This is a genomic window from Ruegeria sp. HKCCD7559, assembly GCF_013110575.1.
Classification (GTDB): Bacteria; Pseudomonadota; Alphaproteobacteria; order Rhodobacterales; family Rhodobacteraceae; genus Ruegeria.
Map to the genome: position 1 here is coordinate 56,223 of NZ_WVQU01000007.1, position 112,571 is coordinate 168,793.

A 112,571-nucleotide genomic window follows, 5' to 3' on the forward strand; every position below is an offset into this window, starting at 1 on the left:
CAATCGTTCGCAATGGAAATAGAACGCCATACCGGAAAAGTATCTAGGATTGTCCGAAGCAGGATTGTTGTGCCGGCACAACTGTCGGCCAGTGAGCGTCGAACTCTGTCGCACAAACTGTATTCAGTACATCAAAAGATCTTTGCGGGTGTTTCCGCCGAAGAGTTTCATCAGCACGTGATAGAACCACCGGCAGAAACAACATCCATCCAGCTTTACTGCGCGGCAGACCAACGTGTTATTGGTTATTGTGCAGTTCACCGATATCGACGCCAAGTGCATGGGCGCAGCGCCATAGTACTGCGGGCAGAGGCTGGGTTGGAACCTGGGTTTCGCGGACGCGGCGCAACCTACGGCTTCGGGATCGTACGTGCTTTAAATGAAAAGCTCAGCCATCCATTCACCCCGGTGTACTATCTCGGCACACTCGTTCACACGTCGAGCTATCACCTGTTCTGCAAGTATTTTCGGCGAATTTTCCCGCACCCGGATATTAAACAGCCCGCTGATATTCAGGAAATCGCGCGCCAGCTCATAGAAAGTTTCTCTGATCCGGCAGTTCGTCCAGAAGACCCGTTTGTGCGCGACGTCGGCTGGGTCACTATCGAAACACCGCAAGAAAAACGTCTCAATGAACAGCTTGATACATCAGATGTGCAGTTCTTTAAGCGACGCAATCCAAGTTTCACAAAGGGTCATGGCCTTGTCGTTTTAGTTCCGATGACCTGGGTCAACCTTTTAGGAGCACTTCTTTCACGTTTTTACGAGCGCGCGCGCATCGCTTCCGGACTTCATAAACCCGACCTTTGATTGAACGGCGACTTTGTCCGCCTAGCGGATCAATCTGAAACGCAACCCAAGCGATCAGAATTCGCTTAGATAGTCGGAAAAAGCCTCGACCACGCGCTCATACACATCACGCTTGAAAGGCACGATTTCAGCGATCAGCCGGTCTGGCTCCTGCCATTTCCAGCAGGTGAACTCGGGGTGGTGGGTTGCGATGTCGATCTGATCGTCGGTTCCCAGATACCGCATCAGGAACCATTTCTGCTCCTGCCCGCGGAAGCGGCCCTTCCATATCTTGGGCACGATGTCATGCGGCAGGTCATAAGGCAGCCAGCCCTCGGTTTCCGCGATGATTTCAACCAGATTAGCCGTGACTCCGGTTTCCTCCAACAGCTCTCGCAAGGCCGCATCACGAGGGTCTTCGCCCTTGTCCACACCGCCCTGCGGCATTTGCCAGGCGTTCGCGTGGCGGTCGTTGCGCTGTCCGACAAAGATCTGGCCCTGATCGTTCATCAGCATCAGCCCGACGCAGGGGCGGTAGGGCAGTTTTGCAATATCTTCGGGGGTCATGCGCGGCCTCATCGGGTTGTTCCGCCCACCTCTAGCAACCACCGGCGCAACAGCAAAGAGGGTGACGTGGGGTTTCGCGTGACAAAGTTTACGCGAACGTCAATCTATCGCACAAATTCAGGAGGGAGAGTTTTGCCATGACTGTGTACCCAAACATGCTGGCACCACTGGATCTGGGCTTTACCACGTTGAAGAACCGGGTCCTGATGGGCTCGATGCATACCGGGTTGGAAGAAACCGGCGACTGGAACCGGGTGGCCGAGTTCTATGCCGCCCGCGCGCGCGGTGGCGTGGCGCTGATGGTCACGGGGGGAATCGGGCCGAACCTTGAAGGCTCGGTCCTGCCGGGGGCGGCGATGATGACCAGCGACAAGGACGTGGCCAATCATTCCGTCGTCACCGACCGTGTGCATCAGGCAGGTGGCAAGATCGCGATGCAGATCCTGCATGCGGGCCGCTATGCCTATGGGCCGAAATGCGTGGCGCCCAGCCCGGTGAAGTCTCCGATCTCGCCCTTCCCCCCCAACGAGTTGGACGAGGACGGCATCGAGAAACAGATCAGCGACATCGTCAACGCCGCCGTGCTGGCCCAAAAGGCGGGCTATGACGGGGTCGAGATCATGGGGTCCGAGGGTTATTTCATCAACCAGTTTCTGGTGACCCACACCAACAAGCGCACAGACCGTTGGGGCGGGTCCTATGAGAACCGCATGCGCTTGGCTATCGAGGTGGTTCGCCGCACCCGCGCGGCGGTGGGAACCGATTTCATCATCATCTACCGGCTGTCGATGATCGATCTGGTACCCAACGGCTCGACCCATGACGAGGTGGTGCAACTGGCGCAGGAGATCGAAAAGGCCGGGGCCACGATCATCAACACCGGCATTGGCTGGCACGAGGCGCGGATTCCGACCATCGCCACCAGCGTGCCGCGCGCGGCCTTTTCCTGGGTGACCAAGAAGCTGATGGGCAAGGTGGGGATTCCGGTCATCACCTCGAACCGGATCAACACGCCCGATGTGGCCGAGCAGGTGCTGGCCGAGGGCTGTGCCGATATGGTCTCTTTGGCGCGGCCGATGCTGGCGGATGCGGATTTCGTGGCCAAGGCGATGGCCGGCGAGTCGGCCAGGATCGCGCCCTGCATCGCCTGCAACCAGGCCTGCCTGGATCACACCTTCAGCGGCAAGCTGACATCCTGCCTTGTCAACCCGCGCGCCTGCCACGAGACCGAGCTGGTGATCGAAAAGGCCGCCACGCCCAAGCGCGTGGCCATCGTGGGCGCGGGTCCGGCGGGCCTGTCCACGGCGATGACGGCGGCGGAGCGCGGCCATAACGTGACCGTGTTTGACAAAGCCGACGAGATCGGCGGCCAGCTGAACATGGCCAAGCAGGTGCCGGGCAAGGAAGAGTTCTGGGGCTTGGTGGACTGGTACCGCACCATGCTGAACGATCTGGGCGTCAAGGTCGAACTAGGCCGCAAAGTCGGCGCCGACGATCTGGTCGGGTTCGACGAGGTCGTGATCGCCACGGGCGTCAACCCGCGCGACCCGCAGATCCCGGGCGAAGACAGCGACAATGTCGTGAACTATATCGACGTGCTGCGCGACAAGGCCCCGGTGGGCAAATCGGTGGCCGTGATCGGCGCCGGCGGCATCGGCTTCGACGTGTCGGAATACCTGTTGGAGGAAGGCCATTCGCCCACCACCGACCTGCCTTTGTGGATGAAGGAATGGGGCGTCGCCGACCCTGAACAGCACCGCGCAGGCCTGGCGCCCGAAGGCCCGCAACCCGAGGCGCCCAAGCGGCAGGTCACGCTGCTGCAGCGCAAGAAGCAGGCGCATGGCAAGGGGCTGGGCAAGACCACCGGCTGGATCCACCGCGCCACGCTGAAGATGAAGGATGTCAACTTCGTGGGCGGCGTGAACTATGAACGCATAGACGACGAGGGGCTGCATGTCTCGTTCGGAGAAGAGCGCGCCGATCCGACCGTCATCAAGGCGGATACGATCGTTCTGTGTGCAGGACAGGTGCCCGAGCGGTCGCTGGCCGACGCGCTGATCGAACGCGGGATCACCCCGCATGTGATCGGTGGGGCGGACGTGGCGGCCGAACTGGACGCCAAACGCGCGATCAATCAGGGCACACGCCTTGCCGCAGAGTTCTGAAGCCACTCGTTCAGAGTGTCTTCAGTCCGACAGCGCGAGCTTTGCACCCAATGCACCAAAAGCGGTTGCGAAACACCGCTTTATCCACGCCATCACAGCAGGGCGCCGGATCACATAGTCCCGCGCCAGTGCGGCGCATGCCCCATACCCGACAAAAACAATAAATGTCATGGCCATGAAGGCCAGCGCCAGTTTGGCCAGCTCCATTCCTGCATTTGCTGCATTCGCCGGCAGGAATTGAGGCAGAAAGGCCAGGAAGAATAGCGACAACTTTGGGTTCAAAACGTTGATCAGCGTTCCTGTCACGGCAATTCTAAAGTCGCTTTTTGCGGATTTCTCCGCCGCGACGTCCATGGCACCACCGTCCTTCAGGATTCCCCATGCCATGTAGAACAAGTACAAGACGCCAAGATATTTGATGAGTTGAAACGCGACGGCACTGGTGTGCAGCAAGGCTGCAAGTCCGATGATGCTGGCCAAGGCCGCAGGAACGATCCCAAGTGTGCATCCGAAGGCTGCGGCAAGACTTGCGCGAAACCCGCGCCCAAGACCGACAGCCAAAGTATAGATGACGCCGGTACCCGGCAGCAAAACAACAATCAATGATGTGACGAAGAATTCCAGCGACATTATTACCCCCTGCAAATGCAGGCAGATTCACTAAGTGCGCCGAAAATGTAAATGCCTTTCCATCACATGAACCGAACGGACGGTTTCAACGACCTGCGGCTATTCCACGGTGATCGTGATCACTTCGGATACAATCGGCGGGGAATGCGGCACATGCCCGGCATCGCCCAGAACCAATTGCAGGGTGTGTTGGCCCGGCGACAGATCCAATGCTACTTCGGTCTGACCGCCTCCGAAGTGCATGTGATTATCGTCGGCGGGCAGGCCATTGGCCAACTCATCCGCGCCATCCTCGCCTTCACCCAGCGGGGGACGGTCAAGCAGCAGGTGGTGGTGCCCGGTGTTTTCTTTGTCGGTTCCGGCGGGCGCGACGCCCATGCCGCTTAGGCCAAAGACAACCGTGACCGGTGATTGCACGGTATCGCCATCCGACAGGTTGACGAAATAGACTTTTGCATCAGGATTCGACGGGGTCTCTCCTCCGGCATGCGCAAAGCCCACAGAAAGGCAAAGCGCAGCAATGGCGAAAAAGGTTCTCATGATCTCCTCCCTGGTCACAAAAATGCCATTCTCAATGAGAGATCTTAGCGCGATTGCCTGAAAAACACAGCATCACAATGCCTGAGGTGAGTTTGGAAACCACTGTTTCTGCGTTTCTCATACGCAAACGATCCGATTCAAATCCCTGATATTATCCCATGTCTGCCCCGTTTCCGCCCAGATTCAGCGCCATAGTCAGGACGGAAATCAAGATCTGGGGAACGAGTATGGACCGACTGACCGAAATGGAAGCCTTCGCCAATGTGGTGGACCAGGGTGGCTTCACCGATGCGGCCAAAAAGATGGGCATCTCCAAATCAGCTGTGTCCAAACACGTATCGAGCCTTGAGGCGCGTCTGGGAGCGCGGCTGTTGAACCGCACCACGCGCCGGGTTTCACCAACGGAAATCGGGCTGGCCTATTATGACCGCGCGCGGCGCGTGTTGAATGATGCCGGAGAAGCGGATTCACTGGTCACGTCAATGCAATCGGCCCCGTCTGGTCTTTTGCGCATCAGCGTCGCCACGGATTTCGGCGTCAATCACCTGTCACCTGTTCTGTCCGAGTTCCTTGCAGCCTACCCCGACATCACCGTGAACATGGTTTTGAACAACCGCTATGTCGAGCTGATTTCCGAAGGATTTGACGTGGCCGTGCGCATTGGTGAGCTGGAAGACAGCACGTTGCGCGCCCGCAAACTGACCGAGACGGTCAAACGCATGGTCGCCGCGCCCAGTTATGTCGAAAGATTCGGCCGGCCGCAGAAGATCGATGATCTGAACGAACACAAGCTGCTGCATTATTCCAGCCAATCCTCGGGCAATGTCTGGAAACTGACCGCGCCGTCCGGCGAAAAACGTCAGGTTCGTACCGCCGGGTGGTTGAGTGTCAATGATGGCCAATCCCTGTTGAACGCAGCGGTTTCCGGCCTGGGTATCGCCTATCTACCCAGCTATCTTTACGCCGAAGCCCTGAAGGCCGGGCTGGTTGTCGATGCAATGCCGTCCCTGCCTGACGAAGTTCAAGGCGTTTACGCCGTCTACCCGCCGGGCCGCTTTACGCAACCCAAAGTGCGGGCCTTCATCGATTTCCTCGTTGATTCCTTCCATGGGAAGGGTCCGATGGACTGGTAATTTCTCCCTGAAGACCAACCTTTGGCCCGCGTATGAAAGTGCGGGCCTTTTTTTACGGGTCGATCACTGACAGTCCCATGGACCGGGCGGAAGTGCGCAAGCTGTCCGTCAGCACATTCTGACCCGGCGGTGGGGTCTCGGAACTGCGTGCCAAAAGAGCAATATCGCGATTTGCATTGGCGATGGACAGCGGTCGCAAGCGCACCTCGTCGCGGTAGATCCCCTGTCTGCGAGCATAAAGATCAGGCAGTACCGCAACACCAACACCCGAAGCCGCCATCAGAACAATGGAATCAAGCGTCGTGCCTTCATACTCATCCGAAACAACCCCACCGCATTCCGCCGCCAATGCATAGACGATGCGCGACAGGCGGTGGCTTTGATCCAGGGTGAGGAAGATCCGGTTCTGAAGATCGGTGGCACTGACACCCTGCAAGTCCCGCGCCAGAACGTCATCAACGGCAACCGCGACCCAAAGAGGTTCGTTGAACAACCGGTGTTGCACGGTATTCGGATGGTCTTCGGGCGTGGACAATATCAGATCAAAGCGACCGGATTTCAGACCCTGTTCCAGATCCAGTGTGTTTTCCTCGCGAACCGCAATACGCAATCCGGGGCGAATCCGGTGCACCTGTTTGATGGCTTGCGGCAACAGATAAGGCCCGATCGAAGGCAAAACCCCCAGTCGCAATCGTCCTCCGACGGGCATATCGTTCGACATGGCGTGGCGAAGGTCCTTGACCTCTGCCAGGATCTTCTGTGCGCGCAAGATGAATTCTTCTCCTTTCGCCGTCACCTGGATACCACCCCGGTTACGCTCAAAGATCCGAACGCCAAGCTCTTGTTCTACAGTCGCAATTTGCGTCGACAGGCTGGGCTGGCTGACATTCAGCACCTCGGCAGCCAAACTGAATCGCCCAAGGCGACTGACCGTAACGATGTATTCCAACTGTCGCAATGTGGGACGCATTTCATAGCCTGAAACTATATATAACTTAGAAAGATAGTATTTGGCGAAATCAGTTTTGCAAGGCACCTAACCCGAAAACGAGGGATCAGGAGTCAATTATGCCCGGAGTGATCGAGACGCTTTCCAGCAACCTGCTTGTGCCGACCATACTGTTTTTTGCCCTTGGGCTTCTGGCTGCCTTTGTACGCAGTGACCTGTCCATTCCGGCGGGCGCGGCCAAGTTCATGTCGCTTTACCTGCTGCTGGCCATCGGGTTCAAAGGCGGTGCCAGTCTGGCCGCGCATGGCATTCACCTGCAACTGTTCCTGACGCTGCTGGGCGGTGTCGCCTTGTCCTTTACCATCCCCTTCGTGGCCTTTGGCCTGCTCAGGGTGATGACACGGCTGGATGCGCTGAACGCGGCGGCGGTGGCAGGGCACTATGGTTCGATCTCGATCGTCACCTTTGTTACGGCCACCAGCCTGCTGGATCTGGTGGGGCTGACCCATGACGGATTCATGGTGGCCGTTGCGGCTGCGATGGAGGTGCCCGCAATCCTGTCGGCGCTTTGGTTGGCGCACAAGACCGGAAGCAATGGCGTCAAGGATGACAAGCTGTGGCGCGATCTGCTGGCCAACGGCTCGATCGTGCTGCTTACCGGTGCCTTCCTGATCGGAGCCATCACCGGTGGTGAAGGCATGCAGATGATCGCGCCCTTCATCGTGACTCCTTTCACCGGAATTCTGTGCCTGTTTCTGCTGGATATGGGCCTGTCGGCAGGGCGCAGCCTGATCAGCAACCGAGACAAGCTGTCGGTTGGCCTGTTCGCCTTTGGTGTCTTGATGCCCCTGATCGGCGCATTTATGGCCTGGGCGGTAGGTGCCGTGATCGGCTTGCCACAGGGCAGCTTGTTCTTGTTCATGGTGCTGTCAGCCTCGGCTTCGTATATCGCGGTTCCCGCCGCGATGAAGATCGCCCTTCCAAAGGCCGAGGCCGGGATCTATCTGACCTTGTCGCTGGGGGTGTCGTTTCCGTTCAACATCACCGTCGGATTGCCGCTGTACCTGTGGTGGGTCAGTTGACCAGCAATACGGCTTCGACCCGACGGTTGAGATCGCGCCCTTCCGGAGTTGCATTCGATGTGAGCGGAGACAGATAGCCAACACCCTGCGCTTCGATCCGGTCGGGTGCCACGCCATGCGCATCGATCAGGCGGGTCCGCACCGCCTCGGCCCGGCTTTTGCTAACCGCAATATTTGCCTGTAAGGCACCGGTATCGTCAGTGTGCCCTACCAACGCCAGGCGTGTGTTCGGGTTGTCGGTCAAGTATCCGGCCAGCAAGGTCAGCGAGTCAAACGGCCCTTCGCCCAGGGCAACCTCGCCCGTCGGAAAATGCAGGTCATCCAAGATCACGTGGCCCGTTGTCGCCAAGGCCTCCAACACCCCGACCGAGCCTTCCACGGCTTGCTCTACCACCACAGGGTCCGGGTCCGGCGCGTCCTGGGGTGTGACCCGGATCATCTGCACATAGCCATCCGGCGGGTTGCGGCTGACCAGCAGGCTAAGGGCAACCGGCCCCTTGGTGGCCGACAAAAAACGGTAATCCTGAATGGCGACATACATGTCCGGGGTTGGCACGACCTCGGTGCCAAAGCGGAAGTCGAAACCACCGCAAACCCGCGCGTCGCATTCGAACAGGATCTTGTAGCCCTGCGCCTCGATCTGGTCCCGCAACGGTGCCAGCAGCTGCAATGTCGTGCTCGACCCCGCCTGAAGCCGCCACGTATAGCGTTCCACGCGCCCTTCGCGCGTTTCTGCGGGAACCGAGCCATTTGCATAAGGCCCCGTCGGCAGGTCATAGCTGTCCAGTGGCGATGTTCGGTCGCTGATCTGTCGGGCACTGGCCGGCAGGGTCAGGTCCTGCGCGGCAACAGGTCCTGTCATCAGCAGGGCAACAAAGGCGGCGGCGCGGATCATCGAAACTGTGCGTGATATTCTTCGTTGGGCACCATCGCAGTCGCGCTGGCCACCCGGTTTGACATGTTGAAAAACCCGGCGACATTGGCGATGTCCCAGATGTCGCGGTCGGAAAAGCCTGCATCGCGCAGGCGCTGGCGGTCGGGCTCTTCGATCTCGGCGCTGGCGGTGGTCATCTTTGCGGCAAAGTCCAGCATCGCCCGTTGACGCGGCTCCAGCGGGGCGACGCGATAGTTCATCACCAGCATTTCGCCCAGTTGTGGATTGCCCGAAAGCTGACGCACCGCCGCCCCATGGGCGACCAGACAGTAGAAGCATTTGTTGATCGAAGAGACGACGACCGCGATCATCTCGCGTTCCAGTTTGGTCAGCCCGCTGTCAGCCAGCATCAGGTCGTTGTACATCGCGGTGAAGGCGTTCAGCTTGTCGATGTCGAATGCGTTGGCTTTCAGCACATTCGGCACCATGCCCAGTTTTTCGACACAGATATCAAAGTATTTCTGCGTTTCCGGCGGCAGCGGATCGACCATGGGCAGGTTCAGCGCGGTAGGCATGTCTTTTTGTATCACGGCGGCCTCTTCGGTTCAGACAAGATGACGGTAATGGTATTCGCCCGCGATCTCCATCCCGAGGGCACGATAAAGACCGTTGGCGCCCTCATTGGCCTTGGTGCAGATCACGCTGAGGTTCTGCGCACCGTGATCACGCGCCCAGAATGCCGCCGCGCGCATGGTCCAGTGGCCCAGCCCCTGACGACGGTGTTCGGGCAACACTTCCAGCGCGTGGACCATCGCAGTGTCTGCATGCATCGCCACAAAAGCCACGCCGCTGGGTTTGTCGTTGTGACGCAGCAAAAATCCTGTCTTGGGTCCCTTGGCACGTTCCATCACCGCGATCCGCTCGGGTCCGATCCCGCCCGAGGCCCAGATTTCGCGCATGATCTCAAGCGGTTCCCAGATCGAAAACACCATGACCGGTGGGATCGGCTGATCGATCAGCCGAGAGATGGGGCAGACATATATGTTGACCGGGTCAAGAATGTCGTATCCCCGCTGGGCCAGCATTGCATCCAGGGCTTCATCCCCGGGCCGCAGGCAGAAGATGCGTTTTTGCCCCATGGACAACATCGCGGCCTCGGCGGCGTCGATGTCGTCTTCATTGGCCGGGCCCAATGCACTGGCCGCTGATACGCGCGACCCTCCGCCCTGCCCCTCACGCAGCAGAAACGGGCCAAGCCGCTGATAGCGTGCGGCGGGCCATGTTCCGTCGACTATTTCCGCCCAGCTATTGCTCAAAGCTCAAGCTCTTTCGCCAGGCGGGTGGTGGCCGCGTCGATCCGGCCCCCGTCGGTGCCGCGCACAACCACATTGGCCCCGAAGGCACCGTTGATCTGAAACGGGTAGCACCCGATGGACAGGTCGCTGAAATCTTCGGCCAAGGCCGCCAGGGTTGCGGCGATATCACCTTCTCCGCGGTCCACACGCAGAGTTTGCGACAGCAAAGGGCGGCCTCCGGTCAATGTTGGCAAAACGCTCGCCACCATCGCCTGAAAAACCGACGGCACACCCGCCATGACATGCACATTCGCAAGCGTGAACCCGGGCGCCGTCGAAACCGGATTTTCGATCAGCGTCGCACCGTCCGGAATACGCGCCATGCGCAGGCGGGCGGCATTCAGTTCCAGCCCGGATTTGTCGTAATGAGCCTGCAACAGCGCGCGCGCGTCATCGCGCACATCAATGGGTGTGTCAAAAGCGCGGGCAATGCAATCGGCCGTGATATCGTCATGGGTCGGGCCGATGCCGCCGCTGGTGAAGACATTGTCATAAGCGTCGGACAGCGCTTTGACGGCCGCTTCAATGGCAGGGGCGTCATCGCTGACAATGCGGACCTCTTTCAGGTCGATGCCGTGTTTGGTCAGTTCCTGCGCCAGAAAATGCATATTCGCATCGCGGGTGCGACCCGACAGGATTTCATCCCCGATCACCAGCATCGCTGCGGTTGGATTGCCCATGGCGCTGTCCCCTCTTGATCGTTCTCAGGGGCAGGTATAGGCCCTGAACCATGCGATTTGAAACCCCTCTTGTCCCCGCCCGGCTGATCCGCCGCTACAAACGCTTTCTGGCTGATTGCAGGCTTGAGGACGGGAGTGAGGTAACGGCCCATTGCGCCAATCCGGGATCGATGATGGGGCTGGCCGAGCCGGGTGAGAAAATCTGGCTGGAACCCAACGACGATCCGAAGAAAAAGCTGAAATTCGGATGGCGGCTGGTGGACCACGAGAACGGGCATTTTACCGGGGTCGATACCTCGGTCCCGAACCGGGCGCTGCGGGCTGCTTTGGAAGCCGGTGAGATTCCCGAACTGGCCACCTATGACACCATCCGGCCCGAGGTGAAATACGGCGACAACAGCCGCATCGATTTCCTGCTGACGGAGCCGGGCCTGCCGGATGCCTATGTCGAGGTGAAAAGCGTGACACTGTCACGCCAGCCCGGACTGGCCGAGTTTCCCGACAGCGTCACAGCCCGTGGCACCAAGCATCTGGGCGAGTTGGCCGCCATGGCCGCGCAAGGGCACCGGGCGATCATGCTGTATTTGGTTCAGCGAACCGATTGCGACCGGTTTGCTTTGGCGGCCGATATTGATCCAGCCTATGCGGCGGCATTTGAGGCGGCGCAGGCGCAGGGGGTCGAGCGGTTAGTGTATGGGACGAAGATTTCACCAGAGGGGATCGCAGTCTTACCCAAACCGATCTAAAGGCTATTCAGCGGCGCGTACTAGAATCAAGAAAGCCTGGCATCTCGGGTCAAACCTAAAGCTCACTATAAATATTCTTAAAATACTATTTGTTGATTCATATCAATGTTAATCAGCATAAAAAAAGCTTTGCTATTCAGCACGACAATTTCGGGGGGAGATTTGTCATGCGATACAAAACCATTGGTATGACCGTTCTGTGCGCCGTACTCCTGTACACGGCCTCTTGCTCGGGCATGAGTTACGCGATGAAGACATATGGCGACGTCGACCCAGTAAACTTCGAAGCCTATGGCAGAACCTGGCGCGTCTTCGACAAGCCTGAAAGCGGCTTGATTATGCTGACACCTAGCCTGGGAGATGCCGCCTTGGCCGGTGCAGCAGAAGGGGCAACATTCGGCTTGGCTGGCAGTATGGACCCCACGCAGTTGGTCTTTCAATCGGCGGCGACAGAATACCTGAAGTCAACCGGCAGAACATGTGACATCCGTTCTGCCAGACTGGTCCTCGACCCTCAGTGGGAGTTCACCTATACCTGTTGAGTCTCCGCGAAACTGTCGCCTTATGTCAGAATCCACGGAGTCCAGCATGCCAAAATTTCTAATCACATTGGCCGCCATTCTCGCCGCCACAGCATGTGCGGAACAACCAAGTTCGATCGCACCGGTTCCAATCGGGGATGTCTATAGCAACGTATCCTGCGCAAAGGCACGACAACTCTACCAACAAGAGGTCGCCAGAGTGCCCGCCTTGATTTCCGCCCAGAAACAAGCAGTTGCCGGTGACGCTGTCGGCGTGCTGTTGATTGGAGTTCCTGTATCCAGTTTATCAGGGGATGATCTGGAGGGCGAAATAGCCGCGACCAAAGGCAAATTGATCGCCCTGTCCGCTCGTTTGGAAGTTTGCGGTACTCCGCCCCCCAGAATAGCCTGGGATTGAGCCTGTTTCGGCATAGGGTCGTAGTGCCAGCATGAGAGAGCGGCTGTTGAAAGTCATGAACCGTCGAACTACTTCGCTGAGTGAGTGTGACCCCGCGCCCTCTGGTACTTTCTGCACAAGCAGCGTAAAAGGAATGCTGCGCGCAACATTTGGAGCTTAGCGTCGATGAAAGAGCATCGTGGCCGCCTGACCAAGGACGGCATTCGCATCTATGAACAAGGTGACTTCGCCGGGATGCACGCGGCGGGGGCTTTGGCGGCGCGGATTCTGGATGATATTGCCGAACATGTGTTTCCCGGACAAACCACGGGCGCCATTGACGGGCTGATCACGCAGATGGTCGAAGACGCCGGTGCGACCTCGGCCACCATAGGTTATAAAGGCTATCAGCACGCCAGCTGCATCAGCGTGAACCACGTGGTCTGCCACGGTATTCCAGGTGAGAAAAAGCTGAAGGACGGCGATATCCTGAATATCGACGTCACCGTCATCGTCGATGGCTGGTTTGGCGACACCTCGCGCATGTATGTGGCGGGCAAGCTGCCGCGCAAGGCGGAACGGCTGATCCAGGTGACCCATGACGCACTGTTCAAGGGCATCGAGATGGTCAAGCCGGGCAATACCTTTGGCGACATCGGCCATGCCATCCAGTCCTATGTCGAAGCACATCGGATGAGCGTCGTGCGTGATTTCTGCGGTCATGGTCTGGGTCGTGTGTTTCACGCGCCACCGAACGTGCTGCACTATGGTCGCCCGGGCACCGGTGCCGTTCTGGAAGAGGGTATGTTCTTTACGATCGAACCCATGGTCAATCTGGGTCGCCCGGAAACCAAGACTCTGGCCGACGACTGGACAGCCGTGACCCGCGACAAATCGTTGTCGGCACAGTTCGAACATTCGGTGGGCGTCACCTCGGATGGGGTCGATATCTTTACCCTGTCACCCGCTGGCAAATTTCACCCGACCTATTCCTCCTGATCCGCGGCCTGTTCGCGAAGGAGTTTCAGCAGCATCGTTTCGTCCGCCCACGGCGTAACCGCGTCGTGGATGAAGACCGGCGCGCGCATGGGTTTACGCTCGGGGCCGGTTGAGGCTTCGGTGTCACTGGAAAAGGTCCAGGCAAAAGGTGTCAGGGTGCGGTCCATGCGTGCACACTAGCACAACCGCGGGTCAAAGTCCCAACAACCCATGCGCCTGTGACATGTCCGTGATCACCTCGGCCCCCAGATCCGCCAGCTTTTCACCGCCTCCATGAGGCGCATAAGCAAGGCAACGCATGCCGGCGCGGATCGCCGCCGTGACACCACTGTGGCTGTCTTCGATCACCACCGGAGCCGTCGCGCCAAAGTGCTCGGCGGCCAGGCGGAACATCTTTGGGTCCGGCTTTCCGGTGCCCAGCACATGGGCCGAGAACATCACGTCTTTGAAACGGTCCCAAAGCCCGTTCTGACCCAGAGTGATCTTCATCTTGTCCGGGCTGCCATTCGACGCGACGCAACAGGGGATACCCTTTTGATCCAGCCCCGCAAGCAGGTCTGCGATGCCGGGGACCAATGGCACACCTGCGCGTAGGCGGTCGTAGGTTTCGGCATAGACCTGATCTATCCAGTCTTCGGGCAGAACGGCGCCCATCGCGCGGGCCTTGTCCCGCACCCCCACCATGGTTCCGCCCACGAACAGGGACATGCATTCACGCAGTGCCAGTTGCAGGCCATGATGCGCCAGATTGTCCACCAGCACCTGGTTCGAGATCACCTCGCTGTCCACCAGAACGCCGTCGCAATCGAAAATGACAAGATCGTGCATATGGGATTCCTGCTGTGCCTCGCGCTCGGCCTATCCAAGCTGTCCCGTCAATGCAAACACAGGCCCCGGGCCAAACCGCACGGAACATCTCAGCCTGGCACATCTTTCCACATCAAGGAAATATGCGTGTCGCCATATTTGCGACTGTCTTGCAATGTGAACCCGGCCGGCGCCTGCATCGGGGCATTTTCTTCCCAGACCAACAAGGCATCATCCGCGATCCAGCCATTGGCCAAGGCGGCGACGGCCTTCTGCCCCATGGATTTCCCGTAAGGCGGGTCCAGAAAAACCAGATCGTATGGAGCGCCGGGATTGTCGCCCAACCGGGTCGCATCGCGACGGACCAAGTCGGTACGGTCGGCGCTGCGGGTCAGGTCGATATTCTTGCGTATCAACCCCTGAGCCACCCGCCCGTCATCGACGAAGGTGACATGCGACGCCCCCCGCGACAGCGCCTCGAGCCCCAGCGCCCCGGTTCCCGCGAACAGATCCAGCACGCGCAAACCGTCAAAATCGATCTGGTGGTTGAGCACATTGAACAGGCTTTCACGCACGCGGTCGGTGGTGGGGCGCAGATGCGCGCCCGCATCACCCTTGCCAACCGAGGCGAGGGCGCGGCCCCGGAATTCTCCGGCTATGATCCTCACGCCTTGAGCAGCGGTTTCAGGTCCGCGTTGGGGTCTGCCACGACTTCGGGATCAGCGGTCTTGCCCATTTCGATCAATCGCTTGCCGACCATGTATGCCCGCGGGTCATTCATCGCGTCCACAGCAATCAGCCTGTCGCCTTTGTAATACCAGAAAGACACGGTCTGACCCTCGCCCTTGCGGGTCACCACGCGATCATATCCGGTGTTCAGGCCCGCGATCTGAAGCTTGACGTCGTACTGGTCCGACCAGAACCATGGGGTCGCCACATAATCCTTGGCGGCACCTAGCATGTTCTGCGCCACAATTTCGGCCTGGTCGATGGCGTTTGGGACGCTTTCCAGACGGATACGCCCTTCGCCATGCGGAAAAGAGGCGCAATCGCCCGCCGCCCAGATCGACGGATCAGACGTGCGACCATGGGCATCGGTTTTGATGCCGTTGTCCAGTTCGAGCCCTGCCATCTCGGCCAGTTGGGTTGAGGGGGTGATGCCCACACCAACCACGACGAAATCAACGTCCAGCGTCGTGCCGTCCGTCAACACGGCCCCCACAACCCTGCCATTTTCGCCAATCAGACGATCCAGCCCGACGCCTTCGCGGATGTCGGCACCGTATTCGCTGTGTAACGCGCGGAAATACGCGCTGGTTTCTGGCGCAGCGACCCGTTGCAGGATGCGGTCGGCCATCTCGACCAAGGTGACCTTGACGCCGCGTTTCGCGCAGACGGCGGCGGCCTCGAGCCCGATGTAACCGCCGCCCACAATCAACGCGCGGGCGCCTTCGGTCACTTTGGGTTCCATCTCGTCAATATGGGCCAGGTCGCGCACCACGTGCACGCCGTCCAGATCACCTCCGATGGCGGCAGGCAGGCGGCGCGGATCTGACCCGGTGGTCAGCGCCAGTTCGTCATACGGGATGACTTCATCCCCAACAGTGACCGTCTTGGCCTTGGGGTCGATGCCGGTCACGCGCAGGCCAAGCCGCAGAGTGATGTTGTTTTCGGCATAGAAGTTTTCGGGTCGCAGGAACAGGCGCTCCAGTTCCATCTCTCCAAGAAGATAGGCCTTGGACAAAGGCGGGCGCTGATACGGCAGATGCGGCTCGGCCCCGATCAGAGTAATCTCTCCGTCGAACCCGTCCTTGCGCAACCGCGCCACCAAGGACGCTCCTGCCTGACCCGCGCCAATCACGACAATATGGCTCATGCTTTGCCCACCCTGCAGATTTCCCGTGGTCTCTCTGATTTGACCACCTATATTGCGGCTTAGCCCAATTCTGCAAATCCAAACGACAGGAGCTGAAAAATGATTTCAACAGGAGACACTCTGCCCGAGGCCACACTGATCCAGATGGGGGCCGACGGGCCAGAGGAAGTTCGGATTTCAGACAAGACCAAAGGGCGCAAGGTTGTCATTTTCGCTGTGCCCGGCGCCTATACCGGCACATGCACCACCGCACATGTGCCAAGCTTCATTCGCACCAAAAAGCAGTTCGACGACAAGGGCGTGGACGAGATCATGTGCCTGTCGGTCAACGACCCGTTCGTCATGCAGGCCTGGGGTGAATCCACCGGCGCGGCCGCAGCCGGACTGACCATGGTTTCAGACGCGGCCTCAGAATTCACCAAAGCCATCGGCATGGATTTCGACGCCCCGCCCGTTGGCCTGTTCGCACGCTCGAAACGGTATGCGATGCTGGTCGAGAACGGCAAGGTCACGGCCCTGAACTTGGAAGATAACCCCGGTGCTTGCGGGATCTCGGCGGGTGAAGGTCTGCTGGAGGTGATCTGAATTTGGCCGGCCCCGGTCTGTCCGGGGCCGCGTGAACCCAATTTAACTTGAAGCACTGCCTCAATGCGCGAATACTCGTCGCACAAAATTGGGGAGACTTTTATGAAACTTAAGGTATTTCCATCCATCCTGACCAGCGCAGCCCTTTTGGCAGCCTGCGGTCCGGCCCCAACCCCGCAACAGCAAGCCGCCCGGCAGCACGAAATTGCCTGCCTCAGCGGCACATTGGGCGGCGCCTTGATCGGCGGCGCGATCGGCAACCAGTTCGGCGGCGGATCGGGCAAGACGATCCTGACCGCAGCCGGCGCTGCTGCCGGTGGCATTGAAGGCCAAAGGTTTGCATGCTGAGGAGATTGGACATGAAACGGACGATTTTTGTATTCACGGCTGCATTCCTAGCCTCGGCGACCAATGCCGAAACCGTGGCCGAGCTGCATGAAAAAGAATTGAATGCCATCGACGCAAACAATGACGGGTTCCTGTCCAAAGACGAATTCGACGCTTTTTCAGACTATGCGTTTCAGGCCATGGACGAAGACAAGAACGGCACACTGGGTCAGGCCGAGGCCAAGCCGTTTCTGGACATAAAGCAGTTCCAGAATGTTGACCGCAACAAGGACAGCTTTATCTCAAGATCTGAATATGATGCCCAGATGAATGAAGATTTTGGTGCGGCAGATCAGAATGGCAATGGTCAACTGGACTAAGCCCGCCTGAAGGAGCTTGCTATGAAAAAATGGATCGGAATGGGTGCTTTGGCACTGGCCGCGGCCTGTGACGTTCAGCAATCTCCTGTGGTGACGGGGCCTGACGGACAGGCCCGCATCCAGATCAATCCGTCTGGCCTGACCTGCTATGAAAACCGGTGTCTGGATATCAACCCAGCGGCGCGCAGCGTGCGCCAGATCGGGAACAAGACCACTGGCATCCCAAGGTCCATCGATGTCAGCGATGGCACCGTCACACCTGCGGAATTCAAGCAGATGGGCACGGCTGCGTCGCTTGCCGGTGGCCAAGGGTCAGGCAACGACCGCTAGCACAGACTGTCCATCTTTCGGGCCAGTTTGGCGTCCAGTGACGACAGGCCGCCTACGTCATGGGTGGACAGAACCACCTCGACCGTGCGGTAGACGTTGGACCATTCTGGATGATGGTTCCATTTCTCGGCCCAGATCGCCACTTGCGTCATCCAGCCAAATGCGTGCACGAAGTTGTCGAAAATGAAGGTCTTGGTGATCGCGTCGCGGCCTTCGACCATGGTCCAGCCGTTTTTGAACAGCGGATCCAGCAGCGGGCCACGGGTCTCGGCGGACAAAAGTTCAGTCATTGCTGTTCCTCCGGGTTCGATTTCCTGAACGGGCCGTAATCCGTCAGAATCTCGATCTCTTCTCCCACTGCGCGGCCTTCGGCGTCCAGATATTTTTTGACGGCATCGGCAAATCCCGGATCGCCGACCCAGTGCAAGCTATGCGTGCGCGTCGGCAAATAGCCCCGCGCCAGCTTGTGTTCACCCTGAGCGCCCGCTTCTACCCGGGCCAGACCGTGGGCAATGGCAAAGTCTATCGCCCTATAGTAGCACAGTTCGAAATGCAGGCAGGCATGATGTTCAATGCAGCCCCAATACCGCCCAAAAAGCGTTTCGCGGCCTATGAAGTTCAGCGCACCCGCAATGGCATGACCATCCCGTTCAGCCAAAACCAGGGCCATGTCCTTCGCCATCGTCTCTTGTGCGATGTCAAAAAACTGACGCGTCAGATAGGGCGACCCCCATTTTCGCGCCCCGGTATCCTGATAGAACCGCCAAAATGCATCCCAGTGTTCCGGGCGCAGGTCATCGCCCGTCAATGTGTGGATTTCACCGCCAAAACCATTGGCCTGCGCGCGTTCCTTGCGGATGTTCTTGCGCTTGCGTGAGGACAAGGCCGCTAGGAAGTCATCGAATTCGGCGTAGCCATCATTCAGCCAGTGAAACTGCTGCGAGCTGCGAAGCATTAGCCCCATCTGCTCTCCGGCCAATGCCTCGGCTTCTGTACAGAAGGTTACGTGAACCGAAGAGACCTGATTGTCGGCCGCCAGTTGAACGGCACCCTGCACCAAAGCCGACATTCCGATCCTGTCATAACCCGGGCGCACCAGAAACCGCCGCCCGGTGGCGGGTGTGAACGGCACCGCAATTTGCAGCTTGGGATAATACCGTCCGCCTGCGCTTTCATAGGCATGGGCCCAGCTGTGGTCAAAGATGTATTCGCCCTGGCTGTGCGATTTGGCATACATCGGGGCCGCTGCGATCAGGATCCCGTCAAGAAAGGCGGTCAGGTATTGCGGTTGCCAACCCGTACCGCGCCCGACCGAGCCGCTTTCCTCGAGCGCCAGCAAAAAGCGATGCGTGGTGAAGGGATCAAGGGGCCGCCCACCATCAGCGGCCTCGGGGCAGGCGCAGGCATCCCACTCGGCCGCTGAAATCCGCGACAGAGACCCAATGACCTGAACTTCGATTTGGGCCTGATCCATGTTTCCTCCGCACCAGCCCTATATCTGTGACCGAGGCGGCAAGGTTCAAGCTGAATGCGCGGCCAGATACCCTTCGAAGGTCACATTGTCGGCAACCATGCGGGCCTCTGCCTCTTGTTCAGGCGTTCGGACGGTCCAGCACAGGATCGGCACGCCCTGCGCCTTCAGTTCGGCCACACGCGGGCGGGAAAGATCTTCCGCCTCGTGACTGATGAAACCGGCCCCGACACGGTCAAAATCAGGAATGTCGCGCAGGGTGTCGCAGACGTCTTGCGGCAGAAGCTCGACACTGGGCTCATAGGCGCAAGTCGTGATGCCGCGCGGCAGATGCGGGGCCAGCCGCGCCAGTTCCGCAACCGAGTTTGGATTGAAGGACATCAGGGCCACCGGGCCGTCATAGCCCTGCAATGCGCGCACGGTGTCGTGCTCGAGGGCGCCGATATTCATACCCATAACGCCGTCCTGATCCTTCAGCTCGATCAGCAGCGGCACCTGGCCTGCGACCATGTCCAGCACTTGATCCAGCGTTGGAATGCCGTCATCCCCATACAGAAGGGTCAATTCAGACGCCGCCGCCGCCGACACCTGCCGGATCGGCCCGGGCTGGCCGGTCAGACGCCCCATGTCGTAATCATGGAACACGACGGCACGATCATCAGATGTCAGCTGAAGGTCGATCTCGATCCCGTATCCGGCATCAATGGCGGCACGAATGGCCGCCCGGCTGTTTTCCGGGCGGTTGTTCGAGACGTCATGCAGCGCCCGATGAGCAATCGGGGCCTGCAAAAACGCAGTTGGCAGGGGCGGTATCATTCGATCTCGAATATCCCTTCGATCTCGACCGCCACGCCCAAAGGCAGCGACGCAGCACTTACGGCAGAGCGCGAGTGGCGACCGGCGTCGCCCAGCGCTTCGACCAGAAAGTCGGATGCGCCGTTGATCACTTGCGGCTGCGCAGTGAAATCTGCGGTCGAGTTCACGAAACCGGTCAGCTTGATGACACGCACCAGTTTGTCGATATCTCCGCCACAGGCCGCCTTGACCTGTGCCAGCAGATTGATCGCGCAGACCCGCGCCGCTGCGGCTCCGGTCTCGACATCCATATCATCGCCCAGCTTGCCGGTGATCAGCTCGTCTGATTTCGATATCTGGCCGGACACGTACACGATATTGCCCACACGCACATACGGCACATAATTTGCCGCTGGCGCGGGTGCGTCGCCCAGCGTGACACCGAGGCTTTCCAATTTTGCAGCGATGCTCATTGAGAGGGTCCTTCCCTGATTGACTCTGCCGGACGCTAACCGGGAAGCACAGCCGTGGAAAGACGGAATGCGGCAAATTCCGGCTTGCATGCGATCTGAGCATATCTTTACTTATTATGACTTGTAGATACTCAATTACTTTACCCGGACCTGACGGACAGGTTACACGCTAGGTGTTTCATTTGAGACCTGAAACGACTATGTGACAAGAACTTGTGCCTTACCGGCGTGTAAGTATTGGTGAATTGTGATTGTTGGCCCGACAGAGAGGATGTCGGGCATTTGGGAGAAGCAAAGATCGTGTCGAGCAGATTTCGCCTGAAACACCTGGTTGTCCTGTCACTCATGGCCATTCTGTCCGCCTGTGCAACGACCCCGCCCGAGGGTGCCTCTCGCAGCGACGTGTTCGACCCTTACGAAAACGCGAACCGGGGAATTCACAAGTTCAATCTGGGCGTTGACCGATTTCTGTTTCGACCTGCGTCGAAAGGGTACGTGAAGATCGTTCCTGATCCCATGGTCACCAGTTTCAGCACATTCGCCGAAAACATCTCGTTGCCCGGACAAGCGGTCGACTACCTGCTTCAGGGCAACCCGAAACAGATGGGCAATGCGCTGCTGCGATTTGTGATCAACATGACCGTGGGCGGCTTTGGCCTGTCCGCGCCCGCAGATGAGCTGAACCTGCCGCCCGTCGATACTGATTTCGGCGAGACCCTGCACGTCTGGGGGGTCGGTGAAGGGGCTTATGTTGAACTGCCTTTCTATGGCCCGTCGACCCAAAGGGATGCCATCGGGGTCGTGATCAACTTGTTCTCGAATCCGATCAATTTTACCCCGGTCCGGCCCGCCGACAATCTGGGCGTTTATGCCGAAGTCGTTCGCCGCATGGGCGATCGTGGACGGTTCTCGGATACCGTGGACTCGATTCTGTATGAAAGCGCAGACAGTTATGCGCAGGCCCGCCTGATCTATCTGCAAAACCGTCGCTTCGAACTGGCAAGAGATGACGAAGACGCCTATCTGGATTTGTATTCTGACCCCTATGCCGAAACCGGGACAGACCCGGTCAGGGACCCCTATCTAGACCCCTACGAGGACCCCTATGCTGAATAACGAGTTGAACCGCCGTAACTTTGTCGCAGCCGGTCTGGCTTTGGCCGTCTTGCCCAAATCCGCGTTTGCCCAAACCGAGGCATCAGCCAAGGCACTGGTTAACAGTGTGGTCAACGACATCAACAGGGTTATCGCATCGGGCAAGTCAGAGAATGCGATGCTGCGTGATTTCGAGAAGATCTTTGTGCAATATGCCGACGTCCCGATCATGGCGCGTTATGCCCTCGGTGCCGATGCCCGCACGGCCACCCCATCCCAGCTAAAGCAATTCACCAAGGCTTTTCAAGGCTATATCTCGCGTAAATATGGTCGCCGCTTCCGCGAGTTCATCGGCGGTGAGGTCAACGTGCGCAATGCCCGCAAGATCAAGGCCGGATATGAAGTGCGCACAATTGTCAAGCTGCGCGGCTCGGCTCCGTTTGATGTGACGTTCCTTGTTTCGGACAAGTCAGGGCGTGAAAAATTCTACAACATGTTCATCGAAGGCGTGAATTTGTTGCTGACCGAGCGTACCGAAATCGGCGCGATGCTGGATGCCCGCAAAGGCAACCTGGACCAGTTGATCAAAGACCTGAACAAGACGGGCTGATCCATTTCACTTGCGGCGGGACATTGAATTACGCCTTTGACAACAGTGGGGCAGAGGCGTCTGACCACCTGTTTTTTCAGCGCGCCGCGGCTACATGTCGAGGTCACGGCATGTAGCTGCGCACCAAAGCGCCTGCAATCAAAGCCCACCCATCGGCGATCACGAAAAACGCCAGCTTGAATGGCAAGGATACGATGGCCGGAGGCACCATCATCATACCCATCGACATCAATACAGCGGCCACGACAAGATCGATGATCAGAAACGGCAGGAAAATCAGAAACCCGATCTGAAACGCCCGCGCGATTTCCGACAGCATGAAGGACGGCATCAAGACAGACAACGGCGCTTGTGCGGACAACTCCATAGCCTCACCGCTGGGGCGCAAAGCCGCCATGGCATAGAACGTGTCCGCATCCAGTCGGGCCGCCATGAAGGCACGGAACGGCTCTAACGCGCGCTCCAACGCTGGTTCCACTTCCATCGTCTCTTCCATCATCGGTCGTATCCCTGTCGCCCATGCTTCTGAAAACACCGGGTCCATGATGAAATAGGTCAGGAACAACGCCAGGCTGACCAACAGCATATTGGGCGGAGATTGTTGCAGGCCGATCCCTTGCCGCAGGATCGACAGAACGGTGATCAGGAAGGGAAAGCAGGTGATCATGATCGCCAACCCCGGAGCGATGCTCAGGACTGTGATCAGCAGAATCAGCTGGATCGTCCGGGCGGAAATCGAGCCGCCCTCGCCCAGGGACAAGGTCAAATCCTGGGCAGCGGCCAGTGAGGGCGTCAACACGGCCACCAAAGCCAGGCAGAATACATAGCGCATCAACCGATTCCGTTGTGCAAATCCGCAATCTCGGTCAAGCGCACTGCAAGTTGCCCTGCCTGATCGCCTTCCATTTCTTCCAACAGCCCGCGCGCCACCAACTGATCCCCAACATAGAGGTCAACCGGATCTTCGATCCGTTTGTCCAGGGTCAGCACGGCATTCTCTCCCATGTTCAACAGGTCCTTGATCAATGGGCGCGCACGACCAACGGAAACGGTCACTTCAATCGGGACCGAGTCGAAGGGGTTGGGTTTTTCAGATTTCGGGATCTGGGTGTCATTCATTGGACAAAGCCTCTCTTGTCTCAAAGACATAAGCGTCAAAGGTCTGTTCGATGGCGGCGAGCAAAGCGGTGCAATCAACCTCACGCCGGCTCGTGCCGACCTGAAGGCGGGCCTGACCCGGCTCCAGTTCAGAGTGTTCGATCACCTGAGGAGTAGAATGCAGATCTTGCGGCAACAGCGCTGCGACACTCTCGGCACATCCCAGCGGCACCAAAATCTGCATCGGCTGCTCTATCCGCGAACGCGCCATTTCACAGAGTTGCTCCACAATGCGGGCTGCCAGGCCCCGATCGGCCATCTCAGGCAGTACGGTCTGAACCAGGCTGGTGAACATGGGCTCCAGCGACAGGGTCATGCGGGCGATGGCTTCGTGATAGGTGAAAGACATATCCTCAAGCGACCTTGCCAATTCAGCCGAAATCTGGCTGCGGCTTTGCTCCTGCGCCCGCGAGGCATCTTCCCAACCGGCCCCATACCCGTCTTCGAAGGCAGAGAGCCGTTGTTCTTCCAGCGTGTCCTCATTCAAGATCAGAACGGGCCCCGTACCGGTCTGGGTGGTGAAATCCTCAAGAAGATGGGCAATCGACATCATACCCGCTCCTCGCCTTCTTCAAGCCAACTGCGCAGGATCTCGACAGTTTCTTCCTGCTTGTCACCGATCATGGCGCGCAGCCGGTCGACAGGATCCTCAGTGGCGTTCGAGCCGAGAGCCGGAACACCACGCTCTGCCGGCAGGGTCGAGTGCTCTGCCGGTTCCTCCGGTGCGATTTCACCTGTCAGTGCCAGGGTATCCGAATCCGCCCCTCCTGCCGCCGCCAGCAGCGCCGGTGTCGGTGTTGCATTTGTCAGGATCGGGCGGATCACGAACAAGGCCAGCACGAGCGAAACCAAAGCCAGCACAGCCATCTGTATCAAGGACATGACATCCAGATGGATGTTCTGCCAGAGCGACGACGAAACTAGAGTGCCCTGTGGTTCGACCGACGGCAAATCCATGGATTTCAGTGTAATAACGTCCCCGCGCGCCGCATCGTACCCGACTGCCGACGCCACGAGCTCTTCCAGAGCGGTAAGCTCTTCCTGAGGCAAGGGCGTGAAGACTTCGGCACCGGAGGCGTCCACCGATCTTTTCCCATTGACCAGAACTGCAACCGTCAGACGCTTGATCGCGCCGGGGGCTTCATGGACTTCCAGCTCTGTCTCGGAGACTTCGTAGTTCACCCGCTCACGAGTCTGGGTAGCCGTCGAGTTCGATTCGTCCCCGCCCGCCGCATCGCCATCCGGCAGGTTCGACGCCACGGTGACATCCGATGACTGATTTCGGGCGCTGTCCGAACGTTCTTCGACATCCGTGCTGATCGCCACGCGGCCTTTGGGGTCAAAGCGCCGCTCGCGAATGGATTCCGTCCTGGTTTCGGTATCGACACTGACTTCGACCACGGCGTTGCCGGTACCGACACGCGCCTCGACCAGACGCAGAACACGTTCCCGCAACTGGCGCGACTTGTCGTCCGAAGTGTCCGCAGGCGCTGCGGTATCCTGCCCGCTAATCACGGCCCCGTGCGAATCAACCACCGTGACGTTCTCGGGCGTCAGGCCGCTGACGGCCGAGGCAACGAGGAACCGGATGGCCTTGGCCTGATCCCCGGTAATTTCGGTCCCGGATGGCACGAGGTAGACCGAAGCCGTTGGTGACACGCTGCGCTGAAACGGGTTTGCCGTCCCGTTGGCAATATGGACGCGCGCCTGACTTATATGCGGGCTACCGACAATCGTCCGCGCCAGTTCACCCTCTTTCGCGCGCCAATAGGCAGCATCGAACATCTGAGAGGTAGTGCCAAACCCGCTTAGCGAATCAAGCAGTTCGTACCCTTTATTGCCGTTTGCGGGCAGGCCTTCGCTGGCAAGGGTCATTCGCAGCTCGTCGCGCTGCGCGCCGGATACGTAGATCGATCCGCCCCGAATTTCATATGTGACGCCGCGCTGGTCCAGCGCGCGTACTATTTCCCCGGCGGCACCGCTTTCCAGACCCGCATAAAGCAGCGTCATGGACGGAGCCGTTACAAGGCGCGACATGCCAAGGATTCCCAGAAACACCAGCGCAACCGCACCGGCGACGATGATTTGTTTACGCCTGTCCAAATTAGCCCAGACAGTTCCGATCTGCTGCACGCTCACCTCCGACTCGCCGGCATTCTGCCCGACGCACCCTCTGTTTGGACGATTGCTCTTAACAATCGGTTAGTCCCTGCGCGGTTATGACGGGGTCGGAACGGATGAATGAGGACGTCATGACCGACGCAACCGACGAACTGGCGGAACCCACCGGGAAAAAAGGGAAAAAGGGAATGCTGATCGGTATGCTTCTTGCCATCGCCGGCGCTGCGGGCGGGTATTTCCTGACGTCATCCGGATTGATTCCGCTGGGTGGCAAGGCCGCGGTTGAGGCCGGCAAGGACAAGGCGAAAGAGGAACCTGCCAAAGCGCTGGCAGATGTCGGGTTCATTGATCTGCCGCCGGTTGTTGTATCGGTGAATTCCGGCAAGTCACGACATTTGAAGTTCCACGCTCAGCTCGAAGTTAACGCGCCGTACATAGCTGATGTGAAAAAAATGCAGCCACGAATCATGGATGTCCTGAACGGATACCTGCGAGCCGTCGAATTGAAGGACCTGGAGGATTCGCTGGCATTGACGCGCATCCGAGGTCACCTGCTGCGACGCATTGGAATTGTCGTTGGCGAAGGGCGCGTTCGCGATGTGCTGGTGATGGAATTTGTACTGAATTAGGAGGCGGAATTGGAGCTGATTGCGGATATTTTGCTGGTCGCCGGTGCGTTGGGCGCGGGTCTTTATTGTTTTGTGCTGTCGCGCCGCCTCAGGCGGTTCACCGATCTTGAAAAAGGCGTCGGTGGCGCGGTGGCCGTGTTGTCGACCCAGGCAGAAGAGCTGAAGAAATCCCTGGACAGCGCGCGAAATGCCTCTGATCAATCGGGGGATCAGCTGAAGGCGCTGACGCAAAGGGCTGAGACCGTGGCGCAGCGCCTGGAGCTGATGATGGCATCTCTGCATGATATCATCCCCGAAGAAGAAGCTGCTGCCCCCGAAACGGCAAAGCCTGTCCAAGACGAGCCCCAGCCCGAAGAGGAACAGGGCACCAAGCACGAGAAAGCAGCGGAACCGGTCGAAACTGGTGCGCGTGAAGAGCAAGCCAAGGCGCCAGAGGGCCTGATGTTCTTCCGCCATGACCGCAAGCAGAACGGGGCGCAGGTATGAGCCTTGCGCGCAACGCCAAACACGATACACGCCCGCGCGGTGGTGTGCTTGCTGTCATCTCATTGCTGATGATCGGCTCGGCAGCCATTCGCGTTGGCTTGGAGGCAGGACCCGCGCTCGCCAAACCGGCGACACACGAAGCCGTGGAAAACGAGCCTGCCGCGTCCGAAACACGCGATGTTCAGGTTGTGCTGGCGGAGCTTTTGCGCCGGGAGGATCGCGTCAAACAGCGAGAGGCTGAATTACGCGATCAGGAAAAAGCACTGGAGATCGCAACCCAGGCCGTTGAAACGCGTCTGACGGCCCTGAAGGAAGCAGAAGATGCCCTGCGTGCCACGTTGGCGGTTGCGGACAAAGCGGCAGAGAACGATCTGGCGCGCCTGACGGATGTTTACCAGAACATGAAACCCAAGGACGCAGCCGCGTTGTTTGAAACCATGGACCCGACCTTTGCCGCAGGGTTCCTGTCCCGCATGCCGGCGGACGCAGCGGCTGGCGTACTGGCGGGCCTGAGCCCCGAAGCGGCCTATACAATCAGCGTTGTCATGGCCGGACGCAACGCCTCGGCCCCACAGGAGTAGTCGCTCGTGTTGCCCGGTAACGCACAGAACTCATCTGGAGATCTCAAATGATTGGAATTGTTGGAATTGTTGTCATCTTCGTAATGGTCTTCGGCGGCTATCTCGCGGCAGGTGGCAAGATGACCATCATCATGAAATCTCTTCCCTTCGAAATGATGATGATCGGTGGTGCTGCCGTAGGAGCCTTTCTGATCAGCAATGACATGGGCGGCGTGAAACATACGATCAAAGACATGGGCAAGGTGTTCAAGGGCCCGAAATGGAAGCCCGAAGACTATCGTGACCTTCTGTGCCTTCTGTTTTCGTTGATCCGCATTGCCCGAGCCAACCCTGTTGAGGTCGAGCAGCATATTGAAGACCCCGAAAACTCCAGCTTGTTTTCCGCATACCCCAAGATCCAATCAGACAAGGAGGCCGTCGACCTGATTTGTGACACCATGCGGTCGGCGGCGATGAATTATGACGATCCGCATCAGGTTGAAGAGGTTCTGGAGAAGCGCATGGAGGCGAATTTTCATCACGCCATGCACTCAAGCCATGCACTTCAAACAGTGGCAGACGGCCTGCCCGCGCTGGGGATCGTTGCTGCGGTTCTGGGCGTGATCAAGACGATGGGATCAATCGATCAGCCGCCCGAAGTGCTAGGGAAGCTGATTGGGGGTGCCCTTGTGGGCACGTTCCTGGGCGTTTTTCTGGCCTATGGTCTGGTCGGCCCCTTCGCAGGCAAACTGAAAGCCGTGGTTGAAGAAGACAACCACTTTTATCAGCTGATCAAAGAAGTATTGGTGGCCAACCTGCACAACCACAATGCTGCCATGTGCATTGAGGTCGGACGCCAGAACACCCCAACCCATAACCGCCCTGGCTTTTCCGAGCTGGAAGACGCATTGAAAGAGCTCAAGCAGGCTGCAGCATGAAGCGCATCGGGTTTCTGATTGCGGTTTTGGTCACGGCTGCATCTGCCGTGACCGCACAGGACGTGGTGGTGCGATCCGGTGAGCATGACGGATTCACACGTCTGGTTTTCGACGTGCCACCGGATACCCGCTGGGTGCTGGCGCAACGGAAGAACGGCGCCAGCCTTACAATTGCCCTGGACGAGGTGACATTCAAGACCAGCTCGGTTTTTGGGCGTTTGAACACGAACCGACTGGCCTCATTGTCGCAGGAAAACCCCGGCAGCGCGTTGGAGCTGGAGTTCGGGTGCGACTGCGTGGCGTCGGCGTTTCTGTACAGAAACTCGATGATCGTATTGGACATCGCACCAGGGGAATTGTTGCCGCCGCTTCTTGAGAATGTACCGCCACCCTTGATCGGAAAAACGGCCAAAGGCAAACCGCCCTCGGTGGAGACAGGGTTGCACCTGCCGCTTCTCACCATGACTGAGCAGGGGATAAAAGACCAGCTGTCCACTCGTCTTCTGCAAGGGACCGATCGCAAGCTGCTGGACTTGGAGCTTGCTCCTGTCGGGCCACGCAACACCGCCCCGTCCGGTACACGCGTTGTGCCGCCCCAATTGAGTTCGAACCTACGTCTGACCACGGTTCTGGACGATTTGCAGAATGTTCTGAACGCAGAACTGCAACCAATTGACCAAAGACCGGCCTGCATCTCGACTGCTGAGCTGAATTTTGCGTCCTGGTCAGGGAACACGCCTTTTCCGGATCAGGTGTCAGCTCTCCGCTCTGGGCTGTACAAAGAGTTTGACAAACTTGACGGCGAAAAGGTCATGACCCTGGCCAGACTCTACGCCTCTTTCAGTTTCGGAGCCGAAGCGTTGAGTGTCTTGAGGCTGTTGGAGACGCCGCCAGCGGGCTTCGAACCCGTTGCGGCAATTGCGCGGGTTGTAGATAACCGGCCGCCGCTGCCCAGGAATCCATTCAACGACCTGCAACGATGTGACAGCGATGCCGCGCTTTGGGCTGTGTTGTCCGAAGGGGAACTGGCACCTGACGCAAACGTGGAAGCAATCGAACACGCGTATTCAAGACTGCCGGATCATCTTCGCCGCCAGCTGGGGCCGCGGTTATCAGGAATACTGGTGAGAGCACAACACCTGGAGGCTGCCCGCAGAATCCTTCGCTCGGTTGACCGGATTGAACCGGAAACGACATCCAGTGTCGCTCAGGCCAAAGCCAGCGTTGCCAAGGCGGAAGGAAACAGTGACCGTGAAGAAGAGTTGTTGACCGAGGTTATAACCTCTACCGACGCCGCCGCTGAATCTCCGCTGGCTTTGGCGCGCTTGGTGGAAAAACGTTGGTCTGAACGCAAAGCTGTTTCTTCTCAGGAGCTTGATCTGGCGGCATCTTATGCGGTCGAGCTCAGGCGATCGGAGCTGGGCCCGATGATGAACCGCACCTATGCGATCGCTCTGAGCCTGAGCCAGGAATTCGACCGTGCATTTGACGTGATCAAAGCGCAGCCACCCGGACCCGGTAGTGACGGCGCGATCAATCGGCATCTGCAATTGCTTGCTGAAAGATCGGATGACGCAACCTTTCTACGCCAGACGATGGAGGTAATGCAGCCGGACATGACGGTGGTGCTGACAACCGATACTGCAATTGCATTGGCAAGCCGCCTTGCTGATCTGGGCTTTGCTGAGCATACATTTGCGCTGGCGAACAGACCGGAAGATCAGTCGCGGCGCTCGGATCGGGCTCGGTTGCGGGCTCGGGCCGCTTTGCTGTCGGGGCGCCCTCATCAAGCCCTGTTAGAGCTGGCTGATGACAATTCCGAAGAGGCGATAGCCTTGCGCGCGCAGGCGAAGGTTTCAACAGAAGAATTTGCAGCTGCCGCCGATATGCTCCGAGATCTCGAACAAATCGAAGCGGCAAACCGGTATTTCTGGCTGGCCGGAGTATCGGATGAAAGGTTGGAACCTGCGGGCGGGAAATACGCGGCATTGAACCAAACGACCCAAGCCTTGTCTGACCTGCCGGAACGGTTGGCGGAAAAACCGCTGGCGGTTGCGGAAAACCTGTTGAAGGACAGCCAGTCGGCCCGCCAGCGGATCGATGAGATGTTGAACGCAGTTGGGGTAAAATGACGTATATCGGGACTGTTCCGGCCGCACCCGGCAAAGTGAACGCGGGTCCCTAAACCGGTATACCCTGCGATGCGTTTCAACCGGTGGCAGCGTTGGGAGCCCGGCGCCGTTGCTTCAAACGGTTCCAATCAGAACGCCCGATCAGGCGGGGATGCAAACATGGCTCCAACTTCTTTCAAGGATGTTGTGTTCCAGACATGACACAGAAGAACAGGCCGCCGAATTTCAGGCCACGTTCCTCAACCAAAAAGGTCACGACGGCTGACCGCCCGTAAAGCAACCGGTGCCGTGGCATTTGCGGCATAAGCGTGAAAACGAGACGCCACATCCGAAATACGGCGGTAAAAGTTCCTCGCCTTCAATGAGTTCCGTGGTCAGAGAAATCGCGGACGTGTCTCCTCATCAAACCTGGCCAACCGGCTTGGGATGGCAACGTCTTTGGACACAAATTCTGCAAGCCCGCCTTTTCCGACACGCTGACAGGCATCGGTATTGCCAGTACAGTATTGCCCGCCACTGGCTGGCGTTTCCTCAGCTCCCGGTGCCGGGCACCGGGAGCTGAGGCGTCAAAAACAGCGGACAACCGTCCTGGATTCAGTACGGGGCTTCAACATCATTCATCGAGACATAAACGGTTTTCATTTCCGAGAAGTGATTGATCGCCAGTTTCGAGTTCTCGCGCCCGACGCCGGACATCTTCGATCCACCAAACGGCGCTTCGACCGGGGCAAGGTTGTAGGTGTTGATATAGCAAGTGCCTGCTTCGAATCCGGCCACGATTCGATGCGCCCGGGTCAGATCATTGGTGAAGACACCTGCGGCCAGACCGAACTCGGTGTCATTGGCGCGGGCCATCACCTCTTCTTCAGTCTCGAAGTCCAGCACCGACATGACGGGGCCAAAGATTTCCTCGCGCGCGATGGTCATGTTGTCCGTGACGTCAGCAAAAACCGTGGGCTGCACAAAATAGCCGTCTCTTTCGATCCGTTCACCGCCATAAACCAATCTTGCGCCTTCGGCTTTGCCCTTTTCGATATAGCCCAGGGCGATGTTCATCTGGTTCTCGCTGACCATCGGGCCAAAGCTGACGTCCTCGTCCATTGGATCGCCGATTTTCGCGTGATCCAGACGTTCTGACAGACGTTTCAGGAAGGCCTCTTTGATACCTTTCTGAACGAAGACGCGGGTGCCATTGGAACAAACCTGGCCCGAAGAGTAGAAGTTGCCCAGGATCGCACCTGAAACAGCGTTTTCGATGTCGGCATCGTCAAAGACGATCATCGGGGATTTGCCGCCAAGTTCCATGGTCACATGCTTCATGCCGTCCGCCGCAGCAGCATAGACCTTGCGGCCTGTCGGCACAGAACCTGTCAAAGAGACCTTTGCCACGCGCGGATCGGTGACCAGCGAAGCACCGACATCGCCGTAACCCTGGATCACGTTGTAGACACCTTTGGGCGCGCCGGCCTCGACAAGAATTTCGGCCACTTTCAATCCCGAAAGGGGCGTGGTTTCCGAAGGTTTGAATACCATCGTGTTGCCGCAGGCCAGTGCAGGTGCACCTTTCCAGCAGGCGATCTGCGTGGGGTAATTCCATGCGCCGATCCCGACGCAAACGCCCAGCGCCTCGCGGATGGTATAGACGAAATCCCCCCCGCCCAGCGGAATATGCTCGCCAGTCAGAGAGGCGGCCAATCCACCAAAATACTCCAGCGCATCGGCCCCCGAGGTGGCATCGGCCACTGTGGTTTCCTGAATCGGCTTGCCGGTATCATGGGTTTCCAGAACGGACAGGTCGTAATTGCGTTCGCGCATAATATCAGAGGCGCGGCGCAGGATGCGGCCACGTTCCGTCCCGGACAGGGCCGCCCATGCTGCCTGAGCGTTTTTTGCGCTGTTTAGAGCCTGTTCCACGATCGCCGGCGTCGCCGAATGCAAACGTGCAATCACTTCGCCTGTAGCGGGATAGATCACTTCGATGGCCGCGCCGTTTGTATCTTCGACATATTCGCCATCAATGAAATGGCTGGCCCGGGGCTGAAACTTCATACCGTGTCCTTTTCTTTCGCACCCGTCAGGACGGGACAAATGGTCAGTCGAAAATCGGCCTATCGGTTATTGATTGACCAGTCAATAAAATCATCGAAGGGGTGGCTTCACGCCTGCCAAACCCCGCAAACCTTGAAATTTTTGGTTAATGTTCTATTTATGTTCTACATAGTCAGAGGACAAACCGATGACCCAGCAAACACGTCCCACAGCCCTGAACGGGCCGAACAACGACTATCACTTGCTTCCGGTCACCGATCGGCAGATGCGGTATGCTCGAGCGATTGCCGAGAAGTCAGCCCTTGAGATTCCGGTCGAGGCACAGCGTGACCGGCGGCTTTTATCTGACTGGATTTCAGCCCACAAACCACGCGGGACCTCGCAGTTCGACAATTACCCGACGGGAAAACAAGTCGCGTTTGCCGAGCGGATTTCACGCAGCAAGCGTCGCCCGATCCCATCCGAGTGTTTCCGCGACAAGAAAATGATGTCGCGCTGGATCGATCACAACAAATAGCCCCGAATTAGGGTCTATCCGGATTGTGGTTGCGGGCATAAAGCGAAACTGCTGCGGCAACAAACATACCCAGTAGGATATAGCCTGTTACGGCCTCGGACACGGCGAGCCCACGGCACATACCGGTCGGGGACATGTCGCCATATCCGACTGTGGTAAAGGTAACATAGGAAAAATACAGGATATCCCCCGGACCCTGCGCACCAATGACACAGTGGTCGTTATACCCAAAGGCCCCGTAAACTGCGGCGAACAGGAATGGAACAACCTGTATGAACGAAACACCCATCAGAAACAAAAGCCTGCGGGGCGATTTCACCTGTGTCATGTAATACCAGGACTGTGACACCAGCCAGATCAACAACCCGATCGAGGCGACTGTGCCAATCGTATCGCCTGCAGCCGCCTCGCTCAGGCGGGACAGGCCATACCAGGCCAGGAAGCTAGCAAGGACCAGCCCCAGTGCCGCAATCAGCGTCGATTTCCATTCGTCCAATGTCGTGGGTTTGCGGTGCATGAACGCCCCTTCAATCCGGTCTTCGGGCAATCATCCGACCTAAAGGCATCGCCCGCAACCCGAATTCATTCCTGCCGCAGATGCGCCTCACCCCGTTCCCGCGCCAGCAGGATCTGCTTTTGCCGCTCGCGAAAGCGCATTTTGTCAGCATCGGACGTCTCATCGATGCATTGATGGCATGAAACGCCGTGCTCGTATTCCGGGCGCTTCATATCCTCGGGCAGGATAGGACGCCGGCAGCCATGACAAAGCTTGTGCGGCCCTTCAACAAGCCCGTGGCCAACCGAAACGCGATTGTCGAATACAAAGCATTCACCCTGCCAGGAACTGTCTTCGGCTGGGATTTCCTCCAGATACCGCAGGATACCGCCTTTGAGGTGATAGACATCCTCGACCCCCTGCCCCAACAAGTAGTTGGTGGATTTCTCGCAACGGATGCCGCCCGTGCAGAACATGGCGACCCGCTTGTTGTGAAAGCGGTCCTTGTTCTGTTCCCACCATTCCGGGAAATCGCGGAAACTGGCTGTTTCAGGGTCTATAGCGCCTTCAAACGTCCCGATTGCCACTTCGTAATCGTTTCGCGTGTCGATCAGCACCACATCGTCAGAACGGATCAGGTCATTCCACTCCTGCGGGTCGACATAGTTGCCGACACGGGCGCGCGGGTCCACGTCGGGCTGGCCCATGGTCACGATCTCTTTCTTCAGCCGCACCTTCATCTTGCCGAAAGGCGGGTGGTCCGAGGTCGCTTCTTTCCACTCCATATCAGCGCAACCGGGCAAGGATCGGACATGTGACAGCACAGCGTCGATTCCGGCCCGCGGACCAGCGATCGTGCCGTTGATCCCTTCCTGGGCAAGCAGCAGCGTACCTGTGACAGACTGCGCGCGGCACAGGTCCAGCAAGGGGTCGCGCAACGCGGCCGGGTCCGCGAAACGTGTAAAGTGATAGAGGGCAGCGATTGTGTACATACGCGCGATCTACCTTTGCAGACCCAGAGTCGCAAGGGATTGCATTGACGCCCCGCGCGCCGCCGCCTACCGATAGAGCGGTAAAAGGAGGCCGCCATGACCCATGCCTTGCTCGTGATCGATGTCCAGAACGACTTCTGCCCAGGAGGGGCACTGGCCGTGGCAGAAGGGGACGAGATCGTCGCACCGATAAACGCCATGATGGATGAATTCGATGCCGTGATCCTGACTCAGGACTGGCATCCGACGGGACATTCTTCGTTTGCCAGTTCCCACGATGGCAAAAACCCGTTCGACCTGGTCGACATGCCCTATGGCCCACAGGTTCTGTGGCCCGACCACTGCGTGCAGGGCACGCGCGGCGCCGGTTTTCATCCCGACTTGCGCACGGATGGCGACCTGATCCTTCGCAAAGGATTCCGCAGTACCATCGACAGCTATTCCGCATTCTTCGAGAATGACCACCAAACACCGACAGGCCTGAAAGGCTATTTGGATACACGCGGTATCGACCGTTTGACACTTGTGGGATTGGCCACCGATTACTGCGTGCGTTATTCCTCGGTAGATGCCGCCAGGTTGGGTTTCGATGTCACGGTCCGCATGGGCGCGTGCCGCGCGATTGATATGGACGGTTCGCTGGCAGCCGCCGAGCAGGCGATGCGAGATGCCGGAGTCGTATTGACCTAAGGTGTGGCCCCTGCGGCGGCCAGAAGCTTGATCATCACGAACAGAACAACCGCCAGACCCAGCGCAAACCCAATGCGCCCTGGTATCGTGCGACGTTCCGGGTTGGTCCGGTCTGACGGAGGTGACGGAACGCGCATCGGCCGGCTGCGCACGATCCCAGCCATGGGTTGCGCGGTTCGCACATAATGCAGGAAATCCCAAAGGTTGAAATCGCCGCAATATTCACCCTGAATTCCACGCGTCCTGATGTTGTCAAACAGCGACCGCAGAATTCGCACCCGATCCGCATGATCCTCGGCCGGAAAAACACCCGGCACGATGCCGCTGTTGCGCGACTCGAGGCTGAACCCGGCATCCATGAAAATCTTGCGGATTTTCGGCGATGTTCCACGCAACGCGTCCGCGGCTCTGATATCGCGGAACACCGCACATACCTGGCGTTCCGTATCAGAGGCAGACCCCAGCTTTTCGGGGTCCAGATCTTCCAGCGCTACGTTAACAATATCAAAATCGTACTCGATACCCATTCACAAACTCAGTTTCGACTTTCCATCCCCTCTTCTCACTAACCGGTAAAAACAATGCACAATATGCCGGTATTGTGACGTCAAACTGGCATTGTCACCAAATCAGTGACTCTTGCCATTTCCAGAGTCGATTGATCTAACTACGGAAATCGCAGGAGTTCCCCATGGTCGACATCGCGACCCGCGTCTACAATCACAAATGGAAGATTGACCCGATTGTACGGTCTTTGATCGATACTGATTTCTACAAACTGCTGATGTGCCAGTCAGTGTTTCGAAACAAGCCCCAAACAGATGTCGTATTTTCGTTGATCAACCGGTCGAATCACGTACCTCTGGCGCGTTTGATCGATGAAGGCGAGCTGCGGGAACAGCTGGATCACATCCGCTCTCTCAGCCTCAGCCGTGGGGAAAGCACCTGGCTGCGCGGCAACATGTTCTACGGAAAACGGCAGATGTTCCGCTCGGACTTCATGGAGTGGTTCGAGAATTTGCACCTGCCGCCCTATCATCTTGAACGCAAAGGCGACCAATATGAACTGACCTTTGAAGGCAAGTGGCACGAGGTCATGCTGTGGGAAATTCCCGCGCTGGCGGTGTTGATGGAGCTGCGCTCGCGCGCGGTGCTGAACGATATGCGCCGGTTCGAATTGCAGGTGCTTTACGCCCGCGCGATGACCCGGGTTTGGGAAAAGATCGAAAAGTTGAGCTCGATAAACGGGCTTGGGATCGCGGATTTCGGCACCAGACGGCGGCATTCCTTCCTGTGGCAGGATTGGTGCGTGCAGGCGATGATCGAAGGGCTGGGCGCATCCTTTACCGGCACTTCGAACTGCCTGATCGCCATGCGACGCGAGGTCGAGGCCATCGGCACCAATGCGCATGAACTGCCCATGGTCTATTCCGCACTGGCCGATACGGATGAAGCGTTGGCGCAGGCGCCTTATGACGTGCTCAGCGACTGGCATGACGAGCATGACGGCAACCTGCGCATCATCCTTCCCGACACCTATGGCACCAAGGGGTTTCTGGACAATGCTCCTGACTGGCTGGCGGGATGGACCGGCATTCGCATCGACAGCGGAGACCCGGCAGCGGCGGCCGAGATCGCAATTGACTGGTGGAATGCACGCGGCGAAGACCCGACAGGGAAACGGATCATTTTCTCTGACGGTCTGGATGTCGAGAAAATTCAGGAATTGCACGCCCAGTTCGCGGGCCGCGCCAATATTTCCTTCGGCTGGGGAACTTTGCTGACCAACGATTTTCGTGGGCTTGTTCCCAATGACGCGCTGGCGCCGTTCTCATTGGTCTGCAAAGCGGTATCCGCCAATGGCCGCCCGACGGTGAAACTGTCGGACAACCCGGAAAAGGCGATGGGTCCGAAAGACCAGATCGAACGCTACAAGCGGGTGTTTGGGGTCGGAGAGCAAAAGGCGATCGAGGTGATCGTCTGAACCACGGCGGCGCATTCATCATTTATCGGCAACTCACCTGATGCTATTTTGGAAGGCATTCACATTGAGCATTAAGGTTGAGATACAATGATTTTTGAACCAAGGAAATTCTACGAAACCGGCGGATCCCGGGATGAGCTTTCACTTTTTTCCTACGCCGCATACCTGATATCCCGCGCGCAGTTTCTGCAAGCCGAAAGCAATGACAGCGATCTTTTCCTGTTGGACGGCGATTTGGAGGAAACTGACGATGCCGTTCTGTCCAAACAGCTTGTCATGCTCGGATTCCGGCCAATTGACGACCGCCAAATATCCGCCCACGAATACATGCGTTTCTTTGATGGCCCCGGCGACCTGAGGCCCTTCGACCTGTTTTCTTTGCCGGAGCCTGAGGGGTATTACCAACGTTTGTTCGAGGCGATCAGAGCAGCAGAAGAACAGCCGAACGTCGAATATATCGACGCTGCTTTGAAGCTTGGACTTGCGGCCCCTGATTCAATTGTTGCTCTTGCCGCACTGAGTTCGTGCCTCAAACTGTATTCGCCAGAATCCTTTCCGCCACGTCTTTGGCTTGGTGTGTTTTCGGCACGTTGGACGCAATTGGATCCGCTCTCGCAAGATTTGCTTACTGTGTTGTCGTCCGCTCTGATTTCAGACCCGCCCGCTTCACAGGTTCCACCGGCGCCCGCACAACAATTAGCCGGTGTCCCGGGGTTGCTTCTTGTTCATGGCACTCACTTCGAAGTCAATCCTGACCCCACATGGTACTATCCCCATGTCGGAGATTTGCACAATTACATCAAGCCGCATCGCAACGACATCTATTCAGGGCAGAACTACTATGAATGGGAGGGCCGGTGGTCCGACCGCGGCCGACATATTGCTGCCAAACACTTGAAAAACTGGATAGACCTTGAGGCTTATCACGGCTGCGATGTGGTTGCCCACAGCCACGGCTGCAATGTCGTCATGAAAGCCGCCGAGATGGGGGCGCATTTCAACAAGGTCGTTTTCTTGAGCTGCCCGGTACACTGGCACAAGTACAACCTGAATTCTGGCCGGATCAATGTGCCGTATTCAGTTCGGGTCTGGTTTGACTTCGTGATCCTGGCAGACGGCGGCAGACAAAAGTTCCCCGCCAGTGCCAACGTTTCCGACGAGGTGGTCGGAGGTTGGTTCAGTGGGCATTCTGCCACGCGGACATCACAGATTTGGGGCAATCATACATTGGAAGCAAAGCTGATCTGAATTGCCTGGGTAAAAGCTATCCGTGAAACGCGGCAACTGTCTTTAACTGTGAAAAGCCGTACAAAGCTTCGAACCCTTTTTCGCGGCCATGGCCGGATTTTCCCACACCGCCAAACGGCAGTTCAACACCACCGCCTGCACCGTAGTTGTTGATGAAAACCTGACCGGAGTGCAGCGCTTTCGCCAACCGCATCTGCCGCGCGCCATCCCGCGTCCAGACGCTGGCGACCAGGCCGTAATCCGTACTATTCGCTATATGCAGAGCCTGTTCTTCGGTGTCGAACGGGATCAGAACCTGAACCGGGCCGAAAATTTCGTCCTGTGCCAACTGATGATCTGGCGGCACGTCCGCGAACAAAGTGGGCCGGACATAGGCTCCGGCCTCTGGCGCGTCTTCGACAATCTGTCCCTGCGCAGCGATCGTCAGGTCCGTGGCGGTTTTCAAAAATCCCCTGACAATCTGTCTCTGCCGGTCCGAGATCAACGGCCCAACCCGCAGATCCTGCATCGCCGGGCCGACGGTCAGTTCTTCATAGGCCTGGGACATGCGCGATCTGACCTGTTCATACACGCCCCGCTGCACCAGGATCCGGGACGAGGCCGAACAGGTCTGGCCCGCATTTTGGATCCCCGCATTCACCAGAAACGGCAGCGCCGCATCCAGATCGGCATCGTCAAAAACCAATTGCGGGGATTTCCCGCCCAGTTCCAGCGTCACGGGCACCACGTTGCGTCCCGCCGCCTGCTGCACAAGGGCCCCTGTGGCAACAGAACCAGTGAACGAGATGTGGTTTACACCCGAATGTCCGGACAGCGCCGCACCCGCCTCGGCCCCCAGACCGGGCACGACATTCAAAGCGCCGGCCGGCAGCCCGGCCTGTTGCGCAAGATGGGCAAAGGCCAACGCGGTCAAACAGGCCTCTTCCGCAGGTTTCAGAACACAGGCGTTGCCCATGGCCAACGCCGCCCCGACCGAACGTCCGATAATCTGCATCGGATAGTTCCAGGGCACGATATGGCCCGTCACCCCATGCGGTTCGCGCAGGGTATAGACGGTGTAGCCATCGAGATAGGGAATGGTCTCACCCATCACCTTGTCGGCCGCGCCGCCGTAGAACTCGCAATAGCGCGCCAGGGCGACCGCGTCTGCCCGGGCCTGCGTCAGCGGTTTGCCGACATCCTTCGCCTCAAGCCGCGCCAGATCGTCCACCCGTTCCAGCACCAGCTGGCCCAGCCGGGTCAGGATGCGGCCGCGTTCCAACGCCGTCTTTCGCCCCCAATCACCATTCAACGCAGACCGGGCGGCTTGTACCGCCGCTTCGATATCCGCCTCGGACCCTCGGGCGATCCGGCAGATCTCGGTCCCGTCCGAAGGGTTGATCAAGGGCAGGCTGTCGCCCGCGGCCGCCCGGATCCAGCGCCCGCCGATCAGGCACAAGGTGGGATCAAACCAAATCTTCTGGGTCATTTTGGGCCTCCAATCAGGCTCTAACAAGAAACTCTACGCCGTCAGCGGCCTTATCTCGGGCAACCGGGGCGCGGCGGCAATCAGGGTTTGCGTATAGGGATGTTGCGGGTTTTCGAACACCTGCTTGGTCTGACCCTGTTCGACGATCCGCCCGGACTGCATCACAAGCACACGGTCGGTGATCGTGCGGACAACGCTCAGGTCATGGCTGATGAACAGATAGGTCAGGTCATAGGCGTCGCACAGTTCAGCGAGCAGATCGAGGATCTGAGCACGGACCGAAACGTCAAGCGCCGAAACCGCCTCGTCGAACAGGATCAGATCGGGCCGGATGATCAGGGCGCGTGCAATGGCGATCCGTTGTCGTTGCCCGCCCGAGAATTCGTGGATGTATTTGCCCGCATCATCAGGGCCGAGGCCCACTGCCGTCAGAATTTCCGAAATCCGGTCCTGGCGTTCTGAATCCTTTGGTGGCGTTTCCAACAGGTGAAAGGGTTCAGTAATCAGGCGCGCGACACGGTGGCGGGGATTGAAGCTGCCATATGGGTCCTGAAACACGACCTGCATCCTCCGACGCACGGCAAGGTTGGGCCTGTGGCCGGTGAAAACCGGCTGACCATCCAACCGGATTTGACCGGATTGAACCTCCTCCAATCCCAAAATTGCCCGTGTCAGGGTCGATTTTCCACATCCGGATTCCCCGACCAGCCCCAACCGCTCGCCTCGGTTGAGGCAGAAGCTGACACCATCCACTGCCCGGTGATGCCGCGGCGCGTCCAACAGGCCCTTTCGGGGCAATCGGTAGTCCCGAACAACCTGGGTTACCTCCAGCAACGTTTGCGGTTGCGCGGGTTCCGGCAAAGTGACCTGATGGCCAGACGCCTCGAACAGCATTCGGGTATAAGGGTGTTGCATGTGACTCAGCAGGTGCTGTGTGGCCCCGCTTTCAACCACTTCTCCGTGGCGCATGACGATGATCTGGTCGGCCATATCAGAGACAACGGCCAGATCATGGGTGATCATCAGCAGCCCCATGTCGTATTCGCGCACCAGCCCCTTGAGAAGGTCGAGAATCTGCGCCTGTGTCGTGACGTCCAGCGCTGTCGTCGGCTCGTCCGCGATCAACAGCCTGGGGCGCAGAGCGATGGCCATGGCAATGACCACGCGTTGCCGTTGCCCGCCGGACAGTTCGTGCGGATAGCGGGAAAGGGGGAACCGATCAGGTGGCAGGCCAACGCGGGTCAGCACCTCTTTGGCGCGGGTCCGGGCCTGAGCAGGAGGCATCGCCTTGTGGATCAGGATCGTCTCCATCACCTGATCGCCGACGGTTCTTACCGGATTGAGCGCTGTCATCGGTTCCTGAAATACCATCCCCACGGACGCGCCGCGCAAGGCGCACAAATCGGGCTCTGACCGTGTCAACAGATCCTGACCGTCCAGCCAGATCGCACCTTCCGCGCTGGCCCCATGCGGCAGCAGTTGCATCACCGCCAATGCGGTCATCGATTTGCCCGAGCCGCTTTCACCCGTCACCGCCACGATCTGGCCGGGGTCGATCGACAAGTTGACCTGTTTCAGGATTGGCATCCCGTGGATCGTCAGCGACAGGTTTTCAATCTGCAACAAACTCATGCCCGCGCCACCCTGATCCGGGGATCCAGCCAGTCCCGCATTCCGTCGCCCAACAGGTTCAGACCCAGCACCGTGACGATGATCGACAGACCCGGAATCAGAGCCAAATGCGGAGCAAAACTGACCATCGTCTGTGCGTCTGCCAGCATCCGGCCCCAGCTGGGCGTTGGAGGTTGAGCGCCCAGACCGACATATGACAGGCCCGCTTCGGCCAGAATGCCAAGGCTGAACTGGATGGTCCCCTGCACGATCAGCAGATTGGCCACGTTGGGCAGAATATGCTCAGCTGATATCCGCGCGGCCCCTTTGCCCGACACACGGGCGGCGAGGATGAACTCTCTCTCCCAAAGCGACAAAGCAGCCCCGCGGGTGATACGGGCAAAGACGGGGATGTTGAAAATACCGATCGCAACAATGGCGTTGATCGCTCCGGCGCCATAGACGGCCGTGATCAGGATGGCGATCACCAGCGAAGGGAAAGCGAAGACCAGATCGTTGCCACGCATGATGACCTCATCCAGCCATGAGCCTTTGCGCGCGGCCGCTGCCAGGCCAAGAGGAACGCCGATTGCCATGCCGATGCCGACGGCCACCAACGCCACCGCAATCGACGTACGCGCACCGACCATGATCATCGAGAACATGTCGCGGCCGAAATGATCGGTTCCAAACCAATGCGGCCCGTTTGGTGGCTGCAATTTATTGGGAATGTCCAGCGCGGCATGGTCGTAAGGGGTCCAGATGAACGAGACCAACGCGGCCAGAACCACCAGCGACGACAACAAGGCCCCAAGGATCAGGTTCCGGTTCATGTTCTGCTCCTCAGTCGTGGATCCACGGCCGCATAAGCAAGATCGACAAGGAAATTGACCGTTATCACAGCAAAGACCAGCAGCATCACGACCGACTCCACGACGATGAGGTCTCGGGCAGAAATGGCCTGAAACACCAGCCGCCCGAGGCCCGGCAGATAGAACACCTGTTCGATGATGATCGACCCCGCCAGCAGAAAGGAAAACTGCAAGCCGATGATGGTCAGCACCGGAATCAGCGCATTTCGCACCCCATGCCGCCAAAGGGCCTGACGACGGGACAGGCCCTTGGCCCGAGCCGTGCGCATGAAATCCTCACCCAGAATGTCCAGCAAGGCCGACCGCATGACCCGCGCCAGAATCGCCGCCTGTGGCAAGGCAAGAGCCACGGCAGGCAGGGTCAGGGAATGCAGGCCGGCCCAGATCCCGCCGTTCCAACCGACAAACCCGCCTGCATTGAACCAGCGCAGATTGATGGCGAAGATCAGCACAAGCATCATCGCGAACCAGAAGTTCGGGACTGCGATGCCAAGCTGCGTCGCCCCCATCACTGCAAGGTCCCCCGGTTTGCCCCGACGCGCAGCGGCATAGATTCCGGCGGGAAAGGCGATCAATGTGGACAGCGTCAGCGCGTAAAGCGCCAGGGGTAACGACACCCACAGCCGGTCAGCGATCATCTGCGACACTGGTGTGCGATAGGTGTATGACGTGCCGAAATCGCCCACCAGCATGCCGCCAACCCAGTGGAAATAGCGCTGTATCTTTGACCCATCCAGGCCCAGCTCGGCCCGCAGCGCCGCCAGCGTGTCCTCCTGCGCATTGACGCCCAGCATGAAAGATGCCGGATCACCTGGGGCAACCTCGATCACGGCGAAGATGACCACCGAGGCGACGGCCAGGCTGACAAGCAAGGAAATCAGTCGTTTGAGGACGTAGCGGAGCATTGGCACCACGTTAGAGTCACATCAGGCACGGGTCCAGCGTCTAAGGCACCAGAAGGAAAGCGGAAACCGCATAGGCAACGATCGCGGCATAGCCCAGTGGATAGATCCACTTGATCGCATAATTGTCCAGGGTGCGCGCCGCCCCCTCCTTGCCGGACACTTTCAATCGTCGCAGCGCGACGTTGAACACGATCAGCGCCCCGGTCATCAGGAACATGCACTGAAGGACAAAATCCAGAAAAGTCAGATAACCCAGCTTGGGCAGATCTGCGGATATTGCCCAGTTGAACGCGACAAAGACCAGCAAGTTGCCGCCAGCAATCTCGATCCTCCGGCGGTATTCATCCAGAAAAAACAGCGCCCAGCCGACCGAGATCAAGACAAGCATCGGCAGGAAAACCCGAATGACGTAATAGGTCAGATGTCGATTGCCCTCAAAAACAAGCGCGACCTGATCGCTTTCTTTCCCGGATAGACCCAAGACCCTGGATGTTTCCAACCGTGCATTGTTCAGAATCCATTCTTCTTCGCCCAGCTGATCTCCGAGGCCCGAGAATTCGTTCAACGGATGGTAAGTGACGTATTCAGAGGGAAAGACCGAAACCACCTCGAAATGAAACTCCTGCGTGTCGAACGGGTATTTTCGGAAATCGAAATGAGGCGCCTGGAGTGTAAGAGACGATTTTTCGACATACAGCACCCGCCCGTCGTAACGCAGGGATGCGGCGGATTCGTGGATCCACTTGTTGGACTGCTGATTGTGAATGACAAAAGCCGGCAGAACGGACCCGATACTTGCCGCATGATTGGCAAGGTCGGGTGGGTTGAAGACCCTGATATCCCTCCCCAGTTCCTCGGGATCAAATGCCAGCGCGGGATCGGTCCATTCCACCCGCAAGACCACAACCGCGCCATAGTTTTCGGCCTTTTGATCAACACCGGTGATCTGGTCGATGCGAATTCCGATCCCAACATTCAACGGATTCTCGGGCGTTCCGGGCAGGGCATCCATCCGACCCCCCAACACATTCTGCGCCGTCGCCGCGACAGAGGAACCGAGCACCAGAAAAAAACTTAAAACCAAGACGGGAATGGCACGGAGCAAGAACATACGTGAGAACACCCTGACACAAAGGAAGGCCCGGGCCGCCCGGCGCGGCCCAGGGCTGTAACATTACTCGGACCAGCTGATCTGAGTCAGATCGATTGCGGCGGTGGGCGCGTTCTCCCAAAGGCCCTGAACGCCGACTTTCGCAACGCCCAGTTTGGCCAACTGGAACAGGTAGCCATTGACATAGTCGCTTGCGATCAGGCGCTGCGCCTCACCCAGCAAACGGGTGCGTTCTTCGGGGTCGGTGGTGGTGTTCAGAGTGTCCATCAGCGCCTGAAAATCCGTGCTGTCATACTGAAAGTAATAATCAGGCCGCGCATAAATGCCGATATCCATAGGCTCGGTATGGCTGACGATGGTCAGACCGAATTCCTTGCCCTTGAACACGGATTCCAGCCATTGGGCCCATTCCACATTGATGATCTCGGCCGTGATGCCGACCTCGGCCAGCTGCGCCGCTATGATTTCGCCCCCACGACGGGCATAAGACGGCGGCGGCAAATGCAATGTGGTCTCAAACCCATTTTCGAATCCGGCCTCTGCCAGCAACTCTCTGGCTTTTTCGGGGTCGTAAGCGGATTGCGCGGTCAGATCGACGTAGGCCGGATTGTGCGGCGCAAAGTGGGTTCCGATCGGCGTGCCATAGCCAAACATTGCGCCGTCGATGATCGCCTGCCGGTCAATCGCATGGGCCAATGCCTGACGAACAAGGATATCATCAAACGGAGGCTGCTTGTTGTTGGTGGACAGGATCGTCTCACCTTCGGTCGACCCTACGAGGACCTGAAAGCGCGGGTCGGCCTCGAACTGGGGCAGGTTTTCCGGCGCCGGGAAGTTGTCAAACACGTCGACATCCTCGGCCATCATGGCGGCAAAAGCGGCGGTCGGGTCCGAGATGAACTTGAACGTCGCAGTCTCTAATGTAGGCTGTTCGCCCCAGTAATCGGGGTTTCGGTTCAGCGTGATACTGTCGCCCTGCACCCAGTTTCCAAAGGTATAGGCACCGGTACCAACCGGGTTGGTCTTGATGTTGTCTATGCTTTCCGGCGCGACGATGACGGCATCCCCCCAGGCCAGGTTGAACAGGAAATTTCCGTTCGGCTCTGACAGGGTGACTTTCACCGTCAGCGGGTCGACGACCTCGACGGTTTCGATACCGGCAAACAGGGCCTTCTGCGCGTTGGCGCTGTCTTCCGCGGTTGCGCGGTCAAGGCTGAATTTGACATCCTCGGCGTCCATGGTGGTGCCATCATGGAAGGTCACCCCGTCATGCAGGTTAAAGGTATAGACCGTCCCGTCTTCGGAAATCTCCCAGCTTTCCGCCAATCCGGGCACGACCGAGCCGTCGCCCATGAAACGTGTCAGGCCTTCGAAGATATTGGTGTAAACCACCGAGTCGATGGCTTGCGCCGCGGCGCTTGTCGGGTCCAGATGCGGAGGCTCAAGCTGCATCGCAATGGTGATGTCCGACTTGGCCAAAGCCTGCGTGGCAAGCAGGCTGGCCCCCACGGCCAGGGTCGAAGCAAAGGTCCGGAACAGGAATTTTGTCATGTGAACTCTCCCTACTGAAACGGGTTGTGCCCTTGTTTTCAGGGCCATTTTACTGACAGTCTTCCTGTAAACCTCAGGTCAATCAAGGGAATGTTCGCGCAACCGGGGTTTCTTCGGCCCCTCCCGATCTGCTATGCCGCACTGCAACATAATACTGCAGGAGCGATCCATGAGCGCCACCGCCCGCAAGAAAGCCCCGAACGCCGAGGACATTCGCGCCCGAAAAGGCGGCGAACCTCTGGTCTCTTTGACCGCCTATACCACGCCAATGGCGCGCCTGATGGACGCCCATTGCGATTTCGTGCTGGTCGGTGACAGCGTCGGCATGGTGCTGCACGGGCTGGAATCCACGCTGGGGGTCACGATGGAGATGATGATCCTGCATGGTCAGGCCGTATCACGCGGCCTAAAAAGTGCGATGATGGTCATCGACATGCCTTTCGGAAGCTATGAGGAAGGCCCGGCACAAGCCTTTCGTAACGCCGCACGCCTGATGGCGCACACAAATGCAGGCGCGGTCAAACTGGAAGGCGGGGTGGAAATGGCTGAAACCATCCGCTTTCTGGTGAAACGAGGCATCCCGGTGATGGCTCATATCGGACTGACGCCGCAGTCGATCAACACGCTGGGCGGCTACAAGGTGCAGGGCCGTGACGATCAGGCTGAAGCCGTCATGGCAGACGCCCGCGCCGTAAACGAGGCTGGTGCGTTCTCGGTCGTTCTGGAGAAAGTGCCCCAAGGTCTGGCGAACCAGATCACCGAAGAGATTGCGATCCCGACCATCGGCATCGGTGCATCTGCGGGGTGTGACGGGCAGATTTTGGTCGTGGACGACATGGTTGGCTTTTTCACCGCCTTCAAACCCAAATTCGTCAAACGCTATGCCGAGCTGGGCCCGTTGGCGGAAGCAGCCATCGCAGAATACGCCGCCGAAGTGCGCGCGCGGACCTTCCCGGCGGACGAACATGTCTTTGCCGATCAGGCTCCGGCCAAAGGACAAAAGACATGACCGCACCGATTTTGCGCTCTCTCGCCGAGCTGCGTGCCAACACCACCGCATGGCGCCGAAACGGTGAGGGGATCGGCGTGGTTCCGACCATGGGTGCGCTGCACGAGGGGCATTTGTCACTGGCGCAGGCTGCGAAACAGGGCTGCGACCGGGTGATCGTGACGATTTTTGTGAATCCCAAGCAGTTCAACAATCCCGAAGACTTGGCAAATTACCCCCGCACCGAACATGAAGACGCCCAAAAGCTGGCCCCGTATGGTGTGGATGCGATCTATGTACCGGACCCGCAGGAAATCTATCCGGAAGGTTTTTCGACGACGGTATCGGTTGCCGGTCTGACCGACGTGATGGAAGGCCCCTTCCGCCCCGGACATTTCGAAGGCGTGGCCACGGTGGTCGCCAAGCTGTTCCTGCAAACACAGGCGGATCGAGCCTATTTCGGGGAAAAAGACTATCAACAGCTGCTGGTTGTCCGCCGGATGGCGCGCGATCTGAACATCCCAATCGAGGTGATCGGCTGCCCGACTGTCCGAGAACCTTCGGGCCTGGCGATGTCGTCGCGCAACCTTCTTCTTTCCCCCCAAGGGTTGAAGATCGCAGAGCAAATGAACGGTGTCATGCGTCAGGTGGCGGACGATCTGGCCAAGGGAGCAGACTTTGCCATGCTGGCGCAGGAGGCCAAGGAAACCCTGCTGAAGGTCGGGTTCACCGAAGTCGAGTATATCGACCTGCGCTGTGCCGAGACGCTGGAAAGCCTGTCCAGCGCAAGTCAACCCGCCCGCCTGTTCGTCACGGCCTGGGCCGACGGCGTCCGCCTGATCGACAATATTCCTGTCAATCCGGCCTGATTTCTGCACTGGCCCCTTCGCCATTGTTTGCGCTAAAGTCCGGCAAAACGATACCGGGGGAGAGCGGAAATGACCCATATTCTGGCAATCGATCAAGGCACCACATCCTCGCGCGCCATTCTGTTTGACGCGCAGATGCGGCCTGTTGGCACCGCCCAGCAGGAGTTTCCTCAGCACTTTCCGCAGGAAGGCTGGGTTGAACACGACCCCGAGGATATCTGGTCAAGCGTTCTGCACGTGTGCCGCGAGGTGATGGAGACCACCGGTGTTTCAGCGGATCAGATTGCCGGTATCGGCATCACCAACCAGCGCGAAACGACGGTCGTCTGGGACAAGCAGACCGGCAAGGCCATCCACAATGCCATCGTCTGGCAGGACCGACGCACTGCCGATATCTGCGCGCGCTACAAACAGGCCGGGTGCGAGGATGACGTCACAGCTCAGACCGGTCTGTTGCTGGATCCTTATTTCTCGGGCACCAAGGTCAAATGGCTGCTGGATACCGTTTCGGGCGCCCGCGAGCGCGCAGAAGCCGGAGACCTGCTGTTCGGCACGATCGACAGCTTCCTGATCTGGCGGCTGACCGAAGGCCGTGTTCATGCAACCGATGCCACCAACGCCGCCCGTACCCTTTTGTTTGACATCCACAAAGGCACATGGAGCGCCGAGATTTGTGACCTGCTGGATGTGCCCCTGAACCTTTTGCCCGAAGTGAAGGATTGCGCCGCGGATTTCGGAACCACCACTTTGTTCGGCGGCGGCATTCCCATTCTGGGCGTTGCAGGCGACCAGCAAGCCGCCACCATCGGGCAGGCCTGTTTCCAGCCCGGTATGATGAAATCAACCTATGGCACGGGTTGCTTTGCGCTGCTGAACACCGGCGCGCAGCCGGTTCAGTCGAATAACCGCCTGCTGACGACGATCGCGTATCAACTGGACGGCCGGCGAACTTATGCGCTGGAGGGTTCGATCTTTATCGCGGGGGCCGCAGTGCAATGGCTGCGCGACGCGTTGCAGATCATCGACGCGGCGCCACAAAGCGGCGAACTGGCGGCTCAGGCCGATCCGAACCAGCATGTGGTGCTTGTGCCCGCCTTCACCGGCCTCGGCGCGCCTTATTGGAAACCTGACTGTCGCGGGGCGCTGTTTGGGCTGACGCGCAATTCCGGCCGGGCCGAGATTGCCCGCGCCACGCTGGAAAGCATCGCCTTCCAGACCCGCGACCTGTGGCATGCCATGCAAGGCGACTGGGGCGCCGATGCCGATGTCATCCTGCGCGTCGATGGCGGGATGGCCGCGTCCGATTGGACCATGCAAGGCCTGTCGAACTGTCTCGGCGCGCCTGTGGACCGCCCCGTCATGCAAGAGACGACCGCCCTTGGCGCCGCATGGCTGGCAGGCATGAAAGCCGGAATTTATCCCGATCAGGCCGGGTTTGCGGAAACATGGGCGCTGGATCGCCGGTTCGAGCCAACGCAGGAACAATCCGAACGCGATGCGGCCTATGACCGTTGGCAACTTGCGGTACAGGCTGCGATGGCGTTCTAGCTGTGGTCTTTCAACAAACGCTGTTTCTGCCGTGACCAATCGCGTTTGGCTTGGGTTTCGCGCTTGTCATGGGTTTTCTTACCCTTGGCGATGCCGATCTTGATCTTGGCCAACCCCTTGTGGTTGAAATACAAAACCAACGGCACCAGCGTCATGCCCTTGCGCTGGGTTGCATTCCACAAATCGGACATCTGTTTGCGGGACACCAGCAGCTTGCGACGGCGGCGTTCTTCGTGTTTGAACACCTTGGCCTGCTCGTATGGCGCGATATAGCTGTTGACCAGCCACAGCTCGCCATCATCGACGGTGGCATAGCTTTCCGCGATGTTGGAGCCACCCGCGCGCAGGGATTTGACCTCGGATCCTTGCAGAACGATACCACATTCGATGTCGTCCTCGATCGCATAATCGAAGCGGGCGCGCCGGTTTTCGGCGATCACTTTGTAATTCGGGTCTGTCTTTTGCTTGGCCATGACGGGTTGATTTAGGCGGCTTGCGCCGCCCTTGCAAGGCACCGATTTCCAGCCGGGGTCATGATTTGGCAGAAATGATCAGATCCGGGCCAAAAATCGTGTCCGCGTGGCTGTGGAGATATATCTTCAACCAGGGTGTAAACCGGTCCGGGTGGCGTTTCACTTCGGCCAACAGATCGTGATAGTCGATCCAACGGATATCCATGACTTCATCCGGGTTGGGCGCGATTTTCAGCGGGCCGCGGACATGGGCCAGAAAGACGTCGACAACCTCGTTTTCCACCATGCTGTTGCCCACATCGGCGTGATATTCCAGCCGGTGTCGGTATTCGGGATACAGGCCTGTGATCCCAAGCTCCTCATGCAGGCGGCGCACGGCACAGGTGGACGAGCTTTCGTCCCAATCGGGATGCGTACAGCAGGTGTTCGCCCAAAGGCCGGGCGTGTGGTACTTGCCCAAAGCGCGACGCTGCAGCAGGATCTCGGTCCCCCGTACGACAAAAACCGACACAGCCTTGTGCTTGAGCCCCTTTTCGTGAACTTCAAGCTTGTCTACAGGGGTCAACTCACCATCGACCCAAGCTGGGATCATGATACCCATCTGTCCTCTCCTGCTGCCAATCCGCCTGACGAGCCCTGATGTTGATTATAGCTGTTGCCGGACCGGCTTGGCTTTGCGGCGTTGCTTGGCAATCCGCCGTCTGACTTCAAAGTGCGGCTGTTCCACATTGTTATCAATCGCACCAAAGGCCGCAGGGGCTGCGGCCTTTGGTCCTTGTGCAGTGGTGCACAGTATCAGGTGTTATTCACCCGACACGCTTGCGATATAGGCATAGACGTCTTCACCGCCCTTTTTCAGCTTGAAGGTCATTTTCGATTTGGCGGATGTGTCATCCAGATAGGTTTTCAAAAATGCCTTGGGGTCCTGAGCATACTCGACAAAAGTAGTTTCGTCCCAGACCAGACCCTTCTCACCGGCGGCAACGATGCTGTCTCCGTATTTGAAACCCTCAACGGTACCGGCGGTGCGGCCCGCGATTCCATAGAGGTTGGGGCCGGTCTTGCCACCTTTGACGATCACTTCGCCTGCCGGGTCGGCGATCATGTGGCAGGACTTGCATTTGTTGAAGGTTTTCTTGCCCGCCTCAGCGTCGCCTTCAGCATAAGCAGGAAGGGCCAGAAGGCCCACGATTGCGGTAGCGAGGATACGATTCATAGCTTTTGCTCCGATAGAAATTGGCTGCACCGAATGGACCGTCGGCGCAAAAAAGAGTCAACGCGCAGATTGCCGCGCGCGCTTACTGTGCCACTGCGACAAATAGGATGTCCTTAACTTTTGTCATGTACATCGGACCAGCAAGGCAACAGATCGCCCACGGACGGAGTCGCCAGATACACGGCGCGCGCAATAGCTCGCGCGAGGCACAGCGAGGCCGCATGCCCGATGACACCTGGTTCGGTGTCGGTGGCGACACCCCGCGCGCCCGTGCTGACCCCGAATACCAGATCACCATCCCCCGGCGTGTGGGCGGGTACAATAGCTCGGGCAATACCGTCATGGGCGGCAACGGCCAGTCTCTGACACTGCGGTTTGGTCAGGTCCGCATCTGTCGCAACGATGGCAATCGTGGTATTGGCCTTGTCCGGCCTCGCGGACTGCATCACCTGCGCTTTGCGACTGACCGTTGGTTGGCCCAGTCCGGCATTGGAATCAGGCCCTAATCCACCGAATTCGCCGTCCATTTCAAATGGGGCGGCCCAGAAATGCCTGTCACCCGGCGTGGTGACACTGCCCAGCGGATTGACTGCAACCAATGCGCCAACGGTAACACCGCTGTCCAGAACAACCGAGGCCGAACCCAACCCGCCTTTGTGCATCGCGGTCAAAGCCCCGGTTCCTGCACCTGCTGTTCCGAGTTCGAACCGGTCCGACGCGGACTCGAACGCCGCACGGCCCAATGCGCGATAGGGATTCTCGTGCCACGCCTTGTCGCCGCCATTCAGCAGATCGAACAGGATCGCCCCGGGCACGATCGGAACCACGGCGGAACCCACCTTAAACCCGCGGCCCAGGGCATGCAGCGCGTCCATGACGCCCGAACAGGCATCCAGCCCGAAGGCCGACCCGCCCGAAAGCACGATCGCATCCACCTGTTCAACGGTCTTGTCGGCGGCCAGCAAATCTGTCTCGCGCGTGCCGGGTGCGCCACCCATCACGTGCACCGAGGCTCGGAGTGGTTGCGCGCCGGTCAGGACGGTGACGCCTGATTTCAAAGGTGCGTTCTGTGCGTTGCCGACCTTCAGGCCGGGGACATCCGTGATCAGGTTTCTGGGTCCGGGGATCATGCAAACCTCGGTGGTCGAGCTGGAAAGCGCGCTGGCGCGCGCTGCCTCCGGCGGGGATATTTTTGGCCAGATGAAGAGCGGATCAGATGCATCGGCCTCCGTCCACCTCGAGCGCGGCGCCGGTGATCATGCTGGCCTCGTCCGAACACAGGAAACAGGCGGCATTGGCCATATCTTCGGGGGTTGAAAAGCGGCCCAACGGGATGGTCGACAGGAATTTGGCACGGATTTCGGGCGTATCCTCGCCCATGAAGGATTTCAATAGCGGCGTTTCCCCGGCAACCGGGCAGATCGCATTCACCCGCACGCCGGACGGGGCGAGCTCGACCGCCATCGTTTTGGTTGCGGTGATCATCCAGCCCTTGGAGGCGTTGTACCAGTTCAGGTTTGGGCGCGGCGACAGGCCTGCGGTTGAAGCAACGTTCAGTACTGAACCCGCCCCGCGCGCCTTCATAGGTGGAACCAATGCACGCGCGGTCAGATAGACGGATTTCATGTTCACGTTGAAAACACGGTCGAAATCCGCTTCGCTGACCTCCTCCAGCGGCGTCGGCAGGTGGGTCACACCGGCATTGTTCACAAGGATGTCCAGATGGCCGAAGGTTGAGAAAGCCGCATCCGCCATCTTTTGAACCGAGGCGCCCTCGCCTACATCGACCTGCTGGGCAACCGCCTCGGATCCAAGCTGGGTTGCGAGTTCATGCGCAGCATCGCCATTGATGTCAGCGATCATGACACGCGCACCCTCGGCCAGGAACTTCCTTACGATCCCCGCACCAAACCCGGATGCACCGCCTGTGACGATTGCGGTTTTTCCCTCCAGCCTCATGGCGTTACTCTCCTGCACCTTTTGAAGGCCAGACTATCAACGCCCGGACGAGATGCCAGATCAATCTTCGGACACCTTGCCGCGCAGCGCCTTGACGTCGCCCCGCGCCTTTTTCGCCGCAAGCCTGCGTTTGACCGAACCATAGGTGGGTTTCGTCGCGATGCGCCGCTTAGGTTTGACCAGCGCCTTGCCGATCAGCTCGGCCAGCCTTGTTCGCGCAATTTCCCTGTTGCGGGCTTGGGAACGTGTTTCTTCGCATTGAATGATGATCGCACCATCCTTGGTCCAGCGGCGCCCGGCCAGCCGTTTCAGCCGCGCCTTGACCGGATCGGGCAGCGAGGGTGAGCGCGCGGCTTCGAAGCGCAGTTCAACGGCGGTCGAGACCTTGTTCACGTTCTGCCCGCCAGGCCCGGAGGAACGCATGAAGCTCTCGGTCATTTCCCAGTCCTGCAGTGTGATATCGTCAGAGATGCGCAACATGGGCAAGACCATAGCTGGAGCGGGTAAAAACAGAAAGGGCCGCCCCGATGGGACGGCCCTTCGAAAGTTCAGGAGGTCGGGTCGGTTAGATCAATCGACCAGCCGGAGCGTACGCTCGGCCAAGGGCTGCCCTAGCAGGCGGTCCTCCCGGTTGTTCCGACACCTCTCTCCAATCTCTTTCTCGACACTGGATCACCTCCTTTTCTATCTGTTGCGGTTGAAAAGAAGCGTGACACAAGATGCGCCATTCTCAAAGCACTTTTTTACGCAGGCCGTGCAGCGGTCAGTCGCGCAACGATCACCTTGAACGGAATCAGCGCGATCAGAGCCAGCGACAGTTTCACCAACCAGTCGGCAAAGGCCAGCGTCACCCACAGCGGCGCCTCGGGGCCTGACAGCATGAAGGGCACGGGCTCCCACGCCCAATTGATGGCCGCATCTGCATCGGCACCAAAGAAGGTGACCGAGGCCGAGAAGGCGATAGTAAAGAAGATCGCGGTATCCAGCGCTGAACCTACCAGGGTCGAGACCAGCGGCGCACGCCACCATTGACCGCCGCGCATGGCGTTGAACACGGTGACGTCGGTCAGTTGCGCGATCAGGAACGCGGTGCCCGAAGCGACGGCGATGCGCAGCGGCACGGCGGCATAGGTAAACCCGTCGCCCTGAAGCATGATCTGGCTGCCGATCAGCGAGCAGATCACCCCGGTGACGAAGCCCGCGAAAACAACCTTGCGGGCCGGGCCCACACCGTAGACGCGGTTCATAATATCAGTGACCAGAAAGGCCAGCGGATAGGTGAAGGCACCCCAGGTCAACAGGCCGTCAAAGATCAGGAACTGGACCAGGATGTTCGAGGCCACGACGATGGCGGCCATGGCAAGAATGCCGGGAATATAGTTGCGTTGCATTTTGTGATGCCCGTTTTGACAAGGTAGCGGCGACTTGGCCAAGGGACCGTCCCAAGGCAGGCTGTGCGTTTAGACCTTCATCTGCCGTGTGTCAATCGGGCAGCAGATACTCGACCAACTCGGTCCGTTGCAGTGCCAGAAAGTTGTCATCCGAGATCATCGTGGCCCGCAAACGTCCCCGATCATCCCGCCAGATCGACAAGCCTTCTAGGTTGTCATGCGCGCCGGTTCCGGTTTCGAACAGGGTTTCCTCGGCGTTTGGCACGTCGCCTGTCAGATCCCATCGCCGCAGGCGCGAGCGAAATCCGATTGCCGTGAGGTTTCGCTCCAACACGTAGAACCGCCCATCAGGACCGAAATCAGCGGCAACCGGTTTGAACCAACCACGCTGGGGCAGAACAAATGGGGTCGACCAGGTTTGGCCATTCCAGCGATAGACGGGAATATCTCCGTCCGGGGTGCGGTTCGTTTCCGGCAGCGTATACAGCCGTCCGCGCCTGTCGATGGCCAGACCTTCAAAGGACCCGTTGTCGGCGAGATGCTGAAATGCCTGCGGGCGTGGCAATACACGCGCCTTCGTGCCCGCTGCGGGGTAATGGGCGACGCGGTGCACCCCTTCGAATGAGATATAGAACCCACCGTCAGGAGCCGCCGCAATCCCTTCGGAATCGCCAACGCCGCCGGACATGAGATGCCCATTGCTGGACAGAACCGGCCATTGCCCCAGAATGCGAATGCCGGTGATCTCGCCATCAAGACGTTCAATGCGCGCAATCACCAACCGTGCCCGGTCGCTCAGCGCCATCATTTGCTGCCCATTGTCCGAAATGTGCAGCGCCGAGAATCCACCGAACCAATCCGCCTTGTCACGCCATGCAAAACTGCTTTGATGTGTGGCGGTCTTTACATCCACTCCAGGGGCCGCCGTGGCCAGAAACAGTGCCGCACCTACTTGGATTGCAAGACTGAGGCGCATTGCTTCGGCAAATCGGCCAGCACATATTCCCGGCGTTTCTTGGGCGGCGGCGCGTTTGGATCGGGCGGCGGCGGGTTCAGAATGTTACGCACCCATTGTTGCGCCTCGGCACAGCCATCGCCCTTGGGTGGTGCATCCTGGTTGACGCATCCCTTTGATCCTCTTGGGCATTTCAGGCGTACGTGAAAGTGGTAGTGATGCCCCCACCAGGGCCTGATCTTGCGCAGGTAGGCCCGGTTGCCTTTTTCATCGTTGCACATCTGAACCTTAGCCCCGGGGAATACGAAGATACGTGCCACGCGCTTGTCCTTGGCGGCTTCGCGCAGTACCGCGTGGTGCTGTTTGGTCCAGTTGCTGTTGACGTAGGCACCGTTCGAGCGGCGCAGCGATATGGACGAAATATTCTCGCGCGCCTTGCGCGACAGGCGCATGTTGTCACCCGGAAGCATCCAGATATCGATATCCAGCCCCAGCTGGTGCGAGCGATGGCCCGAAGTCATTGGCCCACCCCGCGGCTGGCTGATATCCCCAATATAGAGACCGTTCCAACCCGGCTGTTTCGCCGCAAACCGGCTGAGGTCCTGCACGTAATCGATCGCTTCGGGATGCCCCCAGTTGCGATTGCGCGACAGTCGCATGGCCTGCCACGTGGGCCCGGTCTCGGGCAATTGAACCGATCCGGCCGCACATCCGCGCGAATAACTGCCGAAAGCAGCCGATTTTTGTTGCGAGCTTACCTTCTGTGCCCCGAACAACTGCTTTGCCAAGGGCTGCGCCGATGCCGTATTCGCCAGCGCGGTTATTACCAGTAGTGCCAAAAAACGTAGTAAAATCATCTGCTCTGATCCCCTTCAGGTCTGACCCAGCGCATCAGGAATAGACCCAGAATAAACAACAGAATGATTGGTGACACCCCCAGACGCGCACTGCCGGTTGCGGTTGTTGCAATCCCGATCAACAACGGGGCCGCAAAAGCGGTCGCGCGCCCCGACAGACCATAAAGACCAAAGCTTTCGACCGGGGTTTCGGGGTCGGTGTGGCGCACCATCATCGAACGGCTGGCCGATTGCAGAATGCCTCCCATGCCACCGATCAGCACACCACAGCCAAAGAAGACCAGGTCAGGCAGGTTGGATCCGTCAGGCAGGCCGATGCCGTAGATCTGCGTCCGGTCCATCGACACCACTGTGACGCAGACAAAAATCAATACCCAGATCGCCACCAATATCACTGGTTTCGGGCCGTATTTCTTGTCTGCCTTCCCTCCGATCCACGCAAAAACGGCCGAAGCGAGAACGCTGACGATCCCGAATACTCCGATCTTGATCAGATCCCATTCCAACACCAGCCGCGCATAGACACCACCAAAACTGTACAGCCCGTTAAGTGCGTCGCGATAGAACATGGACGAACCGAGGTAACTGGCCAAACTGACGCGATAGCGCAAGTTAGACACTGATTTTGACAGCAGGCGCAGCGCCTCTCCCACGCTTCCTTTCCTGTCTGTCGCCGCATCATCGCGGACCCACAGGAAGTACGGAACCATGAACAGAATGAACCAGATTGCCGTGAATGGGCCGACAAAACGCGTGCCTTCCCGGGTGGCGGCATCCAGACCAAAGGCGGGCACCATCCCGATCAGGGTTTTGCCGTTTGGCTGTTCCACAAACAGCGCCAGCATGATCGCCAGCGAAATCAGCCCTCCAAAATAGCCAAAGGCAAAGCCCGAGCCCGAGATCTCTCCCACTTCGCTGTCATCACCCAGATCGGGTAGCTGCGAGTTGATGAAGATCAGCGCATATTCCGCGCCGACGAAGCCAAAACCGAAAGCCGACAGCATCAACCACATGTTCGAGCCATCGGGCATCGTATACCAAAGCGCCGCAGACCCGACCGCATACATGACCGAAAAGGCAAATATCCACGGGATGCGCCGCCCCGAGACATCCGCCATCGCCCCCAGAAGCGGCGCACCAAAAGCGATGATCAGCCCGGTGATCGTCAGACAGTTCGCCCAAACAGTCTGCGCGCGCGCCGCAGCCGCCTGCGCACCCAGCCCTTCAGTGGTGAAATACCCGGCGGCGACGCCCGCGAAGTAAGGGCCAAAGACAAAGGTGACCAGAAGGGTGTGAAAGGGCTGGCTGGCCCAGTCAAAGAACCACCAGCCCCAAATGCGCCTGCGCTTGGAAATCTCTGCCATCTCTGCCCCTGTTTATCGTTGCGATTATATGACTGGGCTTTCATTCAAATCGCAAGCGTTGAGTGCCAGACACTTGCTCTTTGTCGCCATGGTGCTTAGGTCTCGGCCAACAAGAATACGGAGAACCCATGCTGTCGCTGATCCAAATCCTGCTGCTGATCCTGGACATTGTCTGGTTCATCATCCTGGCCCATGTGATCATGAGCTGGCTGATCAACTTTCAGGTGCTGAACTTGCACCAACAGCTGGTCGCGCAAATCTGGTACGGGCTGAACCGCCTGTTAGAGCCTATCTATGGCCCGATCCGGCGCATCCTGCCCAATATGGGCGGTCTGGACCTGACGCCGCTGGTGGTGCTGATCGGGGTCTATGCGCTGCGGATCATCCTGATCAACAACGCGGTCTATTTCTACTGACCTCTTGTTCCCCGATTCCGACTGTGTGATTGTCCTTTCAAGAGCAGTCAAATCTTGAAACAGGGCACCCCCGCACATGTTCGACGCCGCGCCTCTGCTGCGAGATGTCTTTGGATTCGATGAATTCCGCCCCGGGCAGGAAGAGATCGTCGATGCCGTAACCGCCGGCCAGAACGTGCTGGCGATCATGCCCACGGGCGGCGGCAAATCCCTGTGTTATCAACTGCCTGCCCTGCTGCGCGACGGGGTCACGGTGGTGATCTCGCCATTGATCGCCCTGATGCGCGATCAGGTGCGGGGGCTGCAAGAAGCCGGGGTCGAGGCCGGCGCGCTGACCTCGGGCAACACGCCCGAGGAAACCGACGCCGTGTGGGAAGCGCTTGAGGCCGGGCGGCTGAAACTGCTTTACATGGCGCCCGAACGGCTGGCGGCAGGCTCGGCACTGGGCATGTTGCGGCGGATCAATGTCAGCCTGATCGCGGTGGACGAGGCCCATTGCGTCAGCCAGTGGGGCCATGATTTCCGCCCTGATTATTTACGGATCGGAGAGCTGCGGCGCGCGCTGAACGTGCCCCTGGCCGCTTTCACAGCCACGGCGGATGCGGAAACGCAGGACGAAATCGTCGAGAAACTGTTCGCCGGCACACCCCCGCGCAAGTTTCTGCGGGGCTTCGACCGGCCGAATATCCACCTGGCCTTTGCCGCCAAGGACAGCCCGCGCAGACAGATCCTGGATTTCGCGGACGCCCGCCGAGGCCAGTCGGGCATCATTTATTGCGGCACTCGCAACAAGACCGAAGTTCTGGCGCAGGCGCTGCGCGAACAGGGCCACAGCGCCTGCCACTATCACGGTGGGATGGAGGCCGAGGACCGCCGCATCGTCGAAACCCGCTTCGCGCGCGAGGACGGGTTGATCGTGGTGGCCACCGTGGCCTTTGGCATGGGCATCGACAAACCCGACATCCGCTGGGTCGCCCATGCGGACCTGCCGAAATCCATCGAGGCCTATTACCAGGAAATCGGCCGCGCTGGGCGCGACGGCGGGCCGGCCGAGACCCTGACTCTGTTCGGCCCCGACGATATACGTTTGCGGCGGTCCCAGATTGACGAGGGGCTGGCGCCACCCGAACGCCGCATGGCGGATCATGCGCGGTTGAACGCGCTGCTGGGGTTGGCCGAGGCACTGGAATGCCGCCGCCAGACCCTGCTGGGCTATTTCGGGGAACAGGCCGCACCCTGTGGCAAATGCGACCTGTGCGATACACCGCCCGAAGTATTTGATGGAACAACACCCGTCCGAATGGCCTTGTCCGCGATTCTTCGCACCGAGGAATGGTTTGGCAGCGGTCATCTGATCGACATCCTTCTGGGGAACGAGACCGACAAGATCCGCGCCCGTCGTCATGATGGTCTGTCCACCTGGGGCATCGGCAAGGACTGGTCGCGCGCGCAATGGCAGGCAATATTCCGCCAGATGATGGGGCACGATCTGGTGCGCCCCGACCCCGAACGCCACGGGGCCTTGCGGATGACCGAGGCCGCCAAACCTATTCTCAAGGGCGAGGCAAAGATCAACCTGCGCAAGGACGCCCTACGCAAGGCAACCCGTCGCCCCGCCGTGAAAGCCATGGTGTCCGATGAAGATGCGCCCTTGCTGTCGGCTCTCAAGGCCAAAAGACGCGCATTGGCAGAATCCGCCCGGGTCCCGGCTTATGTCATTTTTCCGGATCGTACCCTGATCGAAATGGCGGAAAAACGCCCCATGACGCTGGACGAGATGGCCCGGATCGGCGGCGTCGGCGCCAAGAAGCTGGAACGGTATGGCGACACCTTCCTTGAAGTGATAGCGGGCGAGGCCCAGGCGTTGCACCCGGCGCGGCGCAAGCTGGCCGGTCGCGATCAGGGCGACATCTATGACCGTTTGCTGGAAGTACAGTCCCAATTGTCCCGCGGTCCCGAGGGGATAGACAAGCCTCTGACCTGCTCGGCCTCGCAACTGGCAAAGGTGGCACAGATGCGCCCGGATGACCTGCGCGGGCTTGAACAGGTGCTGGGCGACCGGCGTCACGAAAGGTTCGGCACCGCCTTTCTGGACGTGCTGCGTGAGGCGGGCTAGATACGCCGGGACACGTAAGGAAAGAGGGCAGGTATGCTGGTAGTGATTTCCCCGGCCAAGCGGCTGGACTGGACACAGCGGGATGTTGAAGTCACACAGCCCGATTTTCACGATGATGCGATCAGACTGTCCAAAACCGCGCGCAATCTGACCCTTGGCGATCTGAAAAAGCTTATGGGTCTGAGCGATGATCTGGCGCGCCTGAACCGCGATCGCTATCGTGCTTTTTCCGAAATGCCAGACGCCGATGCAACGCGCCCGGCCGCGCTGGCCTTTGCTGGGGACACCTATCAGGGTCTGGAAGCAGCTTCGCTCGATCCTGATGAACTGGCATGGGCACAGGATCATCTGCGCATCCTCTCAGGTCTCTATGGTGTCTTGCGGCCACTGGATGCGATACAGCCCTACAGGCTGGAGATGGGCAGCAAGCTGAAAACACGGCGCGGCAAGACCCTGTATGAGTATTGGCGCGACCAGCTGAGCAAAGCTCTGAACACACAAGGCAACATGATCGGCAGCGACGTTCTGATCAACTGCGCCAGTCAGGAGTATTTCGGCGCCGTGGACCCGAACGCTCTGAAATTGCGCGTCATCTCGCCGGTGTTCATGGAAGACAAGAACGGCACTCCGAAGATCGTGAGTTTCTTTGCCAAAAAGGCGCGTGGTGCAATGGCGCGATATGTCATTCAGCACCGCCTGACCGACCCCGATGCCCTGCTGGATTTCGATGCGGGCGGTTACGCGTATCGTGCTGACCTATCGGAAAAGGATAAACCTGTCTTTGTTCGACCTTATTCGTCCTGAGACCCTGACAACCTGATCGATATTTCCTTCCACGGTTCTGGGCCGTGGATCCGAGCGAGGGGCCAGCCCCTCGCGCTCCCCGGGATATTTTCAGCCAGATGAAGTGGGATCCTGTTCGCGGTCACACATGGGTGCATGTTTCTGGGCGAGGTGATTGTCCATGACTTCGCTTACGCCATCCGGTTGGTGTTGCAGGATCATTTGATGAATATGATTTTTGCGCAGCGGTTTCGTCATGTAGTGATCCAACCCTGCGGACAGGATGCCCTGATCGTCACCGGCCATTGCATGAGCAGTTAAGGCGACAATCGGGACATGACGCCCTGTTTCGACCTCGAGCCTGCGGATTTCAGCAGTGGCCTGTTTGCCGTCCATTTTTGGCATCGATATGTCCATGAAGATCAAGTCCGGGTCAAATTCCTGAAACATCTCGACGGCTTCTATTCCATTGGACGCAAATCGCAGATCTATATGCAGGTCTTTGACCATCTTTTTCAGGATCAGCTGGTTGGTAAGATTGTCCTCGGCCGCAAGTACCTTCATGCGCCTTGCTTCCAAAGCCTTGGTTTCTTGGCGGACAGAGACGGGTTTTCGCTGCGTCGAACGACGTTCTGGCGGCGGGGTGTCCTTGAGAGCCACGAGCCTGGAATACAACTCGGCCCTGGGGATCGGCCTCTGCAACACACCGTCGATCAGTTCGCGGGCTGGGTGCGTGTGGATCAGAGATGGATTTGCAGACATCACGATGACCGAGGCGTCGCCCCACCCACGGTCTTTGAGGGTGACGGCAAGTTCCAAGCCATCCATATCCGGCAGATCATGATCGCACAGGACAAGTTCAATCGCGCCATGCATTTCTGCCAGCGCCTCGGCCCCTGATGCGCAAACCGTCACTTCGGCCCCCAAACGGCCAAGTTGTTTCGCCAAAATAGCCCGGTTTACGGCCAGATCCTCGACCACCATGACATGATTCACACAATCCGCCAGTTTCGGAGGCTCGGGCTGCGGGCCTTCTGCCGTGGGCAGCGACACCCTGAACCCGAAACAGGATCCCCGACCCGGTTCGCTTTCGACCCAGACTGAACCGCCCATCATGGTGATCAGGCGCCTGGTGATCGCAAGACCCAACCCGGTACCTTCAAATTGACGATTGCGTTCATCTTCGACCTGATTGAACTCACCAAAAACGTGGTTGATCTTTTCTGCATCGATACCGATGCCGGTATCTTCGATGGCAACATGGATGTCGCATGTCTGAGCCTGGGCATGCGGAACGCCTGTCACACGGACCAGGACATGACCTTCCGTGGTGAATTTGACTGCGTTGCCGACCAGATTGGTCAGAACCTGCCGTATTCGGCCCGGATCGCCCACGAAAAGGGTGGGCAGGAACAGGTCGTAATCCACGAGCAACGTGAGCCCCTTGTCGCGCACGCTTGGCTGCAACAGCATTGCGACTTCAAGAATGCAGCGCTCCAGATCGAAGGGTTCAGGGTGCAGAACCAGCTTGTCCGCCTCGATCTTGGAGTAATCAAGCACGTCGTTGATGATAACCAACAATGCCTCACCCGAATTGCGGATCGTGTTGACATAGAGCCGCTGTTCTTCGTCCAGCGGAAATTCATCAAGCAGTTCGGCCATACCCACGATACCATTCATCGGCGTGCGGATTTCGTGGCTCATATTGGCGAGAAAGGCTGATTTGGCCCTGTTGGCCGCTTCCGCCCGTTCGCGGGCAACCTTCAGTTCTGTTTCGTGCCGGACCGACGCGGTGATGTTGAGTGCCAGGCTGACCACGTCACCACCGCTGCCACGCTGATCAATCAGGCGAATGTAGTGACCGTTCCACAGCTGCATGACGATCGGAGTTGGATTGGCCCGATTCCAGCGTGCCTGCATTCTGGCCTGCCATTCCTCGGCAGTTTCGTCACCGGTATCGACAATTCCTTCGGTGGTCAGCAATTGCAGAATGCGCTGGTAGGAAATCCCTGGCGCCACCTCATCCAGCCCTTCAAACACGCTGAGATATGCAGCGTTTGCGCTGATGAGCCTGCTGTCGCCGTCAAAGAATGCAAACCCGTCCTGAATGGTCTGGATCGAATGCCAAAGGCGGCGTTCGGCAATCTCGATCTTGGCATGAGCGACAGTGAGATCGGATTTGACCTTTTCGTTTTCCCCACGAACAGTTTCGACTTCGGCCTGAGTTTCACCAATGCGCCTGGTCAGCGCCATGGCGTGTTGGCCCAGTTTGCGATTGGCGGCCGAAAGCTCGGCCTGTTTCAAGGCAAGCATTCGTTCGGCTGCCAGACGCGCACGCCGTTCCTGTGCCAGTTTGATTGCAAGACTCATTTTGATCGATTCCGGGACGTTCGGATTTCAGCATCGCGACAGAGAATGAAAAACTGTTTAAGCCGTTGCGCTACAGGCGCGCGCCATGCAAGGTTGAGCCCAAAGAGGAGAGCACGATGCACCGCTTTGTTTTTATTTCAATAACTTACATAATTGGCCTTCTGATCCTTCCCGCCGCCGTTCTGGCGCAGAGTGCGGTGCCTGAGTTCCGCTATGTCACCTCTCGGGACACGGATTTTTACGGGTCGGATCTGGATCCGTTGTTCGACACCGATCTGAAGTCCTGTGTTCAGGCCTGCTCGGCCAACGCGCAATGTACGGCGTTCACCTATAACACCCGTTCCGATGCCTGCTTTCCCAAAAGTGGCGTGAACAGACAAGAGGCGTATCAAGGCGCATTGTCCGCGCAAAAGGTGCCAAGCAGCGAACGGACTCTAATCTTGGGAAAAACGCGCGCGCAAGCACTGAGCGTCCTGAGTTCTGACGATCTGGATCACGCAAGAAAACAAGCCCGCGATCTGGGATTCCTGCACCCGGCAGGGGGGTATGATCTGCGGGCCGTTCTGGATGCGGCGCGCGACGCAGGCAGTGTCGCACAAACGATGCAGTGGACCGGTGTCGCCGTATCGCTCAGCGACCGCGCGGATCTTTGGGTGGAATATGCGCACCTGCTGCTGGCCATGAACCCTTCGGGTTGGAACGAGCGGCGCGACCTGCGCAACCGCGCGCTGAATGCGGCGATCAATGGCTATCTGCGCGCCGAAACCCCCGGCACCCAGATCGCTGCTCTGATGACCCTTGCGGAAGCCCTGGAAGAGGTTGAGCGCGGGCGCGACATGATTCCCGTTCTTCGGTTGGCCGAGCAGGTGCAGCCGCGCGAAGACGTGCTGACCGCATTGGACACAGCCATCGGCAAATACGGTTTCCGCGTGGTCGACAGCTCGGTCGAAAGCGATGCGGCAGCCCCCAGGATCTGTATCGAATTCTCGGAATCACTGGTCAAGGCCGGGGTCGACTATGATCCCTTCGTTCAACGTGACGCCGATGGGCTGGTCGTGCAGGCCGAGGACAGCCAGCTTTGCATCGATGGGGTCGCGCATGGCCAGCGTTATCGCCTGACATTGCGCGAAGGCTTGCCTGCCGCCTCGGGCGAAGCACTGAATCGCAGCATCGAACTGACCCATTATGTACGCGACCGGACGCCTTCGGTTCGGTTTCCCGGACGCAGCTATGTCCTTCCGAAATCTGCCAACGCGGCCTTGCCCGTCGAAACGGTCAATGTCACCGAACTGGACCTGACCCTGCGGCGGGTCAGTGACCGGAACCTGTTGCGGGCCGTGCAACAGGACTTTTTCGCCCGCCCGCTCAGCGAATGGCAGGAGGAAGAATTCTCGGACCAGATTGCCCAGGACATCTGGACGGGTACTGCCGAGGTTTCAAACCAGTTGAACCAGACCATGACGGCACGTCTTCCCATGGCCGAAGCGATCTCGGATCAACCTGCCGGTATCTATGCATTGACCGCCCGCGTTCCGGGGGCCGATCCCTATGACGATCCCGGCGCAACGCAATGGTTTGTGCTTTCTGATCTGGGGATCAGCACCGCTCTGGGCACTGACGGGCTGCACGTGACCGTGCGCGGGCTAAGCGACGCGGCACCGCGCGAAGGTGTCGAAGTTTCGCTGGTCACTGGGGCGAATGCTGTCATCGCATCGGCACAGACCGATGAAACCGGCTATGTTAGGTTCGATCCGGGCCTGACACGCGGCAAAGGGGCCAGCGCGCCTGCTCTGGTGACGGCGGCAATCGATGATAGGGATTTCAGCTTTCTCTCGCTGACCGATCCTGCCTTTGACCTGTCGGATCGCAGCGTTGAAGGGCGCGCACCGGCGGGGCCGGTCGATGTCTTTCTGACCACCGACCGAGGTGCCTATAGGGCCGGCGAAGTGATCCATGTCACCGCCCTGTCCCGCGATGGCAAGGCGCAGGCCATCGAGGGCCTGCCTCTGACGGCGATCCTGTATCGCCCGGACGGGGTGGAATACCGCCGGTCTGTCTCGGATGGCGGTGTTGCCGGGGGCCATGTCTTTGCCCTGCCCGTGGCCGCAGACGTACCGCGCGGCGCATGGAAAATTGAAATCAAATCCGATCCAAAAGGCGATGCGCTGGCGCGTCAGACCGTTCTTGTCGAGGATTTCCTGCCCGAACGGATCGATTTCGAACTGACTCTGCCCGACGAACCCTTGCGCCCCGGCGACAGCCCACCGCTCTCGATCGACGCGCGCTATCTGTTTGGAGCGCCGGGGTCGGACCTGAGCATCGACGGGCAGGTCATCGCACGCCCGGCGAACACGGTCCCGGGCTACGACGGATATCGCTTTGGTCGCTATGATGCAGAAACCTCGATCAAGAGCACATATTTCGGAGACACGCGCACAGACGCGACGGGGCACGCGACCGTAGCAGTCAAAATCCCCGTGTTAGAGACTGAGGGAAAGCCAATCGAGGCCGAAATCATCGCCCGGCTTGCCGATGGCTCAGGCCGCCCGGTCGAGCGTCGCCTGACCGCGCCCGTCCTGCCGCCGCACCCTGTTATTGGTGTCAAACCTCTGTTCGACGAAGTCATTCCGGAAGGCACCGAAGCTGCATTCGAGATCGTTGGCCTGTCTCCTGAGTTGACGCCCATTCCGATGCATCTCCGCTGGACGCTGAACAAGATAGAAACGCGCTATCAGTGGTACCAGCTTCACGGCGACTGGAACTGGGAACCGACAACGCGCCGCAGCCGTGTCGCCACCGGCGAGGTAGACGTCTCCTCTGACCCTCTGACACTGACCCAACCGGTGGAATGGGGGCGCTATGAACTGGTGGTGCAGCGAGTTGACGGAACATATTCCGAAACCGCCGTCGATTTCTATGCGGGCTGGTATCAGGCCGCCGATGCATCGACCACGCCGGACCGGCTTGAAATGTCGTTGGATCGCGACAGCTATCGCATCGGGGATACGGCGCAGTTGCGGATCGTGCCCCGCAGGGCCGGTGTCGCTCAGATCGAAGTCCTTTCGAACCGTCTGATCCACCGCCAGATCGTGGAGGTGCCCGAAGGGGAAACTCTGATCCCGATTGAGGTGACCCAGGATTGGGGCGCCGGGGCTTATGTCACCGCAACCGTGATCCGCCCAATGGATGTTGCAGCCGGTCAGAACCCGGCGCGGGCGATGGGCGTTGCCCATGCCAGCATCGATCCAGTGGACCGCAGACTTTCCGTAACTGTCGACGTGCCCGAGGTCACCGCACCACGTCAGACGCAAAAAGCCCGTATTAGGGTCGAAAATACCGTGGACGATGAGCCGGTCTGGCTGACGCTGGCCGCCGTCGACGTGGGCATTCTGAACCTCACCGGGTTCAAAAGCCCGGACCCGCAAGGATACTATTTCGGGCAGCGCCGTCTGGGTGTTGATCTGCGGGATGTCTACGGGCGACTGATCGACGGCATGAACGGAGCCAAGGGCACAGTGCGCTCGGGCGGCGACAATGACAGCGGGATGCGTCGCCAGTCTCCGCCACCGACACAAGACCTGATGGCCGTGTTCAGTGGCCCGGTCGAGATCGGCGCGGATGGAGAGGTTGAGATCGACATTCCCCTTCCTGCCTTCAACGGAACCGTCCGGCTGATGGCCGTCGCGTGGTCGCGCAAAGCCGTCGGTCAGGCCGAAGCTGAAATGATCGTCCGCGACCCGGTGGTCGCTACCGCCAGCCTTCCGCGCTTCCTTGCCCCGGGCGATCAAAGCCGGATGCGTCTTGAGATCGTCCATGCGGATGGCACACCCGGAGAAATGGCACTTGGCCTGACCGCCTCCAAGAGTTTGGAACTGGGCGCGGCACCGGCCAGCTTTTTGCTGGAGGACGGTGGCAAGGCGGTTTTCGAGATCCCGATCACGGCCGGCGCCATCGGCGATCCTGAAATCAGCGTATCGATCACCACACCTGATGGGCTGGACCTGTCGCAAACCCTGCGCATGCCGGTGCGGGCCAATGACCCGGTGATTGCACAGACGCGGCGTTTTGCCTTGGGCGCAGGCGATAGCTTCCTGTTTTCGCAGGATGTGTTTGACGGGTTCCAGCCGGGTTCGGTGAAGGCCATCCTGTCCGCTGGAGCATTGGCCAAATTCGACACGCCCGGTCTGCTGGATCAGCTGCACCATTACCCCTATGGCTGCACCGAACAGATCACCAGCAAAGCGCTGCCGTTGCTGTACCTGTCATCCGTTGCGCAAGCCACGGGGCTGGGGGATGGCCCGGTTGTGGATCAACGCATCGCCGATTCGATCCGCAGTATCCTGACTCGTCAGGCCGCAAACGGCGCCTTTGGCCTGTGGCGCGCAGACAGCGGGGATTTCTGGCTGGACGCCTATGTGACCGACTTCCTGTCCCGTGCCCGCATTCAGGGGCATCTCGTGCCGGACCGGGCGTTCGCTCAGGCGATGGACAATCTTCGGAACAGGGTCAATTACGCGCCTGATTTCGACGAAGGCGGTCAGGACATCGCCTATGCCCTGATGGTTCTTGCGCGGGAAGGCGCGGCCTCGATGGGCGATCTGCGCTATTACGCGGATGTCAAAGGGGATGCCTTCGACACCCCTCTGGCGGCGGCGCAACTGGGCGCAGCTCTGGCCTCTTACGGCGACCAGACCCGAGCGGATGCGATGTTCAACCGTGCCGCGCGGATGCTGGATCGGCAACAGAACCAGCAACTGAACGTCTGGCGCGCTGACTACGGCACCCACCTTCGGGATGCAGCGGGCTTGTTAAGCCTTGCCGTGGACGCGGGCAGCGAGGCGATTGACCGCGATGCTTTGATCCAACGGGTGAGCACCGGCCGCGCGCCGCTGTCCACTCAGGAGGCCACGTGGTCATTGCTGGCGGCGCACGCGCTTGTGTCTGACCCAACGGGATCGGGCTTGATGGTCAACGGGGCGCCGGTTTCCGGTCCGTTTGTGAAAGTTCTGCAATCCGGACAGGCGGATGAGATCCACGTCACGGCCGCCGACGGTCAGGCGACGGATATCACTTTGACGGTCACAGGCATCCCGGAGGTTCCGCCCGAGGCAGGCGGCACCGGCTATGCAATCGAACGGCGGTATTATTCGATGGATGGCGATCTGATCGATTCAGACAGCTTTGCCGTGGGTGATCGGTTCGTCACTGTGCTGCAAGTTACACCGTTCGAAAACGGCGGTGCGCGGCTGATGGTGAACGATCCACTGGCCGCCGGGATCGAGATTGACAACCCAAGCCTGCTGCGCTCGGGCGATGTCCGATCGCTGGACTGGCTGGATCTGTCCGACGCCACCCATACCGAGTTCCGCTCGGACCGGTTCCTGGCCGCCGTTGATTTGTCCGGTCGTGAAACCGTGACGCTGGCCTACGTGGCGCGCGCCGTGACACCTGGCGTGTTCCATCATCCGGCGGCCTCGGTCGAAGACATGTACCGCCCGCAGAACCGGGCGCGGACATCTACCGGACGGGTCGCGATCCAGTGACCGGACTTGCGCCATACCCTTGTTTGGGTGGTCGTCATGCCTAAGCGGTCGCGGCTCTTGTTTGCGCTGGCCGGAGCACTCTACCTGACGGCGCTGGCACGGGATGGTGTTGACCGCTGGGTCGATGCCACAACCCTGCCTTCCGTTATGGCTGAAACTTCGGTCGAGATGCGGGACCGGAATGGCGACCTTCTGCGGGCGTTTCCAGTTGAGGATGGCATCTGGAGGCTGCAGCCCGGCGCAGTTGACCCGGATTTCATCGCTATGCTGATCCGGTACGAGGATAAACGGTTCTGGACCCACGCCGGAGTGGACCTCATCGCGATGCTGCGGGCTGCCGGGCAAAGCCTGTGGAACGGGCGTAACGTGTCGGGCGGGTCCACTCTGACCATGCAGGTGGCGCGGTTGATCGAAGATGGTCCAACCGGGCGCTGGAGCGGGAAATTTCGCCAGATCAGAGTCGCATTGGCGTTGGAGCGGCGTCTGAGCAAACAGCAAATCCTGAACCTTTATCTGACCCATGCCCCCTATGGTGGCAATCTGGAAGGGCTCCGCGCCGGCGCCCGCGCGTGGTTTGGAAAGGACGCCACCCGGCTGACGCCCGCGCAAAGCGCCCTGTTGGTTGCGTTACCGCAATCCCCCGAGGCCCGGCGCCCGGATCGCAAGCCCGAGGCTGCCCGGCAAGCCCGCGACCGGGTTCTGAACAGGCTGGTGCGCCACACCGTCCTGACCGATGCCGAAGCGCGCGCGGCCATGACCGAACCCCTTCCGGATCGGATGAATCCGTTTCCGCGTCTTGCACCCCATCTGACTGACCGCGTGAGGCGGCAAGCACCCGCAATCCAGGCCTTCGATCTGACACTGTATGCCGGATTGCAGGCCCGGCTGGAAACCTTGGTGGCACAGACCGCCAACCGCGTCGGACCACGCGTTTCCGGGGCTCTGATCGTGGCCGACCATCGCAGCGGCGAGGTTCTGGCATCGGTCGGATCTGCCGGGTACCAAGATGCCCGTCAGGGGTTCGTGGATATGACCCGGGCCGTACGGTCACCCGGATCGACCCTGAAACCTCTGGTCTACGGGCTGGCCTTCGATCAGGGGCTGGCCCACCCCGAGACCCTGATCAGCGACAGCCCCGTGATGTTTGGCCGATACGCACCGCGCAATTTCGACGGCGCCTTCCGTGGCGATGTCCGGGTGCGGGACGCCCTACAGCTGTCGCTGAACATCCCCGTCGTGCGCCTGACGAATGAGCTGGGCCCCGCTCGGTTGATGACGGCTTTGCGGTTGGCCGGGTCAGAGCCACGTCTGAATGGCGCAACACCCGGATTGGCGATTTCTTTGGGTGGCGTGGGGGTGAGCCTGCACGATCTGGTGCAGGTTTACGCCACTCTGGCAGCTGGCGGCACGGGCCCGATCCTGCATCATGACGTTCTGGCAGACGCCCAGCGCACCCGGCGCGTTCTGTCGGAAACCTCGGCCTGGCAGGTTTCGGACATTCTGGCCGGGCTTGCGCCACCGGCAGGCGGTGCAACAGGGTCGCTGGCCTACAAGACCGGCACGTCTTATGGCCACCGCGATGCCTGGGCCATCGGCTTTGACGGGCAGCACGTCATAGGGGTCTGGCTGGGCCGCGCCGATGGAACGCCTGTTCCCGGTGCATTCGGGGGCGACCTTGCCGCACCCCTGTTGGCCGAGGCTTTCAACCTGTTGAAACCCGATCTAACGCCCCTGCGCCCACCGCCACCTTCGACCTTGCTTGTCGGCGCGGCCCAATTGCCTCAGCCGTTGCAGCGATTTCGCCCCCGCACGACAGCTTTCAAGGATGATCCCGCGGCACCGGACCTGCTGTTCCCGCCCGATAACGCTGTATTAGAGACGTCAGGGGCACCTCTGACGGTCAAACTGCGTGGCGGCGTCGGGCCGTTTTCCGTACTGGCAGATGGCGTGCCGGTGCTGACCGGGCAGCGGCGACGAGAGTTCGAAATCCCAAATTTGGGGACCGGCTTCACCTCACTTGTCGTGGTGGATGCGCAAGGTCAATCCGACAGGGCGTCAATCAGGATCGATTAGCGCCGCCCCTCGCGCAGCCAACCGCCCAACAGGAAACCTCCTGCCAACAGCAAAACCAGCCAAGGCGGCAGCAGACCCGCCTGGGTAACATCCCGTGTCTCGTAGGCATCGCGCGGGGTCAGACCGATCCAGCCCCGACCAGCCGCCGGGCGCCCGGCGCGCACGTTGCGGATCGACGGCAATCCATCTTCCACCCGGATCACGCCGCCCCGCATGCCGGTCAGAACCGGTTCAAGAACATCCCCCGTAGCGATGGTGCGTTCAAACTCCTTCGGCGCGGCGGGGCCAAGCCCGATCACGGCCATGTGGTCACCTTCCTGCAAACGGTAAAGACCAATCTCGGGCCCATAGTATTGCGCTTCGAACCGCCCCGGAGAGACCTCCTGCAAGGTGATTTCCAGCATTTCGCCGTTCGGGCGCGTCACAGTCACCGGACCCACATCATCCCCAAGCGTCTGTCGAATGATGCGCATGGACTGGCCGTTGGCTTCGGCCCACAGCGCCTCTTCCTCGAGTTCGGGTTCCTTCATCATCCAATGGGCCAGCCTGCGCAAAAGTTCCAGTTGCGGACCGCCACCTTCAAAGCCACGGCTCCACAGCCAGGCATGGTCCGATGCCAGCATCGCAACACGCCCTTCGCCCACTCGGTCCAGAACCAGCAGGGGGCGTTCGTCAATGCCCGTCATCAGAACCTCGCCCGAGCGATGGTTCACATCGATCTGGCGCAACCAGGCCCCCCAATCCTCGGAATCGCCAAGATTTGTTGTCACCGGATGGCGCTGACCCAACGCGCTGACCTTTGGAACAAAGCGTTCCTCGAAGACACGCGCGGAAGGTTGCGCTGGCAGGATGGGCGCCAGCGGCGACCGAAAAATGCTGTCAGCTCCGGCGAAATCCGGACCGGCGGCAATCAGAACGGCGCCGCCGTCATTGATATAACTGGTGACGTTGTCCAGATAGATTGCAGGCAGGATGCCGCGCCGCTTGTAACGGTCGAATATGATCAGATCGAAATCGTTGATCTTTTCCAGAAACAACTCGCGGGTCGGGAAGGCGATCAAAGACAATTCGTCCACCGGCACGCCATCTTGCTTCTCGGGCGGGCGCAGGATGGTGAAATGCACCAGATCGACCGAGCTGTCGGATTTCAGCAGGTTGCGCCATGTGCGCCCGCCCGGATGCGGCTCGCCCGAGACCAGCAGAACGCGCAGGCGATCCCGAACGCCGTTCATCTGGATCAGCGCGGTGTTGTTGCGGTCGGTCAACTCGCCTTCGGCCAGGGGCACGGAAAACTGGATCACGTTGCGCCCGCCATGAGGCAGGGTGACAGGCAGTTCGACATCCCGACCGATTGGAATACTCAGCTGCTGAGGCTCACCACCATCCACGGAAATCTCCAGCGGCGCTGTCGCGGCACCCGCGGGGGCTGCTCCGCTGTCTTCAACGCGCAGGGTCAAAGTCACCGATTCACCGATGATGGCAAAGGCAGGCGCATTTCGGACGATAAGCCGGCGATCCCAGTCGTCCGCACGCCCGGATTGCAGCAGATGCATCGGCGCTGGCAATTCCGGGGCCTGATCGGCATCGTGCACGATCCCGTCCGATACCACCAGAATGCCTGCGATGCGCGCACGCGGCTCTTCGGCCAGGGCCTCATTCAGGGCGGCCATGACCTGCGTGCCCTCATCCCCGTCACCGTCGCCGATCCGAATGCGGCGCAGTTCCGTATTGTCGCGCGCCTCAATCTCGGCGGCCAGATCTTCGGCGGCCTGCGCCGTTTGTTCGACCCGGTCCGAAAGTGTCTGGCTGGCGCTTTCATCCTCGATCATCAAAACGATATCCGTCAGCGGCGCGCGGTCCTCGACTTGATAGACCGGACCGGACAGTGCCGCGATGACAACCAGGGCCGCCAATCCCCGCAGGGCCCAGCCCGACAAGCCGCGCCACAAGGCCAGAGCTACTCCGACAGCGGCAATCGCCCCCACAGCAGCCAAAAGCGGCCACGGGATCAGCGGGTCGAATATGACGGTTCCGGTCATTGTCCCAACCTGTCCAAAAGGGCGGGCACGTGGACCTGATCGGATTTGTAATTCCCGGTCAGCACGTGCATCACCAGATTGACGCCAAAACGATTGGCCAGTTCGCGTTGCCGTTCCCCGGCATACCCACGACCGACAGGCAAAAGGGCCTGGCCGTTGCGATCCACGGCCCAGGCCCCGGCCCAGTCATTGCCGCCGATAACCACCGGTGTCACGTTGTCATTGAGGTTGCGGAATGGCATCCCTTCGATCTGTTCTGCATCCCCGGGTGCAGCTTCGACCCAGACTTCTGCGCCGGAATAGCGGCCCGGGAAATCCTGGAGCAAATAGAATGTTCTGGTCAGGACGTGATCGCGGGGAATCGGCTCTAATGCAGGGATATTCAGCGGTCCGGCCAGTTGCTGCAACTTGCGGCCATTCGGACTGGATGCGCCGAAACCGGCAATATCTGCATCGCGCGTATCAAACAGGATCATCCCACCCGAACGCAAATAGGCGTTCAGTTTGATATACGCCTCGGCCGAAGGTTGCGGCTGGTTCGGCGTGATGGGCCAATAGAGAAGCGGAAAGAATGCCAGCTCGTCTCGTTCCAGATCAACGCCGATTGGGTCCGCCGGTTCGACAGAGGTGCGAAAGAACAGGGTTTGCGCCAAGCCCCGCAATCCGGCCTCGGCAATATCGTCCACCTGCGTCTCACCGGTCAGCACATGCGCCAGCACAAGCTCGTGCGTTGCAGCGAGGGCAAATTCGGTATCTTCGGGCGTCTGCGCCTGTGCGTCCGGCACCAGCAGAAAAGCGGCCAGCGCGGCAGCCGCCGTTCGCGCCAGGCCCAGCCTGCCCGACAAGGCCAGCGAGGCAATCACGTCAACCGTCAGCAAGATCAGCGCGAGGCTGAGCAACAGGCCACCAAGCGGGGTTTCCGTGCTGACCTCCTGCCCTTTGATCGGCACATTGGCGGGCCAGGTCACCGGGCGCAGCTCGGTTTCTTCCGAAACCACGTTCAATGCCAGCTTCTGCTTTCCGCTTTCATAGAGACCCGGACGCAAATCTGGCCCGATCCGGCCCGAGATCAGCTGAACGCCATCCACACCGGCCAGGGTTCCGGCATCTGACAAGGCGCCAAACCCGTCCATGATCTGAACCGGCTCCCACGTGGTGCCTTGCAGTTGCGATTCTTGCCGCGACTTGGCTGCCGAAGCCACGGCCAAACGATCCAGCATCTCGACGAACAAACCCGACAACGGCAGGCTGGACCATTCGGCATCCGCAGTGACGTGAAACAGCACCACCTGCCCAAGCCCCAAAGCCTTGCGTGTTACCAACGGAGTCCCGTCAGACAGCGAAGCAATCACGCGATCCGCCAAGTTAGGGTCTGGTTGCGCCATGACTTGGGTCGAAACAACCACGTCCTTTGGGATATCCAGGCCGAAAAACGGAGAGCTTTCGGAGAATGGAGCCAGCGTCTTGGCTTCGCCCCAGCTCATCGCACCGCCGACGGATCGTCCACCGCTGCGCAGCCGCGCCGGCAACAGGGTGTCTTCGGTATCCCTGCCGAGATCGCTGGCCGCCATGCGCGGACCGGCAAAACGCAGCAGAAGCCCGCCCTGTTCGACCCATTCGATCAAAGCGGCCTCTTCCGGCTCCGACATCTGCGCCACGTCCGACAGGACGATCACATCCGGGTTGGCGGGCAGAACCTCAAGCAGGCCGCCATCGACAAAATCCGCGGTCGGGACCAGAACCTGCGTCAGGTAATGGAGGGGTGACAACAGCTCCAGCCCTTCACGGTTGCGGGTTCCGGCAATCAGCGCAACCTCGCGCCGGCGCAGACTGTCATCGGTCAAAGTCACGGCCCCGGCGGACCTTTGGCCCTGAATTTCAAACCGCGTGATACGGGCGCGCAATTCCGACGGCAGCGCCAGATCGGCCTGCGCCGAGGTTTCGCCGGCCTCCAGGGTCAGCTCAACGGAATGCAGCACCCGGGCCGTGCCCGCCGGATCACGGCCTTGCGCCAATACCGTCACGCGGTCTTCCGGTCCGGGGCCCGCGCGCTGAACGGTCAATTGGATCAGCCCGTCCTGATAGGCCGCAGGCCGGATCGCCACGGGCCGGGAGGCCGCCTGATAGACCGTCACATCTCCGCGCGCCTGAAGGCTGGACACCAGTTCAGCGTGGTCTGCATAATCCAGCCTGTCACTGAACCAATGGGTATCAAATCCGCCGTCAACGGCGTTCAACGCGGCAATGATCTGAGCAATCTGATCCGCATTCGGCTGCCAGGGGTTCGGGGTCAGCCCCGGCAAACGCCCACGCCACGCTTCCGCAGCCTGAAATACCGGTGTTTCCGGCTCTGTCAGGCGCAAAATCGCAACCGTTCGGCCCGCGCGCCCGGCCTCCGACAGTTGCGTGTCGATTTGGTCAAGTGTCGCCGGCCAGCGCGCGGCTCCGGCCCAACTGGCGTCCAGCACCAGCAGCAGCGGCCCGGTTCCGGTTTCATCCCGTGACGGGTTCAGAACCGGCCCTGCCAGCCCGATGATGATCGCAGCCGCCGCCAGCATCCGCAGCAGCAGCAGCCACCATGGGGTGCGGTCGGATACGCTTTCGTCGTCCTTAAGGCCCAACAGCAGCGTGACCGCCGGGAACAAGCGGCGGATCGGTGCGGGCGGAACCGCGCGCAGGATCAGCCACAGGATCGGCAGAGTCAGAAGACCCAGCAACACCCATGGCGCGGTAAAGCCGATGCCCGCCAGAACCGTCATCGCGTGCCCCCATCCAAGGCCCGATAAAGCCATAACAGAGCCGCTTGTGCGCTGTCACCCGTGTGGTGCAGGCCCAGTTGCCAGCCCGTCGCTCGGCACAGTTGCCTCAACGCGTCCTTGCGGTGCGCCAGGCGTTCCAGATAACGGTCCCGCAGCTCGGCGGCCTTGAGCGTTTCGTGTCGGACGGACCCTCCGACGCTTTCGAAAATGGTGCGCCCGCGATAGGGAAACGACTCTTCACCCGGATCCAGCACTTGCAGAACCACGCCGCGCACGCCGCGGTCGGCGGCTTTGGTCAGGGCAAGTTCAACCTCATCCATGGGGCCCAGAAAATCCGAGATGAACACGGCGCGGGCATGAGGGATCATGGCGCGGTGTTCGGGTGGGGCGTAATCCGCTTGATCATCCTCGGACCAGGCCTGCGCCAGCCGAATGATCTGCGCATTGCCGCGCCGGGGCGGCAAGGTGGTGCCGGTCAGACCTACGCGTTCACCGCCGCGCACCAGAAGGATGGATGTCGCCAGCCCCAACAGCCGCGCGCGATCCGCTTTGGTCGGCAGGGTCTTGTCGGACGCAAACCGCATCGAAGCCCCCTGATCGACCCACAGCATCACGGATTGCGCGATCTGCCATTCCCGTTCACGTACGAACTGCTGATCCCCCCGCGCCGAGCGGCGGTGATCGATCATGCGACGGCTGTCGCCGACCTGTGCCGGGCGGTATTGCCAGAAATCATCCCCCATCCCGGACCGCCGTCGACCGTGGTCGCCCAGAAGAACGGTTCCGGCCAAGTGCTCAGCCCGCGCCAAGAGGGGCGGTAGCCGCGATGCCTCGGCTTCGGATCTTTCGCGAAGGGTCAGCTCGGCATTCACGCCGCGGCCTCGGTCCGGATCAGCCCGGCAGCGGTCGAATCAATCAGCTCTGCAAGGCTGTCACCACGCGCCCTTGCCGCAAAGTTGAGCGCCATCCGGTGGCTGAGCACCGGGCGCGCCATATCCAGAACATCCTCGGCATTGGGTGCCAGGCGCCCCTGCAACATGGCCCGCGCGCGCACCGTCATCATCAGCGCCTGCGCGGCACGGGGGCCCGGACCCCAGGCCACGGTTTCGGCAACCCGTTCGGACACACCGGGTTCTTCGGGGCGGAACGCCCGCACCAGATCAAGGATCAGTTCAACGACGGATTCTCCGACCGGCATCCGGCGCAACAAGACCTGCGCGGCCAGCAACTCTTCCTTGCTGAAAATCTGATGCGCCTCTTCCTCTTCAACCCCGGTCGTAGCCAGCAGAATATCCCGCTCGGTCTGACGGTCGGGGTATTCGACGTCAATCTGCACCAGGAACCGGTCAAGCTGGGCTTCGGGCAGCGGATAAGTGCCTTCCTGCTCGATCGGGTTTTGCGTCGCCAGCACGTGGAACGGCGTACCCAATGAACGATCTTCACCTGCCACGGTAACGGTGCGTTCCTGCATCGCCTGCAACAGCGCCGATTGTGTCCGCGGGCTTGCCCGGTTGATTTCATCCGCCATCAACAGTTGACAGAAGATCGGGCCGGGAATGAACCGGAAATGGCGGCTGCCATCGTCGGCAGTGTCCAGAACCTCGGATCCAAGAATATCGGCGGGCATCAGATCGGGCGTGAACTGAATGCGGCTGCCATGCAGGCCCATCACCGTCGACAGAGTCTCGACCAGGCGTGTCTTGCCCAAACCCGGCAGACCGATCAACAGGGCATGGCCGCCGCACAAAAGTGCGGTCAGCGTCAGGTCCACGACCCTCTCCTGCCCGATGAAGCGGCGGGTGATCGAGGCCTTGGCCTCTTGCAGCTTGTTTTCCAGCGCTTCGATCTCGGCTACGAGGTCGGCAGGTTCGGTCATGACTTTCCCTTCCGTGGACTATTATGATTGAAGTGTATCGCGCTGAGAGGAAATGGCAAAAGCAATGAGCGGACAAAAACCTGTGAAACCGTCGCCAGATGGTCTGGCGGCATCGGTCAAGGCGGCCAAAACCAACGGTTTACCGCCCGTTCACCTCTGGAATCCTCCGTTTTGCGGCGATCTGGACATCAAGATCGCAAAAGATGGCACATGGAGTTATTTAGGCTCACCCATCAACCGTTTCGAGCTTGTGAAGCTTTTTTCCTCAATTCTTAAGAAGGAAGACGGCAAATACTTCCTCGTCACCCCGGTCGAGAAGGTGGGAATCACTGTAGAAGACGCGCCGTTTGTCGCTGTGGATTTCGACCGGGACGGGGATGGAAAGGACCAGTCCTTGACCTTCACAACCCATGTTGGCGACCGGGCCTTGGCCGGAGCTGATCATCCGATCCGAATTGTAATCGACCCTGAAACAGATGAACCCTCACCCTACATATTGATCCGCGACAACCTTGAAGCTCGGATAGACCGCAAAAGCTTTTACCGCCTCGTCGAGATCGGAACGCACCATGACGGCTGGTTCGGTGTTTGGTCAGGCGGGCAGTTCTTTGGCCTGATCCCTTCAGCCGACCTGAGCTGACCGCGGCGCGCGATCCTGTGCCAGCACGACAGCCATTGCAACAATGCCCGCACCAAGTGCCCGGGTCCAGTTCCACTCGTCCCCCAGCATCAGCATGATCAGCATCACGTAGAACGGGGCAACATTGATGTGAAAAGAGGCCAGCGCCACGCCCAGCTTGCCGACGGAGGTGATGAATAATACCTGGCTGAGACCCATGGAGATAAGCGCATAGATCATCAGCATGCCCGCCTGCTGCGTGTCGAACGCAGTTGCAGGCATCACGTCCAGACCAAACTGCGCCGATCCGAAAACCAGCAGCGATGCCATGGCCAGCCCTCCGACGAAGGTGATCGTGGTGCGCCCGGTCTGGCTCAGTTCGGCGAAATCACGGGCGGTTGCCATGCTGGCCCAGCAGAACAGCACCGTTGATCCAACCGCACAGGCCGCGCCCAGACCCAACTGGGCCGGGGCCAAGGCGCTGGTGGCGATCAATCCGCCGACAATCGACACAAGAACGCCCAGCGCAAAATTCCACTTCAGCCGGCGTGTGCCAGCAGCCAATTCAAGCAATGTGGCCACCAAAGGTGCGCAGGAGACGATGATTGCCACCGTCACCGGGTCGGTCAGCTTTTGCGCCAAGATCAACAGGAACATTCCCAACCCGATTCCAAGGCCGCCGACGGTCATTGCATGACCCCAGCGGGCTGAAACAACCCGGCGCGGCCCGTCCAGAATCACCCAGACCGGCACCATCACCAACACGGCCAGCGCCAGTCGCGCGGCCAACAGGGCGACGGGCGGCCATGTTTGCAACAGCACCTCGGCCGCCGGAAACCCGGCCGCCCATGTCAGCATCGAAGCCACGGCCAACCCGTTACCGGACAAGGCAGAATGCTGTCCCGTCGGCGCAGAAAGGCTGCTCCCGCGGACGGGGTCTGGGCTCATCGCCATCGTTTTCAAACCTTCCATTGGCACGGCGTCAGAAAATTGATTCGCCGCAATGCAGGAAGCGTTTCCGATTTCATCGGGTCGATCTGGTCGAATTTCGACAAACTGTCGTTTTCTGTCACTTTCACAGAAATCAACGCGCGGATAAGGTCGGGCCACCTGAAATCCATGGGCCGCCTATGCCAAAATTCGCCGCGAATATCTCTTTGCTCTTTGCCGAGCTTCCGTATCTGGACCGGTTTCAGGCAGCGGCAGACGCCGGGTTCCAGGCGGTCGAGATCCTGTTTCCCTACGAACTTGCGGCAAAGGAAACCCAACGTGCCTTGCTGGCCAACGGGCTCGAACTGGTTCTGATCAACGCCCCTCCGCCGAATTATACCGGTGGCGCACCGGGTTATGCCGCCATCCCCGGCGGTGCGTCCCGGTTTCAGTCTGATATCCGCCGCGTTCTGCGCTACGCTCAGGTGCTGCGGCCGGGCTTCATTCATATCATGTCCGGATACGCAGCCGGGACGGATGCGTTGGACTGCTTCGTGCAAAACTTACAGTGGGCCGCCGATTTCGCACCGCAGCAGACATTTACGATCGAACCCCTCAATCCGATGTCCCAACCCGGCTATTTTTTGAACGACTATGATCTGGCGACCGAGGTACTGGGCCGCGTGGATCGCCCGAATGTCGGTCTGCAATATGACAGTTTTCACGCACATGTGATCCACGGCGACGCGCTGGCCGTCTGGGAGCGTTTTCACCCCAGCGTTGTCCACGCCCAGATCGGGGCCGCCCCCGAACGTTCTGAACCGGGGCGCGGGCCTACGGATTTCACGCAGCTTTTCGCGGCAATGGATGATGCTGGTTACACCGGTTGGGTCAGCGCCGAATACGCGCCTTCTACCGCTCGAACGGATGCGACCTTGGCTTGGATGCGACGTTAACGCCGTTCATCGGGCTGGAATTAGCAGCCCGAAAGGCGCACATATCGGGCAAGCCGTTTTCAAGGATGACCGATATGATCCCTGCCCGCTTTGCCCATGCCATCTTTGGACTGATCATGTCAGGGCTGATGTCGTGCATTGTCACCGGGATCGCTACGGTCAAGGCAGTGGGGTTCCATCCTGAAACGCTGGGCGACTGGATGGCGTCCTGGGCCTTTTGCTGGCCCATCGCGTTCACGGTGATCCTGGTCCTGGGACCTTCGGTGAAACGTATGGTCGAAGGGTGGGTCAGGCCACAAGGCTGACTTGGGGGGCTGACCCGGCGCTAGTGCGCCTCGGCCCAGTTCGCACCCTGGCCGGCATCAACGCTCAGCTTCACATCCAGTTTCACCGCCGGGTCCGAGGCACCCTCCATCACCTCGCGCGCCACATCGATCAGCGGATCCACGGAATCCTCGGCGACTTCGAACAACAATTCGTCATGGACCTGCAACAACATCCTGGCGGGCAGCCCGTTGATCGCACCCGGCATCCGCACCATCGCGCGCCGGATCACATCCGCCGCCGTGCCCTGAATCGGCGCGTTGATCGCCGCCCGGCGCGAGAATCCTGCATGCGGCCCCTTGGCGTTGATCTCGGGCGTGTGGATCTTGCGCCCGAACAGGGTTTGGACATAGCCGTGCTCTTTGGCAAATGCCACCGTGTCATCCATATACTGTCGAATGCCCGGAAAGCGTTCGAAATAGCGGTCGATGAAACCCTGTGCCTCGGCCCGCGGTATGCGCAGGTTGCGCGCCAGGCCGAAGCCCGAGATGCCATAGATCACACCAAAGTTGATTGCCTTGGCCTGACGGCGGATGTCCGGCGTCATCTCGTCCAGCGGCACGTCGAACATTTCCGACGCGGTCATGGCGTGGATGTCCAGCCCGTCGGCAAAGGCCTGTTTCAGGGTCGGAATGTCGGCGATATGCGCCAGGATGCGCAGCTCGATCTGGCTGTAGTCGAGGCTGACCAGAACATTGCCGGGCTCGGCGACAAAGGCCTCGCGGATGCGGCGGCCCTCCTCGGTGCGCACGGGGATATTCTGCAAATTGGGGTCGGTCGAGGCCAAACGCCCCGTATTCGCCCCGGTGATGGCATAAGACGTGTGCACCCGGCCCGTGTCGGGGTTGATATGGGTCTGAAGCGCGTCGGTATAGGTCGATTTCAGCTTGGACAACTGGCGCCAATCCAGCACCCTGCGCGGCAGTTCATGCTCGGTCGCCAGATCTTCCAAAATATCGGCCCCGGTCGAGTACTTGCCGGTCTTCCCCTTCTTGCCACCTTCCAGGCCCATCTTGTCGAACAGGATCTCGCCCAACTGCGCGGGTGAGCCGACATTGAAATTCTCACCCGCCAACTCGTGGATTTCAGCCTCTAAACCGGCCATTTTCTGGGCAAAGGCGTTTGACATACGGCTCAGCACGTCGCGGTCAACCTTAATTCCATGCATCTCCATCTCGGCCAGAACCGGCACAAGTGGTCGTTCGAGCGTCTCGTAAACAGTCGTCACCTGCACCCGGTGCAGCTGCGGTTTGAACAGTTGCCACAAGCGCAGCGTTATATCCGCATCCTCGGCGGCATAGGCGGTGGCCTCGTCGATCGGCACCTTGTCGAAGGTGATCGCAGATTTGCCTGACCCCAGCAGCGGCTTTATCGGGATCGGCGTGTGGCTGAGATACCGTTCCGAGAGTGTATCCATGCCGTGCCCATGCTCGCCGCCATGCATGGCATAGGACATCAGCATCGTATCATCGATCGGGGCCACATCGATACCGTGACGCCGGAAAATCTTGGCATCGTATTTCATGTTCTGCCCGATTTTGATGATCGAGGGGTCCTCAAGCACCGGCTTCAGCAGCGTCAGCGCCTCATCCAAAGGCATTTGCCCTTCAGCCAGCGCGTCCGACCCGAACAGATCATCCGCCGCACCATCACGGTGGGTCAGCGGGATGTAACAGGCTTCGCCGGCCTCGACACACAGCGAAATTCCGACCAGATCGGCGATCATTTCATTCAGACCGGTGGTTTCAGTATCAACAGCGATCCAGCCTCGTTCATGGGCCTGATCGATCCACTTTTGCAAAGCCGCTGCATCACGGACACATTCATACTTTGCCGCGTCAAACGGGATCGTCTCGGCCTCAACTTCTTTGGCCGCAGGCGCCGGAGCGTCGGCGATGGCCGGTGCTTCGGCCCCCAGCTTGTCGGCGATCCGTTTGGTCAGTGTGCGGAACTCCATATCCGCCAGAAAACCCAGCAGGGTCTCTGCATCGGGCTCTTTCACTTCAAGGTCATCCAGCGTGAAATCCAGCGGCGTGTTCTCGTCCAGTTGCACCAGTTTCTTTGACAGTTCGATCTGATCGCGCTTTTCGATCAGGGTCTGCCGGCGCTTGGGCTGTTTGATTTCCTCGGCCCGGTCCAGCAGTGTTTCCAGATCACCGTATTCGTTGATCAACAGCGCGGCCGTCTTGACCCCGATTCCCGGAGCGCCCGGCACATTGTCAACGGAATCCCCGGCCAGCGCCTGAACATCCACTACGCGCTCAGGAGCAACTCCAAACTTCTCGATCACCCCGTCCCGGTCGATGCGCTTGTTCTTCATCGCATCCAGCATCTCGACGCCGTCACCGACCAACTGCATCAGATCCTTGTCGGAACTTACGATGGTCACGCGGCCCCCAGCCTCGCGCGCCTGCACGGTCAGGGTGGCGATGATGTCGTCGGCCTCATAGCCTTCGAGTTCCTTACAGGCGATATTGAACGCCTTTGTCGCCTCACGGGTCAGCGGAATTTGCGGGCGCAGGTCCTCGGGCATCGCTTCGCGGTTGGCCTTGTACAGGTCGTACAGATCATTCCGGAATGTGTGCGACCCCTTGTCGAAAATCACCGCCACATGGGTTGGCGCATCCGGCCCGGTGTTTCCTTCGACATATTTCTGAAGCATGTTACAGAACCCGGACACCGCCCCAATCGGCAGACCATCCGACTTGCGGGTTAGCGGAGGCAGCGCGTGATAGGCCCTGAAAATAAAGGCCGATCCGTCGATCAGATGCAGGTGACATCCTTTTCCGAAATTGCTCATGCGCGCGCTCCCTGTCGGTCAGGGATGGTTCTGCCACAGGGTCGCGCGGGTGACCAGCCAAGAACGCAGCCTAACCGCCAAACAATCCCGAGAAGACGTCAGAGAAACTGTTCAGCAAAGCCATGATCACCAACACCCCCAGCAAGGCAAAAAATGCAAACGCAAAGAACTGGAACAGGATTGCCCCCGTACCTATAACCATTCCGGCGATGGCAGGGCGCCGCTTTTCGTGACGCAGGATGCCAACGGCCGATATGACGGTTGCAAGCCCGCCAAGCATGGCGACTCCGATCCGCAGGAAATCATCCAGGTCGCGGGCGCGGGCAACGGGCTCGGGTTGTTCCATCCCCGCGGCGGCCCTCAGGGTCGACTTGCCGATCTCGGCCGCCAGTTCGCCCAGCGACACACCCGCAGTCTGCTGAGGTGCAAAGGGCCCCGCCCAGAATACGAACAACGCAGCAAACAACGCCAAAGACGCGATGCAGAACCCAGCCCAGCCGAAAACCGGGTTCACTGTGTCAGTGGCCGAAATTCCGGTCATCACGTATCCCTGCTTTGGTTGCGCCAAAGCACTAACATGAAAACCGAGGCAAGATTTGGGCAAAACCCGGTTGGTCAGGCAATCAGCCCTGTTCGGTGCCCTTCAGCACATATTTGCAGTCGCAATACGGGCATTCGACCCAGCCTGTATCCTCGGGGATTTGCAGCCAGACGCGCGGATGGCCCAATGCGCCTTCGCCGCCGTCACAGGCGACACGGGCGGTTTCGACGATCTTGGTTTCCGGCGCTTCGATGGTCACGGCTGGCGATCCTTCTTCGGTTGTCGGCCTCGCGGGCATGTATTAGGTGCGTTTATGAGCGATGAGCAATCCGGGGGCAAGAGCCACATGAGCGATGCGGCAATCAGGATCGAAGGTCTGCGCAAGACCTATCGTGGCGGCAAGGGTCAGCCTGAGAAACACGCGCTGAAAGGCATTGATTTGACTGTTCCCAGGGGCTCGGTTTTCGGGCTGCTGGGCCCGAACGGCGCCGGGAAATCGACCCTGATCAATATTCTGGCCGGGTTGGTGGTGAAGTCCTCGGGCCGTGTGTCGATCTGGGGTTTCGATCAGGATCAGAATCCGCGGCAATCCCGCGCCGCGATTGGTGTGATGCCGCAGGAGCTGAACCTTGACCCGTTTTTCACCCCGCGGGGCGCCTTGGAAGTACAGGCAGGCCTGTACGGCGTTCCGAAATCCGAACGTCACAGCGATGAAATCCTTGAACTGGTCGGCCTCAGCGACAAGGCCGAGGCCTATGCCCGCACGCTGTCGGGCGGGATGCGGCGGCGGCTGCTGCTGGCCAAGGCGCTGGTGCACCACCCGAAAATCCTGGTGCTGGACGAACCCACGGCAGGCGTGGATATCGAACTGCGCCAGATGCTGTGGGCCAATGTGCGCAAGCTGAACCAGCAGGGCATGACCATCATCCTGACCACCCACTATCTGGAAGAAGCGCAGGAGATGTGCGACGAAATCGCCATCATCAACCACGGTGAAAAGATCGCTCAGGACAGTACCGCCAACCTGCTGGGCCGAATGGACAGCCGGACCATGGTCATTGTTCCCGACACCCCGGTGGTCGACCTGCCGGTGACCGAAGGCGTCGAGGCCAGCTTACGTGAAGACGGCAGCCTGATAGTGCAATATCGCAGCGCCCGGACCAGCGCCGAACAGGTTCTGGAATCCGTCCGGGCGGCGGGCATCCGCATCCGCGACGTGCGCACCGAAGAGGCCGATCTCGAGGACGTGTTTCTGGCTCTGACCTCCTCGCGCACCGACGATGCCCCGGCCGACGATCAGGACCAGCCGCGCCGGGGCCTGCACCGGGTCAAGCTTTAAGCCCGGTCGATCCGTGCTTGGTAGCAGTTGTTCCGTGCAGATCTGACGTGAATATAGGCCACGTCCGGGCGGGCAAAAATGTCGCTGACTTTTGCGTTGATCTGATCCTTGGGCGTGATTGCCCCGGTGCCATAAACGATCCGGTCATCTGGTCCATACCCCTTGATCAAATAGTCGGGTGCAGTGGTCAAAATCTCGGGCAGGGCGTCGCCTTCATAGCGCTCGCAAGGCGTTGCGCACAGAAAGATTGGTCCTGTTTCAGCGTATGGATGTGGCTCTAAAAAGGGGCGATGCGCCAATATCAGCATCTCTGCGCCTTCGGGAATGTTCTTCAGGCAGTGGCGACAGGGGTTGCCTGCCCCCGACGAAACGGCGCGCTCGGGCGCGGCGCCATATGCATCAGGCTGGCCTGCCTGAAGAGCGCGGACTTCGTCAGTGGGCAGAGCGGTGATCTTGAACATATCAGGTCTCCTTTTTCTGCAACCATGCGCGCCTGGCCAGGTTCAGGCGACCCGTTTCCTGCGCAAAGGACTCGAAAAAGAACAAAACGTGAATATAATGTGGAATCGCCATGTATGCCGAACTGTCGATCACGTCGAACTTCACCTTCCTCACCGGGGCCTCGCACCCCGAGGAGTACATGGAGCGCGCCGTCACCCTGGGCCTGCCCGCCATCGCCATCGCCGATGACAACTCGGTGGCCGGCATCGTCCGCGCCCATACCCAGGCGCGCGAGATCGCCCGCAAGGTCCGTGAGCGCCGCGCGTGGGACGAGCAGAACACGCCCATCGGCCCGCCCTGCCCCGATCACATCCCGAAACCGCCCTCGTTCCCGGTGCATGCGGTGCCGCGCCTGATCCCGGCGGCGCGGCTGATTTTTACCGATGCCCCGCCCGTCACCGCCCTGCCCATCAACCGGCAGGGTTGGGCCAACCTGTGCCGCCTCCTGTCCACCGGACGGCTGCGCGCGGCCAAGGGCGACTGCATCCTGCACCTGTCCGACCTGCTGGAATTTTCCGACGGTCTGCACCTGCTGCTCTGGCCACAGGCGGGCCGCCCAACCGGCGGCGCGAGCGGATGGCGGACACAGGCGGAACAGCTGACGCGCCGCTTTTCCGGTCGCATGCATCTGCTGATTCACCCCCGGTATGATGGCGCCGATAGCGCATTTTTTCATCTGTTAGAGACTGAATCTCATCATCTTAACCTGCCCACAATCGCCAGCGCCGCGCCGATGATGCATCACGGGTCGCGCCGCAAGCTGGGTGATGTGCTGACCGCGATCCGCCTGCGCCGCAAGGTGGACGATCTGGGCCGCGACGCGCTGGCCAATGGCGAACAGCGCCTGCGCTCGGAACCCGAGATGCTGCGCATTTTCAAGGGCTTTGAGGACGCCGTGGCCCGCGCTTATGCGCTCAGCCAAGAACTCACATTCTCGCTGGACGAGCTGCGCTATGAATACCCCAGCGAGGGCAGCGAGCAGGAAACCCCGACCCAGCGCCTGCATCGGCTGGCGCATGAAGGGTTGAAATGGCGCTATCCCGCCGGGGCGTCCGAGAAAGCCAAAAAGATGCTGGCGCATGAACTGACGCTGATCGGCAAGCTGAAATACGAACCCTACTTCCTGACCGTCCGCGATATCGTCCATTTCGCCCGCTCGCGCGGTATCCTGTGCCAGGGGCGCGGCTCGGCAGCAAACTCTGTCGTCTGTTTCTGTCTTGGCATCACCGAGGTCAGCCCCGAGATGGGCACCATGGTGTTTGAACGTTTCGTCTCCGAGGCACGGGACGAGCCGCCCGACATCGATGTCGATTTCGAACATGAACGCCGCGAAGAGGTGATCCAGCACATCTATGACCGCTATGGCCGCGAACGCGCGGGGCTGTGCGCCACGGTTGTCCACTATCGGGGCAAGCGCGCCATCCGAGAGGTGGGCCGCGCCATGGGCCTGACCGAAGATACGATCTCGGCGCTTTCCTCACAGCTTTGGGGGTTTTTCTCGGCCTCGGGGCTCGAGGCACAACGGATGCGCGAGATCGGCCTCGACCCCCAAGACCGCCGCCTGAAACAGACTCTAATGTTGGTTCATGAGATCGACGGCTTTCCCCGCCACCTCTCTCAGCACGTGGGAGGATTCATCATCACCGAGGGTCGGCTGGATGAGCTTGTCCCCATCGAAAACGCCACGATGGAGGGCCGCACGGTCATCTGCTGGGACAAGGACGATATCGACAGTCTTGGCATCCTCAAGGTCGATGTCCTCAGCCTTGGCATGCTGACCTGCATCCGCAAGGCCTTCGACCTGATCGGCCAGCATCACCAGACCAGCTACACCCTTGCCACCCTGCCGCCCGAGGATCCGGTGGTCTATGACATGCTGTGCAAGGCAGACTCGGTGGGCGTGTTCCAGGTGGAATCACGCGCGCAGATGAACTTCCTTCCCCGGATGCGGCCGCGCAATTTCTATGATCTGGTGATCGAGGTTGCCATCATCCGCCCTGGCCCCATTCAGGGCGACATGGTGCATCCCTATATCCGCCGCCGGAACGGCGAGGAGGAGGTCAGCTTCCCCTCGGACGCACTGGGCGAGGTCTTGGGCAAGACGCTGGGCGTTCCGCTGTTTCAGGAACAGGCGATGCAGATCGCCATTGTGGGTGCGGGGTTCACCCCGGAACAGGCCGACCGGCTGCGACGGTCGCTGGCGACCTTCAAGAAGCATGGCAGTGTCAGCGAATTCCGCACCCTGTTCCTGCGCGGGATGCAGCGCAACGGCTATGACGCCGAATTTGCCGAACGCTGTTTCTCGCAGATCGAGGGGTTCGGCTCCTACGGCTTCCCCGAAAGCCACGCGGCCAGCTTTGCGCTGCTGGTCTATGCCAGCGCCTGGATCAAGTGCCACCACCCGGGGATTTTCGCCTGCGCGCTTCTGAATTCGCAGCCGATGGGCTTCTACGCCCCCGCCCAAATCGTGCGCGATGCGCGCGAGCATGGCGTGCAGGTGCGCCCGGTCTGCATCAATGCCAGCTTCTGGGACAACGTAATGGAGCCTGACGGTCAGGGCGGGCTGGCCCTGCGGCTGGGCTTTCGCCAGATCAAGGGCCTGAGCGAGGAAGACGCCAGCTGGCTGACCGCCGCGCGCGGCAACGGCTACCATCAGGTCGATGATGTCTGGCGTCGTGCGGGGCTGGGCCCGTCGGTGATCGAACGGCTGGCCGAGGCCGATGCCTTTGCCGCCTGCAGCCTGACCCGGCGCGAGGCGCTGTGGCAGGCCAAGGCAATTGCCACAGCCAAGCCTCTGCCCCTGTTTGCGCAGGATCTGGAAGGCGAGGCGCTGGACGAGCCCGCCGCCCATCTGCCCCGGATGTCGCTGGGCGAACAGGTGGTCGAGGATTACGTCGCCACCCGCCTGAGCCTGCGGGCGCATCCCGTGGCCCTGCTGCGGCACCTGCTGACGCCGGGGCAGCGCGACAATACCACCTCTGTCACATAACGCCGGAACCGCCTATCTGCCAAAAAACAGAGGTGAAAACAGGCCACCATGACCAGACCAACCCTTCCGCCGCGCTTTCCCGCGACGCCCGAGCAGATCAACGCACAGGTTCGCGCCTTTTACGCCCGTGTGCGGCAGGACGCGGTACTTGGCCCTGTATTCGCCAACCATGTCACCGACTGGCCCGCGCATGAGGAAAAGATCGCATCCTTCTGGCGCAACGCCATCCTGTTCGAGCGCAGCTATGACGGCAACCCGCAGCGGGTGCATATCGAACGACCGGACGTGAAGCCCGAGATGTTCGCCCATTGGCTGGACCTGTTCGAAGAGGTCGCCACCCAGACCCTGCCCCCGGAAGCCGCCACCCCATGGGTCGTTCTGGCGCGCCGCATCGGTGTTGGGATGAAAGCCGGGGTGCAATCGGCCCGCCAGCCCAAGAACGCGCCACCGATCCTGCGTTGAGCCCACGTCATGGCTGCCTTGCGATGTTAGCGGTAAATTAGGGGCTATGCGGGTCGAGGAAATAGGGTTAGTCAGAGACAAGACAGCCCCTTTTGCGCTGCCCCTTCACATCGACACATCACCCGAGGCCGACCCATGAGCACTCAGAACACCACCCTCCGGGGTCTTGGCTATGCATTCGCGGGCTTTGCGGTCTTCGCCACCCATGACGCGCTGATCAAGGTGCTGGGCGGGACCTACTCGGTGATGCAGATCATCTTTTTTGCCACGCTGTTTTCCTTTGTTCCGATGGCCGTGACGATCTTGACGGACCGGACCACGGGCAACTTCCGGCCGCATCACCCCTGGTTGGTGTTGCTGCGCTCGGGTCTGATGGTCACGGCCATGTCCTGCGCGTTCTATGCCTTTTCGGTCCTGCCCCTGGCCGAGGTCTATTCGTTGCTGTTTTCTTTCCCGCTGATCGTCACGGTCCTGTCGATTCCGATACTGGGCGAAGTCGTCCGGGCCCAGCGCTGGGCTGCGGTTGGCGTGGGTCTGATCGGGGTGCTGATCGTTCTGCGCCCCGGCGCAACGGATATCACGCTCGGCCATCTGGCCGCCCTGATGGCCGCATTCTGCAGCGCCTTTGCATCGGTGCTGGTGCGCAAGATCGGAAACGAGGAACGATCGGCCGTGCTGATCCTCTACCCAATGCTGCTGGCGATCGTGGTCATGAGCCTGGCCCAACCGGCCGTTTATCAGCCGCCGTCCCTGTTGCATCTGGCCATGATGGCGCTGGTCGGCGTGTTTTCCGTGATCGCCCAGCACCTGATCATTCTGGCCTATCGCGCTGCGCCCGCCGGCGTCATCGCGCCCAGCCAGTACAGCCAGATCATCTGGGCCACGATATTCGGCATGATGTTCTTTGGCGAAACGCCCGACATGTGGGTCGCAGTCGGGGCCAGCATCATCATCGCGTCCGGTGTGTTCGTTGTCTGGCGCGAGAGCCGGGCCAATGTGTCGCCGAACAAGCCGGTTCTGCGCGTCCGCTCGCCGCGTTCCGACACCGGCGCCTCTGCGCGGCCTGGGTCGTAGGGCGGCTGCTACTGATCTTTCAGTCTGATCTTCAGGCCGCCGTTTTCGCCTGTTTCCTCGAATTTCCCGGTGGCTCGCACCAAGTCGCTCAGGCGCTTGAAGCCATAGGTTCGCGTATCAAAATCCGGATAGTTCATGCTGAGCTGGCTGCCTACCAAGCCAAGGCCCGCCCATCCGTCCGGTTCCTCGGACTTGAGCACGACATTCCGGATTAACTGGAAAGCATGATTCAGCTCTTTTTTGGGCTGAACTGCATTAACCTTCTCGCCGCCATTCATCTCTTCCTTTTTGATGTTCTCAATTAGAATGAAGCGGTTACAGGCTTTCTTGAAGGCGTTGGGCGTCTTTTCCTCGCCGATCCCGAACACGCTCAACCCTTGTTCGCGGATCCGGCTGGCAAGCCGGGTGAAGTCGCTGTCTGACGACACCAGTACAAACCCACCGAACCGGCCGGAATGCAATATGTCCATGGCATCAATCACAAGGGCGATATCCCCGGCGTTCTTGCCAGTGGTATTGGCGAATTGCTGGTGCGGTACGATGGCGTATTCCGCCAGCTTCTCGGCGCTCCAACCCTGCGGCGTGCCGCCCGAGAAATCTCCGTAGATCCGGCGCAGGCTTGCCTCACCCAGTGTGGCAACTTCTTCGAAAATCTCGGCAACATGCTTTGCCGGTACATTCTCGGCGTCAATCAGAACGGCCAGGCGCTCCGTTGCTTCAGTGATCAATTTAGTCCCTCTATTCAAATATTTATCAATATTCTGAAGATAGGAAACAAGAAGGGCGGGTTAAACCCCGCCCTTGCAATTTCTGGTAGTCAGTAAATCACCACAGACCGGATGCTTTCGCCCTTGTGCATCAGGTCGAAGCCGGTGTTGATATCGTCCAGACCCATGGTGTGGGTGATCATCGGGTCTATCTCGATCTTGCCTTCCATGTACCAGTCGACGATCTTGGGCACGTCCGTGCGCCCGCGCGCGCCGCCGAAGGCGGTGCCGCGCCACGACCGGCCGGTGACCAGCTGGAACGGACGGGTCGAGATCTCGGCCCCCGCGGGTGCGACGCCGATGATGATCGATTCGCCCCAGCCCTTGTGCGCCGATTCCAGCGCCGCGCGCATCACGCCGACATTGCCTGTTGCATCAAAGGTGTAATCCGCGCCGCCCTTGGTCAGGTTGACCAGATAGGGCACCAGATCGCCCTCGACCTCGGACGGGTTGACGAAATCGGTCATGCCGAATTTCTCGGCCATCTCGACCTTGGCCGGGTTCAGGTCGACGCCGACGATCTGATCGGCCCCGGCCAGACGCAGGCCCTGAATCACGTTCAGACCGATCCCGCCCAGACCGAACACGATGGCACGGCTGCCGATTTCCACCTTGGCGGTGTTGATTACCGCGCCAATGCCGGTGGTCACACCACAACCGATGTAGCAGATCTTGTCGAAAGGCGCGTCTTCACGCACTTTGGCCAGCGCAATCTCGGGCAGAACCGTGTGGTTCGAGAAGGTCGAGCAGCCCATGTAGTGCAGGATCGGATCCCCATCCAGCGTCGAAAACCGCGAGGTGCCGTCGGGCATCAGACCCTTGCCCTGGGTTTCCCGGATCGCCTGGCACAGGTTGGTCTTGGGATGCAGACAGTATTCGCACTCACGGCATTCGGGGGTGTAGAGCGGGATCACATGATCGCCCGGCTTCAGGCTGGTCACGCCTGGGCCGACCTCGACCACAACGCCTGCGCCTTCATGGCCCAGAATGGCCGGGAACAGGCCTTCGGGGTCGGCACCCGACAGGGTGAATTCATCCGTATGACAGATACCGGTGGCCTTGATTTCAACCAGAACCTCGCCCGCCTTTGGGCCTTCAAGGTTCACATCCATCACTTCCAAAGGTTTGCCTGCCTGAATGGCGACGGCGGCACGGGTACGCATGGTACTTATCTCCCTGTCACTTTTGCCCCGACCCTGCGTCAAATACAGGGTGGTTTCAACTGTGCTTTCTTGGCAGGTTGGCTAATTATTTGATATTGCAGAAACGACATTGCCAGAATGAGGAACGCCAATGCACCGTTTTTTACCGATCTTTATCTTTCTGGCGGCCTGCGCAGACACAAGCGTCCCGCAGGATGTCGCCGCCACCTCAGAAGACGCACCTGTTGATCTGGCATTTTGCAAGGGCGAGCCCTTTGCCGAATCCGTTGGTCAGCCCGTTTCAACGATTCAGGCTGGTCTTCCCGAACGGTCTCGCGTTTTGGGCCCGGACGACATCGCGACACAGGATTACCGTATCGACAGGCTGAACGTCTATGTGAACGACGCCGGTGTTATTCAGCGTCTGACCTGCGGGTAAGCGTGGACTCGGCAGGTGATTCTGAATTAAGAACAAAATAAGAACATCAATGATGCCTGCCGATGCCCAAACGCCGAATTCTTTCGCTCTGGTTTCCCCGTCTGGGGGCCGAACGGCTGGTCCGCGCCGCGCGGGGCCTGCATGCCGGGCCTTTGGCCGTTGTGGCCGAACAGTCGAACATGCAGATCGTCACGTCATTGAATGCCGAGGCGCAGGCCGCCGGATTGCGCGTGGGTCAGCCGGTCCGCGATGCCCATGCCATGTGCGCCAGCCTGATCACCCGCCCTCGCAACGCCCCGGCCGAGGCTGCGTTTCTGACCGCGCTGCGCCGCTGGGCGGGCAAGTTCAGCCCGTGGGTGGCCGAAGAGGCCCCCGATGGCCTGATCGTTGACCTGTCGGGCTGTGCCCATCTGTTCGGCGGTGAAGAGGCCTTGCTGAGCGTGCTTGAGACCGACTGCGCCGACATGGGCCTGAGCGTGCAGATGGGCATCGCCGACACGCTGGGCGCAGCCTGGGCGTTGGCGCGCTATGCCGGGCAAGAGGCCACGTCCGATCGCAACGGTGATGCCATCAACCAAGAGGCCCGCGCCACCCGCGCCCGGGCAAGCAAGCGGCGGCACTGGACCAGGGGCGGGGCCGCGCCACAGGTGATGGCGCTGGGCGGTGGCGCGCGGATTGCCGCGCCGGGGCAGGCCTATGGCGCGCTCAGCCCCTTGCCCATCGCGGCGCTGCGGCTGGACGATCAGACCGTGGCGCAACTGAACCGCCTGGGCCTGCGCCGGATCGGTGATCTGCTGGGCCAGCCGCGTGCCAGTTTGGCACGGCGGTTCGGCCGCGGGCTGGTGTTGCGTCTGGATCAGGCCATGGGCAGCGCGCCCGAGCCGGTCTCGCCCGCCCGTCCGCCCAATCACTTTGCGGTGCGGATGACTCTGCCCAACCCGATTGGCCTGGTCGAAGACGTGATGGCCGCTGTCGATCGGATTCTGCCAACGCTCTGCACCAAACTGGAAGAGAAGGGGCGCGGGGTCCGCACGCTGCGCCTGGAAGCCCACCGTGCGGATCAGGCCGCTGAAATTATCGAGATCGGCCTGGCCCGTCCGACCTATGATAAAAACCGCATTCGCCCTTTGTTAGAGATGAAAATTGACAAGATCGACGCAGGCTATGGCATCGACTTGCTGCGGCTTGAAGCGATCCAGACAGAACCCATCCACGCCCGCACCATCGCCGGTCATGCCGAAGCGCGCCGCGTGGCCCGCAACCGGCTTGAGGGCAATACAGCCGTGGATGACCTGATTGGGAAACTGGGCGCGCGGGTAGGGCTGGACGCGATCACCCGGCGGCATCCTGCGGCCTCTCATATCCCCGAGAAAACGGCGCAAACGCTGGCGGCGGCCTGGTCGGAACCCGCGCGCGACTGGCCTGCCCCGCCGCGCTCCCGCCCCTTGCAGATGTGGCAGCCCGAACCCGTGATGGCCCCGGAAACCCCGAATGTGCCCCGCACCTTTCGCTGGCGTGGACGAGACTGGCAACTGGCACAGGCCACCGGCCCGGAACGCATCGCGCCGGAATGGTGGCTGGATGATCCCAACTGGCGCAGCGGGGTACGCGATTACTGGGTGGTGGTGACAGAACAAGGGGAGCGCCTGTGGTTGTTCTATGGGCACGGGGGCGCGATGTCCGCAGGCTGGTTCTGTCAGGGGCAGTTTTGTTAGAGTCTATTTCCCACGATAAACCAGCAGATCCGGCAGACAGTCGATCAGACGAATGAACCAGGAAAACGGTGCCGGAAAATCCGTACGGAAACGGCGACGCGCCATCGCCTTGACCACGCGATCCGCCGCATCCTCGGGCGACATCAGCATCGGCATCTTGAAACCGTTCTTTTCGGTCAGTCGGGTCTTGATAAAGCCCGGATTGACGATACGCACCGTCACGCCAGTATCCGCCAGATCGTGTCGCATCGTCTCGGCCAGAGAAATCAGTGCGGCCTTGCTGGCTCCGTACCCGATGGCGGCAGGCAGCCCATGATACCCGGCCAGTGACCCGATCAGAGTAACCTCTCCCTGGCCTGCCCGGACAAAACCCGGAACGGTTTCACCCAGAACCCGCAGCGCACCCAGATAGTTCACATCGCTCATCCTGAGCGACGCCTCGGTGTCCCATTCGGCGGAACGCATGGGGTCATAAGCCCCGGCATTGTAAACCAGCCCATCGACATGCCCCGCCTCGGCAACAGCCGAACGAACAGAGTCTAAATCGGTCACATCGCACCGGATCGCGCGCGCATCCGGCAGTTCAGAACACAGTTCGGACAACCTCTCAAAATTGCGCGCAGACAGGATCAGGGAAGCACCCTGTTGGCCAAGCGCATGCGCCAAAGCGCGACCCAGCCCTTCGCTAGCGCCGATGATCCAAATGGTTTTGCCGTCAAAGCTGCTCATGTGTGGGCCGATTCAGTTGTGTTTCACGATAATACGGCCTTGCGCCCGCTTCGGATCAAAACGGTGGCGCAGGTCACGGAAGCTCAAACCAGACGCCACAAGGTAGTGCATCTGTTAAAAACTTCTAATCGGATTGATCCACTTGTGCCTACCCTGCGTATCTTCTTGTAAACTGTCACATAAAGAGGCTGGAATGTTCGACGAACCCCGGGGTGTACGGAAGAAAATCGCGATTGTAGGTGCAGGCATTTCGGGTCTTTCCGCCGCTTACTATCTTTCAAAAAACAACGACGTGACAGTCTATGAGGCCGAGCCTCGGCTTGGTGGCCATGCCCGCACGGTGATGGCCGGAAAGAACGGGGATCAACCGGTCGATACGGGCTTTATCGTCTTCAACTATGCGACATATCCCTACCTGACCCGGCTGTTTGATGAGCTGGGCGTGCCCGTGATCGAAAGCGAGATGAGCTTTGGCGCGACAATCGACAATGGCCGCATTGAATACGGGTTGAACAATCTGCGCACACTGACCGCTCAAAAGCGCAATCTGGCGCGTCCGGCTTACTATAAGATGATCGCTGATATTCTGCGGTTTGGCAAAGAAGCCCCCGAAGCCGCCAAGGACGATGACACCACGATCGGCGAATTGGTGGACCAGCTGCGGCTGGGTCACTGGTTCCGGCACAATTATCTGATGCCGATGTGCGGTGCCATCTGGTCCACGCCGGTCGAGTTCGTGGATCAGTTCCCCGCACGCTCTTTGGTACAGTTTTTCCGCAATCACGCTTTGCTGGCAAGTGGTCGCGCAAACCAGCATCAATGGTACACGGTCAAAGGCGGCAGCATCGAGTATGTCCGCCGGATCGACGCGGCCCTTCGTGCGCGGGGGGCGGAAATACGTCTGGCTAGCCCTGTTCAGAATGTATCCCGTGACGAGATGGGCGTCACCATCCACAGCCAGGGCGCCGTGGATCAGTTCGATGAAATCATCCTGGCCACCCATTCGGACCAGTCGCTTGCCATTTTAGGTAATGGCGCGACCCCCGCGGAAGCCGCTGCATTGGGCGCAATCCGCTACCAGCCCAATATGGCCATATTGCATTGTGACCCAGGTCAGATGCCAAAGCGGCGCGCCTGTTGGTCAAGCTGGACCTATCGATCGCAAGCCGGAGACGTGGGGGTAACCTACTGGATGAACCGGCTTCAGAACATTCCGGACAGTGACCCGCTGTTTGTAACGCTGAACGCTTCATCAGAAATTCCCGCGGAAAAGATCTATGACCAAGTCGAATTTGCCCATCCGGTCTTCGACAAGGCCGCGCTGAAGGCGCAAGGGCAAATCCGCGAGATGCAGGGACAGAACCGAACCTGGTTTGCCGGTGCTTACAACCGGCACGGATTTCACGAAGACGGGATAGCCAGCGCGATGCATGTCGTTGCTCGAATAAATGGTGCCCCGCAAACCATCGGAGCTGATAATGGCATTCTTGGGAAAGACCCGGCCCTATCTGTTGCCGCAGAATAAGGCGATATGGCGCACAGCGTTTCTTGCACTTTCCTTGCTGATCCCCAATGGGCTGATCGCATCGCCGGTCACGGAAGAACTGAACGGTGCCCAACTGCGCGGAACCGCGACGTTTCGGTATCTGGGTTTGCCGATCTATGACGCCAAACTCTATACGCCCAAAGGTGCGCCGTTCAGTTGGAGCGAAGATATCGCCCTGCAACTGACTTATCGCAAGAACATCAAGAAGAAAGCGTTGGTCAATTCGACGCTTGACGAGATGGACCGCATCGGCCGTTCAGCACCGGTTCGCGACCAACTGAACCGGTGTTTCAAAGCCGTGGCAAAAGGGGACAGCTATCTGGCGGTTTCTGATGGTCCCGACAAGGTCAGTTTCTGGTTGAACGGGCAAAAGACGTGCACCATGGCGCATCCGGGCATCAAGCGCAGTTTCATGTCTGTATTCCTGGGAGACAACACGCGGTCCGCGTCCTTCACGCGCAGGCTACAGGGGCGGTGATGCTCTATCCCCGGGTCAGTCTCTATGCGCTGATGCTCGCTGCGGCGGGTATCCCGCTTTATATCCACTTGCCGCGCTTTGCAGCCGTGAACCTGGGTATTGGCCTTGGGGTCATTGGTACGGTGCTGCTGGTGATCCGTTTGGTGGATCTGGTGCAGGATCCGCTGATCGGTTGGGCAATCGACCGATGGCCCGGCGGCCAGCTTGCATTTGCCGCGATGGCGGCTTTGGGGCTGGCGATCGGGTTTCCCCTGCTTTTCAATCTGCCGCAGGGTGCCAGGGTGCCGGAACTGGTCGCGATCCTGATCTTGCTGTTCTCGGCATACAGCCTGGGAACCATCCTTCTGTATGGTCGCAGCGCAACTCTGGCGAAGCGAACCGATCCGAAAGAGCTGATGACACTGGCCGCCTATCGTGAAGGCGGGCAGTTGACCGGAGTGGTCATCGCAGCCAGCGCTCCGGCCCTGTTGGTTGCTTTCGGGGCACACTCCCAAGGCTACCCCGCATTCGGCGCGTTCCTGGGGCTGCTGTCCGTTCTGACCTTGATACTGACGATCCCGATCTGGCGACGCAAGCCGATCACCGGATCAGGCCTGTCCTTTGCAGGTCTGGGTCAGGCCGGTGGCTTGCGCCTACTTGCGCTGGCTTTGGTCAACAGCCTCCCGGTTGCCATAACCTCCACCCTGTTTCTATTTTTTGTGGAAGACCGGCTGCAACTGCCGGGCAAGGCGGGTCCTTTGTTGATCCTGTTCTTCCTGAGCGCAGGCGCGAGCGTCCCGCTCTGGGCAAAGCTCAGCAACAGAATTGGCCCGAAACAGACTCTGATCATCGCCATGCCGCTCTCGATTGCCGGCTTTATCGGCGCTGCCACACTGAGTGCAGGAAATCTTGCGGGTTTTGCAATGATCTGTCTCGCCTCGGGCGCGGCGCTGGGCGCGGATATGGTCGTATTGCCGGCCATGTTCTCGATCGTCCTTACCCGAGCCGGGCTGAACGCATCAGCCGCGTTTGGCATCTGGTCCTTCGCTGGCAAACTGGGCCTCGCCCTGGCTGCCTTTTTCACTCTGCCGCTGCTGGAACGCAGCGGTTTCACCCCCGGTCAAACCAATTCAGCACAGGCTCTGGATACACTCAATCTTGCATATGCGGTGCTGCCCTGCATCCTGAAAGTCGGAGCGTTCGGGATGGTGTTGACCCTGCCCACCGAGGTCACAAGCAAATGAACGCTTTCAGCATTATCCTTCTGGTCCTTCTGACCGCCGTCTTCATCCGTGCAAGGCTGCTGAGCTTTCGCGCGCAATCGCCGTCCGATTACAGTGGCACCGGGCCAAATTTTTCGCTGAAAAAACACCTGAACGGAGAGATCTTGTCCGAAGGCCTGATCTATGGCCCCAACGGCAAAATGTCGAACAGCTTTGTCGCGCGCATGTCCGGCGAATGGCAAGGCAACTCGGGCACGCTGACCGAGTACTTCACCTATTCCAACGGAAAACAGATGACCCGCAAATGGTACCTGACGCTGGGAACTGGCAACACATTCACGGCAATGGCGGATGACATCGTGGGCGAAGGTCGGGGCATCATCTCGGGGTCCACGGTAAAACTGACCTATCGTATCATTCTGCCAGATGACGCTGGTGGACACACACTGGATGTCACCGATTGGATGTACCTGACAGAAACCGGCGTCATCATGAATCGGTCCGAGATGCGCAAGTTTGGCGTCAAGGTCGCGGAACTGATCGCCACAATGCGTCCAAGCCCCAGATCGAAACCTATGCATCCAAGTGGGTCAAACGGGTATGACGCGACTTTGGAAGGGAAGCCGTTGCAATGATCACCTTTCGCTCTTTCATCGCCTGCATTGCCATCGCAAGCCTTGCACTTCTGGCGGCCTGCTCCAGCAAACCGAAGGTTCCAAAAACGTTTCTGTCGGACCGGCAGTTGAACCTGGAAGAGTTTTTTGAGGGTAAAACAGTGGCCTACGGTCAGTTTCAGGATGTTCTGGGAAATATCCCCCGCAGATTCACGGTTGATATCGACGGAACATGGGACGGCGAAACCCTGACCCTGGTCGAAGACTTCGTCTACGACGATGGCGCGACGGAACAACGCATCTGGACATTGACCAAAACCGGAGAGGATACGTGGACCGGTACGGCGCCTGGCGTGCTGGGCACCGCCAGCGGGATTGAACGCGGGGATACGTTCAACTGGAAATACAAGATCGACCTGCCGATCAAGGACGGGACCATGCGTGTCAAATTCGACGACTGGATGTGGCTGCTGGATGACGACCGCCTGCTGAACCGCGCGTATGTCTCACGCTATGGCGTCCGTCTGGGTGAAGTCATCCTGTTCTTCGAGAAGAAATAGGGCCGTCAGGCCCGGTTTCATCACAAAAGTCAGTAGAAAATAAACTCGTCCACCAATGCTGTCGTCGATCCCTTGACCTCACCGGCCGTGTTTGCCCTTGGCCCGTCCGAGGCTGCGCCCTCGGCGCGTTCGCCGCCCTCGACCTTCAAGCGCGCGCGTTCTATCTGCCCCCAGAGGAAAAACAGACCATCCCGTTTTCCCATGAGGCGCGAAGGAACTGTTGTCCGCAAAACACCTGTTTTCGGTTTTGGCATCTGCTCTCTTACTGCCTCCGGTGTTTTCCACCATTTTCGGAAAACGTAATGGTTTTTCCCGAAAAAGACAATTTTTTATGGACAAAATGAGGTTTTCTACCGTCCGTTGACAGGATGGACTGACAACTCTCGCATGACGGATATTCGCCTTCTTCACCTGCCTCATGGCAAGCCAGCACTATCCCAAACGGATCAACTTCACCCAAAAGGGTTTGCTGCAAACCTCCTTCACTTGGCCTGACTCTCTCTTTTCCAGCCATGCTCAGGCGACGTGCAGCGTTTCGTTTCTGAGCAGAGCAGCCGGGCCTTCGCTGTCACGGCTGGGGGACAATTTGACGGCGCGGATGTCAGACGTGGCCGCATCCATCGCAAAGCCCACTGGCCCCTGCAGAACGCCGTGCTGGCGGGCTTGCCATGCCCCTGTGCCAAGGACCGTGATCCCGGCGCCGTCCACTCAGCCGGAAAATTTCCATGTCTGTTTTGAAACCGGAAATGTCGCAAGCATTTCAGCGCCCAAGCAGGTAGAAAGTAGGCTGCCATCGTGAGGTGCCGCTGTTTGATTCTCAGACCGCGGAGAATTGGGAAGCCGGTGGAATTCCGGCGCTGCCCCCGCAACGGTAAGGAAGGTCAGGTTCGACAATCAACCACTGGGACGAGGATCCCGGGAAGGTGTCGCAACCGGGTGCAAGCCCCTTTCAAGTCCGGAAACCAGCCTTGCAGATATGTCAAACCGCGGGTGGCGGTGGGGGCACGGGTTTCGGACGTGGTCCTCGCGCGCCTCCGGACGGTTCCTCCCTGTCATCTGCCCAAGCAATGCCGCGGGGCGCGGCAGGAGAGCCAGAAGTGAACAATGTCCAAAACCTGTTGGCGCGTCGAATCCCGGGCTATGCTCTGGAACGGGCCTTTTACACCGACCCCGAGATCTTTCAGACCGACCTGGAAACCATCCACTATCGCGAATGGCTCTTTGCCATTCCGGCCTGTGAACTGGTGAAAGCCGGCGACTATGTAACGTACAACGTGGGTGCCTATCGCGTGATCATCGTGCGCGGCGCCGACAACCAGATCCGGGCGTTTCACAACACCTGCCGCCATCGCGGCTCGATCATATGCAAGGCAGCAAAAGGCAACGCGCCGAAGCTGGTTTGCCCGTATCACCAATGGACCTACGAGCTTGACGGCTCTTTGCTGTGGGCCCGCGACATGGGGCCGGAGTTTGATCCCAGACAGCATGGTTTGAAGACGGTTCATTGCCGCGAGCTTGCCGGGTTGGTCTATATCTGTCTGGCGGATGTCGCCCCGGATTTTGACACGTTTGCCAATATCGCGCGCCCGTATCTTGAGCCGCATGATCTTGCGAATGCCAAGGTCGCATTCGAAAGCTCGATCATCGAGAACGGCAACTGGAAACTGGTCTGGGAAAACAATCGCGAGTGCTATCACTGCGGCGGCAACCACCCTGCGCTGTGCCGGACCTTCCCTGATGATCCGGGCGTGACGGGGATCGAAGGCGGTGAAACCCCAGCCTATATGCAAGCCCATTTCGACAGGTGCCAGTCAGCGGGTATGCCATCGCAGTTCTATCTGCACGAGGACGGCCAATTCCGTCTGGCGCGGATGCCGCTGAAAGAAGGCGCCGAGAGCTATACGATGGACGGGAAATCCGCCGTGCGCCGCTGGTTGGGCCGGTCGCCCTTTGCGGATGCGGGATCGCTTTTGAAGTTCCACTATCCGACCACGTGGAACCACTTTCTTGCCGATCACTCGATTGTTTTCCGTGTTACGCCGATCAGCCCGACAGAGACCGAGGTCACGACCAAATGGCTGGTCAACAAGGATGCGGTTGAAGGCGTTGACTACGACGTGAAACGCCTGACCGAAGTCTGGGTCGCCACGAATGACGAAGACCGTCAGGTGGTCGAGGACAACCAGCAGGGCATCAACAGCCCGGCCTATGTGCCCGGCCCGTATTCAGCCATTCAGGAATCCGGCGTACTGCAATTCGTGGATTGGTATTGCAGCACAGTGTCGGCCCGCCTGACCCCTGACTACATGGCGGCGGAGTAAGTCTGATGAAAGATCTGAACACGCTTTCATCAGCCGTTTGGCAGGATGGAGAGATGCTGGAATGTGTCTCGGTCGTGCCCGAGATGCCGAACACCGCCAGCTTTTCGTTCCGGGCCCCCTCTGGGGCGCAGTTCGCCTATCACCCCGGTCAGTTCCTGACGCTCGAGATTCCGGCGCCCGGCCAGCCCGGGGGAGTCGTGTATCGCACCTACACGATCTCATCGTCGCCATCGCGGCCGCGGTCGATCACCATCACCGCCAAAGCGCAACCCGACAGTATCGGCACGCGCTGGATGCTGGACAATCTTCAACCCGGCATGCGGCTCAAGGCCATTGGGCCTGCGGGCCTGTTCACCAACGCACTGAGCGATGCGCGCAAGTTCCTGTTTATCTCGGCTGGCTCAGGCATCACACCGATGATGTCAATGACCACCTGCATGTGGGACGAAGGCCGCGATCTGGACGTTGTCTTCATCAACTGCGCCAAGCGGCCATCCGAGATCATCTTCCGCCAGCGCTTGGAACAGATGGCCAGCCGCACAGATGGTTTGGACCTGAAGTTCGTGGTGGAAGAGCCGGACCGCTACCGCCCATGGACGGGATATCAGGGGCAGTTCAACCAATTGATGCTGGGCCTGATGGCGCCGGATTACCTTGAGCGCGAAGTCTATTGCTGCGGTCCCGAGCCCTTCATGCAAGCGGTGCGCGACGCGCTGGCCGGTCTTGGTTTTGATATGGACAACTATTATCAGGAAAGCTTCGGCGCGCCGGTGGAAACCGAGGCGGATCAGCCCGAGTTGGATGACGTTGTTCTGGACGACGACAGCAGCGCCGAAATCCTGTTCGCGACCTCGGGCGTGACGGCCAAGGTTGCCGAGACCGACACGGTGCTTGCCGCCGCCCGCTCGGTTGGCCTGAACATTCCGTCAGGCTGTACCTTCGGCGTGTGCGGTACCTGCAAGGTCAAGAAAACCGCTGGCGAGGTCCACATGGTCCACAACGGAGGGATCTCGGAAGACGACATCGACGCGGGGTACATTCTGGCCTGCTGCTCGAACCCGATCGGCAAGGTCGAAGTCGAGGTTTAGGCGCTTCGCATCCCGATCAAAGCCGCAGCGTGGCTGACACCCGCTGCGGCTTTCGGCGCGTTTTTCTGCCCGTTGCAGAATCCGGGCCAGATTGGGTCGCCGGATGTCCGGCACTTTCAGAACTTTGTCATCTTCACGCAGAACCAGCTGCCCGTCTGCTCTGGGTTTCGACATGTGCGAGGCGTGGACCTCTTCCATCGCATCCCGCTTGATACCATGCTGGCCGAATTCGAGATTTGTTCCGCCGAGGTCGTGTTGGATGGCACAAAGCGTGTCCGGCACCTCGATCAAGCCCGTGGCTTCGACCGTCGTTCACAGCTGGGCCAAACACAAGCAGTTCGCTGTAAGCCAAGATCATAGTCCATGGAAAAAAGTGGTGAGCCGTGCAGGACTGTGCGGAGTAAGGGAAATCAACGGCTTGCGCTGGCGAACCGGAAAACCCCACCCCTTGATTTGATTGGGCTTTTCGAGCTTCTGGCGAACCGGATCAGACGCCCCAGAAACCGAAAGGCCGCTGACTGGGCTGGCACCCGCGTCAACGGCCAAATCGAAAAGTTTGCTCAGCACGAATACCAGATCGCGCCCTTGATCGCAATCGTGGGAGGGGCCGATGTCTGAGCTTCTGCCCTTCTGCAAGATCAAGCTGCAATACCTTCTGGAGATGGTCACGGACCACGAGCTGGACGACAATGCCCTGCGCGTCGCGCTCTACCTGGCGCTGGCGCATGCCGACCACGAAACTGGTGAGAGCCGCCCGTCTTTTGAGACCATAGGCGCGGCCATCGGCAAGCACGCCAAGTCGGTCAAACGCGCGCTGAACAAGGTCGAGGCGGCGGGCTACATGACCGTGGAGCGCGGGACCAACAAGGGGAAATCCTCGCGCTATCGCCCGACCGAAGCGGCCTTGAAACGAGCCACCGAGCGCCGCAGAGAGGGGGACAAAGTTGTCCCGCTTAGCCGAGCCAAAGGGGGACACTCCTGTTCGCAAAGCGGGACAGACCTGTCCGGCAAAGGGGGACAGGATCGCCCCCCGAATAGAGAACAAAAACTTAGAAAAGAAAACGGACGCGCGTCCGCGCCGGATTTGCCCGATGAAGGGCAATCCGACGGAACGCGCCCGGACCTGGTGTTTGTCGCGAGGGGCATCTGTTTTGTCCGGGACTGGGACGCGCGGTTGGCCCGGGAAGGGATGACCACGCTGGAACGTAGCCTGCCCCTGTCACCGCACGAGCATCACCTGGGCTTCTGGCTTCCGGCGCGGACACCGGCCCCGGTTGGCAGCGCGGATTGGCAGGCGCAGTTGCGTCTTCTGCGAGACGTCATCCACCAAGCGCAGGTTAGCGCATTCGACGCGCCCTCTGCACCCCGCACCGCGTCCTTTTCACCGCGCCAGATGCAGCGCGCATCGCGTCTTCCGCGGGATGTTGCCCCGACCAAGCGGGAGAAACGCCATGCAGTCTGAGGAAACAGCAAGGCGACCCATGTCATACGCTGGCGCTGGTGACACGGGACCTTGCGAGGGGCGGCAAGCCTCCCCTTCGAACCCCACCGGCGCGGGCAAAGCCCCCGCCAAAGAGCCGTTGACCGAGACCTTCGTCTTCCGCTGTACTGCGTCCGAGAAGGCCGAGCTGCGCGCCAAGGCCGAGGCCGCAGGCCTGCCTGCCGCAACGCTCCTGCGTGAGGCGCTTGGCCTGACCGAGTCGCGCCGCCGCAAGCCCGTGCCACGCGTTGACCCTGCGCTGGTGCTGGCGGTCGGGCGCATCGGCGGCAACCTCAACCAGATCGCCCGCTGGCTGAACCGCGCGACGCTGGTGGGCCGCACCGACCTCGACAGCCTGACCGTCGCCCGTCGCATGCTGGTGATCGAACGCCAGCTCGCCCAGCTCCTCGAAGAGGCGCGGCAGTGCTGATCAAGTTCTTCCCCAATGGCAAGGGCGCAGGTGCGGGGCCGGTCGGCTACTTGGTGGCCGAGCGCGTGCTGGCCTATGACGGCAACCGCGAACTGGTCCGCGATGCCGATGGCCAGCCCCTGACCGTCACGCGCAATCCCTTGCCCGAAGTGCTGCGCGGCGATCCAAGCCGCACCGAGGCGTTGATCGACGCCAGTCGCCACCAATGGACCTACCGGGCGGGCGTGATCAGCTTTGCCGCCGGTGACGCGCCCGGCGAGGAACAGCAGGCCGAGGTCATGGATGCCTTCGAGCAGCTGGCCTTTGCCGGGCTGGATGGCGAGCAATACGACATGCTCTGGGTCCGCCACAGCCACGAAGATCGGATTGAATTGCATTTCTGCACGCCACGATTGGAGCTGACTACAGGCAAGAGCCTCAACATCGCGCCTCCAGGCTATCAGACAGCCTACGACAGCCTGCGTGACCTGATGAACAAGACGCACGGCTGGGCCGATCCGATGGAGCTAGAGCGGGCGCAAGAAGTGCAGGCGGCCCTGGAGACCCCGACACGCGCGCAAGGCCGCGAAGAACTGCACGAGTGGATCCTCGACCAGATCAGCATCGGCACCATCACTGACCGCGCCAGCATGATTGATACCTTGACGGATGTTGGTTTCGACATCCCCCGCGCCAGCAAGAATTACATCACAGCCAAAGACCCCGAAACCGGCGAACGCTGGCGATTGAAAGGAGAAATATTCCGTGACGACTGGCAAGCCGGCTCGGCTGAGCGAGAAATTGAACGCGGATCTGGACGAGATCCGCAAAGAACACGCCGCCTTGATGGAATCTCAATTGCAGAACTTCAGGAACGATATTCAGGAGTGTGTGACACACGCGCGGAATACAATCGAAGCAGATACCCGCATGTTTCTGGATTGGAGCGGGACGACCTGGCAGAGTCACATCGACACGATCAAACGATTGCTACGGATTTCACCCTGGGCGATGGCGACTGTCTGTCTGGTACTGATCTTAGCAACATTAGGGCTGACCTTTCTGTGGAGTTGGAAACTCTCAACGATTGCGACCACGACGCATTTAGAGAGGTTGGGTATTCAGACGGTGCTTCACGAGCAAGCGACGTATTTGATCCTGCCGCCAGAGACTTCAAGCATGCGCACCTGTTCGGTGGCGAGCCGATTGGTTTCATGCATCAGGGTGGAGCCGAACTAGATGGATCAACCTCTGACAGCCTTGGAGCGAGATTTGCTCGCGTGCGTCGAGCGCTTGGTGACGGCTTGCGAGACCTCCGCCAAGGAATTGCGCAATTTAGAAGAACGATCGATGACCGGGATCGAGGCCAGGCTAAATGGCTTAACGCAGTGCATCGAGCTGCTGATGAAATCACATCTCAAGTCCGTAGCTACATTGGCCGAATTGCTGACCGAAGAACAGAACTACACCACGCTGGAAGAGAACTTGCAGACGAGTTTGAAGCTAGCGAGAACCGCCGAAAAACAGCTGAACGAGATCTGAACGAGCAGCGCCTTGAGCAAGACCGTAACTATGGCTTTCATCTATAATTTGAAGGGAAAACAATGTTGTTTTCACACGAACGCTTCACCATGAGTTTTCACCAAGCTCTCGACCTCGGGATCGACTATCGTGACTTCGAGAAAGTGCGTCGCTTGCCAAAAGGTGTCCCGTTGATCGCTATTGCAGGTGTTTGGGGCGAATACGGAGACATCCGTTGTCTGTTTATGGATACCGAAGGCAAAGGCTACTTGCGCTACATCCAAAAGTGGGGAGACAATGGTTTTTTGATCAGGGAGTTAGGATTGGATGCGAAGGCGATCGAGGTGGGACAGACAGTCAATACTAACACTTGAACGTTTCAATCCTTCCAGCCACAGGATGTCGTTAAACTTATAAAGAACAGCACGCTGGTAAACGGGTCAGTCCATTGTAGCGGGAGGGTGTTCGAATGTTGAAACTGGGAGTTCTTCTTTGAAGCTTAGTTCATCAAGATCAAACCGCAGCAATGACTCCGCTTCCGCTACTGTTATGGCATTGACGGAGATTATCGATACTTCACAGAGTTCTATGCCCTCCCAAGCACCCGTGTCTTGGTCAAGAAAACGATTGGTCAGGGTATCTTCTATCTTTGTTCTAGCCTCTTCAGCGTGCTGCTCCGCATCCTCTTGAATTTCTTCATTGAAAACCAGTGTGATGGATAGTGAATAGACTTCATCCGGATCGGTAATCTCTGTCTTGAAGTCATCACCTAGATCGAACAGAACGGCTTCTATTGAAGAAGCCGTAGGCGCCACAGCCTTAGTGATGTTAAGCCTTCCCTTTCCCAGTCGATTGTTAAAGGCGTCAGGAAAAGCAGAACGTTTGTATCTGAGCGCAAGCCACTTCTGAAAAACACGAACATGAAAGTCAGAGACTTGCAATTTGTCACAAGGTTGGAAGCCGATGAGGGTTTCCTTTGGGACAAAAATACGCTGCCTCGTATCAATTTCAACGAACTCACCTTCTGGGGTTTCTAAGGGAAGGTGGATGCATCGGGGGTTCTTCGCGTTAAGCTTATTTCCATCACATTTGACGATGGATTGGCACAACACAAACTCAACGACTGGTTCAACTTCCGGAGAAGCCGCAATATCGCAGTCTTGGGATGCAACGATTGCACCGGTAGCATTTTCTAGGCAATCGCCAGAAACAGCTTCTCTCACATCATCTTGTGAGAGAAACCGTCCTTGGCGCCAAACTGTTTCACGAGGCCACTCCATTTAGAGGTGGCTCAACTATTACGAGTCGGCTGCCCAAGAGCGTCGCGGATTCGCTCGGCTTTGAGTGTATCCCCACTTTTTTTCCGGTCTTGAACTCGCGCCTTGGATGCAGCTAGTTGCTCTCGATCACGTAACAGAGAAGTCAAAAGGCGGTTTGATGCTTCTCGAACATCTCCACCGGCTGCCACAATATCCAAAATAGACTTACCGCCAATCTTCCTTCGCAAAAGATTACGGTTTGGCTTGAATTCTGCCTCTGCAAGTGCAGCGACAGCGTCACGGATTGATCGAAGTTTCTCAAGGTTGTCTTGAGAAATTGCGCCACCCTTTTGCCAACTATAGACAGCCTGACGTGAAACACTAAGGCAGCGCGCGATTTCGGATGTCGGCAGCTTGGAGTTGTTAGCAATGTAATCAAGCACATCAACAGCATCATCGGCTGGCGTTGCTGCAGCTGCTGTTTCTTCTGCATCACTCACTATCTGCTTTTGACGCAAAGTGCTCTTAATTTGAGGGCCACGACTAGATACAAGAGCCGACCCAAAAGAGCTTGCATTCCAAGTCTTGGCCGCAATCGGGCTGGACGCAGAAAGCACCATTGCAGCGCCTGCGACAACACGAACAATAGTGTTTCGGTACTTCGGCACACTTTCATCCTGCGTCTTCCCCACAGGAATCGAGGGACGCTGCATCATGTAGAGTGTTTGTGTCATTGCCATTCTTTCAAAGCAATATCAGAGAAAATCTCAGAAAAAGCGGTTTTCATAGCTCCATGCAGTTGAAGCAAAACATTATTTATAAGTGCTTCGTCGAAGCTCATTTCAACTTCTAGCCTGTGTTGAAAGTCGACTACAACATGTTTTATCGGGTCCTCGTGAACAAAGCGCTCCTCGAACTTAAGGCCCTCCGCAGATATATCTGGTGGCAAGCCAATTCTGGAATTAAACCAGCTGGTACCAATCATTAGCGTGCACCCCATGGTCCCCTCATCGGGCACATCAATGGTAGTGTTGAACACAGAATAGCTGTTGGTCGCTCTATGCCGGAACTTGTCTGAATCGAGTCGAATTTCGCTAGGCTCTTTAGATGCCATGTAGTCGCTTCGATCCTTACCCGGCGAGGGAATAACAGCATCAAAGTAACGGATCGAAACCTGAGTTGTGGTTTCGATTCCAACAATTCTCCTCAACACCGAGAATCCCTGAAGCAGCCTCTCAAAAAAGTCTATGTGTCCCAGATAGCAAGTCGTCTGAAATGCGAGGCCGCTTTCAGAGAGTAAGTAGTTCGACTGAGAGTCGCTATGCCCGAAAGCCCAGGAAATTTCTTCGCGAACAGAAATGTCGGGCCTTGTTTCATCGTCGCTGCTTTCTATAACCAAGCGATCACTTTTTTGCTCAGCATATTTGGTGTACCCGGCTTTTCTGAACTCCTCTTGTATGTCGGGAACATACTTAGCCAGCGCCCTCACTTCATCAAAACCGATGTAGGCAAGAGTAAAGTATATGGGTGGATTGCTCATAATCCCGTTCAACCTTTCCTCCATCGATTCTTTATCAACATGCTTTGGCGGGCGCTTTACACTTTACTTTACAGTCTTTCAATTAATTTTTCGTGTCAACAAATAGCTTAGCAGACCGCACGCACCCAACCTGACCACTCTCGTTTGTCCAACCGACATAGCCGTCCAGTTCCGGATCGAAGCCGTAAAAGGCGCGTATCCACATGTTGCGCCAGTTGGGCAGCCCGGTGCTCATGTCACACTACGCTTTCCAGAAGGGCGATTTCGTCAGGGGTGAGATCGAAGAGGTCGTAGACGATGCCGTCGATCTTGGCTTCGGCCTGGGCTATTTCGGCGGTGAGGCGGGCGATTTCGGCGCGGTCTCGGGTTATCCAGTCTTCCCAATCGGAACGTTCGGAGAGCGGGATATCGGCCTTAAAGGCCTTCTTCACCTCAGCGCGGAAGGCGGCGAAGTCTGGCAGGGTCCACCATTCCTTGAGCTTGGTGTTGAGCTTTGGCTCGCGCTCTGGCGGGCAGAGATCGGGGATACGCCTGGTGAGAGCGGTTTGGAGTGCGAGGCGTTGATGCGCTAGGTCGCCGCACATTTCGACCTGCACAGCCAGCTTAGTTCGGGCTTCTTCCGAAGCATTCGGGATAGGTACTTGCTCGATATACTGGTTCTTTTTCCTTCGGTAGCCGCCCTGAGCCAATGGGGTTAGAGCAGAAAGCACAAACCAGAATACTCTTGAGTTCAATACCGCGATCAGGAAGGGGTCACCTGCATCAATGAACGAGGCGGTCGAATCCAAGTGAAGTCCGCTTTTGTCGAGCGCAAATGATGCTTGCCGCGAAACGTCCCGATAAATGATCTTATTGTGTGCGAATGAGGCATGGTAGCCAATCGTGTCTTGCACTTCGAACCATTGATATGTTCCAGATTTTCTGCCAGGCCATTTGTCTCGCGGCTTGGCTGGTGTCCATCCTTCAGGTTTCGGTTCCAGTTTTTCGCGATGTCTATTCAAGTATGCTTTGATCGCAGGATAGGCTTCAATGTCGAGGCCGCGCCTCGTGAATATCAGCCACCTACCGCTCGGTTCTGCGCGCCATCGTTTCAAATCCTTCCCTTCAAGAAACGGCTTCAAAAGCTCTTCAGATCGCGGGTCTTCTGCGCACAGCTGTTCCTTGGTCGGAGTATCGATAACAAAGACAGGATTTGCGCCTGTTACGATGCCGCGAAATGGTGCCCCATAGACATCCTTCAGTGTTTTCTTCCCGGCCCAAATCTTTTCTCTGAGGGCTCTGAGTGACCGATTTTCCAACTGCCATGACCCAGAATCCAGTCCGGATTGTGTGAACGGTCCCGCAGCCGCTTCCCAGCTTGCAATGAAGTTCGTTTCTGGGAGCGCTTCCACTTTCCAGAACCTAAGCTCATGGTTTTTTGGGGCGGAGCCGTTTTTGAGTACAAGGATCGCCGGATAGGTTGTGACGCCCTCGAAGACCTGCAGATCACCAAAATCGACCACACCTTCAATCGTTGCATCCTTCAACAAGTACTCACGCAATGGCTTGCCCGAGCCTGTCTTGAAGAAGGTGTTCGAAGAAATGTAGCCCAAACGACCGCCCGGTTTTAGCAGGCGGAGTCCCCGCTCGTAGAAGTAGCAAAACAGGTCGGCCACACCATGGTAGCTTTCAAAGCGCCTTTGAAGATATGGTTTGAGGTCCGAGATAAGCTCTTGGCGCACATAGGGTGGATTGCCCAGCACCACGTCGAAGCCGCCTTCGGCAAAGACGTCAGGAAATGCTGTTTCCCAAGTGAAGGCGTGATCGAGATAGGCGAAGTTGCTGTCCTCGATCAGGCTATCGCCCACACGGATACTGCCCGAAAGGCTGTCCAGCACCTTGCCGCGCCGCGCTGTCTTGATCCAAAGCGACAGCTTGGTGATCTCGACGCTTTCCGCGTTCACATCCACGCCGAAGAGGTTGTTCGACAGAATTTCACTGTCCGGATCGAGCAAGTCCTGGATGTGCTGATCCTTGCCTTGCAGCTCAGCGATCTTGTCATTCACACGGGACAGTTCGGCCTTGAGGAAGTCGAAGGCCATGATGAGGAACACACCCGACCCGCACGCCGGATCGACAATGCGCAACGTCTTGATCCGGTCGCGGTAGGCTTGCCAGGCTTCCAGCTCGGCCGACTTCCTGCGCCACGGGATGGCTGCATATTCGGAGACGTCCGCTCCCTTCTTGGCGTGATCACGCAGGATGGTTTCAAAGGCTTCCTTGAGGTGCGCGCCAAGGGTTTCAACCACAATGAACCGCGCGATGTAGTCGGGCGTGTAGACCACCCCATCGCGCTTGCGCCGCCCGCTGGTGCCGCTGGTCTTTTCCGGTTCTTCCTCTTCGCCCCGCGCGATGGCTTGCAAGCGTTCCACATCGGCAATGGATTGTTCGAAGATGTGGCCGAGAACGGTGACAGAGACTTCGGAAGCGAAATCATACTCGCCCAGCGTTTTGAACCCTTCACAGATGGCATCCGGCAGGATAAGGCGGTCGATCACTTCATCCGTGCGGAACAGCCCGCCGTTGTAGCGTGGGATGGCCGGGACGAGAACCTTGCCTTCTGCGTTCCTAACTTCATTGCGGCCTGCGTCGATAGCGCGGAACAGGCCTTTGAAATTTTCCCAAACTGGGCGCGGGTTGTAGGGATCAACGTGCGAAAATGCGTCTCTAAGCGTGTTTTCGGGAAGAAGGCCAGTGTCTTCGGCGAAGGCGATGAACAAGACGCGGTCGAGGATTTTCTGCGCGAGCGCAATCGCGTCGAGCGCATCGATGGACGCGTCGGCCTCTTGCACCGCGTGAAGCAATTTCAGCCGCAGATCTTTGTAGTCCTGGTACAGCTTGTCCGTGATGTCCTTGTCTTCGCGGCGGCTTTCCTTGAGCAGGTCAAGCGTGCGGCCAGACAGCAGATTCTCCGCCGATAGCAGGAGCATGAAGCGGGCGTATTCGTCCTGATCGGTCAGCTGGTCGAGGCGGAAGACCTCGTAAGCTGAGGTGCCTTCACCGAACCCGTAAAGCCGCAGCTCGATGTAGTTGGACACCAGGACCCATTTCACGCCGCGCGCGTTCATGGCGTATTCCCACGCCTGTTGGACAGGGCTCTTATTGCGGCCAGGCATGATCGCATCGAGGTCGCGGGTATCCGCGCCCTTCAGTTCGAACGGGGCTAGGATTTCAGGCTTGGGGCCACCGAAGCGTCCGAGGGCCAAGTCGACACTGCCTCGCAGGATCGTTTGTTCGGTTGAAACAGTATAATCTGCACCGCCAGCGGGACCATGGTAACCTAGTACATTCTCTACAATCTTGGAGGTGAACTGCCCATGCAGAGCGACTTCCTTTAGTGAGTAGATTCGACTGTCATGGATCATACTGGCCCAAGCAGACAGGGTATCGTAATGATCGTCAGGGATCGTTGCAGGCTTAAGGTGCCGCTTAATAGTTTTTTTATTGAAGAGATTCATTTGTTTTATGATCTATTAGAGCCGTATTCAATTTCGCGGCGATACAGCCAATCAATAAGAGCGACGGGACACGCGATCACAGTTAAGAGTAACATTGTCAGCATCGACGATGCGGCGATCAAATGTTGAATTTCAATTATCAACGAATTCCCGATACCCCGAAAAGTGAATAAGTTGTGCCAGACAAAAACCACTAAAAAGCAAAGTGTAGCCGTTGCTGTGCCATTAAACAGAGCTCTACCAACTGGCTCGAGGATTCTACGGTGAGCTCCTTCAAGTGCCGCAATTCTAGCGCGTTGCCATTGAACGGTTGGTTGTTCCAAAATCTACTCCTTAAGTAGTTCAATCCAGGTATGAACGTCATCCATGATCACTTCCTTCCCCTCTAGGAAAGAACGATACCAGCGTGCTGCAATGGCCCCGCGCTTTTCGCTTTTTAG

110 protein-coding genes, 1 pseudogene and 1 riboswitch (1 of these 112 only partly in view) are annotated in these 112,571 nt (G+C 59.1%); of the genes and pseudogenes, 51 read left to right on the top strand and 60 right to left on the bottom strand.

Annotated features, from left to right (window positions below; translation table 11 throughout):
- The first annotated feature begins 69 nt into the window (after positions 1 to 69).
- Positions 70 to 810, top strand: a complete 741-nt coding sequence (locus tag GS605_RS16530) for a hypothetical protein (protein ID WP_371807774.1) — start codon at positions 70 to 72, stop codon at positions 808 to 810.
- 54 nt (positions 811 to 864) lie between these two features.
- Here GS605_RS16530 and GS605_RS16535 read toward each other — a convergent pair whose 3' ends face one another.
- The gene (locus GS605_RS16535; RefSeq protein ID WP_171724691.1) at positions 865 to 1,356 is read right to left on the bottom strand and encodes an RNA pyrophosphohydrolase; all 492 of its coding nucleotides are present in this window, start codon (positions 1,354 to 1,356) and stop codon (positions 865 to 867) included.
- Between the two features lie 137 nt (positions 1,357 to 1,493).
- On the opposite strand from GS605_RS16535, the gene GS605_RS16540 reads away from it, so the two are divergent.
- The gene (locus GS605_RS16540) at positions 1,494 to 3,521 is read left to right on the top strand and encodes an NADPH-dependent 2,4-dienoyl-CoA reductase (protein ID WP_171724692.1); all 2,028 of its coding nucleotides are present in this window, start codon (positions 1,494 to 1,496) and stop codon (positions 3,519 to 3,521) included.
- Between the two features lie 21 nt (positions 3,522 to 3,542).
- Here the strand turns inward: GS605_RS16540 and GS605_RS16545 are convergent, their stop codons facing one another.
- Both GS605_RS16545 and GS605_RS16550 read right to left on the bottom strand, forming a co-directional pair.
- A complete protein-coding gene (locus GS605_RS16545; protein ID WP_171637328.1) occupies positions 3,543 to 4,151 on the bottom strand; it encodes a LysE family translocator in 609 nt (202 codons plus the stop codon).
- A 99-nt stretch (positions 4,152 to 4,250) separates the two neighbouring features.
- Positions 4,251 to 4,691 carry a DUF4399 domain-containing protein gene (locus GS605_RS16550; protein WP_171724693.1) on the bottom strand — a complete coding sequence of 147 codons (441 nt, stop codon included), beginning with the start codon at positions 4,689 to 4,691 and terminating at the stop codon, positions 4,251 to 4,253.
- 227 nt (positions 4,692 to 4,918) lie between these two features.
- On the opposite strand from GS605_RS16550, the gene GS605_RS16555 reads away from it, so the two are divergent.
- Entirely contained in the window at positions 4,919 to 5,824 is a 906-nt protein-coding gene (locus GS605_RS16555) for a LysR family transcriptional regulator (protein ID WP_152459401.1), read from the top strand.
- Between the two features lie 52 nt (positions 5,825 to 5,876).
- On the opposite strand, the gene GS605_RS16560 is transcribed toward GS605_RS16555, so the two are convergent.
- Positions 5,877 to 6,794 carry a hydrogen peroxide-inducible genes activator gene (locus tag GS605_RS16560; protein WP_171172024.1) on the bottom strand — a complete coding sequence of 306 codons (918 nt, stop codon included), beginning with the start codon at positions 6,792 to 6,794 and terminating at the stop codon, positions 5,877 to 5,879.
- Positions 6,795 to 6,892: 98 nt separating this feature from the next.
- Between GS605_RS16560 and GS605_RS16565 the strand changes: the two genes are divergently transcribed.
- A complete protein-coding gene (locus tag GS605_RS16565) occupies positions 6,893 to 7,855 on the top strand; it encodes a sodium-dependent bicarbonate transport family permease (RefSeq protein ID WP_171637331.1) in 963 nt (320 codons plus the stop codon).
- Here the strand turns inward: GS605_RS16565 and GS605_RS16570 are convergent.
- Genes GS605_RS16570 through GS605_RS16585 form a run of 4 tightly spaced genes read right to left on the bottom strand, consistent with a single transcriptional unit; the run spans position 7,848 to position 10,764 of the window.
- A complete protein-coding gene (locus tag GS605_RS16570; RefSeq protein WP_171724694.1) occupies positions 7,848 to 8,750 on the bottom strand; it encodes an OmpA family protein in 903 nt (300 codons plus the stop codon). The genes GS605_RS16565 and GS605_RS16570 overlap by 8 nt on opposite strands.
- A complete protein-coding gene (locus GS605_RS16575; RefSeq protein ID WP_152459932.1) occupies positions 8,747 to 9,304 on the bottom strand; it encodes a peroxidase-related enzyme in 558 nt (185 codons plus the stop codon). The genes GS605_RS16570 and GS605_RS16575 overlap by 4 nt, the downstream gene beginning before the upstream one ends.
- Before the next feature lie 30 nt (positions 9,305 to 9,334).
- Positions 9,335 to 10,045 carry a GNAT family N-acetyltransferase gene (locus GS605_RS16580; RefSeq protein WP_171724695.1) on the bottom strand — a complete coding sequence of 237 codons (711 nt, stop codon included), beginning with the start codon at positions 10,043 to 10,045 and terminating at the stop codon, positions 9,335 to 9,337.
- The gene (locus GS605_RS16585; RefSeq protein WP_171724696.1) at positions 10,042 to 10,764 is read right to left on the bottom strand and encodes a molybdopterin-binding protein; all 723 of its coding nucleotides are present in this window, start codon (positions 10,762 to 10,764) and stop codon (positions 10,042 to 10,044) included. The genes GS605_RS16580 and GS605_RS16585 overlap by 4 nt, the downstream gene beginning before the upstream one ends.
- 50 nt (positions 10,765 to 10,814) lie before the next feature.
- Here GS605_RS16585 and sfsA point away from each other — a divergent pair, with 50 nt between their 5' ends.
- The 4 genes from sfsA to map all read left to right on the top strand — a co-directional run bounded on the left by sfsA (position 10,815) and on the right by map (position 13,427).
- Complete coding sequence (gene sfsA / locus GS605_RS16590; RefSeq protein ID WP_171724697.1) at positions 10,815 to 11,510, top strand: DNA/RNA nuclease SfsA; 696 nt, start codon at positions 10,815 to 10,817, stop codon at positions 11,508 to 11,510.
- Between the two features lie 167 nt (positions 11,511 to 11,677).
- Positions 11,678 to 12,052 carry a hypothetical protein gene (locus GS605_RS16595; RefSeq protein ID WP_117871748.1) on the top strand — a complete coding sequence of 125 codons (375 nt, stop codon included), beginning with the start codon at positions 11,678 to 11,680 and terminating at the stop codon, positions 12,050 to 12,052.
- A gap of 46 nt (positions 12,053 to 12,098) precedes the next feature.
- The gene (locus GS605_RS16600; protein ID WP_117871746.1) at positions 12,099 to 12,449 is read left to right on the top strand and encodes a hypothetical protein; all 351 of its coding nucleotides are present in this window, start codon (positions 12,099 to 12,101) and stop codon (positions 12,447 to 12,449) included.
- A 165-nt stretch (positions 12,450 to 12,614) separates the two neighbouring features.
- On the top strand, positions 12,615 to 13,427 hold the full coding sequence (map, locus tag GS605_RS16605) for a type I methionyl aminopeptidase (RefSeq protein ID WP_171637336.1): 813 nt from the start codon (positions 12,615 to 12,617) through the stop codon (positions 13,425 to 13,427).
- Here the strand turns inward: map and GS605_RS16610 are convergent.
- The 4 genes from GS605_RS16610 to GS605_RS16625 all read right to left on the bottom strand — a co-directional run bounded on the left by GS605_RS16610 (position 13,415) and on the right by GS605_RS16625 (position 16,110).
- Complete coding sequence (locus GS605_RS16610) at positions 13,415 to 13,594, bottom strand: hypothetical protein (protein ID WP_171724698.1); 180 nt, start codon at positions 13,592 to 13,594, stop codon at positions 13,415 to 13,417. The genes map and GS605_RS16610 overlap by 13 nt on opposite strands.
- 25 nt (positions 13,595 to 13,619) lie before the next feature.
- The gene (locus tag GS605_RS16615; protein WP_171724699.1) at positions 13,620 to 14,255 is read right to left on the bottom strand and encodes an HAD family phosphatase; all 636 of its coding nucleotides are present in this window, start codon (positions 14,253 to 14,255) and stop codon (positions 13,620 to 13,622) included.
- 89 nt (positions 14,256 to 14,344) lie between these two features.
- A complete protein-coding gene (rsmD, locus tag GS605_RS16620) occupies positions 14,345 to 14,902 on the bottom strand; it encodes a 16S rRNA (guanine(966)-N(2))-methyltransferase RsmD (RefSeq protein WP_171724700.1) in 558 nt (185 codons plus the stop codon).
- Complete coding sequence (locus GS605_RS16625) at positions 14,899 to 16,110, bottom strand: NAD(P)/FAD-dependent oxidoreductase (protein WP_171724701.1); 1,212 nt, start codon at positions 16,108 to 16,110, stop codon at positions 14,899 to 14,901. The genes rsmD and GS605_RS16625 overlap by 4 nt, the downstream gene beginning before the upstream one ends.
- A gap of 99 nt (positions 16,111 to 16,209) precedes the next feature.
- On the opposite strand from GS605_RS16625, the gene GS605_RS16630 reads away from it, so the two are divergent.
- The 4 genes from GS605_RS16630 to GS605_RS16645 all read left to right on the top strand — a co-directional run bounded on the left by GS605_RS16630 (position 16,210) and on the right by GS605_RS16645 (position 17,732).
- Complete coding sequence (locus tag GS605_RS16630) at positions 16,210 to 16,695, top strand: peroxiredoxin (RefSeq protein WP_171637345.1); 486 nt, start codon at positions 16,210 to 16,212, stop codon at positions 16,693 to 16,695.
- A 102-nt stretch (positions 16,696 to 16,797) separates the two neighbouring features.
- Positions 16,798 to 17,043 (top strand): glycine zipper 2TM domain-containing protein, encoded by a 246-nt coding sequence (locus GS605_RS16635; protein WP_171637346.1) that lies wholly within the window; start codon positions 16,798 to 16,800, stop codon positions 17,041 to 17,043.
- An 11-nt stretch (positions 17,044 to 17,054) separates the two neighbouring features.
- Positions 17,055 to 17,402 carry a hypothetical protein gene (locus tag GS605_RS16640; RefSeq protein ID WP_171724702.1) on the top strand — a complete coding sequence of 116 codons (348 nt, stop codon included), beginning with the start codon at positions 17,055 to 17,057 and terminating at the stop codon, positions 17,400 to 17,402.
- Between the two features lie 21 nt (positions 17,403 to 17,423).
- A complete protein-coding gene (locus tag GS605_RS16645) occupies positions 17,424 to 17,732 on the top strand; it encodes a hypothetical protein (protein WP_171637348.1) in 309 nt (102 codons plus the stop codon).
- Here the strand turns inward: GS605_RS16645 and GS605_RS16650 are convergent.
- The 4 genes from GS605_RS16650 to GS605_RS16665 are packed head-to-tail and all read right to left on the bottom strand — an operon-like array spanning position 17,729 to position 20,471.
- Positions 17,729 to 18,022 carry a 4a-hydroxytetrahydrobiopterin dehydratase gene (locus GS605_RS16650; protein WP_152459417.1) on the bottom strand — a complete coding sequence of 98 codons (294 nt, stop codon included), beginning with the start codon at positions 18,020 to 18,022 and terminating at the stop codon, positions 17,729 to 17,731. The two genes, GS605_RS16645 and GS605_RS16650, sit on opposite strands and share 4 nt — an antisense overlap.
- The gene (locus GS605_RS16655; RefSeq protein WP_171637349.1) at positions 18,019 to 19,206 is read right to left on the bottom strand and encodes a GNAT family N-acetyltransferase; all 1,188 of its coding nucleotides are present in this window, start codon (positions 19,204 to 19,206) and stop codon (positions 18,019 to 18,021) included. Before GS605_RS16655 ends, GS605_RS16650 begins: the two co-directional genes overlap by 4 nt.
- Positions 19,207 to 19,251: 45 nt before the next feature.
- The gene (locus GS605_RS16660; RefSeq protein ID WP_171724703.1) at positions 19,252 to 20,019 is read right to left on the bottom strand and encodes a glycerophosphodiester phosphodiesterase family protein; all 768 of its coding nucleotides are present in this window, start codon (positions 20,017 to 20,019) and stop codon (positions 19,252 to 19,254) included.
- Entirely contained in the window at positions 20,016 to 20,471 is a 456-nt protein-coding gene (locus GS605_RS16665; RefSeq protein WP_171724704.1) for a RidA family protein, read from the bottom strand. The genes GS605_RS16660 and GS605_RS16665 overlap by 4 nt, the downstream gene beginning before the upstream one ends.
- 345 nt (positions 20,472 to 20,816) lie before the next feature.
- Between GS605_RS16665 and GS605_RS16670 the strand changes: the two genes are divergently transcribed.
- Positions 20,817 to 21,587 (top strand): VacJ family lipoprotein, encoded by a 771-nt coding sequence (locus tag GS605_RS16670; protein ID WP_171637476.1) that lies wholly within the window; start codon positions 20,817 to 20,819, stop codon positions 21,585 to 21,587.
- Entirely contained in the window at positions 21,577 to 22,176 is a 600-nt protein-coding gene (locus tag GS605_RS16675; protein ID WP_171637351.1) for a phospholipid-binding protein MlaC, read from the top strand. Before GS605_RS16670 ends, GS605_RS16675 begins: the two co-directional genes overlap by 11 nt.
- 103 nt (positions 22,177 to 22,279) lie before the next feature.
- Here the strand turns inward: GS605_RS16675 and fliP are convergent, their stop codons facing one another.
- Genes fliP through fliF form a run of 4 tightly spaced genes read right to left on the bottom strand, consistent with a single transcriptional unit; the run spans position 22,280 to position 25,467 of the window.
- A complete protein-coding gene (fliP, locus tag GS605_RS16680; RefSeq protein ID WP_171724705.1) occupies positions 22,280 to 23,008 on the bottom strand; it encodes a flagellar type III secretion system pore protein FliP in 729 nt (242 codons plus the stop codon).
- Positions 23,008 to 23,295: a FliM/FliN family flagellar motor C-terminal domain-containing protein gene (locus tag GS605_RS16685; protein WP_152459423.1), complete on the bottom strand. Its 288-nt coding sequence runs from the start codon at positions 23,293 to 23,295 to the stop codon at positions 23,008 to 23,010. The genes fliP and GS605_RS16685 overlap by 1 nt, the downstream gene beginning before the upstream one ends.
- Complete coding sequence (locus GS605_RS16690) at positions 23,288 to 23,887, bottom strand: ABC transporter ATP-binding protein (protein WP_253283337.1); 600 nt, start codon at positions 23,885 to 23,887, stop codon at positions 23,288 to 23,290. Before GS605_RS16690 ends, GS605_RS16685 begins: the two co-directional genes overlap by 8 nt.
- Entirely contained in the window at positions 23,884 to 25,467 is a 1,584-nt protein-coding gene (gene fliF / locus GS605_RS16695) for a flagellar basal-body MS-ring/collar protein FliF (protein WP_171724706.1), read from the bottom strand. Before fliF ends, GS605_RS16690 begins: the two co-directional genes overlap by 4 nt.
- 119 nt (positions 25,468 to 25,586) lie before the next feature.
- On the opposite strand from fliF, the gene fliL reads away from it, so the two are divergent.
- Genes fliL through GS605_RS16720 form a run of 5 tightly spaced genes read left to right on the top strand, consistent with a single transcriptional unit; the run spans position 25,587 to position 30,200 of the window.
- Positions 25,587 to 26,084: a flagellar basal body-associated protein FliL gene (fliL, locus tag GS605_RS16700; RefSeq protein WP_171724707.1), complete on the top strand. Its 498-nt coding sequence runs from the start codon at positions 25,587 to 25,589 to the stop codon at positions 26,082 to 26,084.
- 9 nt (positions 26,085 to 26,093) lie between these two features.
- Positions 26,094 to 26,570 (top strand): hypothetical protein, encoded by a 477-nt coding sequence (locus GS605_RS16705; RefSeq protein ID WP_171724708.1) that lies wholly within the window; start codon positions 26,094 to 26,096, stop codon positions 26,568 to 26,570.
- On the top strand, positions 26,567 to 27,151 hold the full coding sequence (locus GS605_RS16710; protein WP_171637360.1) for a MotE family protein: 585 nt from the start codon (positions 26,567 to 26,569) through the stop codon (positions 27,149 to 27,151). The genes GS605_RS16705 and GS605_RS16710 overlap by 4 nt, the downstream gene beginning before the upstream one ends.
- Positions 27,152 to 27,198: 47 nt before the next feature.
- Positions 27,199 to 28,068 carry a flagellar motor stator protein MotA gene (gene motA, locus GS605_RS16715; protein WP_171637362.1) on the top strand — a complete coding sequence of 290 codons (870 nt, stop codon included), beginning with the start codon at positions 27,199 to 27,201 and terminating at the stop codon, positions 28,066 to 28,068.
- Positions 28,065 to 30,200, top strand: coding sequence for a hypothetical protein (locus GS605_RS16720; RefSeq protein WP_171724709.1), 2,136 nt, complete (start codon positions 28,065 to 28,067; stop codon positions 30,198 to 30,200). The genes motA and GS605_RS16720 overlap by 4 nt, the downstream gene beginning before the upstream one ends.
- 594 nt (positions 30,201 to 30,794) lie before the next feature.
- Here GS605_RS16720 and betB read toward each other — a convergent pair.
- On the bottom strand, positions 30,795 to 32,249 hold the full coding sequence (betB, locus tag GS605_RS16725) for a betaine-aldehyde dehydrogenase (RefSeq protein WP_171724710.1): 1,455 nt from the start codon (positions 32,247 to 32,249) through the stop codon (positions 30,795 to 30,797).
- Positions 32,250 to 32,436: 187 nt separating this feature from the next.
- Between betB and GS605_RS16730 the strand changes: the two genes are divergently transcribed.
- The gene (locus GS605_RS16730) at positions 32,437 to 32,766 is read left to right on the top strand and encodes a hypothetical protein (protein ID WP_152459432.1); all 330 of its coding nucleotides are present in this window, start codon (positions 32,437 to 32,439) and stop codon (positions 32,764 to 32,766) included.
- A gap of 7 nt (positions 32,767 to 32,773) precedes the next feature.
- On the opposite strand, the gene GS605_RS16735 is transcribed toward GS605_RS16730, so the two are convergent.
- Both GS605_RS16735 and GS605_RS16740 read right to left on the bottom strand, forming a co-directional pair.
- Entirely contained in the window at positions 32,774 to 33,283 is a 510-nt protein-coding gene (locus GS605_RS16735) for a potassium channel family protein (protein ID WP_171637370.1), read from the bottom strand.
- Between the two features lie 65 nt (positions 33,284 to 33,348).
- The gene (locus GS605_RS16740) at positions 33,349 to 34,254 is read right to left on the bottom strand and encodes a rhodanese-related sulfurtransferase (protein ID WP_171637372.1); all 906 of its coding nucleotides are present in this window, start codon (positions 34,252 to 34,254) and stop codon (positions 33,349 to 33,351) included.
- A 96-nt stretch (positions 34,255 to 34,350) separates the two neighbouring features.
- Here GS605_RS16740 and pncA point away from each other — a divergent pair, with 96 nt between their 5' ends.
- Positions 34,351 to 34,944: a bifunctional nicotinamidase/pyrazinamidase gene (pncA, locus tag GS605_RS16745; protein WP_171724711.1), complete on the top strand. Its 594-nt coding sequence runs from the start codon at positions 34,351 to 34,353 to the stop codon at positions 34,942 to 34,944.
- On the opposite strand, the gene GS605_RS16750 is transcribed toward pncA, so the two are convergent.
- Entirely contained in the window at positions 34,941 to 35,471 is a 531-nt protein-coding gene (locus tag GS605_RS16750; RefSeq protein ID WP_171637376.1) for a hypothetical protein, read from the bottom strand. The two genes, pncA and GS605_RS16750, sit on opposite strands and share 4 nt — an antisense overlap.
- 164 nt (positions 35,472 to 35,635) lie before the next feature.
- Between GS605_RS16750 and pncB the strand changes: the two genes are divergently transcribed.
- Positions 35,636 to 36,928: a nicotinate phosphoribosyltransferase gene (gene pncB, locus GS605_RS16755; protein ID WP_171724712.1), complete on the top strand. Its 1,293-nt coding sequence runs from the start codon at positions 35,636 to 35,638 to the stop codon at positions 36,926 to 36,928.
- 222 nt (positions 36,929 to 37,150) lie between these two features.
- Positions 37,151 to 38,176, top strand: coding sequence for a hypothetical protein (locus GS605_RS16760; protein ID WP_171724713.1), 1,026 nt, complete (start codon positions 37,151 to 37,153; stop codon positions 38,174 to 38,176).
- 16 nt (positions 38,177 to 38,192) lie between these two features.
- On the opposite strand, the gene GS605_RS16765 is transcribed toward GS605_RS16760, so the two are convergent.
- The 6 genes from GS605_RS16765 to GS605_RS16790 all read right to left on the bottom strand — a co-directional run bounded on the left by GS605_RS16765 (position 38,193) and on the right by GS605_RS16790 (position 45,694).
- Positions 38,193 to 39,644: an aldehyde dehydrogenase family protein gene (locus tag GS605_RS16765; protein ID WP_171637382.1), complete on the bottom strand. Its 1,452-nt coding sequence runs from the start codon at positions 39,642 to 39,644 to the stop codon at positions 38,193 to 38,195.
- A 33-nt stretch (positions 39,645 to 39,677) separates the two neighbouring features.
- Entirely contained in the window at positions 39,678 to 41,276 is a 1,599-nt protein-coding gene (locus tag GS605_RS16770) for an ABC transporter ATP-binding protein (RefSeq protein WP_171724714.1), read from the bottom strand.
- Complete coding sequence (locus tag GS605_RS16775) at positions 41,273 to 42,088, bottom strand: ABC transporter permease (RefSeq protein ID WP_171724715.1); 816 nt, start codon at positions 42,086 to 42,088, stop codon at positions 41,273 to 41,275. Before GS605_RS16775 ends, GS605_RS16770 begins: the two co-directional genes overlap by 4 nt.
- Positions 42,085 to 43,032, bottom strand: coding sequence for an ABC transporter permease (locus tag GS605_RS16780; protein ID WP_171724716.1), 948 nt, complete (start codon positions 43,030 to 43,032; stop codon positions 42,085 to 42,087). Before GS605_RS16780 ends, GS605_RS16775 begins: the two co-directional genes overlap by 4 nt.
- 40 nt (positions 43,033 to 43,072) lie before the next feature.
- Positions 43,073 to 44,044 carry a hypothetical protein gene (locus tag GS605_RS16785; protein ID WP_245218185.1) on the bottom strand — a complete coding sequence of 324 codons (972 nt, stop codon included), beginning with the start codon at positions 44,042 to 44,044 and terminating at the stop codon, positions 43,073 to 43,075.
- Between the two features lie 162 nt (positions 44,045 to 44,206).
- Entirely contained in the window at positions 44,207 to 45,694 is a 1,488-nt protein-coding gene (locus GS605_RS16790; RefSeq protein WP_171724717.1) for an ABC transporter substrate-binding protein, read from the bottom strand.
- Positions 45,695 to 45,863: 169 nt separating this feature from the next.
- Here GS605_RS16790 and panB point away from each other — a divergent pair, with 169 nt between their 5' ends.
- The 3 genes from panB to glpK all read left to right on the top strand — a co-directional run bounded on the left by panB (position 45,864) and on the right by glpK (position 49,099).
- Positions 45,864 to 46,703, top strand: coding sequence for a 3-methyl-2-oxobutanoate hydroxymethyltransferase (gene panB, locus GS605_RS16795; protein WP_171637391.1), 840 nt, complete (start codon positions 45,864 to 45,866; stop codon positions 46,701 to 46,703).
- Positions 46,700 to 47,551, top strand: coding sequence for a pantoate--beta-alanine ligase (panC, locus tag GS605_RS16800; protein WP_171724718.1), 852 nt, complete (start codon positions 46,700 to 46,702; stop codon positions 47,549 to 47,551). Before panB ends, panC begins: the two co-directional genes overlap by 4 nt.
- Before the next feature lie 69 nt (positions 47,552 to 47,620).
- A complete protein-coding gene (gene glpK, locus GS605_RS16805) occupies positions 47,621 to 49,099 on the top strand; it encodes a glycerol kinase GlpK (RefSeq protein WP_171637396.1) in 1,479 nt (492 codons plus the stop codon).
- Here glpK and smpB read toward each other — a convergent pair.
- The 10 genes from smpB to GS605_RS16855 form a co-directional block, all read right to left on the bottom strand.
- Positions 49,096 to 49,572, bottom strand: coding sequence for an SsrA-binding protein SmpB (gene smpB, locus GS605_RS16810; RefSeq protein ID WP_152459447.1), 477 nt, complete (start codon positions 49,570 to 49,572; stop codon positions 49,096 to 49,098). The genes glpK and smpB overlap by 4 nt on opposite strands.
- A gap of 58 nt (positions 49,573 to 49,630) precedes the next feature.
- Positions 49,631 to 50,173, bottom strand: a complete 543-nt coding sequence (gene idi, locus GS605_RS16815; protein ID WP_171724719.1) for an isopentenyl-diphosphate Delta-isomerase — start codon at positions 50,171 to 50,173, stop codon at positions 49,631 to 49,633.
- A gap of 201 nt (positions 50,174 to 50,374) precedes the next feature.
- Positions 50,375 to 50,788 (bottom strand): cytochrome c family protein, encoded by a 414-nt coding sequence (locus tag GS605_RS16820; RefSeq protein ID WP_171637401.1) that lies wholly within the window; start codon positions 50,786 to 50,788, stop codon positions 50,375 to 50,377.
- Between the two features lie 113 nt (positions 50,789 to 50,901).
- Positions 50,902 to 51,918, bottom strand: a complete 1,017-nt coding sequence (locus GS605_RS16825) for a P1 family peptidase (protein WP_171724720.1) — start codon at positions 51,916 to 51,918, stop codon at positions 50,902 to 50,904.
- Between the two features lie 82 nt (positions 51,919 to 52,000).
- Positions 52,001 to 52,747: an SDR family oxidoreductase gene (locus GS605_RS16830; protein WP_171724721.1), complete on the bottom strand. Its 747-nt coding sequence runs from the start codon at positions 52,745 to 52,747 to the stop codon at positions 52,001 to 52,003.
- 60 nt (positions 52,748 to 52,807) lie between these two features.
- Positions 52,808 to 53,227 carry an alternative ribosome rescue aminoacyl-tRNA hydrolase ArfB gene (arfB, locus tag GS605_RS16835; RefSeq protein ID WP_171229972.1) on the bottom strand — a complete coding sequence of 140 codons (420 nt, stop codon included), beginning with the start codon at positions 53,225 to 53,227 and terminating at the stop codon, positions 52,808 to 52,810.
- Between the two features lie 263 nt (positions 53,228 to 53,490).
- Entirely contained in the window at positions 53,491 to 54,138 is a 648-nt protein-coding gene (locus GS605_RS16840; RefSeq protein WP_171637404.1) for a queuosine precursor transporter, read from the bottom strand.
- A 91-nt stretch (positions 54,139 to 54,229) separates the two neighbouring features.
- Positions 54,230 to 55,114, bottom strand: a complete 885-nt coding sequence (locus GS605_RS16845; RefSeq protein WP_171724722.1) for an esterase-like activity of phytase family protein — start codon at positions 55,112 to 55,114, stop codon at positions 54,230 to 54,232.
- On the bottom strand, positions 55,087 to 55,950 hold the full coding sequence (gene mepA / locus GS605_RS16850; RefSeq protein ID WP_171637407.1) for a penicillin-insensitive murein endopeptidase: 864 nt from the start codon (positions 55,948 to 55,950) through the stop codon (positions 55,087 to 55,089). Before mepA ends, GS605_RS16845 begins: the two co-directional genes overlap by 28 nt.
- Positions 55,947 to 57,314, bottom strand: a complete 1,368-nt coding sequence (locus GS605_RS16855) for an MFS transporter (protein ID WP_171724723.1) — start codon at positions 57,312 to 57,314, stop codon at positions 55,947 to 55,949. Before GS605_RS16855 ends, mepA begins: the two co-directional genes overlap by 4 nt.
- A gap of 128 nt (positions 57,315 to 57,442) precedes the next feature.
- On the opposite strand from GS605_RS16855, the gene GS605_RS16860 reads away from it, so the two are divergent.
- The 3 genes from GS605_RS16860 (at position 57,443) to yaaA (ending at position 60,650) form a co-directional block, all read left to right on the top strand.
- Positions 57,443 to 57,730 carry a YggT family protein gene (locus tag GS605_RS16860; RefSeq protein ID WP_005980077.1) on the top strand — a complete coding sequence of 96 codons (288 nt, stop codon included), beginning with the start codon at positions 57,443 to 57,445 and terminating at the stop codon, positions 57,728 to 57,730.
- A gap of 76 nt (positions 57,731 to 57,806) precedes the next feature.
- Positions 57,807 to 59,846: a DNA helicase RecQ gene (recQ, locus tag GS605_RS16865; protein ID WP_171637412.1), complete on the top strand. Its 2,040-nt coding sequence runs from the start codon at positions 57,807 to 57,809 to the stop codon at positions 59,844 to 59,846.
- 33 nt (positions 59,847 to 59,879) lie between these two features.
- On the top strand, positions 59,880 to 60,650 hold the full coding sequence (yaaA, locus tag GS605_RS16870) for a peroxide stress protein YaaA (protein WP_171724724.1): 771 nt from the start codon (positions 59,880 to 59,882) through the stop codon (positions 60,648 to 60,650).
- Between the two features lie 90 nt (positions 60,651 to 60,740).
- On the opposite strand, the gene GS605_RS16875 is transcribed toward yaaA, so the two are convergent.
- On the bottom strand, positions 60,741 to 62,999 hold the full coding sequence (locus GS605_RS16875) for a response regulator (RefSeq protein ID WP_171724725.1): 2,259 nt from the start codon (positions 62,997 to 62,999) through the stop codon (positions 60,741 to 60,743).
- A gap of 116 nt (positions 63,000 to 63,115) precedes the next feature.
- Between GS605_RS16875 and GS605_RS16880 the strand changes: the two genes are divergently transcribed.
- Together GS605_RS16880 and pbpC are read left to right on the top strand one after the other, a co-directional pair.
- On the top strand, positions 63,116 to 68,542 hold the full coding sequence (locus tag GS605_RS16880; RefSeq protein WP_171724726.1) for an alpha-2-macroglobulin family protein: 5,427 nt from the start codon (positions 63,116 to 63,118) through the stop codon (positions 68,540 to 68,542).
- Positions 68,543 to 68,578: 36 nt separating this feature from the next.
- Positions 68,579 to 70,615: a penicillin-binding protein 1C gene (gene pbpC / locus GS605_RS16885; RefSeq protein WP_171724727.1), complete on the top strand. Its 2,037-nt coding sequence runs from the start codon at positions 68,579 to 68,581 to the stop codon at positions 70,613 to 70,615.
- On the opposite strand, the gene GS605_RS16890 is transcribed toward pbpC, so the two are convergent.
- Genes GS605_RS16890 through GS605_RS16905 form a run of 4 tightly spaced genes read right to left on the bottom strand, consistent with a single transcriptional unit; the run spans position 70,612 to position 77,289 of the window.
- Positions 70,612 to 72,654, bottom strand: a complete 2,043-nt coding sequence (locus GS605_RS16890) for a hypothetical protein (RefSeq protein ID WP_171724728.1) — start codon at positions 72,652 to 72,654, stop codon at positions 70,612 to 70,614. The two genes, pbpC and GS605_RS16890, sit on opposite strands and share 4 nt — an antisense overlap.
- Positions 72,651 to 75,413, bottom strand: coding sequence for a DUF4159 domain-containing protein (locus GS605_RS16895; RefSeq protein WP_171724783.1), 2,763 nt, complete (start codon positions 75,411 to 75,413; stop codon positions 72,651 to 72,653). The genes GS605_RS16890 and GS605_RS16895 overlap by 4 nt, the downstream gene beginning before the upstream one ends.
- A complete protein-coding gene (locus GS605_RS16900; protein WP_171637426.1) occupies positions 75,410 to 76,285 on the bottom strand; it encodes a DUF58 domain-containing protein in 876 nt (291 codons plus the stop codon). Before GS605_RS16900 ends, GS605_RS16895 begins: the two co-directional genes overlap by 4 nt.
- A complete protein-coding gene (locus tag GS605_RS16905) occupies positions 76,282 to 77,289 on the bottom strand; it encodes a MoxR family ATPase (protein ID WP_171724729.1) in 1,008 nt (335 codons plus the stop codon). Before GS605_RS16905 ends, GS605_RS16900 begins: the two co-directional genes overlap by 4 nt.
- A 64-nt stretch (positions 77,290 to 77,353) precedes the next feature.
- Between GS605_RS16905 and GS605_RS16910 the strand changes: the two genes are divergently transcribed.
- Positions 77,354 to 77,929 carry a DUF1285 domain-containing protein gene (locus GS605_RS16910; RefSeq protein WP_171233393.1) on the top strand — a complete coding sequence of 192 codons (576 nt, stop codon included), beginning with the start codon at positions 77,354 to 77,356 and terminating at the stop codon, positions 77,927 to 77,929.
- On the opposite strand, the gene GS605_RS16915 is transcribed toward GS605_RS16910, so the two are convergent.
- On the bottom strand, positions 77,912 to 78,880 hold the full coding sequence (locus GS605_RS16915) for a DMT family transporter (protein WP_171724730.1): 969 nt from the start codon (positions 78,878 to 78,880) through the stop codon (positions 77,912 to 77,914). The genes GS605_RS16910 and GS605_RS16915 overlap by 18 nt on opposite strands.
- A 158-nt stretch (positions 78,881 to 79,038) precedes the next feature.
- On the opposite strand from GS605_RS16915, the gene GS605_RS16920 reads away from it, so the two are divergent.
- Together GS605_RS16920 and GS605_RS16925 are read left to right on the top strand one after the other, a co-directional pair.
- A complete protein-coding gene (locus tag GS605_RS16920) occupies positions 79,039 to 79,794 on the top strand; it encodes a hydroxypyruvate isomerase family protein (RefSeq protein ID WP_171724731.1) in 756 nt (251 codons plus the stop codon).
- A gap of 74 nt (positions 79,795 to 79,868) precedes the next feature.
- Positions 79,869 to 80,099, top strand: a complete 231-nt coding sequence (locus GS605_RS16925) for a DUF2798 domain-containing protein (protein WP_171117031.1) — start codon at positions 79,869 to 79,871, stop codon at positions 80,097 to 80,099.
- 20 nt (positions 80,100 to 80,119) lie between these two features.
- On the opposite strand, the gene polA is transcribed toward GS605_RS16925, so the two are convergent.
- From polA to GS605_RS16940, 3 genes are all read right to left on the bottom strand, one after another.
- Complete coding sequence (polA, locus tag GS605_RS16930; protein WP_171724732.1) at positions 80,120 to 82,918, bottom strand: DNA polymerase I; 2,799 nt, start codon at positions 82,916 to 82,918, stop codon at positions 80,120 to 80,122.
- Positions 82,919 to 82,988: 70 nt separating this feature from the next.
- Entirely contained in the window at positions 82,989 to 83,459 is a 471-nt protein-coding gene (locus GS605_RS16935; RefSeq protein WP_171724733.1) for a hypothetical protein, read from the bottom strand.
- Positions 83,460 to 83,541: 82 nt separating this feature from the next.
- Entirely contained in the window at positions 83,542 to 83,718 is a 177-nt protein-coding gene (locus GS605_RS16940) for a zinc-finger domain-containing protein (RefSeq protein ID WP_170346779.1), read from the bottom strand.
- A gap of 87 nt (positions 83,719 to 83,805) precedes the next feature.
- On the opposite strand from GS605_RS16940, the gene GS605_RS16945 reads away from it, so the two are divergent.
- Positions 83,806 to 84,798, top strand: a complete 993-nt coding sequence (locus GS605_RS16945) for an ABC transporter ATP-binding protein (protein WP_171724784.1) — start codon at positions 83,806 to 83,808, stop codon at positions 84,796 to 84,798.
- Here the strand turns inward: GS605_RS16945 and GS605_RS16950 are convergent.
- Complete coding sequence (locus GS605_RS16950) at positions 84,795 to 85,259, bottom strand: DUF1203 domain-containing protein (protein WP_171724734.1); 465 nt, start codon at positions 85,257 to 85,259, stop codon at positions 84,795 to 84,797. The two genes, GS605_RS16945 and GS605_RS16950, sit on opposite strands and share 4 nt — an antisense overlap.
- A 110-nt stretch (positions 85,260 to 85,369) precedes the next feature.
- On the opposite strand from GS605_RS16950, the gene GS605_RS16955 reads away from it, so the two are divergent.
- From GS605_RS16955 to GS605_RS16965, 3 genes are all read left to right on the top strand, one after another.
- On the top strand, positions 85,370 to 88,288 hold the full coding sequence (locus GS605_RS16955) for an error-prone DNA polymerase (protein WP_171724735.1): 2,919 nt from the start codon (positions 85,370 to 85,372) through the stop codon (positions 88,286 to 88,288).
- Positions 88,289 to 88,336: 48 nt separating this feature from the next.
- Positions 88,337 to 88,750 carry a group III truncated hemoglobin gene (locus tag GS605_RS16960; protein ID WP_171724736.1) on the top strand — a complete coding sequence of 138 codons (414 nt, stop codon included), beginning with the start codon at positions 88,337 to 88,339 and terminating at the stop codon, positions 88,748 to 88,750.
- A 135-nt stretch (positions 88,751 to 88,885) separates the two neighbouring features.
- Positions 88,886 to 89,824, top strand: coding sequence for a DMT family transporter (locus tag GS605_RS16965; protein ID WP_171724737.1), 939 nt, complete (start codon positions 88,886 to 88,888; stop codon positions 89,822 to 89,824).
- An 8-nt stretch (positions 89,825 to 89,832) separates the two neighbouring features.
- Here GS605_RS16965 and GS605_RS16970 read toward each other — a convergent pair whose 3' ends face one another.
- Positions 89,833 to 90,549 (bottom strand): NYN domain-containing protein, encoded by a 717-nt coding sequence (locus tag GS605_RS16970; RefSeq protein ID WP_371807775.1) that lies wholly within the window; start codon positions 90,547 to 90,549, stop codon positions 89,833 to 89,835.
- Positions 90,550 to 90,641: 92 nt separating this feature from the next.
- Positions 90,642 to 91,754 (bottom strand): S-(hydroxymethyl)glutathione dehydrogenase/class III alcohol dehydrogenase, encoded by a 1,113-nt coding sequence (locus tag GS605_RS16975; RefSeq protein WP_171724739.1) that lies wholly within the window; start codon positions 91,752 to 91,754, stop codon positions 90,642 to 90,644.
- A 130-nt stretch (positions 91,755 to 91,884) separates the two neighbouring features.
- Between GS605_RS16975 and GS605_RS16980 the strand changes: the two genes are divergently transcribed.
- Both GS605_RS16980 and GS605_RS16985 read left to right on the top strand, forming a co-directional pair.
- On the top strand, positions 91,885 to 92,172 hold the full coding sequence (locus GS605_RS16980; RefSeq protein WP_171637451.1) for an I78 family peptidase inhibitor: 288 nt from the start codon (positions 91,885 to 91,887) through the stop codon (positions 92,170 to 92,172).
- A gap of 62 nt (positions 92,173 to 92,234) precedes the next feature.
- The gene (locus tag GS605_RS16985) at positions 92,235 to 93,887 is read left to right on the top strand and encodes a DUF6504 family protein (RefSeq protein WP_171724740.1); all 1,653 of its coding nucleotides are present in this window, start codon (positions 92,235 to 92,237) and stop codon (positions 93,885 to 93,887) included.
- Positions 93,888 to 93,890: 3 nt separating this feature from the next.
- Here GS605_RS16985 and GS605_RS16990 read toward each other — a convergent pair whose 3' ends face one another.
- Positions 93,891 to 94,616 carry an SDR family oxidoreductase gene (locus GS605_RS16990; protein ID WP_171724741.1) on the bottom strand — a complete coding sequence of 242 codons (726 nt, stop codon included), beginning with the start codon at positions 94,614 to 94,616 and terminating at the stop codon, positions 93,891 to 93,893.
- Positions 94,617 to 94,809: 193 nt separating this feature from the next.
- Between GS605_RS16990 and GS605_RS16995 the strand changes: the two genes are divergently transcribed.
- From GS605_RS16995 to GS605_RS17015, 5 genes are read left to right on the top strand one after another with little or no spacing between them, the layout of a single operon-like run.
- Positions 94,810 to 96,141: an NAD(P)/FAD-dependent oxidoreductase gene (locus GS605_RS16995; protein ID WP_171724742.1), complete on the top strand. Its 1,332-nt coding sequence runs from the start codon at positions 94,810 to 94,812 to the stop codon at positions 96,139 to 96,141.
- Positions 96,095 to 96,640 (top strand): hypothetical protein, encoded by a 546-nt coding sequence (locus GS605_RS17000; RefSeq protein WP_171637459.1) that lies wholly within the window; start codon positions 96,095 to 96,097, stop codon positions 96,638 to 96,640. Before GS605_RS16995 ends, GS605_RS17000 begins: the two co-directional genes overlap by 47 nt.
- The gene (locus tag GS605_RS17005; RefSeq protein WP_171724743.1) at positions 96,640 to 97,863 is read left to right on the top strand and encodes an MFS transporter; all 1,224 of its coding nucleotides are present in this window, start codon (positions 96,640 to 96,642) and stop codon (positions 97,861 to 97,863) included. Before GS605_RS17000 ends, GS605_RS17005 begins: the two co-directional genes overlap by 1 nt.
- Positions 97,860 to 98,477 (top strand): DUF3833 domain-containing protein, encoded by a 618-nt coding sequence (locus GS605_RS17010; protein ID WP_171724744.1) that lies wholly within the window; start codon positions 97,860 to 97,862, stop codon positions 98,475 to 98,477. The genes GS605_RS17005 and GS605_RS17010 overlap by 4 nt, the downstream gene beginning before the upstream one ends.
- Positions 98,474 to 99,016, top strand: coding sequence for a DUF3833 family protein (locus tag GS605_RS17015; protein ID WP_171724745.1), 543 nt, complete (start codon positions 98,474 to 98,476; stop codon positions 99,014 to 99,016). The genes GS605_RS17010 and GS605_RS17015 overlap by 4 nt, the downstream gene beginning before the upstream one ends.
- Positions 99,017 to 99,045: 29 nt before the next feature.
- Here GS605_RS17015 and GS605_RS17020 read toward each other — a convergent pair whose 3' ends face one another.
- On the bottom strand, positions 99,046 to 99,270 hold the full coding sequence (locus GS605_RS17020) for a hypothetical protein (RefSeq protein ID WP_152459486.1): 225 nt from the start codon (positions 99,268 to 99,270) through the stop codon (positions 99,046 to 99,048).
- Between the two features lie 301 nt (positions 99,271 to 99,571).
- A pseudogene (locus tag GS605_RS17025) lies at positions 99,572 to 99,724 on the bottom strand (IS5/IS1182 family transposase); the annotation flags it as partial.
- A 73-nt stretch (positions 99,725 to 99,797) separates the two neighbouring features.
- Positions 99,798 to 100,002, top strand: a riboswitch (cobalamin riboswitch).
- Between the two features lie 81 nt (positions 100,003 to 100,083).
- Between GS605_RS17025 and GS605_RS17030 the strand changes: the two are divergent.
- From GS605_RS17030 to GS605_RS17055, 6 genes are all read left to right on the top strand, one after another.
- Positions 100,084 to 101,337: an aromatic ring-hydroxylating dioxygenase subunit alpha gene (locus tag GS605_RS17030; protein WP_171724747.1), complete on the top strand. Its 1,254-nt coding sequence runs from the start codon at positions 100,084 to 100,086 to the stop codon at positions 101,335 to 101,337.
- 5 nt (positions 101,338 to 101,342) lie between these two features.
- A complete protein-coding gene (locus GS605_RS17035; protein WP_171724748.1) occupies positions 101,343 to 102,425 on the top strand; it encodes a hybrid-cluster NAD(P)-dependent oxidoreductase in 1,083 nt (360 codons plus the stop codon).
- Between the two features lie 610 nt (positions 102,426 to 103,035).
- Positions 103,036 to 103,887, top strand: a complete 852-nt coding sequence (locus GS605_RS17040) for a helix-turn-helix domain-containing protein (RefSeq protein WP_171724749.1) — start codon at positions 103,036 to 103,038, stop codon at positions 103,885 to 103,887.
- A gap of 118 nt (positions 103,888 to 104,005) precedes the next feature.
- Positions 104,006 to 104,335, top strand: coding sequence for a plasmid mobilization relaxosome protein MobC (mobC, locus tag GS605_RS17045; protein WP_253283338.1), 330 nt, complete (start codon positions 104,006 to 104,008; stop codon positions 104,333 to 104,335).
- Positions 104,329 to 105,903, top strand: a complete 1,575-nt coding sequence (locus GS605_RS17050) for a relaxase/mobilization nuclease domain-containing protein (RefSeq protein WP_171724750.1) — start codon at positions 104,329 to 104,331, stop codon at positions 105,901 to 105,903. Before mobC ends, GS605_RS17050 begins: the two co-directional genes overlap by 7 nt.
- Positions 105,904 to 105,918: 15 nt before the next feature.
- On the top strand, positions 105,919 to 106,209 hold the full coding sequence (locus GS605_RS17055) for a hypothetical protein (protein ID WP_171724751.1): 291 nt from the start codon (positions 105,919 to 105,921) through the stop codon (positions 106,207 to 106,209).
- 66 nt (positions 106,210 to 106,275) lie between these two features.
- Here the strand turns inward: GS605_RS17055 and GS605_RS17060 are convergent, their stop codons facing one another.
- The 5 genes from GS605_RS17060 to GS605_RS17080 form a co-directional block, all read right to left on the bottom strand.
- Entirely contained in the window at positions 106,276 to 107,115 is an 840-nt protein-coding gene (locus tag GS605_RS17060) for a hypothetical protein (RefSeq protein ID WP_171724752.1), read from the bottom strand.
- A gap of 11 nt (positions 107,116 to 107,126) precedes the next feature.
- Complete coding sequence (locus tag GS605_RS17065; RefSeq protein WP_171724753.1) at positions 107,127 to 107,828, bottom strand: hypothetical protein; 702 nt, start codon at positions 107,826 to 107,828, stop codon at positions 107,127 to 107,129.
- Positions 107,825 to 108,646: a TIGR04255 family protein gene (locus GS605_RS17070; RefSeq protein WP_171724754.1), complete on the bottom strand. Its 822-nt coding sequence runs from the start codon at positions 108,644 to 108,646 to the stop codon at positions 107,825 to 107,827. The genes GS605_RS17065 and GS605_RS17070 overlap by 4 nt, the downstream gene beginning before the upstream one ends.
- Before the next feature lie 224 nt (positions 108,647 to 108,870).
- Positions 108,871 to 112,131 carry an Eco57I restriction-modification methylase domain-containing protein gene (locus tag GS605_RS17075; protein ID WP_171724755.1) on the bottom strand — a complete coding sequence of 1,087 codons (3,261 nt, stop codon included), beginning with the start codon at positions 112,129 to 112,131 and terminating at the stop codon, positions 108,871 to 108,873.
- Between the two features lie 326 nt (positions 112,132 to 112,457).
- Positions 112,458 to 112,571: the end of a helix-turn-helix domain-containing protein gene (locus GS605_RS17080; RefSeq protein ID WP_170361327.1), read on the bottom strand. The gene runs 309 nt beyond the window's last position; 114 of the gene's 423 nt are visible here — the last part of the coding sequence; its start codon lies beyond the right edge, outside the window; its stop codon occupies positions 112,458 to 112,460.

Excerpts from the sequence above, each read along its gene's own strand:
- sfsA (WP_171724697.1), top strand. The coding sequence starts at position 10,815 with ATGCGATTTGAAACCCCTCTTGTCCCCGCCCGGCTGATCCGCCGCTAC.
- GS605_RS16585 (WP_171724696.1), bottom strand. The coding sequence starts at position 10,764 with ATGGGCAATCCAACCGCAGCGATGCTGGTGATCGGGGATGAAATCCTG.
- GS605_RS16780 (WP_171724716.1), bottom strand. The coding sequence starts at position 43,032 with ATGCTCCGCTACGTCCTCAAACGACTGATTTCCTTGCTTGTCAGCCTG.
- GS605_RS16925 (WP_171117031.1), top strand. The coding sequence starts at position 79,869 with ATGATCCCTGCCCGCTTTGCCCATGCCATCTTTGGACTGATCATGTCA.
- GS605_RS16575 (WP_152459932.1), bottom strand. The coding sequence starts at position 9,304 with ATGCCTACCGCGCTGAACCTGCCCATGGTCGATCCGCTGCCGCCGGAA.
- GS605_RS16980 (WP_171637451.1), top strand. The coding sequence starts at position 91,885 with ATGCACCGTTTTTTACCGATCTTTATCTTTCTGGCGGCCTGCGCAGAC.
- GS605_RS16775 (WP_171724715.1), bottom strand. The coding sequence starts at position 42,088 with ATGAACCGGAACCTGATCCTTGGGGCCTTGTTGTCGTCGCTGGTGGTT.
- GS605_RS16790 (WP_171724717.1), bottom strand. The coding sequence starts at position 45,694 with ATGACAAAATTCCTGTTCCGGACCTTTGCTTCGACCCTGGCCGTGGGG.
- GS605_RS16735 (WP_171637370.1), bottom strand. The coding sequence starts at position 33,283 with ATGCACCGCAAACCCACGACATTGGACGAATGGAAATCGACGCTGATT.
- GS605_RS16765 (WP_171637382.1), bottom strand. The coding sequence starts at position 39,644 with ATGACCCAGAAGATTTGGTTTGATCCCACCTTGTGCCTGATCGGCGGG.
- GS605_RS16950 (WP_171724734.1), bottom strand. The coding sequence starts at position 85,259 with ATGTTCAAGATCACCGCTCTGCCCACTGACGAAGTCCGCGCTCTTCAG.
- GS605_RS16965 (WP_171724737.1), top strand. The coding sequence starts at position 88,886 with ATGAGCACTCAGAACACCACCCTCCGGGGTCTTGGCTATGCATTCGCG.
- GS605_RS16750 (WP_171637376.1), bottom strand. The coding sequence starts at position 35,471 with ATGGGTATCGAGTACGATTTTGATATTGTTAACGTAGCGCTGGAAGAT.
- GS605_RS17030 (WP_171724747.1), top strand. The coding sequence starts at position 100,084 with ATGCCGCGGGGCGCGGCAGGAGAGCCAGAAGTGAACAATGTCCAAAAC.
- GS605_RS16910 (WP_171233393.1), top strand. The coding sequence starts at position 77,354 with ATGAGCGGACAAAAACCTGTGAAACCGTCGCCAGATGGTCTGGCGGCA.
- map (WP_171637336.1), top strand. The coding sequence starts at position 12,615 with ATGAAAGAGCATCGTGGCCGCCTGACCAAGGACGGCATTCGCATCTAT.
- GS605_RS16655 (WP_171637349.1), bottom strand. The coding sequence starts at position 19,206 with ATGGATCAGGCCCAAATCGAAGTTCAGGTCATTGGGTCTCTGTCGCGG.
- GS605_RS16945 (WP_171724784.1), top strand. The coding sequence starts at position 83,806 with ATGAGCGATGCGGCAATCAGGATCGAAGGTCTGCGCAAGACCTATCGT.
- GS605_RS16840 (WP_171637404.1), bottom strand. The coding sequence starts at position 54,138 with ATGCAACGCAACTATATTCCCGGCATTCTTGCCATGGCCGCCATCGTC.
- GS605_RS16890 (WP_171724728.1), bottom strand. The coding sequence starts at position 72,654 with ATGACCGGAACCGTCATATTCGACCCGCTGATCCCGTGGCCGCTTTTG.
- GS605_RS16845 (WP_171724722.1), bottom strand. The coding sequence starts at position 55,114 with ATGCGCCTCAGTCTTGCAATCCAAGTAGGTGCGGCACTGTTTCTGGCC.
- smpB (WP_152459447.1), bottom strand. The coding sequence starts at position 49,572 with ATGGCCAAGCAAAAGACAGACCCGAATTACAAAGTGATCGCCGAAAAC.
- GS605_RS16975 (WP_171724739.1), bottom strand. The coding sequence starts at position 91,754 with ATGCGTACCCGTGCCGCCGTCGCCATTCAGGCAGGCAAACCTTTGGAA.
- GS605_RS16635 (WP_171637346.1), top strand. The coding sequence starts at position 16,798 with ATGAAACTTAAGGTATTTCCATCCATCCTGACCAGCGCAGCCCTTTTG.
- GS605_RS16595 (WP_117871748.1), top strand. The coding sequence starts at position 11,678 with ATGCGATACAAAACCATTGGTATGACCGTTCTGTGCGCCGTACTCCTG.
- GS605_RS16875 (WP_171724725.1), bottom strand. The coding sequence starts at position 62,999 with ATGAGTCTTGCAATCAAACTGGCACAGGAACGGCGTGCGCGTCTGGCA.
- GS605_RS16995 (WP_171724742.1), top strand. The coding sequence starts at position 94,810 with ATGTTCGACGAACCCCGGGGTGTACGGAAGAAAATCGCGATTGTAGGT.
- GS605_RS16660 (WP_171724703.1), bottom strand. The coding sequence starts at position 20,019 with ATGATACCGCCCCTGCCAACTGCGTTTTTGCAGGCCCCGATTGCTCAT.
- GS605_RS16645 (WP_171637348.1), top strand. The coding sequence starts at position 17,424 with ATGAAAAAATGGATCGGAATGGGTGCTTTGGCACTGGCCGCGGCCTGT.
- GS605_RS16880 (WP_171724726.1), top strand. The coding sequence starts at position 63,116 with ATGCACCGCTTTGTTTTTATTTCAATAACTTACATAATTGGCCTTCTG.
- panC (WP_171724718.1), top strand. The coding sequence starts at position 46,700 with ATGACCGCACCGATTTTGCGCTCTCTCGCCGAGCTGCGTGCCAACACC.
- GS605_RS16555 (WP_152459401.1), top strand. The coding sequence starts at position 4,919 with ATGGACCGACTGACCGAAATGGAAGCCTTCGCCAATGTGGTGGACCAG.
- GS605_RS16935 (WP_171724733.1), bottom strand. The coding sequence starts at position 83,459 with ATGACCGGAATTTCGGCCACTGACACAGTGAACCCGGTTTTCGGCTGG.
- GS605_RS16825 (WP_171724720.1), bottom strand. The coding sequence starts at position 51,918 with ATGATCCCCGGACCCAGAAACCTGATCACGGATGTCCCCGGCCTGAAG.
- GS605_RS16670 (WP_171637476.1), top strand. The coding sequence starts at position 20,817 with ATGGCCATTCTGTCCGCCTGTGCAACGACCCCGCCCGAGGGTGCCTCT.
- GS605_RS16625 (WP_171724701.1), bottom strand. The coding sequence starts at position 16,110 with ATGAGCCATATTGTCGTGATTGGCGCGGGTCAGGCAGGAGCGTCCTTG.
- polA (WP_171724732.1), bottom strand. The coding sequence starts at position 82,918 with ATGAGCAATTTCGGAAAAGGATGTCACCTGCATCTGATCGACGGATCG.
- GS605_RS17010 (WP_171724744.1), top strand. The coding sequence starts at position 97,860 with ATGAACGCTTTCAGCATTATCCTTCTGGTCCTTCTGACCGCCGTCTTC.
- GS605_RS17075 (WP_171724755.1), bottom strand. The coding sequence starts at position 112,131 with ATGAATCTCTTCAATAAAAAAACTATTAAGCGGCACCTTAAGCCTGCA.
- GS605_RS16905 (WP_171724729.1), bottom strand. The coding sequence starts at position 77,289 with ATGACCGAACCTGCCGACCTCGTAGCCGAGATCGAAGCGCTGGAAAAC.
- GS605_RS16650 (WP_152459417.1), bottom strand. The coding sequence starts at position 18,022 with ATGACTGAACTTTTGTCCGCCGAGACCCGTGGCCCGCTGCTGGATCCG.
- GS605_RS16615 (WP_171724699.1), bottom strand. The coding sequence starts at position 14,255 with ATGCACGATCTTGTCATTTTCGATTGCGACGGCGTTCTGGTGGACAGC.
- GS605_RS16740 (WP_171637372.1), bottom strand. The coding sequence starts at position 34,254 with ATGTACACAATCGCTGCCCTCTATCACTTTACACGTTTCGCGGACCCG.
- fliL (WP_171724707.1), top strand. The coding sequence starts at position 25,587 with ATGACCGACGCAACCGACGAACTGGCGGAACCCACCGGGAAAAAAGGG.
- GS605_RS16990 (WP_171724741.1), bottom strand. The coding sequence starts at position 94,616 with ATGAGCAGCTTTGACGGCAAAACCATTTGGATCATCGGCGCTAGCGAA.
- glpK (WP_171637396.1), top strand. The coding sequence starts at position 47,621 with ATGACCCATATTCTGGCAATCGATCAAGGCACCACATCCTCGCGCGCC.
- GS605_RS17060 (WP_171724752.1), bottom strand. The coding sequence starts at position 107,115 with ATGGAGTGGCCTCGTGAAACAGTTTGGCGCCAAGGACGGTTTCTCTCA.
- GS605_RS17035 (WP_171724748.1), top strand. The coding sequence starts at position 101,343 with ATGAAAGATCTGAACACGCTTTCATCAGCCGTTTGGCAGGATGGAGAG.
- GS605_RS16690 (WP_253283337.1), bottom strand. The coding sequence starts at position 23,887 with ATGATGTCGATTGCCCATCTTCTTGAGGATTTCACCACCCAGACCGGT.
- motA (WP_171637362.1), top strand. The coding sequence starts at position 27,199 with ATGATTGGAATTGTTGGAATTGTTGTCATCTTCGTAATGGTCTTCGGC.
- GS605_RS16955 (WP_171724735.1), top strand. The coding sequence starts at position 85,370 with ATGTATGCCGAACTGTCGATCACGTCGAACTTCACCTTCCTCACCGGG.
- recQ (WP_171637412.1), top strand. The coding sequence starts at position 57,807 with ATGTTCGACGCCGCGCCTCTGCTGCGAGATGTCTTTGGATTCGATGAA.
- GS605_RS16720 (WP_171724709.1), top strand. The coding sequence starts at position 28,065 with ATGAAGCGCATCGGGTTTCTGATTGCGGTTTTGGTCACGGCTGCATCT.
- GS605_RS16920 (WP_171724731.1), top strand. The coding sequence starts at position 79,039 with ATGCCAAAATTCGCCGCGAATATCTCTTTGCTCTTTGCCGAGCTTCCG.
- GS605_RS16550 (WP_171724693.1), bottom strand. The coding sequence starts at position 4,691 with ATGAGAACCTTTTTCGCCATTGCTGCGCTTTGCCTTTCTGTGGGCTTT.
- GS605_RS16565 (WP_171637331.1), top strand. The coding sequence starts at position 6,893 with ATGCCCGGAGTGATCGAGACGCTTTCCAGCAACCTGCTTGTGCCGACC.
- GS605_RS16915 (WP_171724730.1), bottom strand. The coding sequence starts at position 78,880 with ATGGAAGGTTTGAAAACGATGGCGATGAGCCCAGACCCCGTCCGCGGG.
- GS605_RS17055 (WP_171724751.1), top strand. The coding sequence starts at position 105,919 with ATGTTGTTTTCACACGAACGCTTCACCATGAGTTTTCACCAAGCTCTC.
- GS605_RS16855 (WP_171724723.1), bottom strand. The coding sequence starts at position 57,314 with ATGGCAGAGATTTCCAAGCGCAGGCGCATTTGGGGCTGGTGGTTCTTT.
- yaaA (WP_171724724.1), top strand. The coding sequence starts at position 59,880 with ATGCTGGTAGTGATTTCCCCGGCCAAGCGGCTGGACTGGACACAGCGG.
- GS605_RS16820 (WP_171637401.1), bottom strand. The coding sequence starts at position 50,788 with ATGAATCGTATCCTCGCTACCGCAATCGTGGGCCTTCTGGCCCTTCCT.
- GS605_RS16610 (WP_171724698.1), bottom strand. The coding sequence starts at position 13,594 with ATGGACCGCACCCTGACACCTTTTGCCTGGACCTTTTCCAGTGACACC.
- pncA (WP_171724711.1), top strand. The coding sequence starts at position 34,351 with ATGACCCATGCCTTGCTCGTGATCGATGTCCAGAACGACTTCTGCCCA.
- GS605_RS16685 (WP_152459423.1), bottom strand. The coding sequence starts at position 23,295 with ATGAATGACACCCAGATCCCGAAATCTGAAAAACCCAACCCCTTCGAC.
- GS605_RS17015 (WP_171724745.1), top strand. The coding sequence starts at position 98,474 with ATGATCACCTTTCGCTCTTTCATCGCCTGCATTGCCATCGCAAGCCTT.
- panB (WP_171637391.1), top strand. The coding sequence starts at position 45,864 with ATGAGCGCCACCGCCCGCAAGAAAGCCCCGAACGCCGAGGACATTCGC.
- GS605_RS16895 (WP_171724783.1), bottom strand. The coding sequence starts at position 75,413 with ATGACGGTTCTGGCGGGCATCGGCTTTACCGCGCCATGGGTGTTGCTG.
- GS605_RS16570 (WP_171724694.1), bottom strand. The coding sequence starts at position 8,750 with ATGATCCGCGCCGCCGCCTTTGTTGCCCTGCTGATGACAGGACCTGTT.
- GS605_RS17005 (WP_171724743.1), top strand. The coding sequence starts at position 96,640 with ATGCTCTATCCCCGGGTCAGTCTCTATGCGCTGATGCTCGCTGCGGCG.
- GS605_RS17065 (WP_171724753.1), bottom strand. The coding sequence starts at position 107,828 with ATGACACAAACACTCTACATGATGCAGCGTCCCTCGATTCCTGTGGGG.
- GS605_RS16730 (WP_152459432.1), top strand. The coding sequence starts at position 32,437 with ATGACCCAGCAAACACGTCCCACAGCCCTGAACGGGCCGAACAACGAC.
- GS605_RS16640 (WP_171724702.1), top strand. The coding sequence starts at position 17,055 with ATGAAACGGACGATTTTTGTATTCACGGCTGCATTCCTAGCCTCGGCG.
- GS605_RS16860 (WP_005980077.1), top strand. The coding sequence starts at position 57,443 with ATGCTGTCGCTGATCCAAATCCTGCTGCTGATCCTGGACATTGTCTGG.
- GS605_RS17000 (WP_171637459.1), top strand. The coding sequence starts at position 96,095 with ATGGCATTCTTGGGAAAGACCCGGCCCTATCTGTTGCCGCAGAATAAG.
- GS605_RS16665 (WP_171724704.1), bottom strand. The coding sequence starts at position 20,471 with ATGAGCATCGCTGCAAAATTGGAAAGCCTCGGTGTCACGCTGGGCGAC.
- fliP (WP_171724705.1), bottom strand. The coding sequence starts at position 23,008 with ATGCGCTATGTATTCTGCCTGGCTTTGGTGGCCGTGTTGACGCCCTCA.
- pncB (WP_171724712.1), top strand. The coding sequence starts at position 35,636 with ATGGTCGACATCGCGACCCGCGTCTACAATCACAAATGGAAGATTGAC.
- idi (WP_171724719.1), bottom strand. The coding sequence starts at position 50,173 with ATGGGTATCATGATCCCAGCTTGGGTCGATGGTGAGTTGACCCCTGTA.
- GS605_RS16960 (WP_171724736.1), top strand. The coding sequence starts at position 88,337 with ATGACCAGACCAACCCTTCCGCCGCGCTTTCCCGCGACGCCCGAGCAG.
- GS605_RS16600 (WP_117871746.1), top strand. The coding sequence starts at position 12,099 with ATGCCAAAATTTCTAATCACATTGGCCGCCATTCTCGCCGCCACAGCA.
- GS605_RS16830 (WP_171724721.1), bottom strand. The coding sequence starts at position 52,747 with ATGAGGCTGGAGGGAAAAACCGCAATCGTCACAGGCGGTGCATCCGGG.
- mepA (WP_171637407.1), bottom strand. The coding sequence starts at position 55,950 with ATGATTTTACTACGTTTTTTGGCACTACTGGTAATAACCGCGCTGGCG.
- GS605_RS17020 (WP_152459486.1), bottom strand. The coding sequence starts at position 99,270 with ATGCCAAAACCGAAAACAGGTGTTTTGCGGACAACAGTTCCTTCGCGC.
- GS605_RS16545 (WP_171637328.1), bottom strand. The coding sequence starts at position 4,151 with ATGTCGCTGGAATTCTTCGTCACATCATTGATTGTTGTTTTGCTGCCG.
- GS605_RS17040 (WP_171724749.1), top strand. The coding sequence starts at position 103,036 with ATGTCTGAGCTTCTGCCCTTCTGCAAGATCAAGCTGCAATACCTTCTG.
- GS605_RS16675 (WP_171637351.1), top strand. The coding sequence starts at position 21,577 with ATGCTGAATAACGAGTTGAACCGCCGTAACTTTGTCGCAGCCGGTCTG.
- arfB (WP_171229972.1), bottom strand. The coding sequence starts at position 53,227 with ATGTTGCGCATCTCTGACGATATCACACTGCAGGACTGGGAAATGACC.
- GS605_RS16540 (WP_171724692.1), top strand. The coding sequence starts at position 1,494 with ATGACTGTGTACCCAAACATGCTGGCACCACTGGATCTGGGCTTTACC.
- GS605_RS16535 (WP_171724691.1), bottom strand. The coding sequence starts at position 1,356 with ATGACCCCCGAAGATATTGCAAAACTGCCCTACCGCCCCTGCGTCGGG.
- pbpC (WP_171724727.1), top strand. The coding sequence starts at position 68,579 with ATGCCTAAGCGGTCGCGGCTCTTGTTTGCGCTGGCCGGAGCACTCTAC.
- GS605_RS16710 (WP_171637360.1), top strand. The coding sequence starts at position 26,567 with ATGAGCCTTGCGCGCAACGCCAAACACGATACACGCCCGCGCGGTGGT.
- GS605_RS16560 (WP_171172024.1), bottom strand. The coding sequence starts at position 6,794 with ATGCGTCCCACATTGCGACAGTTGGAATACATCGTTACGGTCAGTCGC.
- GS605_RS16985 (WP_171724740.1), top strand. The coding sequence starts at position 92,235 with ATGCCCAAACGCCGAATTCTTTCGCTCTGGTTTCCCCGTCTGGGGGCC.
- GS605_RS16785 (WP_245218185.1), bottom strand. The coding sequence starts at position 44,044 with ATGGATGCCCTGCCCGGAACGCCCGAGAATCCGTTGAATGTTGGGATC.
- GS605_RS16770 (WP_171724714.1), bottom strand. The coding sequence starts at position 41,276 with ATGAGTTTGTTGCAGATTGAAAACCTGTCGCTGACGATCCACGGGATG.
- betB (WP_171724710.1), bottom strand. The coding sequence starts at position 32,249 with ATGAAGTTTCAGCCCCGGGCCAGCCATTTCATTGATGGCGAATATGTC.
- GS605_RS16630 (WP_171637345.1), top strand. The coding sequence starts at position 16,210 with ATGATTTCAACAGGAGACACTCTGCCCGAGGCCACACTGATCCAGATG.